Source organism: Hephaestia sp. MAHUQ-44 (assembly GCF_023806085.1).
Classification (GTDB): domain Bacteria; phylum Pseudomonadota; class Alphaproteobacteria; order Sphingomonadales; family Sphingomonadaceae; genus Sphingomonas.
Window position 1 is genome coordinate 1 of sequence record NZ_JAMSLX010000010.1, and the last position, 115343, is coordinate 115343.

Annotated in this window: 85 protein-coding genes and 1 pseudogene (1 of these 86 running past the window's edge); 42 read left to right on the forward strand and 44 right to left on the reverse strand. The window is 64.9% G+C overall.

Annotated elements, in window-relative coordinates; translation table 11 throughout:
- Nucleotides 1–173 precede the first annotated feature (173 nt).
- The 4 genes from NFE57_RS11555 to NFE57_RS11570 all read right to left on the reverse strand — a co-directional run bounded on the left by NFE57_RS11555 (nucleotide 174) and on the right by NFE57_RS11570 (nucleotide 4599).
- Nucleotides 174–479, reverse strand: a complete 306-nt coding sequence (locus NFE57_RS11555) for a carboxymuconolactone decarboxylase family protein (protein WP_252135736.1) — start codon at nucleotides 477–479, stop codon at nucleotides 174–176.
- Between the two features lie 275 nt (nucleotides 480–754).
- Complete coding sequence (locus NFE57_RS11560; protein ID WP_252135824.1) at nucleotides 755–1645, reverse strand: universal stress protein; 891 nt, start codon at nucleotides 1643–1645, stop codon at nucleotides 755–757.
- Between the two features lie 171 nt (nucleotides 1646–1816).
- Nucleotides 1817–2230 (reverse strand): Cu(I)-responsive transcriptional regulator, encoded by a 414-nt coding sequence (gene cueR / locus NFE57_RS11565; RefSeq protein ID WP_252135737.1) that lies wholly within the window; start codon nucleotides 2228–2230, stop codon nucleotides 1817–1819.
- Nucleotides 2227–4599, reverse strand: a complete 2373-nt coding sequence (locus NFE57_RS11570) for a heavy metal translocating P-type ATPase (protein ID WP_252135738.1) — start codon at nucleotides 4597–4599, stop codon at nucleotides 2227–2229. The genes cueR and NFE57_RS11570 overlap by 4 nt, the downstream gene beginning before the upstream one ends.
- Before the next feature lie 189 nt (nucleotides 4600–4788).
- On the opposite strand from NFE57_RS11570, the gene NFE57_RS11575 reads away from it, so the two are divergent.
- The 4 genes from NFE57_RS11575 (at nucleotide 4789) to NFE57_RS11590 (ending at nucleotide 8257) form a co-directional block, all read left to right on the forward strand.
- On the forward strand, nucleotides 4789–5124 hold the full coding sequence (locus NFE57_RS11575) for a hypothetical protein (RefSeq protein WP_252135739.1): 336 nt from the start codon (nucleotides 4789–4791) through the stop codon (nucleotides 5122–5124).
- Between the two features lie 28 nt (nucleotides 5125–5152).
- Nucleotides 5153–5371 (forward strand): hypothetical protein, encoded by a 219-nt coding sequence (locus NFE57_RS11580; RefSeq protein WP_252135740.1) that lies wholly within the window; start codon nucleotides 5153–5155, stop codon nucleotides 5369–5371.
- A 91-nt stretch (nucleotides 5372–5462) separates the two neighbouring features.
- Nucleotides 5463–7244: a copper resistance system multicopper oxidase gene (locus NFE57_RS11585; protein ID WP_252135741.1), complete on the forward strand. Its 1782-nt coding sequence runs from the start codon at nucleotides 5463–5465 to the stop codon at nucleotides 7242–7244.
- Nucleotides 7245–7393: 149 nt separating this feature from the next.
- The gene (locus tag NFE57_RS11590; RefSeq protein WP_252135742.1) at nucleotides 7394–8257 is read left to right on the forward strand and encodes a copper resistance protein B; all 864 of its coding nucleotides are present in this window, start codon (nucleotides 7394–7396) and stop codon (nucleotides 8255–8257) included.
- Nucleotides 8258–8399: 142 nt separating this feature from the next.
- On the opposite strand, the gene NFE57_RS11595 is transcribed toward NFE57_RS11590, so the two are convergent.
- Entirely contained in the window at nucleotides 8400–10166 is a 1767-nt protein-coding gene (locus NFE57_RS11595) for a flavin-containing monooxygenase (protein ID WP_252135743.1), read from the reverse strand.
- A gap of 194 nt (nucleotides 10167–10360) precedes the next feature.
- The gene (locus NFE57_RS11600; protein ID WP_252135744.1) at nucleotides 10361–12628 is read right to left on the reverse strand and encodes a TonB-dependent receptor; all 2268 of its coding nucleotides are present in this window, start codon (nucleotides 12626–12628) and stop codon (nucleotides 10361–10363) included.
- 178 nt (nucleotides 12629–12806) lie between these two features.
- On the opposite strand from NFE57_RS11600, the gene NFE57_RS11605 reads away from it, so the two are divergent.
- Complete coding sequence (locus NFE57_RS11605; protein ID WP_252135745.1) at nucleotides 12807–13562, forward strand: SDR family NAD(P)-dependent oxidoreductase; 756 nt, start codon at nucleotides 12807–12809, stop codon at nucleotides 13560–13562.
- On the opposite strand, the gene NFE57_RS11610 is transcribed toward NFE57_RS11605, so the two are convergent.
- Nucleotides 13559–14908, reverse strand: a complete 1350-nt coding sequence (locus NFE57_RS11610) for an MFS transporter (RefSeq protein WP_353653915.1) — start codon at nucleotides 14906–14908, stop codon at nucleotides 13559–13561. The genes NFE57_RS11605 and NFE57_RS11610 overlap by 4 nt on opposite strands.
- Nucleotides 14854–15486 (reverse strand): carboxymuconolactone decarboxylase family protein, encoded by a 633-nt coding sequence (locus tag NFE57_RS11615; protein ID WP_252135747.1) that lies wholly within the window; start codon nucleotides 15484–15486, stop codon nucleotides 14854–14856. Before NFE57_RS11615 ends, NFE57_RS11610 begins: the two co-directional genes overlap by 55 nt.
- Nucleotides 15487–15711: 225 nt before the next feature.
- Here NFE57_RS11615 and NFE57_RS11620 point away from each other — a divergent pair, with 225 nt between their 5' ends.
- Genes NFE57_RS11620 through NFE57_RS11630 form a run of 3 tightly spaced genes read left to right on the forward strand, consistent with a single transcriptional unit; the run spans nucleotide 15712 to nucleotide 18769 of the window.
- Nucleotides 15712–16740 (forward strand): acyl-CoA dehydrogenase family protein, encoded by a 1029-nt coding sequence (locus NFE57_RS11620; RefSeq protein WP_252135748.1) that lies wholly within the window; start codon nucleotides 15712–15714, stop codon nucleotides 16738–16740.
- Complete coding sequence (locus NFE57_RS11625) at nucleotides 16629–17891, forward strand: acyl-CoA dehydrogenase family protein (protein ID WP_252135749.1); 1263 nt, start codon at nucleotides 16629–16631, stop codon at nucleotides 17889–17891. Before NFE57_RS11620 ends, NFE57_RS11625 begins: the two co-directional genes overlap by 112 nt.
- On the forward strand, nucleotides 17888–18769 hold the full coding sequence (locus NFE57_RS11630; RefSeq protein WP_252135750.1) for a hydroxymethylglutaryl-CoA lyase: 882 nt from the start codon (nucleotides 17888–17890) through the stop codon (nucleotides 18767–18769). Before NFE57_RS11625 ends, NFE57_RS11630 begins: the two co-directional genes overlap by 4 nt.
- A gap of 115 nt (nucleotides 18770–18884) precedes the next feature.
- Here the strand turns inward: NFE57_RS11630 and NFE57_RS11635 are convergent, their stop codons facing one another.
- Both NFE57_RS11635 and NFE57_RS11640 read right to left on the reverse strand, forming a co-directional pair.
- Nucleotides 18885–20114 (reverse strand): CaiB/BaiF CoA transferase family protein, encoded by a 1230-nt coding sequence (locus NFE57_RS11635; protein WP_252135751.1) that lies wholly within the window; start codon nucleotides 20112–20114, stop codon nucleotides 18885–18887.
- A gap of 10 nt (nucleotides 20115–20124) precedes the next feature.
- Complete coding sequence (locus NFE57_RS11640) at nucleotides 20125–21561, reverse strand: NAD-dependent succinate-semialdehyde dehydrogenase (protein WP_252135752.1); 1437 nt, start codon at nucleotides 21559–21561, stop codon at nucleotides 20125–20127.
- Nucleotides 21562–21839: 278 nt separating this feature from the next.
- Here NFE57_RS11640 and NFE57_RS11645 point away from each other — a divergent pair, with 278 nt between their 5' ends.
- The 4 genes from NFE57_RS11645 to NFE57_RS11660 are packed head-to-tail and all read left to right on the forward strand — an operon-like array spanning nucleotide 21840 to nucleotide 25823.
- Nucleotides 21840–22844, forward strand: coding sequence for a phosphotransferase family protein (locus NFE57_RS11645; protein ID WP_252135753.1), 1005 nt, complete (start codon nucleotides 21840–21842; stop codon nucleotides 22842–22844).
- Nucleotides 22841–24583, forward strand: a complete 1743-nt coding sequence (locus NFE57_RS11650) for a class I adenylate-forming enzyme family protein (RefSeq protein ID WP_252135754.1) — start codon at nucleotides 22841–22843, stop codon at nucleotides 24581–24583. The genes NFE57_RS11645 and NFE57_RS11650 overlap by 4 nt, the downstream gene beginning before the upstream one ends.
- Nucleotides 24580–24984, forward strand: coding sequence for a nuclear transport factor 2 family protein (locus NFE57_RS11655; RefSeq protein WP_252135755.1), 405 nt, complete (start codon nucleotides 24580–24582; stop codon nucleotides 24982–24984). The genes NFE57_RS11650 and NFE57_RS11655 overlap by 4 nt, the downstream gene beginning before the upstream one ends.
- A complete protein-coding gene (locus NFE57_RS11660; protein WP_252135756.1) occupies nucleotides 24984–25823 on the forward strand; it encodes an SDR family NAD(P)-dependent oxidoreductase in 840 nt (279 codons plus the stop codon). Before NFE57_RS11655 ends, NFE57_RS11660 begins: the two co-directional genes overlap by 1 nt.
- Nucleotides 25824–25872: 49 nt before the next feature.
- Here the strand turns inward: NFE57_RS11660 and NFE57_RS11665 are convergent, their stop codons facing one another.
- The gene (locus NFE57_RS11665) at nucleotides 25873–27603 is read right to left on the reverse strand and encodes a thiamine pyrophosphate-binding protein (protein ID WP_252135757.1); all 1731 of its coding nucleotides are present in this window, start codon (nucleotides 27601–27603) and stop codon (nucleotides 25873–25875) included.
- A 239-nt stretch (nucleotides 27604–27842) separates the two neighbouring features.
- Between NFE57_RS11665 and NFE57_RS11670 the strand changes: the two genes are divergently transcribed.
- The 6 genes from NFE57_RS11670 to NFE57_RS11695 all read left to right on the forward strand — a co-directional run bounded on the left by NFE57_RS11670 (nucleotide 27843) and on the right by NFE57_RS11695 (nucleotide 33421).
- The gene (locus tag NFE57_RS11670) at nucleotides 27843–29174 is read left to right on the forward strand and encodes a spinster family MFS transporter (protein ID WP_252135758.1); all 1332 of its coding nucleotides are present in this window, start codon (nucleotides 27843–27845) and stop codon (nucleotides 29172–29174) included.
- Between the two features lie 91 nt (nucleotides 29175–29265).
- Nucleotides 29266–30750 carry a flavin-containing monooxygenase gene (locus NFE57_RS11675; RefSeq protein ID WP_252135759.1) on the forward strand — a complete coding sequence of 495 codons (1485 nt, stop codon included), beginning with the start codon at nucleotides 29266–29268 and terminating at the stop codon, nucleotides 30748–30750.
- A gap of 25 nt (nucleotides 30751–30775) precedes the next feature.
- A complete protein-coding gene (locus tag NFE57_RS11680) occupies nucleotides 30776–31171 on the forward strand; it encodes a nuclear transport factor 2 family protein (protein WP_353653916.1) in 396 nt (131 codons plus the stop codon).
- Between the two features lie 55 nt (nucleotides 31172–31226).
- Nucleotides 31227–31463, forward strand: coding sequence for a biotin/lipoyl-containing protein (locus NFE57_RS11685; RefSeq protein WP_252135761.1), 237 nt, complete (start codon nucleotides 31227–31229; stop codon nucleotides 31461–31463).
- A gap of 4 nt (nucleotides 31464–31467) precedes the next feature.
- Nucleotides 31468–32457, forward strand: coding sequence for a thiamine pyrophosphate-dependent dehydrogenase E1 component subunit alpha (locus NFE57_RS11690; RefSeq protein ID WP_252135762.1), 990 nt, complete (start codon nucleotides 31468–31470; stop codon nucleotides 32455–32457).
- Nucleotides 32450–33421, forward strand: a complete 972-nt coding sequence (locus tag NFE57_RS11695; protein ID WP_252135763.1) for an alpha-ketoacid dehydrogenase subunit beta — start codon at nucleotides 32450–32452, stop codon at nucleotides 33419–33421. The genes NFE57_RS11690 and NFE57_RS11695 overlap by 8 nt, the downstream gene beginning before the upstream one ends.
- A 2-nt stretch (nucleotides 33422–33423) precedes the next feature.
- Here the strand turns inward: NFE57_RS11695 and NFE57_RS11700 are convergent, their stop codons facing one another.
- The 4 genes from NFE57_RS11700 to NFE57_RS11715 form a co-directional block, all read right to left on the reverse strand.
- The gene (locus NFE57_RS11700) at nucleotides 33424–34086 is read right to left on the reverse strand and encodes a GntR family transcriptional regulator (RefSeq protein ID WP_252135764.1); all 663 of its coding nucleotides are present in this window, start codon (nucleotides 34084–34086) and stop codon (nucleotides 33424–33426) included.
- A 64-nt stretch (nucleotides 34087–34150) separates the two neighbouring features.
- A complete protein-coding gene (locus tag NFE57_RS11705; protein ID WP_252135765.1) occupies nucleotides 34151–34912 on the reverse strand; it encodes an SDR family oxidoreductase in 762 nt (253 codons plus the stop codon).
- Complete coding sequence (locus NFE57_RS11710; protein WP_252135766.1) at nucleotides 34909–36177, reverse strand: spinster family MFS transporter; 1269 nt, start codon at nucleotides 36175–36177, stop codon at nucleotides 34909–34911. The genes NFE57_RS11705 and NFE57_RS11710 overlap by 4 nt, the downstream gene beginning before the upstream one ends.
- A 73-nt stretch (nucleotides 36178–36250) precedes the next feature.
- Nucleotides 36251–38863 (reverse strand): TonB-dependent receptor, encoded by a 2613-nt coding sequence (locus tag NFE57_RS11715; protein WP_252135767.1) that lies wholly within the window; start codon nucleotides 38861–38863, stop codon nucleotides 36251–36253.
- Here NFE57_RS11715 and NFE57_RS11720 point away from each other — a divergent pair.
- Both NFE57_RS11720 and NFE57_RS11725 read left to right on the forward strand, forming a co-directional pair.
- Complete coding sequence (locus NFE57_RS11720; protein ID WP_252135768.1) at nucleotides 38835–39257, forward strand: GlcG/HbpS family heme-binding protein; 423 nt, start codon at nucleotides 38835–38837, stop codon at nucleotides 39255–39257. The genes NFE57_RS11715 and NFE57_RS11720 overlap by 29 nt on opposite strands.
- A gap of 1 nt (nucleotide 39258) precedes the next feature.
- Nucleotides 39259–39975, forward strand: coding sequence for an SDR family oxidoreductase (locus tag NFE57_RS11725; protein WP_252135769.1), 717 nt, complete (start codon nucleotides 39259–39261; stop codon nucleotides 39973–39975).
- A gap of 34 nt (nucleotides 39976–40009) precedes the next feature.
- Here the strand turns inward: NFE57_RS11725 and NFE57_RS11730 are convergent, their stop codons facing one another.
- Nucleotides 40010–40879: an SDR family NAD(P)-dependent oxidoreductase gene (locus NFE57_RS11730; RefSeq protein WP_252135770.1), complete on the reverse strand. Its 870-nt coding sequence runs from the start codon at nucleotides 40877–40879 to the stop codon at nucleotides 40010–40012.
- A gap of 217 nt (nucleotides 40880–41096) precedes the next feature.
- Between NFE57_RS11730 and NFE57_RS11735 the strand changes: the two genes are divergently transcribed.
- From NFE57_RS11735 to NFE57_RS11760, 6 genes are read left to right on the forward strand one after another with little or no spacing between them, the layout of a single operon-like run.
- Nucleotides 41097–42008 (forward strand): SDR family NAD(P)-dependent oxidoreductase, encoded by a 912-nt coding sequence (locus NFE57_RS11735; RefSeq protein WP_252135771.1) that lies wholly within the window; start codon nucleotides 41097–41099, stop codon nucleotides 42006–42008.
- Nucleotides 42008–42844 carry a MaoC/PaaZ C-terminal domain-containing protein gene (locus tag NFE57_RS11740; RefSeq protein WP_252135772.1) on the forward strand — a complete coding sequence of 279 codons (837 nt, stop codon included), beginning with the start codon at nucleotides 42008–42010 and terminating at the stop codon, nucleotides 42842–42844. Before NFE57_RS11735 ends, NFE57_RS11740 begins: the two co-directional genes overlap by 1 nt.
- Nucleotides 42841–44292 (forward strand): 3-oxoacyl-[acyl-carrier-protein] synthase III C-terminal domain-containing protein, encoded by a 1452-nt coding sequence (locus NFE57_RS11745; RefSeq protein ID WP_252135773.1) that lies wholly within the window; start codon nucleotides 42841–42843, stop codon nucleotides 44290–44292. The genes NFE57_RS11740 and NFE57_RS11745 overlap by 4 nt, the downstream gene beginning before the upstream one ends.
- Nucleotides 44292–45491: an acetyl-CoA acetyltransferase gene (locus NFE57_RS11750; RefSeq protein WP_252135774.1), complete on the forward strand. Its 1200-nt coding sequence runs from the start codon at nucleotides 44292–44294 to the stop codon at nucleotides 45489–45491. The genes NFE57_RS11745 and NFE57_RS11750 overlap by 1 nt, the downstream gene beginning before the upstream one ends.
- Before the next feature lies 1 nt (nucleotide 45492).
- Nucleotides 45493–46671, forward strand: a complete 1179-nt coding sequence (locus NFE57_RS11755; RefSeq protein ID WP_252135775.1) for an acyl-CoA dehydrogenase family protein — start codon at nucleotides 45493–45495, stop codon at nucleotides 46669–46671.
- A gap of 1 nt (nucleotide 46672) precedes the next feature.
- Nucleotides 46673–47878, forward strand: coding sequence for a CoA transferase (locus tag NFE57_RS11760; RefSeq protein ID WP_252135776.1), 1206 nt, complete (start codon nucleotides 46673–46675; stop codon nucleotides 47876–47878).
- Between the two features lie 104 nt (nucleotides 47879–47982).
- Here NFE57_RS11760 and NFE57_RS11765 read toward each other — a convergent pair whose 3' ends face one another.
- A complete protein-coding gene (locus NFE57_RS11765) occupies nucleotides 47983–48786 on the reverse strand; it encodes a crotonase/enoyl-CoA hydratase family protein (RefSeq protein WP_252135777.1) in 804 nt (267 codons plus the stop codon).
- A 154-nt stretch (nucleotides 48787–48940) separates the two neighbouring features.
- On the opposite strand from NFE57_RS11765, the gene NFE57_RS11770 reads away from it, so the two are divergent.
- The 3 genes and pseudogenes from NFE57_RS11770 to NFE57_RS11780 all read left to right on the forward strand — a co-directional run.
- Nucleotides 48941–49810, forward strand: coding sequence for a crotonase/enoyl-CoA hydratase family protein (locus NFE57_RS11770; protein WP_252135778.1), 870 nt, complete (start codon nucleotides 48941–48943; stop codon nucleotides 49808–49810).
- Between the two features lie 10 nt (nucleotides 49811–49820).
- Nucleotides 49821–51068, forward strand: coding sequence for an acyl-CoA dehydrogenase family protein (locus tag NFE57_RS11775; protein WP_252135779.1), 1248 nt, complete (start codon nucleotides 49821–49823; stop codon nucleotides 51066–51068).
- 82 nt (nucleotides 51069–51150) lie between these two features.
- A pseudogene (locus NFE57_RS11780) lies at nucleotides 51151–51469 on the forward strand (hypothetical protein); the annotation flags it as partial.
- Here NFE57_RS11780 and NFE57_RS11785 read toward each other — a convergent pair.
- Nucleotides 51357–53102, reverse strand: a complete 1746-nt coding sequence (locus NFE57_RS11785; protein WP_252135780.1) for a carboxylesterase/lipase family protein — start codon at nucleotides 53100–53102, stop codon at nucleotides 51357–51359. The pseudogene NFE57_RS11780 and the gene NFE57_RS11785 overlap by 113 nt on opposite strands.
- 100 nt (nucleotides 53103–53202) lie before the next feature.
- On the opposite strand from NFE57_RS11785, the gene NFE57_RS11790 reads away from it, so the two are divergent.
- Nucleotides 53203–54504: a hypothetical protein gene (locus tag NFE57_RS11790; RefSeq protein WP_252135781.1), complete on the forward strand. Its 1302-nt coding sequence runs from the start codon at nucleotides 53203–53205 to the stop codon at nucleotides 54502–54504.
- Between the two features lie 8 nt (nucleotides 54505–54512).
- On the opposite strand, the gene NFE57_RS11795 is transcribed toward NFE57_RS11790, so the two are convergent.
- The 13 genes from NFE57_RS11795 to NFE57_RS11855 all read right to left on the reverse strand — a co-directional run bounded on the left by NFE57_RS11795 (nucleotide 54513) and on the right by NFE57_RS11855 (nucleotide 75280).
- Nucleotides 54513–56180 (reverse strand): MFS transporter, encoded by a 1668-nt coding sequence (locus tag NFE57_RS11795; RefSeq protein ID WP_252135782.1) that lies wholly within the window; start codon nucleotides 56178–56180, stop codon nucleotides 54513–54515.
- Between the two features lie 68 nt (nucleotides 56181–56248).
- Nucleotides 56249–57145, reverse strand: a complete 897-nt coding sequence (locus tag NFE57_RS11800) for an SDR family NAD(P)-dependent oxidoreductase (protein WP_252135783.1) — start codon at nucleotides 57143–57145, stop codon at nucleotides 56249–56251.
- A 76-nt stretch (nucleotides 57146–57221) separates the two neighbouring features.
- Entirely contained in the window at nucleotides 57222–57920 is a 699-nt protein-coding gene (locus NFE57_RS11805) for a TetR/AcrR family transcriptional regulator (protein ID WP_252135784.1), read from the reverse strand.
- A 55-nt stretch (nucleotides 57921–57975) separates the two neighbouring features.
- Nucleotides 57976–59565 (reverse strand): AMP-binding protein, encoded by a 1590-nt coding sequence (locus NFE57_RS11810; RefSeq protein ID WP_252135785.1) that lies wholly within the window; start codon nucleotides 59563–59565, stop codon nucleotides 57976–57978.
- Nucleotides 59562–61205, reverse strand: a complete 1644-nt coding sequence (locus NFE57_RS11815; protein WP_252135786.1) for a carboxylesterase/lipase family protein — start codon at nucleotides 61203–61205, stop codon at nucleotides 59562–59564. The genes NFE57_RS11810 and NFE57_RS11815 overlap by 4 nt, the downstream gene beginning before the upstream one ends.
- A gap of 14 nt (nucleotides 61206–61219) precedes the next feature.
- Nucleotides 61220–63508 (reverse strand): TonB-dependent receptor, encoded by a 2289-nt coding sequence (locus NFE57_RS11820; RefSeq protein WP_252135787.1) that lies wholly within the window; start codon nucleotides 63506–63508, stop codon nucleotides 61220–61222.
- Nucleotides 63509–63724: 216 nt separating this feature from the next.
- Nucleotides 63725–65026 (reverse strand): glycoside hydrolase family 1 protein, encoded by a 1302-nt coding sequence (locus tag NFE57_RS11825; RefSeq protein WP_252135788.1) that lies wholly within the window; start codon nucleotides 65024–65026, stop codon nucleotides 63725–63727.
- Complete coding sequence (locus NFE57_RS11830) at nucleotides 65023–66663, reverse strand: AMP-binding protein (protein WP_252135789.1); 1641 nt, start codon at nucleotides 66661–66663, stop codon at nucleotides 65023–65025. Before NFE57_RS11830 ends, NFE57_RS11825 begins: the two co-directional genes overlap by 4 nt.
- 11 nt (nucleotides 66664–66674) lie before the next feature.
- On the reverse strand, nucleotides 66675–67994 hold the full coding sequence (locus NFE57_RS11835) for a spinster family MFS transporter (RefSeq protein WP_252135790.1): 1320 nt from the start codon (nucleotides 67992–67994) through the stop codon (nucleotides 66675–66677).
- 32 nt (nucleotides 67995–68026) lie between these two features.
- Nucleotides 68027–68749, reverse strand: a complete 723-nt coding sequence (locus NFE57_RS11840) for a TetR/AcrR family transcriptional regulator (RefSeq protein ID WP_252135791.1) — start codon at nucleotides 68747–68749, stop codon at nucleotides 68027–68029.
- Nucleotides 68749–70455: a carboxylesterase/lipase family protein gene (locus NFE57_RS11845; RefSeq protein WP_252135792.1), complete on the reverse strand. Its 1707-nt coding sequence runs from the start codon at nucleotides 70453–70455 to the stop codon at nucleotides 68749–68751. Before NFE57_RS11845 ends, NFE57_RS11840 begins: the two co-directional genes overlap by 1 nt.
- Before the next feature lie 8 nt (nucleotides 70456–70463).
- Nucleotides 70464–72755 carry a TonB-dependent receptor gene (locus tag NFE57_RS11850; RefSeq protein ID WP_252135793.1) on the reverse strand — a complete coding sequence of 764 codons (2292 nt, stop codon included), beginning with the start codon at nucleotides 72753–72755 and terminating at the stop codon, nucleotides 70464–70466.
- Nucleotides 72756–73147: 392 nt separating this feature from the next.
- Nucleotides 73148–75280, reverse strand: a complete 2133-nt coding sequence (locus NFE57_RS11855; protein WP_252135794.1) for a calcium-binding protein — start codon at nucleotides 75278–75280, stop codon at nucleotides 73148–73150.
- Between the two features lie 135 nt (nucleotides 75281–75415).
- On the opposite strand from NFE57_RS11855, the gene NFE57_RS11860 reads away from it, so the two are divergent.
- Complete coding sequence (locus NFE57_RS11860; RefSeq protein WP_252135795.1) at nucleotides 75416–76753, forward strand: glycosyltransferase family 4 protein; 1338 nt, start codon at nucleotides 75416–75418, stop codon at nucleotides 76751–76753.
- A gap of 6 nt (nucleotides 76754–76759) precedes the next feature.
- Nucleotides 76760–78316, forward strand: a complete 1557-nt coding sequence (locus NFE57_RS11865; protein WP_252135796.1) for an O-antigen ligase family protein — start codon at nucleotides 76760–76762, stop codon at nucleotides 78314–78316.
- On the opposite strand, the gene NFE57_RS11870 is transcribed toward NFE57_RS11865, so the two are convergent.
- Genes NFE57_RS11870 through NFE57_RS11885 form a run of 4 tightly spaced genes read right to left on the reverse strand, consistent with a single transcriptional unit; the run spans nucleotide 78295 to nucleotide 83324 of the window.
- Nucleotides 78295–79638, reverse strand: coding sequence for an oligosaccharide flippase family protein (locus NFE57_RS11870; protein WP_252135797.1), 1344 nt, complete (start codon nucleotides 79636–79638; stop codon nucleotides 78295–78297). The genes NFE57_RS11865 and NFE57_RS11870 overlap by 22 nt on opposite strands.
- A 43-nt stretch (nucleotides 79639–79681) precedes the next feature.
- Nucleotides 79682–80806 (reverse strand): acyltransferase family protein, encoded by a 1125-nt coding sequence (locus tag NFE57_RS11875; protein WP_252135798.1) that lies wholly within the window; start codon nucleotides 80804–80806, stop codon nucleotides 79682–79684.
- A 2-nt stretch (nucleotides 80807–80808) separates the two neighbouring features.
- On the reverse strand, nucleotides 80809–81945 hold the full coding sequence (locus NFE57_RS11880; RefSeq protein ID WP_252135799.1) for a glycosyltransferase: 1137 nt from the start codon (nucleotides 81943–81945) through the stop codon (nucleotides 80809–80811).
- A 5-nt stretch (nucleotides 81946–81950) separates the two neighbouring features.
- Nucleotides 81951–83324, reverse strand: coding sequence for a glycosyltransferase family 4 protein (locus tag NFE57_RS11885; protein WP_252135800.1), 1374 nt, complete (start codon nucleotides 83322–83324; stop codon nucleotides 81951–81953).
- A gap of 210 nt (nucleotides 83325–83534) precedes the next feature.
- On the opposite strand from NFE57_RS11885, the gene NFE57_RS16785 reads away from it, so the two are divergent.
- The 8 genes from NFE57_RS16785 to NFE57_RS11925 all read left to right on the forward strand — a co-directional run bounded on the left by NFE57_RS16785 (nucleotide 83535) and on the right by NFE57_RS11925 (nucleotide 100517).
- A complete protein-coding gene (locus NFE57_RS16785; protein ID WP_252135801.1) occupies nucleotides 83535–84848 on the forward strand; it encodes a glycosyltransferase family 4 protein in 1314 nt (437 codons plus the stop codon).
- Entirely contained in the window at nucleotides 84845–86011 is a 1167-nt protein-coding gene (locus NFE57_RS11895; protein WP_252135802.1) for a glycosyltransferase family 2 protein, read from the forward strand. Before NFE57_RS16785 ends, NFE57_RS11895 begins: the two co-directional genes overlap by 4 nt.
- Nucleotides 86008–86955 (forward strand): glycosyltransferase family 2 protein, encoded by a 948-nt coding sequence (locus NFE57_RS11900; RefSeq protein ID WP_252135803.1) that lies wholly within the window; start codon nucleotides 86008–86010, stop codon nucleotides 86953–86955. The genes NFE57_RS11895 and NFE57_RS11900 overlap by 4 nt, the downstream gene beginning before the upstream one ends.
- 226 nt (nucleotides 86956–87181) lie before the next feature.
- Nucleotides 87182–87529 (forward strand): hypothetical protein, encoded by a 348-nt coding sequence (locus NFE57_RS11905; RefSeq protein WP_252135804.1) that lies wholly within the window; start codon nucleotides 87182–87184, stop codon nucleotides 87527–87529.
- Nucleotides 87526–92178, forward strand: coding sequence for a MupA/Atu3671 family FMN-dependent luciferase-like monooxygenase (locus NFE57_RS11910; protein WP_252135805.1), 4653 nt, complete (start codon nucleotides 87526–87528; stop codon nucleotides 92176–92178). The genes NFE57_RS11905 and NFE57_RS11910 overlap by 4 nt, the downstream gene beginning before the upstream one ends.
- 3 nt (nucleotides 92179–92181) lie before the next feature.
- Nucleotides 92182–98715 carry a type I polyketide synthase gene (locus NFE57_RS11915; protein WP_252135806.1) on the forward strand — a complete coding sequence of 2178 codons (6534 nt, stop codon included), beginning with the start codon at nucleotides 92182–92184 and terminating at the stop codon, nucleotides 98713–98715.
- A complete protein-coding gene (locus tag NFE57_RS11920) occupies nucleotides 98712–99698 on the forward strand; it encodes a glycosyltransferase family 2 protein (protein ID WP_252135807.1) in 987 nt (328 codons plus the stop codon). The genes NFE57_RS11915 and NFE57_RS11920 overlap by 4 nt, the downstream gene beginning before the upstream one ends.
- 3 nt (nucleotides 99699–99701) lie before the next feature.
- Entirely contained in the window at nucleotides 99702–100517 is an 816-nt protein-coding gene (locus NFE57_RS11925; RefSeq protein ID WP_252135808.1) for a 4'-phosphopantetheinyl transferase family protein, read from the forward strand.
- Here the strand turns inward: NFE57_RS11925 and NFE57_RS11930 are convergent.
- Together NFE57_RS11930 and NFE57_RS11935 are read right to left on the reverse strand one after the other, a co-directional pair.
- On the reverse strand, nucleotides 100414–101808 hold the full coding sequence (locus NFE57_RS11930) for an undecaprenyl-phosphate glucose phosphotransferase (RefSeq protein WP_252135809.1): 1395 nt from the start codon (nucleotides 101806–101808) through the stop codon (nucleotides 100414–100416). The two genes, NFE57_RS11925 and NFE57_RS11930, sit on opposite strands and share 104 nt — an antisense overlap.
- Nucleotides 101809–101956: 148 nt before the next feature.
- Nucleotides 101957–102238: a response regulator transcription factor gene (locus NFE57_RS11935; RefSeq protein WP_353653918.1), complete on the reverse strand. Its 282-nt coding sequence runs from the start codon at nucleotides 102236–102238 to the stop codon at nucleotides 101957–101959.
- Nucleotides 102239–102572: 334 nt separating this feature from the next.
- Between NFE57_RS11935 and NFE57_RS11940 the strand changes: the two genes are divergently transcribed.
- Nucleotides 102573–102854: a response regulator transcription factor gene (locus tag NFE57_RS11940; protein ID WP_252135810.1), complete on the forward strand. Its 282-nt coding sequence runs from the start codon at nucleotides 102573–102575 to the stop codon at nucleotides 102852–102854.
- Between the two features lie 328 nt (nucleotides 102855–103182).
- Here the strand turns inward: NFE57_RS11940 and NFE57_RS11945 are convergent, their stop codons facing one another.
- From NFE57_RS11945 to NFE57_RS11960, 4 genes are all read right to left on the reverse strand, one after another.
- Complete coding sequence (locus NFE57_RS11945) at nucleotides 103183–106311, reverse strand: TonB-dependent receptor (protein WP_252135811.1); 3129 nt, start codon at nucleotides 106309–106311, stop codon at nucleotides 103183–103185.
- 368 nt (nucleotides 106312–106679) lie between these two features.
- On the reverse strand, nucleotides 106680–107681 hold the full coding sequence (locus NFE57_RS11950; RefSeq protein WP_252135812.1) for an alpha/beta hydrolase: 1002 nt from the start codon (nucleotides 107679–107681) through the stop codon (nucleotides 106680–106682).
- Nucleotides 107678–109294: a family 43 glycosylhydrolase gene (locus NFE57_RS11955; protein WP_252135813.1), complete on the reverse strand. Its 1617-nt coding sequence runs from the start codon at nucleotides 109292–109294 to the stop codon at nucleotides 107678–107680. Before NFE57_RS11955 ends, NFE57_RS11950 begins: the two co-directional genes overlap by 4 nt.
- Nucleotides 109295–109371: 77 nt before the next feature.
- Entirely contained in the window at nucleotides 109372–112272 is a 2901-nt protein-coding gene (locus NFE57_RS11960) for a TonB-dependent receptor (protein WP_252135814.1), read from the reverse strand.
- A 369-nt stretch (nucleotides 112273–112641) separates the two neighbouring features.
- On the opposite strand from NFE57_RS11960, the gene NFE57_RS11965 reads away from it, so the two are divergent.
- Nucleotides 112642–112986: a cupin domain-containing protein gene (locus tag NFE57_RS11965; RefSeq protein WP_252135826.1), complete on the forward strand. Its 345-nt coding sequence runs from the start codon at nucleotides 112642–112644 to the stop codon at nucleotides 112984–112986.
- A 9-nt stretch (nucleotides 112987–112995) separates the two neighbouring features.
- Here the strand turns inward: NFE57_RS11965 and NFE57_RS11970 are convergent, their stop codons facing one another.
- The 3 genes in view from NFE57_RS11970 to kduI are tightly spaced (at most 5 nt apart) and all read right to left on the reverse strand, a layout consistent with a single transcriptional unit that may run on beyond the window.
- Complete coding sequence (locus tag NFE57_RS11970) at nucleotides 112996–114561, reverse strand: carboxylesterase/lipase family protein (protein ID WP_252135815.1); 1566 nt, start codon at nucleotides 114559–114561, stop codon at nucleotides 112996–112998.
- Nucleotides 114558–115313 (reverse strand): 2-dehydro-3-deoxy-D-gluconate 5-dehydrogenase KduD, encoded by a 756-nt coding sequence (gene kduD / locus NFE57_RS11975; protein WP_252135816.1) that lies wholly within the window; start codon nucleotides 115311–115313, stop codon nucleotides 114558–114560. Before kduD ends, NFE57_RS11970 begins: the two co-directional genes overlap by 4 nt.
- A 5-nt stretch (nucleotides 115314–115318) precedes the next feature.
- A protein-coding gene (gene kduI, locus NFE57_RS11980) for a 5-dehydro-4-deoxy-D-glucuronate isomerase (RefSeq protein WP_252135817.1) crosses the window boundary here: on the reverse strand, nucleotides 115319–115343 show its 3' portion. The gene runs 818 nt beyond the window's last position; only the last 25 of its 843 coding nucleotides appear in the window; its start codon lies off the right edge, out of view; the stop codon is at nucleotides 115319–115321.

Consider the following 115343-nt stretch of genomic DNA (forward strand, 5'->3'; position numbering starts at 1 on the left):
CAAGGCAACGCCCGACCTTGTGAAACCCGATACAGCACCACCGATCCAGATCGGCGAGTGCGGACAGATCCTTGAAACCCTCAAGGGACCGCTGCCAAGCTACTGCAAATTACAGATCCTGAGCCTAGAAAATCGCGCTCGATATCCCGTGGCGACACAGCGCCATCTTCCCATTACGTCGTCGGTTTGGCCGCCGCGAATTTTTCGATCTCGTCCATCGCCAGGCCCGAATGGGCATAAGCGCCCCCTGCCCGCATTTCAGCCGCGACCCAGATCGCCTCGGTCAATTCCTCGGGGGCGGCTCCGGTTCGGAGCGCTGCTTTGGTGTGGCCCCGGATGCAATAGGGGCATTGCGTGACATGCGCGACGGCGACAGCGATCAGATGCTTGGTCTTTTCGGGAAGCGCGCCGTCCGCGAACACCTTCTGGCTGAAGGCGTGAAACGCCGCTTCGGTTTCCGGCGCAAGCGCCCGACGCATCTTCGCCAGATCCCGTGTATCCGATGGATATAAATCTTCCGGCATTTTTCGCCTCCATTGCAAGCCCGGCCGATCAGGGTCGCCGCACGCTTATAGCCCGCTCGGATGCCGTCTCGGTCCAGATGCCTGCCGGATGACGCTGAATGGCCGCAACCGCCAGGCGGTGCCGAGCTATACGCCTTCGGCCAACAAAATCCGAACAAGCACCTGAAAAACAGCAGTCGGCATCGGAAAATCGGGAATCGACGACGGCCTGTTCTTTCTACGACCCGGCCTTACGCATCAGCAAGATGATCCATCATGGCAGCAACGGGCGGCACGACCAGCACGTCGGCATCGGCATGGGCGAGTACGTGCGACGCAACGCTACCCAGAACGAGTTGCGCGAGGCGCGAATGACCTCGGCTGCCCACCACAATAAGATCGCTCTCCAGCCGCTGCGCATAAGCAACGATGGCGGAGGCGGGTGTCGTCTCTATCGGAATACCCGCGACGCGAGCGACAATATCGGCCTCCTTCACCAGCGCCGCCAGCTTGCGCTCCGCTTTCTCCTGCTCCGCGAGCATATGTTCTCGCACACCGGCCATCGAAATCGACGACGCCTGGAGCATCATATCCACCTGCGGCGTGGCAAAAGCATGAACGGCCACACAGTCGCCGACGGTAAAACCGAGTTCGCGTGCCGTCTGAAGGATCGCCGGTGACGACGCCGAAAAATCGATCGGAAGGAGCGTACGGCGATAGGGTCGCTTGGCCGGGCAGCGCACGAGCAGAACGGGCGTCGATACGCGCCGTACAATCCGCTCGGCAGTCGTCCCCGTGAACAGCCGACCAACCGTGCGGCGCCCCGGTTCGCCGAGCACCAGCAGATCGGTCGCTTCGGCCGCCGTCGAGATGACATCGCAAGGATCGCCACGCACGACATCCACGCGCACGCCCTCACCTCTCCCGCCAACGTCGGCAAGCTCCTGCTCCAACGCCGTGCGCGCGGCGGCTTCTTCACCTGCACAGACATGGAGCACATGCAGCGCCCAGCGGTTCGCGCGCGCGAGAACGGCCGCGCGGCCAACCGCCCGTGCCGACCGATCGGAAAGATCGGAAGCTACAAGGATGGTCGTCATGTCCGTGCTGCCCTTTTCACACATATTGGAACAAGATAAACGCACGCCCGCCAATCACAATCTTGTCTCCTGATCGCGCGATATCCGCAGCCATCCGACGATGCACGCAGGATCGGCGCGCTGGCGGCCGAACGGCAAGGATTGGGTGCGTTGCCGACAGGCGGGGCACGATCAGCACCGTTTCCATGAGCCCGACAAGCCCGTCGCGAATGCGCGCTACGCCCCCCCGATGGTGCCGTCGGTCTCGGCCGACATGCGCTCGATGATCGGACAATCTGGCAGGTCGTCGCCGTGGCAGCGTTCCGCCAGTTCCAGCAATGTCCGGCGCAGAGCCTGAAGCGCTTCGGCTTTACGCCCCAGTTCTTCGGCACGGGCGATCGCCAGCGCCTTCACCTCGGCGCTGGCGCGCTGGCTGTTGCTCCATAGCCCGAGCAGGCCACGGATATCCTTGATCGGAAAACCGAGATCGCGCGCATTGGCGATGAACCGCAGGCGATGGACATCGGCATCGGCATAGTCGCGATAGCCGTTATCCCGGCGCAGCGGCGCCGGGATCAGGTCGATCTTTTCATAATGGCGGATCATGCGCTGTGAGACGCTGCTCGCTTGTGAGGCCGCACCGATATTCACGCTTTCACTCCCTTGAGACGCACCCGATTGAGGCGCAGTGCATTGGCGACGACGCTGAACGAGGACAGCGCCATCGCTGCTGCCGCGATCATCGGCGACAGCAGGACGCCGAAGAACGGATAGAGCAGCCCCGCCGCGATCGGCACGCCCGCCGCGTTATAGACGAAGGCGAAGAACAAATTCTGCCGGATATTCGCCATCGTCGCCTCGCTGAGCTGGCGCGCGCGGACGATGCCGTTGAGGTCGCCCTGGAGCAGGGTCACGCCCGCGCTTTCCATCGCGACATCGGTGCCATGCCCCATCGCGATGCCGACATCCGCCGCGGCGAGCGCCGGCGCGTCATTGACCCCGTCGCCGGCCATGGCGACGACACGTCCCTGCTGCTTCAGTTTTGCCACGACCGCCGCTTTCTGATCGGGCAGCACGTCCGCCTCGACCGCATCGATGCCGAGGTGACGCGCGACGGCTTCGGCCGTAGTGCGATTGTCACCCGTCAACATCACCACCTTGATGCCATCGGCGCGCAGCGCGGCCAGGGCTTCCGGTGTCGTCGGCTTGATGGGATCGGCGATCGCGAACACGCCTGCAACCCGGCTGTCGATACCCATGAAGATCGCGGTGGCGCCATCCGCGCGAAGCTGATCGGCTTGCGCGGCGAGCGACGCGGTGGCGACGCCCTCTTCGTCGAGAAAGCGGGCATTGCCCAGCGTAACCCGCTTACCTTCGATCCAGCCCATCGCGCCCTTTCCCGTCGGCGAATCGAAATCGCTGACCGCCGGGATCGCGATCTCACGGGCCAGTGCGGCATCGACGATGGCCAGCGCCAGCGGATGCTCCGACGCGCGTTCGACCCCGGCGGCGATCCGCAGCAGGTCGTGCTCCTCAAAACCCTCCGCAGCGATGATCCGGGTCACGGCGGGTTTGCCTTCGGTCAGCGTGCCGGTCTTGTCGACGACCAGTGTGTCTACCTTCTCCATATGCTCCAGCGCCTCGGCATTCTTGATGAGAACGCCAAGCCCTGCCCCGCGCCCGACGCCGACCATGATCGACATCGGCGTCGCCAGCCCCAGTGCACAGGGACAGGCGATGATCAGCACCGCCACGGCCGCGACCAGCCCGTGTGCCAGGCGCGGCTCCGGTCCCCAGATACCCCAGGCGACGAAAGCAATCACCGCGACGGCCAGCACGGCGGGAACGAACCAGCCCGCAACCTGATCGGCCATGCGCTGGATCGGCGCTCGCGACCGCTGGGCTTCGGCGACCATCTGGACGATGCGCGCGAGCATGGTGTCGCGCCCGATCTTGTCGGCGCGGATCACCAGCGCGCCGCTCTGGTTCATTGTCCCGCCGATCACCGCGTCGGCGACCGTTTTGGTGACCGGCATCGATTCGCCCGTCACCATCGATTCATCGAGCGCCGATCGCCCTTCCTCGACCACGCCATCGACCGGCACCTTTTCGCCCGGCCGCACCCGCAGCCGGTCCCCCACCGCGATCAGGTCGAGCGAAACTTCCTCGTCGCTGCCATCCACCGCGATACGCCGCGCGGTTTTGGGCGCGAGGTTGAGCAGCGCCTTGATCGCACCCGAGGTGCGTTCGCGCGCGCGCAGTTCTAGAACCTGCCCCAGCAGCACAAGCGTGGTGATCACCGCGGCTGCTTCGAAATAGACCGCGACCGTCCCATCGCCAGCCCGGAATGCCGTCGGGAAAATGCCGGGCAACAGCGTTGCGACCACGCTATAAGCCCAGGCAACCCCCGTCCCCATCGCGATCAGCGTGAACATGTTGAGGTTGCGCGTCTTGAGCGAAGCCCAGCCACGCTCGAAAAAGGGCCAGCCCGCCCACAGCACCACCGGCGTCGCCAGCGCGAACTGGAGCCATGTCGACAGTTGCGCAGGGACAAGGCGATGCAGCGCCGGAAACAGATGGCCGCCCATCTCGAGAACAAAGACGGGAAGCGCCAATACCAGCGCGATCCAGAAGCGACGCGACATGTCGGTCAATTCGGCACTCGGCCCGGTGTCGGCGGTGACCATTTCCGGCTCGAGCCCCATGCCGCAGATCGGGCAGGCGCCGGGATGGTCCTGCCGGATTTCGGGGTGCATCGGGCAGGTCCAGATCGCCCCCGGCGGGGCATCCACCACCCGGTCGGCCGCCGGGATCAGGTAATATGCCGGATCGCCGACGAATTTCACGCGGCACCCGGCGCTGCAAAAATGATAATCGTCGCCCGCATGGGTTGCATGGTGCGCTGTCTTTTGCGGATCGACGGTCATCCCGCACACCGGATCGACAGTCAGGCCCACCTGCTCATGGTGTCCACACCCGCCATCGGCCCCCGCATGCGCGCTATGGTTCGGTTCCGCCATCAATCGTCTCCTTCGCTCGCGGGGCAATCTGGGGTCTGACATCATGTCAGAGTCAATAGCCGCTTGACCCTGACATTGTGTCACATGCGATAAGCGCGCCGACTCGAAAGGGATTGAGCCCGCGTGCGCGCCAGATGGACACAGAATGAGGCCGGCAAAGCCCGCGCTGATCGGCGGACGGGCCCGCTTGTGCTGTGGCGGCGCATCGCCGCGATGGTGATCGCCGTCACCCTGTCCGTCATGCCGCTGACCATGGCGAACGGCGCGGCGATGGCACATGCGACGCCAGCGCTAGCGCCAGCGATGGAGCATTGCGCCGGCACGCACGAACCATCGTCGGACAAGCAGCGTGGCAGCATGATCGATTGTGCGATCGCCTGCGCGGTGGTGCAGCCCGTCGCGCCGCAGATATCCGCCGTGCCGGACAAAGTTCGACCGGCGCCGGCATCCCTCCCCAGCCCGCGGCTCGAAGGCAGCGACCCGCACACCGACAGCCCACCACCACGCGTCTTTCCAGAAGCTTGAATCCAACCAATCTTCTGGAGATCGACTCATGAAAATCCTTCTCACCGCCATCGCACTTGCGGCGGCGACCCCGGTCGCCGCTCAAGCCGCCACGCCGGCCGATGCGGATCATCATGCACCAGCAGCCAAGGATTGCTGCTGCTGCGATTCCGCAACCGACAAGGCCGACGTCACCAAGAAGATGGATTGCTGCGACAAGGCGAGCAGCGATGCGCCCGCCGCCCAGCATTCGGAACATAAATCCTAGAAAATCGAGCCGGGCGAGCGGCCGTTCGTCGCCCGCCCGGCGCATCGACCTTCTAGGCTCCTGAAAAATCAGGAACTCATTGGATATAATCATGACACACCTCATTGAACGCCGCGCCTTGTTGAAGGCCGGGTCGTTTGGCATCGCGGGGCTGGGCGCGATGGGGCTCGTCCCGGCCTGGGCGCGCACCGGCTCGGCGGGCCTTGCCCCCACCCTCCCCATGCTTTCGGGCGAGGATATTCATCTCAGGATTGCCGACAGCACATTCACCGTCGGCGGGCGCAGCGGCCATGCTGTCACCGTCAACGGCGTGCTGCCGGCACCGCTGATCCGCCTGCGCGAGGGGCAGGATGTCCGGCTTCATGTCGAAAATCAGCTCGACGAGGACAGTTCGATCCACTGGCACGGCCTGTTGCTGCCGTTCCAGATGGACGGGGTGCCCGGCCTGAGCTTTCCCGGCATCAAGCCGCAGACGACCTTCGTCTACGAATTCCCGGTCCGCCAGAGCGGTACCTATTGGTATCACAGCCATTCCGGGCTTCAGGAGCAGCAGGGCCATTACGGCCCGATCGTGATCGATCCCGCCGATCCCGATCCGGTTGCCTATGATCGCGAGCATGTGATCGTGCTCAGCGACTGGACCTTCCTGCACCCCCACCGCCTCCTCTCCAGGCTCAAGGCCGAGGGCGGCTATTTCAACCGCCAGCGCCAGACCTTGCTTGGCATGGCGAAGGGCGGGCCCGAAGAGGCGATGTCCGCATCCGACCGCGCGATGTGGGGCGCAATGCGGATGGACCCCACCGATATCGCCGACGTGACGGCCGCGACCTACACCTATCTGGTCAACGGCCACGGGCCGCAGGAAAACTGGACCGGCCTGTTCCGCCCCGGCGAGCGGGTGCGGCTGCGCATCATCAACGCCGCGGCGATGACGATCTTCAACGTCCGCATTCCCGGCCTGTCGATGACGATGGTCAGCGCCGACGGCCAGAATGTGCGTCCGGTAGCGGTGGACGAGTTCCAGATCGGCAATGCCGAGACCTATGACGTGATCGTCGAGCCGACCGAGGACAAAGCGTTCACACTCGTCGCGGAATCGATCGACCGCTCGGGCATGGCGCGCGCGACGCTTGCTCCCCGGCTGGGCATGATAGCGCCGATCCCACCGCTTCGCCCGCGCCCGACGCTGACCATGAAGGACATGGGCATGGGCGGGATGGACCACGGCGCGATGGATCATAGCGCGATGCCGGGGATGGACCACGGCGCAATGGCGACAGCAGACCATGGCAGTTCCCATGCGATGGGCGGCATGAACATGCGCGACAAATCGACGGTGCCCGCCAGCGTCAAAGTGGGTGTCGGCGTGGACGCCATCGCCATGGCGCCGGTCGATCGTACCGGCGATCCTGGCCTCGGGCTCGAGGATGTCGGCCACAAGGTGCTGACCTATCGCGACTTGATGGCGCTCACCCCCAACCCGGACCAGCGCCCGCCGCACCGCACCGTCGAGGTCCATCTGACCGGCAATATGGAACGCTTCATGTGGTCGTTCGACGGCGAAAAATTCAGCGAGGGCGTCGAGCCCATCCGCTTCGAGCGCAACGAACGCGCGCGGGTTGTCCTGATCAACGACACGATGATGACCCACCCGATCCATCTGCACGGTCATTTCTTCGAACTGGTGAACGGCCATACCGGCAGCTACCCGCGCAAGCACACCGTCAACGTGCTGCCGGGCGGCAAGGTCAGTTTCGACCTGACGGCGGATGCGCCGGGCGATTGGGCGTTCCACTGCCATTTGCTGCTCCACATGCACGCGGGCATGTTCCGCGTCGTCACCGTCCGCCCGCTCGGGGGAGACGCGGCATGAAATATCTCCTGGCGATATCTATCGCGGCGACAGCAACGCCCGCACTGGCACAGCACCACCATCATGGCGCCGCGCCGCAGGAACCGGCCGCCCCGCCTGCGCAACATCAGGAGGGTGAAGGCGCTGCCGATCCCCACGCAGGGCACACCATGCCCGCCGAACCCGCTACAGCCGCAGAGGCGCACGCTGGCCACAGCATGCCGTCAGCACCGTCAAAAGACGCGTACCATGCGCATGCCGGGCATGAACCCGGCATTCCCGACCCGCCGGTCGGGCCACCCTCGGCTGCGGCTCTCAGCGGCCCCGATCACGCCGCCGATGCTCTCTTCGGCACGCCGACGATGGCCGTGGCGCGCGAAACCGTCCGCCGGGAACATGGCGATATCAAAGGCAGCATGATCCTGATCGACCAGCTCGAAGCGGTCATCGGTAACGGCAAGCATGGCTATGCGTGGAACGCGCAGGGCTGGTACGGCGGCGATATCGACAGGCTCTGGATCAAGACCGAGGGCGAGAGCCGCTTCGGCGAGCGTTTGAAGGGCGCCGAGGCGCAGACGCTCTGGAGCCACGCGCTCGATCCGTGGTGGAACCTTCAGGCGGGCGTTCGCCACGATTTCCGGGCCGGACAGGATCGCAGCTACGCCGTCGTCGGTATCCAGGGCCTTGCGCCTTATTGGTTTGACATGGACGGTGCGCTGTTTCTCTCGGACAAGGGCGATATCACCGCGCGCGTCGCGGCGGAATACGACCTGCGTCTGACCCAGAAACTGATCCTCCAGCCAACGGTCGAATTGAACTTCGCCGCGCAGGACGTTCCCGACCTGGGCGTCGGCGCCGGTCTCTCCACCGCCGAATTGGGGTTACGGCTGCGCTATCAGATCATACCCGAGTTCGCCCCCTATGTCGGCACGGCCTACGAACGTGCTTTTGGCGACACAGCAGATTTTCGGCATCTGCGGCAAGAACAGGCAGGAGGGTGGAATTTCCTGATCGGAATCCGGGCCTGGTTCTGACGGGCGATCGTGTTTCGGCATCGGCGCGTATCGCCGATGCCGACCGGTCCGCCATGCCGCATTGCGATGCCGGTTGCGGTGGTAGGTCACGAGCGACCAGGCCTCGGCCGGGTTGCGTCGACAGGATTCTAGGGTCCTGACCCTAGGATAGAGCCTCGAACGACAACCCATCGTTGAAACGGGCCCGGGTCATCCTTGCCAACTGCTCGAAATAGTCGACCGGGCCGCCGCCATAGGGGGCGTTGAGATCGGCGCGCTCCGCCGCCGCCCCTTCAAAATTCAGATAACCAGGGGTGCAGGTCGCATGAAATTCGCGTCGCGCAGCTGACAACTCGCGGCATTGGCTTACCCACCGATCTTCGGCCTCTCGCGTCGGTTCGACAGCACCCATCCCGGCCTCCATACAATGGGCTACCAGATCAGCAATGTAAATCGCCTGCGTATCCGCGGTATGGAGATAGTTGAGTGAAATGCCGGCTTGAACCACCGACAGCATAAAGAAGTTAGGAAAGCCGTGCGCCTGCATTCCAAATAGAGTTCGGGTGCCGTTTGCCCAAGCGGAGTCGAGTGACCATCCATCGCGCCCTGTAACCGAGATGCCGGTTTCACGCGTATAGCTGGTCATAAAATCAAATCCGGTCGCGTAGACAATGCAATCGAGCGGATATTCGACGCCATCGGCTACCAACCCGCTGGCGGTCACCCGCTCGACACCTTTCCCGGCGGTATCAACCAGCGTCACATTGGCTCGGTTGAAAACGTCCAGATAATCATCGCTAAAGCCGGGGCGCTTGCAGAAATAATGATAATATGGCTTCAGTGCCTCGGCGGTAACGGGATCTCTGACGATCGCATCGATGCGCTTGCGCACGATTTCCATCTTCAGAATCTCGGCTCGTTGCTTCGCCTCCGCGTCAAGCGCCTTGGTTTCGCCAGCGTCGGCTTTGCGGAACAGGTCGGTCATGCTGTCATTGACCATGTCCTCTTCCTGCAACACACCCGAGGTCCAAAGTGTAAAGTTCATCATCCGCTGTCGCTGCCATCCGGGCGGCTGCGAACGAAACCATTCGATATCCGTCGGGCGATTGCCGCGAATATCGACTGAACAGGGGGTTCGTTGAAACAGATAGAGATGATCGGCATATTCGGCGACGGCGGGCACGCACTGAATACCGGTCGACCCGGTACCGATGATGCCAACGCGCTTCCCCCTAAGGCCGATGAGTCCCCCCGTCGCATCGCCGCCGGTAACGCCATAGTCCCAACGGCTCGTATGGAAACTCGGCCCTTCGAAATTTTCGATGTCTGGAATGCCGGGTAATTTGGGACTGCTGTACAGGCCCGTCGCGGAGATAACGAACCGCGCCTCGATCAAATCGCCCCGATTGGTTGTTCCCAGCCAACGCTGCCGCTCATGGTTCCAGACAAGGGTACGCACCAACGACTGGAATAATGCGCGAGCGTACAACTCGTATTTCTCGGCGAGCAGACGGCACTGCTGGTGTATTTCCGCGCCGCGCGCATATTTCTCGCTAGGAACAAATCCCGTTTCTTCCAGCAACGGCAGATAGATATAAGCGTCGACATCGCACCGGATGCCGGGATAGCGGTTCCAGTACCACGTGCCGCCGAAATCGGCGCCCTTTTCCACGATGACAATGTCGGTGATACCGCGCTTCGCCAGTTGTACCGCGGCCAACAGCCCGCCAAAGCCTCCGCCGATAATCAGCGCATCGACCGTCCGGGTTACGGGTTCACGATCGAAATCGGGCAACGCATTGGGATCGGTATCGAATGCGGCGAATTTGCCGGTCAACGACTGATATTGGTTATTCGCATCGACGCGAAGGCGCTTTGCGCGCTCCTCAGCATATTTACGGGACAGCGCGTCCAGATCGATATCACTCATTCAACTGTCCCGAAAATTCACACGCCTATGCGACGGGCCGGGTTCTCCAACCGGCGAGCGTCTTTGCGGCCGCGCACAGATCCACGACAAGGCTGCGTGCATCCGGGACAACGGGGCAGCGGGCGATGGCATCGGCGATGCCCCCGCCCGCCCCGAACGGGTTACGATAGCGCCCTGACCCGCGAACCGCCTCATCAGAAACGAACGGTGCCTTGCAACATAAGTGAACGATATTCATCCATCCAGTTGAGCGAGCGGGTGACCCCGGTGATCGCCGGAGGCAGACGGATCGCTGCGCCGACGGTCTTCTTGTTCAACAGATTGCGACCGATCAGTGCGATGTTCCAACGGTCGCCCTTTGGACCGAACTGAAGGCGCGCGTCCAGCTTGGCCCAACCATCCTGGACGCCCCAGATCGGGCTGTAGCCATCGGCCACAAAATAGTCCGACCGGAAGCTGGTATTGGCATTCGACACGAGCCTGAAATCGCCGAGGTTCAATGTGTGGCGCACGCCGACATTGCCACTCCATTCCGGCGCAAACTGCAACGGGAGCCCCGCGATGTTGTGTGCGGCGATACTCGCTGGATCGGCGGAATTGCATTGCGCGAGCGTTTCGTAAGCAAGGCACGGCGCGCCGGGATAATCGACAAACTTCGCATCGAGATACGCTATCGACGCATTGAACTGCAGATTGCGCGAGGGCGCGAGTTGCATATCGAATTCGACGCCCTGCGATCGCGCCTTGGCGGCATTGCGGGTAAAGAAGGTGCGACGATCCGGATCGTAAGCGGATTGCTGCAAGTCTTCGAATTCGGTGCGGAACACCGTCACGTTGATCGTTGCACGGCCGTCCAGCACCGTCGATTTGATGCCTGCCTCATAATTGGTCGATCGTTCCGGACGGAACTGAAAGCCGTCGGCGGCAACATTATAAGTGTTCGACACGAAGCCGCCCGATTTCGAGCCGCGCCCGAAGCTGGCATAGAACATGACGTCAGGGGCGAGATCAGCCTGAAATGTCGCCGACGGATCAAGATAGCTCTCGCTGAGGCTGCCGCGTCGTTGCGGCCCGATGGCATTCAAGGGCGACCCCGAAACCGTACGGGAATCGAACACCGCATCCTTCGTCGTGTGCGAATAGCGCAGCCCAGCGATCAGGCGCAAAGCAGGAGTGAAATTGAGCGTCCCTTGCCCATAAAAGGAATAGGCATCGCCCTTCTGATTGAAATCGGTCGATTGGTGGCCAGTGATCGTGCCACCGATATCGCGATAAAAGCTGTCCTGATGCAGGTCGTAGTCGGAATGATCGTAATAGACGCCAGTCACATATTCGAGAAAGCCACCAGTGGGCGAACTCAGGCGCAGTTCGGCCGACCATTGCTCGAAGCGCTCGGGAAAGCCGTTGCCGAATTTGGCATTGGCGTCGCCCGGCGCCACAATACCGTCGGGGTTGCGTTCATCATATGCCGTAAAACGGCGCGTATCGAATGTCGACAGGCCACCGATCGCGGTGATCGTGTGCTCGCCGACCTCGACATTAGCGGTGACCACCCCATTCCAGGATTTGATTCCGCTATGTTCGTCTCTGCCGGCACCGGCATAATTGTCGGAGACATACCGAACATCGCCAGCCTTGTCGAAATTGGTGCGCTGGGTCAACGAACCGGTAACATTGACGCCACCCAATAACAGGTGACGACCATATTCAACCTTACCGGTGATATCGACACCCGTTGCGGGCTGCCAGACCAGCGTCAACCTGGCCAGTTCGTCGCGCAACTGGGGATCATCGTCGCCGTCGAACAGGTTGCGGATATAGCCGTCCTGACGCGTGATCTTACCCGCGAACCGGGCCTTCAGGGTCTCTGACAGCGGGCCGCTGACCACGCCCGACACCTCATAGCCCTCGCGCTCGACATCATAGCCAGCGCTGACATAGCCTTCGAACATGGCGCTCGGCTTCGCCGAGACCAAACTGATGGCGCCGGCGGCGGTGTTGCGACCGAACAGCGCCCCCTGCGGGCCGCGCAGCACTTCCATCCGCTCAAGGTCGAAAAACGGCGCGCTGAACTGGGCACCACGACCACCGTAAATGCCATCAAGATAGACCGACACTTCCTGATCGAAGGCGACGTTGTTGGGGCCGGACCCAAATCCACGAATGAAGACGACAGGATTGACGCCAGAGTTCAGCACCGACAGGTTCGGCACATAGCCCTGGATCGAGCGAAGGTCGGTGATCTTCATCTCGTCGAGCGCCGCACCGCTGATCGCAACAATCGAAACGGGCACATCCTGCAACCGCTGCTCGCGCTTCTGCGCTGTGACAATGATCTCGTTCAGGCCTGAACCCACGCCATCGTCGGCCTGCACATCCTGCGCCTGAGCCGGCGTGCCAACCACGAGCGCCATCGCAAACAGGCTGACCCCGGCAAGCTTGAATCTATTGGTGGCGATCATCTTCGTCCTCTCCCCCCGATGATGGGTATCATTGCCCTTTGGTTAGCGGAGGCGATAACTGATTGCATGCATATTACCAAATAGATTTTGGAGAGCGCTGTAAAAAATCGCTAAACTTTCGTATTTTTGCTTTTGATCGAAAAATTTTTGGATGCATATTATTGAAAAGAGGAAGCGGATGCGCCTGAAAGACAAACGGATCATGGTAACCGGCGCGGCCAGCGGCATTGGCCGCGCATGCGCGCGATTGATGGCCAAACAGGGCGCGCGGGTCATCGGCGCGGATATCGACGCGCAGGGCCTGGAGACGCTGAACCGCTGCGATGATCCGGTCGCCACGATACGCATGGACGTGGCGACGGAGGCCGACTGGGCTCGCACCGTCGCATTTGCGTCGGATGCGCTGGGCGGGCTCGATGCAATCGTCCACAGCGCCGGTATCGGGATAGGCGGCGATCTGACGACACTCTCGCTCGAACGCTGGCGCTATCAACAGGCGGTTAATCTCGATTCTGCTTTTCTCGCGATCAAGTACACATTGCCCCCGCTTCGCGAAGCGGGAGGTGGCTCGATCATCTTCATCGCCTCCGTGACAGGCGTGCGGGGATCAGCGATTTTCGCACCCTATGCGGCGAGCAAAGCGGGCGTCATCGCCTTGATGCGTTCGGCCGCCAGGGCGAGCGCCCTCGCCGGAGACGGCGTGAGGGTAAATGCCATCGCGCCCGGCGTGATCGACACCCCGATCTTTGAGCGAATGGAAGGCGTGGACGCCGTTGCGGCCGACCCGCGCGCCACGGCGCGGCAGCTCGTGCCACTGGGGCGTCCGGGGCAAGCCGAGGATATCGCCCATGCAGCCATCTATCTTGCGAGCAACGAGGCGAATTACATCACCGGCATTGTCCTGCCGGTCGATGGCGGACTGTCGATGAGCTAGGCCGGCTCCCCCTGAAGCCGCCGGGCCAGCGCCGCGGCCCGGGATCGGCCGGCAAGAATCAGGATCATCGCCAGCCCCAACGCCGCCGCGGACGTCACGGCCAATGCCTTGCCGATTCCGGTCGGTCCGCCAAACACGTGATCGGACAACAGCGCCGTCGCGGTGGGCGCAATACCGAGGCCCGCGATGGTGACCACCGCCCCGTACATCGCCGCCATCATCCCGCGCATCCGATTGATCGACAGGCTTTGCACCATCGCCGCCTGCATACCGGCGACCATACTGGCGGCGCACATGCCGGCAACGAACAGAAGCATGGCCAGCATGGCAGATCCGGCCAGATAGGCACCGATAAACAACGGTGCCTGCAATACGATCGCGCCGAGCGTCACCAGCACCGGCGCATCAACTCGACGCAAACGATCGCAGATCACACCACCCAGCAGCACGCCGAGCGTTCCGAAGCCGCCATAGCCCACCCCGAACAGAATGCCGACATCGGCGGGGCTGAGTGCGTGCAGACGCATGAAATAGGCCGGCCCCCACACGGCGAAGGCATAGCCGCTGACCCCCAGCAAGGCATAGCCGCCGAACATCAGCGCGAACACGCTGCCATTGCTGCGAACATGCCCCCAGACTTCACGATAGCTGGGGGGCAAGGCGGACTCGCTGGCGGCGTAGCGCCGTACCGGCTCGTGAACGGTAAGCGCGAACAGCGCCGCAACCAGAAGCCCCGGCAGCCCCACCACGACGAAGACAACCTGCCATGGCGCGGCATGACACATTAGCGGCAGACACGGCTCGGTAGTCATCGCCCATTGGACGACCATGCCGCCGAGCAGGATCGCGAGCCCTCCGCCGATCGACGCGCCGCAAGCATAGATCGCCATACCAACGCCCCGTTTACGAAGCGGGAAATAGTCCGCGATCATCGAATAGGCTGCCGGGTTGAGGCTCGCCTCCCCCACCCCCACCGCCGCGCGCGCGACAAACATTTTCCCGAAATTTCCCGCCAGCCCGCACGCTGCCGTCGCCAGGCTCCAAAGCGAAATGCCGACGACCACGGCATTGCGCCGCCCTCGCACATCCACCCAGCGCCCGAACACGAAGGCAAAGGCAACATAGCAACTCGCAAAAGCCGCACCCGCCAGCAAACTGACTTCGGTGTCGGTGAGGCCGAGATCCGCGCGGATCGGATCGATCAGCAACGCAAGCACCAGCCGATCCAGAAACGACAACGCGCTCGCCAGCATCAGGCATGCAACGACGTAATAGGGATAGAACCGCGCCATCATCGCCGCTCCGGCAGCGGCATCGGCTCGCGATCGACGAAGCGATAGCCGCATGGCGACGGCATTTCCACCACGCGCTCGTCATAATCGTCATGCTCAAGCCGAAGCGCCCGGATCATGCCGGCGTTCATCATGAACATCGACGCGATATAGGTCAGCTCGATCAGTTGCTCTTCATCGAAATGCTTCTGCAGCTCGGCGAACAGACCGTCGGGCGTGCGACCATGATCGAATGCAAGGCAATCGGCATAAGCGAGCACGGCCCGCTCCGCGGCATCGAACCCGTCGAATAGCGCCCAGTTCGGAATCATGGCCAGCGCCTCTTCCGAATAGCCGAGGCCACGCAAAATCTTGCTATGCTCCGAAAACATCCACCGGCAGCCGCAAGCCCAGCCGATCCGGGCAATCGCCAGTTCCATATAGTTGAGCGGAAGCTTCCGTTTCTTGGTCTGCTTGATGTAAAAGCCTCGCACCGCATGTTCGAGGATGTCGGGCGCATGCGCGAGCACCGCCTCATAATTGCCGGGCGCCCCCGATGCCGTGACGCCCGGATCCGTCGCCGGATCGCGACCGGGAAACTTTCGATCGTACATGAACAGGACGAGCGGATCGTTCGCCTCTTCGCGGCTCACCAATCGCAGCCTTGGCATCGTCCCCACCCTCTCGCGTCACGTCCCAGGCGCGTATTTCTGTTTATAATAATATGCATTTTGTCGCTGAATGCGTTATGCCACCCCGCAATTCAAGATAATTTGCCTGTAAATTTGCGATATTCAACAATCGCCGCAATTACGATTGCATGCAAAAATGAGATCGCTATGACTTGATCGCGCCGGCTCGGCCGAACCAGGAGACGCATGTTGAGCGATACGGGCGCCTTGCTCGCCGAAATGACCGAACGCTTCCTCGCCGAACAGGTCGACGATCGCGTGATGCGCGCCGCCCGTGCCGGCACCTGGCCGCAACGCGCGTGGGACGCCGCGTGCGCGCAGGGACTACCGCTGGCACTCGTGCAGGGCGAGCAGGGTTTCGATATTCCACTCGACGAGGGCCTGGCGCTCATTCGAATGCTCGGCCGCCACGCTGTTCCCTTGCCACTCGCCGAAACGATGATTGCGAATGCCCTGTTGGCGCGCGCGGGACTCGGGACCGCCGAGGGGCCCGTAGCGCTCGTCCCGCAATGTACGGACGTCTTATTCCAACGACAGGACGGCGTCTGGCGCGCCACGGGTGATGCGAAGCGTATCGCCTGGGGCCGCAATGCCAGCGCGTTGCTGCTCGAACATGACGGCCGGATCGGGCTGGCGACGTCGGGATTCAGCGCGGTCGAACACGGCACCAACCTCGCGCTGATGCCACGCGATCAGATGCGGATCGATTCGTCGGTGACGCTCGCTTTGCTGCCGTCGATCACGCTGATCGAGGCCGGGGCAGTGATCCGCACGCTCGCCATGGCAGGGGCGCTGGAAACGCTCGTGGCGTTGACGATCGCGCATGTCTCGGAACGGGTGCAATTCGGCAGGACTCTTTCGGCTTTTCAAACCGTGCAGCACGCGCTCGCGCAACTTGCGTCGGAAGCTGCCAGCGCATCAGCCGCAGCCGACCTTGCCGCCGATGCGTTTACGAACGCGAGCGCCCACCCCAACGTCGCGATCGCCGCGGCGCGGTCGCGTATTGCCGAAGCAGCCGGAACGGCGATCAAGATCGCCCACCAACTCCACGGCGCGATCGGATTTACCGCCGAACACCGCCTTCATTGGTTCACGACGGCGCTGTGGAGTTGGCGCGACGAGTTCGGCAGCGCCGCATGGTGGACACGCCGTCTGGGCGTCCAGGCGCTCGGTTATTCCAAAGCGGCTTATTGGCCGTTCATCACGTCGGTTTGAGGCACATGCTCCTTTTCCCTTCCCCGCCTGTCGATTCGGCCGCAACACAATTACGCGACGACATCCGCGCGTTCCTCACCGCCGAGATTGCAGGACGAACCCCGCTGCAGCGCGCCGAGAGTTGGAACGGTTTCGACCGCGATTTCAGCAAGGCGCTTGGCGCGCGCGGTTGGCTCGGGATGACCTGGCCCAAACAATATGGAGGGCACGAACGGTCGAGCTTCGATCGTTATGTCGTGGTCGAAGAGACGCTTGCGGCCGGCGCACCGGTATCGGCGCATTGGATCGCCGAACGCCAAAGTGGGCCGACATTGCTCAAATTCGGCACCGAGGCCCAAAAAGAAGCGATTCTGCCGCGGATCGCCGCGGGTGACTGCGTATTCTGTATCGGCATGAGCGAGCCCGATTCGGGTTCGGATCTTGCCGCCACGCGGACGCGCGCGGAGCGGGTCAACGGCGGATGGCGCGTCACCGGCACCAAGCTGTGGACCACCAACGCCCACGAAGCGGATTATATGATCCTGTTCTGCCGCACGGCGGGCACCCCCGCGGACCGGCACAAGGGAACCAGCCAATTGCTCGTCGACATGAAGGCGACAGAAGGCATGACGGTGCGCCCGATCCTCGATCTGGCGGGCCAGCATCATTTCAACGAAGTTCATTTTGACGACGCCTTCGTGCCAGAATCGGCACTGATAGGCACCGAGGGTGAGGGCTGGACGCAGGTCATGAGCGAATTGGCCTTTGAACGCAGCGGACCCGAACGATTCCTGTCGTCGATCCAGTTGCTGGTCGAACTGATCGCGGCGCTGCAGGGCAGCGACAGCTCGCTGGCGCACATGACGATCGGCCGGCTGACGGCGCACCTGCTGATTCTGCGCCGCCTTTCGCGCGGGGTTGCGACACTGCTGGAAGCGGGTGAAGACGCCTCGATCCACGCCGCTATCGTCAAGGATCTGGGCGCCACCTTCGAACAGGATCTACCCGAGATCGCGCGCAATCTCGTCGATGCCGAGCCGGATCGGCAATCCACCCGCGATCTGCTCGCGGTTTTGGCGTACACGATGATGAGCGCGCCCTCCTTCTCGCTGCGCGGCGGCGCGCGCGAGATCCTGCGTGGAATCATTGCCCGGGGGCTCGGCGTACGATGAACAAGATCGAACTGGTCGAAGTTTCCGCGCGCGACGGATTGCAGAACGAACCGCGCGTATTGGCCACATCCGACAAGGTCGAACTGGTCCGCCGGGCGATCGGCGCCGGCGCCCGACGGCTTGAAGTCGCCAGTTTCGTTCATCCCGCCAAGGTTCCGCAGATGGCCGACGCCGAAGCTGTGATCGCGGCGCTGCCATCCAACGCCGCACGCTATATCGGGCTGGTGCTGAACAAGCGGGGGGCGCTGCGCGCGTTCGACACCGCGATCGACGAAATCGGCGTGGTCTGCGCAGCCAGCGACACGTTCGGCATGCGCAATCAGGGATTGGATACCGAACAATCGCTTGCGATGGCGTGCGAGGTACTGGCGCTGTGCCGCGCCCAGGGACGCCCCGGGCAGGTAACGATTGCGGTGGCGTTCGGCTGTCCATTCGAGGGCGCCGTCGATCCCGGCAAAGTCGTTGCCATGGCGCGACGGATTGCCGCCGCGGGTGCGATCGAAGTCGCGATTGCCGACACGATCGGAATCGCACGGCCCAACGAGGTCGAGCGGCTGGCGGCTGACGTTGCCGCAGCGATTGCACCACTGCCGCTGCGCGTCCATTTCCACGATACGCGCGGGATGGGTGTCGCCAACGCGATCGCGGCGGTCCGCGCGGGCGCGGTAACCGTCGACGCCGCGATCGGCGGCACGGGCGGCTGCCCGTTCGCACCCGGTGCTGCCGGAAATGTGGCAAGCGAGGACATCGCATACGCTTTCGACGACGCGCTCGATATCGACATTGAGCAATTGGTCGAGGCGGCTGGCTGGCTCAATGGGTTGCTCGGGCGCGAGCGCACCAGCGCCATTGCGCGCGCGTTTGCCAGCCGGGCCTAGCGCCGAGCAACTTTCACGTCAGGTTAGCGCCGACAGCACCCGCTGCCCCCTGTGTGTTGCGCCACTAAGCGGGGGTAACCGCCATGTCGGATCGCTGGCTCTCTGAACGTCAATCCTAATCCGGAAACTGGATGCCCTCGCGCCCCTTGTCGCGCTGTGCAGGCGCGACGAGCGACGCCGCATCCACCTCAAGGCCGAGCCAGCGGTCCAGAATCTCGGCCGTATCCTGCCCGACGTCGCGCGGTGCCGGGCGACGGATGCTTGCCGGCGTCAGCGAGAGCTTGGGAAACGTGCCTTGCATTCTGGTGGGGCCCAGCACCGGATCATCAACGGTAACGATCGCGTCGCGCGCCGCGTAATGCGGATCGTTGAGCATATCCTCCGCATCGTACATGCGGCCGGCGGGCACGGCATGCGCGATCATTTTCGCTTCGACTTCCGCCACCGTGTGCCGCGAGGTCCATTCCTCGACGATTTGATCGAGTTCGTCCTGATGAACGCCCCGCGCCACGTGCGTGAGATATCGGGGATCACACGCCAGATCAGGCCGGTCCATCGCCTCGCACAATCGCGTGAAAACGCTGTCCTGATTGGCGCCGATCAGGAATTCGCCGTCTTTGCAGCGATAGACGTTCGATGGTGCGATGCCTGGCAATTTCGATCCGGTACGCTCGCGCTTATGCCCGGCGACCGCCCATTCGGGGATCAACCCTTCCATCACCTGCAGCACACTCTCATACAACGCGGCGTCGACAATCTGGCCCTGCCCCGTCTTGTCGCGATGATGGAGCGCGGCGATCGCGCCGAGACACCCATAAGTGGCGGCAAGCGTGTCGCCGATCGAAATCCCCATTCGCGCCGGGGCAAGATCGGGAAAGCCCACGATCTTGCGCCAGCCCCCCATCGCTTCGGCGATCCCGCCAAAGCCGGCGCGCGTTGCATAGGGGCCCGTCTGACCGTAACCCGATACGCGGACAATGATCAGCCCCGGATTCTCTGCCAGCAACTGTTCAGGCCCCAGATTCCAGCGTTCCAGCGTACCCGGCCGAAAATTCTCCACCAGAATGTCCGCACGGCCAATCAGCGCGCGCGCGAGTTCCTGCCCGGCCTCCACGCGCAAATCCGCCGCGACCGAATATTTGTTACGGCCGATGACACGCCACCAGGTCGGCGCGCTTCCTTGCCCCCATTGCCGCATCGGATCGCCGGTGCCGGGCTGCTCGAGCTTGACCACCTCGGCGCCCATGTCTCCCAGCAACTGACCACAGAACGGCCCGGCGATTAGCTGGCCGAGCTCGACCACGCGGATGCCATCCAACGCACCACCAGAGAGTGTCGACGTCATTGTATCTTTCTTAGCTTGCATGAATTGCCTTCGTGGCCATGTGCGCCTCCAGTCCCTCCGGACCATCCTCCGATCCGAAGCCGCTTTCATTGAGCCCGCCGAACGGGGCATCGGGCCAGGATGTGCGAACGTTGTTGATCGCGATCATGCCGGCCTCGATCGCGTCACCAAGGATGTTCTGCCGCCGCCCATTCTCGGTGAAACAATAAGCGGCGAGGCCATAAGGAAGCCGATTGGCCTGCTCGATCGCCTCCTCTATCGTTGCAAAGGGCCGCAGCAGCGCCAGCGGCCCGAAAGGCTCGTCATTCATCGCCATGGCATCGAGCGGCACATCGCCGAGCACGGTGGGCTGAAAGAACCAGCCGGGGCCTTGCCGACGGCCGCCTCCGGCCAGCAATGTGGCCCCCATGCCACGCGCATTCTCGACCATCGCCTCGATCGCCGCAGGACGGCGGGCGTTGGCGGTCGGTCCCATCTCGGTCGCTGCATCGCGCCCGTCGCCCACCGCAATCCGGCCGGCGCGCGCCGCGAATCCCGCCGCGAACCGCTCATAGATGCCTTCCTGAACATGGAACCGCGTCGGCGAGACACAAACCTGCCCGGCGTTGCGGAACTTGTGCGCCACAAGCGCATCGAGCGTGGTATCGAGATCGCAATCGTCGAAGACGAGAACAGGCGCGTGACCGCCCAACTCCATCGTCATCCGCATCACCGTATCGGCTGCGAGGCGCATAAGGTGCTTGCCCACCGGCACCGAGCCAGTGAAGCTCAGTTTGCGGGTAATGGGAGACGCCAGCAGCGTCCGCGAGACAGTATCGGGTACACCGAAAACAAGCTGCGCAACATCGCCGGGCAGCCCGGCGTCCTGGAAGCAGCGCATCACCGCGATCGCGCTGGCCGGGGTTTCCTCGCTCGGCTTGAGGATGACCGAGCATCCCGCGGCAAGCGCCGGTGAAAGCTTGCGCACCGGATTGATGATCGGGAAATTCCATGCACAGAAGGCGGCCACAGGCCCCACCGGCTGACGAACCACCAACGAACGCAAGCCGGGCGACCGCGGCAGCACGCGTCCGTAATTGCGCACCGCCTCACCGGCGTGAAATTCGAGAATCATCGCGGCGCCGATCACTTCGCCCCGCGCTTCGGCGAGCGGCTTTCCCTGTTCGAGCGTGGCGATCCCGGCCAGCGTGTCGGCACGTTCGCGAAGCAACGCCGCGGCTTTGTTGAGCACCGCGGCGCGCGCCTCGGGCGGTGTTGCGCGCCATGCGAGGAAACCACGCTGCGCGGCTTCAAGCGCGTCACCCAGATCCTCCGCCGTCGCCAGAGGAAGTTCCCCCAGCAGATCGCCCGTGGCCGGATTGAGCACCGGCTGGGAGTCGCGCCCGGTCGCGTCACGCCATTCGCCGGCAATGTAGAGCTGCATGTCAGGCAGCGACCCTATGGTCATTTCCAAACGCCCCTCTGCTGCCAGCAAGGCCGGCCAATGTCGCTCACCATGCGTGTCGGCTTCCCCAACCGCACAACAAGGCTTTGACTAGATTGCATGCAAATGGCAAGTGGGGTCTGAAAAGAAACGACGCGCTGCCAACGATCAGAGGGCGGCGGCACGACGGAGGATGCGCCAGATTGGCTTACGAAATTCATAACAATCAACCACCTGCGACCGGCGCGGTGATCGATGAAGTCAAAGCCCAACCACCGCGGCCGACAAATGATTTGGATACGGTGCGCCTTGCCGAGTGGATGAAAGACGCCATCGACGGCTTTGCCGGGCCGCTCACCGTATTGCGGTTCGCGGGCGGCCAATCCAACCCCACCTACCAACTGCACACGCCCGCCCAGCGCTATGTGCTACGGCGCAAACCCGCGGGCCGATTGCTGGCGTCGGCACACGCCGTCGATCGAGAATTTCGCGTCATGGAGGCACTGGGCCGTGCGGGCTTCCCGGTTCCGCGAGCCTATGCACTTTGCGAATCCGAAGCGGTGATCGGCTCGGTCTTTTATGTGATGGCGATGGTCGACGGGCGGATCCTGTGGGACGGGCGCCTGCCCGACGCCACGCCTGACGAACGCCGCGCGATCTACACCGCCGAAATCGATACGCTCGCCGCCCTTCACCGCATCGACCCGCAAGCAATCGGCCTCGCCGATTACGGCAGGCCGGGCAATTATTTCGCGCGGCAGTTGAAGCGCTGGACGACGCAATATGTGGAGTCCAGCGGCCCGCGATACGACACGATGGACCGATTGATCGCCTGGCTACCGACGCACCTGCCCGCCGACCGCCCGGCCCGTATCGTGCATGGCGATTATCGGCTCGACAACATGGTCCTCCACCCTACCGAACCGCGCGTGCTGGCGGTGCTCGATTGGGAGCTTTCGACGCTGGGCGATCCGATCGCGGACCTGACCTATCTGTTGATGCATTGGGTGACGCCCCCGCACGAGCGCGGTTCGCTTTCGAACCTGGATCTCGAAGCCTTGGGAATCCCCACGCTCGACGAGATGCTCAGCCGCTATCTCACGACGACCGGCGATCGGCTGGGCGCACCGCTCGAATGGTATCTGGCTTATAATCTCTTTCGGTTCGCCGCGATCCTCCACGGCGTGGCGGCGCGGGGCCGTGCGGGCAACGCCAACAACGCCCGGGCCGGCCTTGCCCAGACCCGCGTCGGTCCACTCGCCGAGGCCGCATGGCGCTTCGCGCAAAAGCTGGGAAGCGAGGCATGACGTGGCCCGCGCGCAGCATGGCGGAAACACTGGCGCTGCTTACGGCGCCGGGAGCGCCATTCGAGATGGCCGAGATCGATGCGCTGGGGCGTTCGGTACGTAGCTACGTACGCACACCGCCCAACCTGCGCGCGGTATTCGACGCCAGCCGGAATTTCGGCGACCGCGACCTGATTGTGTATGAGGGCGAACGGCTCAGCTTCGACGCACATTGGCGTGCGGCCACCGCCTTCGGGCGCGCGCTCAGTGAGGATTTCGGCGTGCGCAAGGGCGATCGCGTCGCGATCGGGATGCGTAATTACCCGGAATGGTCGATCTGCGCCTGGGGCGCGCTGGCGATCGGCGCAGTGGTGGTGCCACTGAACGCCTGGGAATCGCATACCACGCTGTCGCTGCTGCTCGAGGATTGTGGCGCGCAGATCGCGATCGTCGATGGCGAGCGGTTCGAGCGCTTACATCATGCGCAGCCGGGCGCGGTGCCCTTGATCGTCGCACGTGACGACGCCCCTCCCGGGGCGGTCGCCCTCGCGTCGATCATCGGCATACCGGAAAACTATGCCGCGCTGCCGGAGGCGCCCCTACCCGACCCGGCGCTGGCGCCTGACGATCTTGCCACGATTTTCTACACCTCGGGCACAACCGGACGCCCCAAAGGGGCAATGGGCACGCATCGCAACATTCTGACAAACCTGCTCAATACCGGCTTCCGTGCGATGCGCGCAGCGGTCAGACGCGGCGAGCCGGTGCCTGCCGGCGCGTCGACGACGCCCCGCCGAACGCTTCTGCCGATGCCGTTTTTCCACGTCACCGGGTTTCATTCGACCCTGCTTCCGGCAATGGCAAACGGCTCGACGATCTACCTCATGTTCAAATGGGACACCGCCCGCGCGCTCGAGATCATTGCACGCGAACGAATCAACGGGCTCAATCTGGTTCCCACGTTGGCGTGGCAGCTCTCCGATGCCATTCGTACCGGCACTGTCGATACCACGAGTGTCGATACCGTCGGTTACGGGGGAGCGGCGGCGGCCCCCGAGTTGGCGCAACGGATGCGGGAAGCGTTTCCCAACGGCTATCCCGGGCAAGGCTATGGCGCCACCGAAACCTCCTCACTCGTTGCGGCGAACAGCCATGAAGACATGATGGCGCGCCCCGGCAGCGTCGGGCCGCCCGTGCCATGCTGCGATATCCGCATCGTCGATACCGCAGGGCACGACGTACCAACCGGCGAGGACGGCGAACTATGGGTGCGCGGCGCCAATATCGTGGCGGGATATTGGAATATGCCCGAGGCCACCGCCGAATGTTTCGCCGACGGCTGGTACCGAACCGGCGACATCGCGCGGCGCGATGCCGAAGGATTCATCACGATTCTCGATCGCGTGAAGGACATGCTGATCCGTGGCGGCGAGAACATATATTGCGTCGAGATCGAAGAATGCCTCGCCAGCCATGCCGACGTCGCCGAAGTGGCCGTGTTCGGTATGCCGGAGCGGGTGCTCGGTGAAGTGGTGGGGGCAGCAATACGTCTGCGAGAGGGCGCCACCGCCGACCGCGAAGCCCTTGCCGAGCACGTGAGGGCACGGCTGGCCGCCCACAAAGCGCCAGTGGTGATCGATTTTCACGCAACGCCCCTGCCGCGCAACGCCGCCGGCAAGCTGCTCAAGCGCGAATTAAAGGCGGCACTGCTCGACCGCATGACGCACCCCGATCACGCCACACAGGAGAAACATTTGTGAACGATCAAATGGCAGCTGCGCTGGCAGCCGGAGAGCGCCTGTTCCACACGGTCGAGCATGGCGACCTGGAGGATTTGCGTGAAATATTCACCGACACGGCGGTGGTTTGGCACAATACCGATGAGAAACTGACCGACGTCGAGACGACCATCAGCAATCTGAAGAAAATCCGATCGAGCGCGACTGTTTTCCAATATACCGACATCAGGCGCGAACCGACGCCAAACGGGTTCGTCCAGCAGCACGTACTGATCGTGGAGATGGCCGATGGGCGCCGCATGCGCGACCTGGCCTGTTGCATCTGCCGCGTCGAAAAGGGGCGTATCGCGCACATGGACGCCTATCATGATTCGGCCGTCGTCGACGCGATGGCGCACAAACAGCCGAGCGCTCGGGGCTGATGCGGCTCGAAAACAAGGTCGCGCTTGTCACCGGCGGCGCCGCCGGACTGGGGTTGGCCATCGCGCTGCGGCTCCAGGCCGAAGGCGCCAGCGTTATCGTCACCGATCTGGAGGCCGCGCGCGGCGGTGCCCTATCCGCCGAACACGGCTTCACCTTCCTCGAACAGGACGTGACGTCGGAACGCGACTGGGCACGGGTGACAGCGCATATCGAGGGCTCGCGGGGACGGCTTGATATTCTGGTGAACAATGCGGGCTATGTCGGATCGCACACCCGCGGCAATCCGGAAACCACGGCGATCGACGACCTGCGCAAGGTATTCGGTGTCAACGTCGAGGGGACGATGCTCGGCTGCCGGGCCGGCATCAGAATCATGCGGCGCAACGGCACCGGCTCGATCATCAACATCGCGTCGGTGGCATCAGAAACGGCGACGCCGTTCCTGCTATCCTATGGTGCAGCGAAGGCCGCGATACGCCAGATGACCAAATCGATCGCCCAATATTGCTGCGAGCAAGGGCTGCAGATCCGCTGCAACTCGGTCCACCCCGGCAATGTGCGGACCGCGATGTGGGATCGCAATGCGAGCGAGATCGCGACCGCCAGGGGCGTTTCGCTGGAGGATATCGCGACGGATACGCTCGTCCGGATCCCGATGGGACGTTTTCAGACACCGGAAGACATCGCCGCCGCCGTGGCGTTTTTCGCATCGGACGATGCGCGGCACATTACCGGCACCAAGATGATCGTCGATGGCGGCCGCACCGACTGTGATTCGTATCACTTGAGCGGTCGTTTCCGGCAGGGGTTGCTCGCGTCACCGCTCAGCCCGCGATGAGCGACCGGAGAACATATCCCCCGGTCGCGCATTAACCAGATCCTCGACCTCAGCCTTTGGGAATATTCGCATAATAAGGGATCGGCACACCGTCGCTGCCGCTCGTATCGCCCACCATCATCCGCGTGCGCGGATGCATAACCGCAGCATCGATGATGATGTTGATCAGGCGCGGCTCGCCCGACGCAAAGGCCTCTTTCACAGCCGGCGCGATATCCTCGTAGCGATCGATCCGGGTTGCTTCGACACCAAAGCCCTGCGCCACGGTTTCGTACTTGGTATCGTGCAACGCCACGATCACCTCGCGGTTCTTGCCGTACAGCAGATTCTGGGCATTGCGCGACATACCCCATTCGGCGTTGTTGAGGATCACCGTCACGATCGGCAATTTATGCCGCATCATCGTGTCGAGTTCCTGGATGTTGAAGCCCGCCCCGCCGTCGCCAGCAAAGCAGACCACCGGCTTGCCGGGATTGGCGCGCGCCGCACCGATCGCAAAGCCCGGCGAGATGCCGAGGCAGCCGAGATAACCGCAGCGCAAATGTTGGCCCGCACCCGGCGAGCGCACCAGATCGCCGACCCAGTTGCCGGCTTCACCGCCGTCGGCAACCACGGCCGTGCCGTCTGGCAGATTATCCATCACTGCTGCCACCGCATGGCCGGGATGGATCATACCGGGACGGGTGTTGAGCGGCGCATCGGCGAAGGCGTTGCGCGCGTTGGCACGGAAACCCCGCAGTTGAGCAGCCCATGCCTCGCGCTTCGGCCAGGCCTCCCCCTCCGTCGCCGCGAGCAGTGCGTCGAGTGTCACACCGACATCGGCGACGATCGGCAGGTCGGCCATGCGCACCCGTCCGATTTCCTCAGGGTTCGATTCGACCTGCGCGACACTTGCTACCGGCGGAATGATGGCGCCCATCGCGCCACCGAGGAACATCCCCATGCGCGCGCCGAGCAACAATACGGCATCGGTGGGTGCGCCGGCACCGGCAGCGGCGGCCAGCCCTGCCGCCGCGCCACCATAATAAGGGTGATCGTCCGGCAGGATGCCCAGCGCCTTTTGCCCCGCGATCACGGGAACGCCGATCCGTTCGGCGAGCCGCCGCAACCGATCGCCCGAATCGGTCAGCACCGCGCCACCGCCGGCGATGATTACGGGCCGCGCGGCCGTGCGCAGCATGTCGATCACCGCCGCGACCGCCTCAGCCGTCGGCGCCGATGGGGCGGCCCGCTTCCACGTCGCAACGTCCGGCACCGCCTCGTCGGTCGGCCAGAACATGACGTCGATGGGAATTTCGAGAAACACCGGCCCCGGCGCACCGCTCAGCGCGATCTCGCCAGCGCGACGCACATATTCGACGATACGGCCCGGTTCTGCCACCCGCTGCGCCCATTTCGTTACCGGGCGCGCCATCGCCACCGCGTCGAAACCGCCCTGCAACGTGTTACCCTCGGCCTCGCGAACAGGGGCCGCGCCGGCGATGAACAGCGTCGGAATGCGGTCGAGATAAGCGTTGGTGATCGCGGTCAGGGCATTGGTGAAGCCGGGGCCCGCGGTGATGGCACAGACGCCAAGCTTGCCATTCGATGCGCGGGCATAAGCGTCCGCCGCGTGACCGGCAGAGGCTTCATGGCGAGTGTCGGTCAACTGGATACCGAATTCCTCGCACGCCATGAACAGCGGATCGAGATGGCTGCCGTGCAGCGCAAAAACTTCCGTGACCCCCAGGCCGGCAAGGGCGGCCGCAACATGCTCACCGGCGGCGCGCTTCTTCGTCATCTCTCTCTCCATTCCCGCTTGATTGGTTAGCCTGTACGTATGCCCACCCGCTCTGCAACACAAGAATATTGTATGCATTTTTAACGTGGCGCACTAAGACGGAAACGATAATTTGATCGTTTTCTGCCTCTTTACGAGCCATCGCCTGGTGGTAAAAATCGACGGCCAGAACGTCGAATCTCTATTATGCATGCAGATCGTTCGTTTTAAGGCCCATTGAAAAGCGGAGAGGGGAAGCGATGTCCGGGACGGATGCCATCACGGCCAACGCACCACCATACCCGTCGCGGCGCTATGCCTATTTCAGCGTCGGCCTGCTCACGCTGGCATATATTTTCGCCTTCGTCGATCGGATGGCACTCAGCCTCGTCGTTGACCCGATCCGCGAGGATTTGGGCCTCACCGATACGCAGGTCGGTGCGCTGGTCGGCCTTGCCTTTGTCGTCTGTTATGTTGTTTTTTCCTTCCCGTTCGGTCGCTGGGTCGATCGCAACGCCCGCCCTCCGGCGCTGACGCTGGGCATCGGCATCTGGAGCATGGCGATGGTCGGCTGCGGCCTCGCCGCCAATTTCTGGCAGTTATTCGTCGGACGCATGCTGGTGGGCGTGGGCGAGGCCTCGGTGAACCCCGTCGCCTATTCCGCCATCCCCGACAGTTTCCCGCCACACCGGCGCGGCCTTGCCATGGCAATTTTCGCCTCGGGTTCGACGATCGGCGGCGGATTAGGCGTCTATCTCGGCAGCCTGCTTCTCGATTGGGCAACACGGGCCCAGCCGTCACTGCCGCTTGTCGGGTCGCTGGCGCCGTGGCAGGTGCTGTTCATCGGCCTGGGAATGCCCGGGCTGCTGGTCGCGCTGCTGATCCATGCCACGCTGCGCGATCCGCCGCGCCGGAAAGCGGGCGCATTGCCAGCCCGGTCCAGCGACGCGGCAACCTATTTCCGGACGCATCGCCGGCTTTTCGTTACCATCTTTCTTGGATTTTCAGGCTTCGCGATCAGCAACTATGCCTTCACCGTCTGGGGCCCGACCTATTTCATGCGGGTGCACCACCTCAGCATCGCGCAGGTCGGGATTTTGATGGGCGCCGGATTCGGCATCCTTGGCACGAGCGGGGCATTGGTGGGCGGCATATGGACAGATCGCATGCAAAAGGCCGGTTATCGTGCAGCGCCGGTCCGGGCGGGCCTGTATATCGCCGCGCTGCAATGCCCATTTTTCCTGGGCGCCTATCTCTGCCCGCAGCCGGCGCTTGCCATCGCCTTGTTTTGTTGCGGCATGTTCACCGCGAGCATGATCGGCGGGGTTCAAGGCGCAATGGTGCAAGCGCTGACGCCCAATCGGATGCGCGGCCAGGCGGGAGCGATCTATCTCACCGTGGTAAACGTGCTGGGCCTCGGCCTCGCGCCGATCGCCACTGCGGCGATGACCGATTACGTGTTCGGCGGCCCGGCCCAGATCGGCAAATCGCTCGCAGCGACCAGCGCGATCGCGCTCGGCGGGGCGTCGCTGTTGCTCGCCCTCGGCTTGAAGCAGGCCCGCTTGCGCGCCGAAGCCGTGCTCGATACCTGATATATAGAATTGCATGCAATGTTGCATTGCCTGAGAAAATCAGGTTAGGCATTCGGCGCGCCGAACCAGGTCGATAACGGAGAGTGAACGGGTGGACGTCTCGAACAGCGCAACCAAATCCGGCCTGGCGGACAACGGGCCATTCCGTGCCGCGGTGATCGGCGCCGGAATGGCGGGCATTCTTTCGGCAATCAAACTCATCGAGCGCGGTGTCGACGTCACGGTGTTCGAAAAGGGCGATCGTGTCGGCGGAACCTGGCGTGAAAACACCTATCCCGGCCTGGCGTGCGACGTGGCGGCGCACTGGTACACCTATTCCTTCGCGCGCAATCCCGATTGGGACAATCTGATGGCGCCCGGCCCAAAGATTCGCGACTATTTCGAGCGCGTCGCGCGCGACCGTGATGTATTGCCGCGCGTTCGCTTCGACGATGAGGTCGTACGGCTCGATTATGACAATGGCGCGTGGACCCTTACCACCGCGGCGGGGCATCGTGACCGTTTCGCCGTCGTTATCGTCGCGACCGGCGTGCTCCATCATCCCAATATTCCGGCGCTGAAGGGCATCGAGACCTTTGAAGGCACCGCTTTTCATTCGGCACGCTGGAATCATGACGTGCCGATCGACGGCAAGCGCATCGGCGTCGTCGGAACGGGCTCGACCGCAACCCAACTCGTTACGGCACTGGTCCCGCGCGCCGGGCATTTCAGCCTGTTCCAGCGCACGCCGCAATGGGTGATGCACCGCCCCAACCCGGCCTATTCGGATACGGAAAAGGCGCTGTTCCGCGCCGATCCCGCCGCCCTGGACCGGCTTGTCGACGAACTTCGCAGCAAAACCGTCGACGGCTATGCGACAGCGGTGATCGACGCCGATTCACCGCAGCTTGCCGCTATCGAGCGCTTGTGTCGCGAGCACCTTGAAACGGTGCGCGATCCCGACCTTCGCCGCCGCCTGACTCCTGCGTATCGCGCGGCCTGCAAACGGCTCGTGATGTCGGATGGCTTCTACGAGGCGATCCAGCAGCCCAATGCGGCGTTGGTGACGGCGCCTATCGCAGAGATCGAACCGGAGGGCGTGCGCACCGCGGACGGCGTGCTGCACGCGCTCGATATCCTGGTGCTCGCAACCGGATTCCATGTCGATCGCTTCATTCGGCCAACCAAGGTGATCGGGCGCGGCGGCAGGGACCTCGACGACGCGTGGGCCGAGGGTCCCGAGGCCTATCTTTCGGTATCGGTCCCCGATTTCCCCAACCTCTTCATGGTCAATGGCCCCGGCAGCCCGTTCGGCAATTTCTCCGCCATCGAAACGTCCGAATTCCAGGCCGACTATGTCATGCAGGTCATCGACGGCCTGATCCGCGGCGATTATCGCGAGGTGTGCGTCACCGGCAAGGCATTGCGCGCCTTCGAGGATGAGCGACAGGCGGCCGGGCGCAAGACCGTATGGGTTACGGGATGCGACAGCTGGTATCTCGACAAGAAGGGCGTGCCCACGTCGTGGACCTTCTCCTACGACCGGTTTGTCCAGGAGATGGCTGCCCCGCGCATGCAGGATTTTGAGACGCGGTAACCGCGCAACGCGACAGGAGAGACAGATGATTAGCCGGGCAAAGATCGAACAGACCCTCCGCGCGCTGAACGCAGCAGAGAACGATCGGGTCAATACGACCGTAGAGGCGACGAGCGCGCGTATCGATGCATTGATGGCGGCCGATGTCGAAGGGTGGCGCAACGGCGTGCACTTTCCCAGCCGCGACAGCGAGCGGGATATCGAACGCAAAGCCTTCGGCGCGCTGGTGGATTATAATCGCCAGTTCGAATTGATGATCATCGAACCGCCGCTCGCCTGTATTACATGGACGATACGCGGCACCTTCCAGGGGCAGCCGATCGTCGCACCGGGGTGCTCGAACTTCGAGTTCAACGACGATGGCACGATCCGCCGATACTGGATGTACTTCAATCCCGCAGACTTCGCTTACCGTTCCTGAGCCGGGGTGCTGGCCGGAAGCGCAGAACACGATACAATCACCGGAGACTTTATCTATGGCCGTCAGCGTTCACCTTCCCAGCGTCGGCATGGGGATTTCGGAAGCGACTATCGTCAAATGGCTGAAAAGCGTCGGCGACCGCGTGGAGGCCGGCGAGGCGGTGGTCGAGATCGAAACGGCCAAATCGACCGTCGAAGTCGAGGCGCCGGTCAGCGGCACGCTATCGCAGATTCTCTTTGAAGAAGACGCCGAGGTCGATGTCGGAGTCGAAATCGCCACGATAGAGGAATGAGGTCATGACGCTCGATCGTGCCGGACAACTCGAACTCTTCACCCGGATGCTCCGTATCCGAAAGTTCGAAGAGGCGATCATCGCGCACTACCCTGTGGGTCACCTCAGCATCGGCCAGGAAGGCGCGATCGTCGGCGCCTGCATGGCGCTGCGCGATGACGATTACGTCACGGGCACGCACCGATCGCATGGTCACCCGATCGGCAAGGGAGCGGACGTGTTGCCGCTCATGGCCGAAATTTTCGGCAAGCGGACGGGCATCTGTAAAGGGCTCGGGGGCTCGATGCACCTCACCGACACCAGCAAGGGCCTGATCTGCGAATCCGCGATCGTCGGTGGCGGATTCCCGCTCGCCACCGGCGCCGGACTGAGCATCAAGGTGCGCAAGACCGATCAGGTCAGCCTGTGCTTTTTCGGCGATGGCGCCACGAATCAGGGCACCTTCCACGAAAGCATCAACATGGCGGCGATCTGGAAACTGCCGGTCATCTACTTTTGCGAAAACAACGGCTATGCGGTGACCACATCGGTCGAAAAATCCCACGGCCAGCCCGACATCGCCCGCCGCGCCGACGGATATGGCATCCCCGGCGTGAATGTCGACGGCCAGGACGCCGAGGCGGTGTACGATGCAACCCGGCTCGCCGTGGAGCGCGCACGCGCCGGCCATGGGCCGACGCTGATCGAAGCCAAGACCTATCGCTTCGACGAGCATTCCAATCGACTCGCGATTCCGATCCGCTATCGCAGCGAAGAGGAGATCGCGCATCACCGGACCCACCGGGACCCGATCACGCTCTATCGCGCGGTGCTCGTCGCACGCAACCTGCTGCCGGAGGTCGAGCAGATCGAGGCCAGCGTCGCCAAATTGACCGAGGACGCCGTCCAATTCGCCAAGGACAGCCCGGAGCCGGTGATGCAGGACCTCGTCGACAGCATGTACAGCGACCCCATCCATTTCCCCGCTCACGCAGGAATCCCCTCGAATGCGTAATTCAACCCGGAAGCTCTCGTACATTCAGGCGATCGTGGAAGCGCAGCGCGAGGAAATGCGCCGCGACGACCGCGTCATTCTGATGGGCGAGGATATCGCCGTTTATGGCGCGCAGACGCTGTTCGACGAGTTCGACGAGAGCCGCCTCTGGAACACGCCGATTTCCGAAGGCAGCTTTACCGGCGTCGGCGTCGGCGCGGCGCTGACGGGGCTTCGCCCGATCGTCGACCTGACGATAGCGAGCTTCGCCTATCTCGCGTCGGACCAGATCATCAACCAGGCCGCCAAGCTGCGGTTCATGACCGGCGGCCAGCTTAAGGTGCCGTTCGTTGTCCGGCTCAGCACTTTTTATAACAACCGTACCGCGGCACAACACGCCGACCGGCCCTACCCGCTGTTCATGAACACCCCCGGCCTCAAGGTCGTCGCGCCGGCAACGGCATCGGACATGAAAGGGCTCCTCAAATCCGCGGTGCGCGATGACGATCCCGTGGTCATTTTCGAAGACATCAATCTGTGGGGCAAGAAGGAAGAGGTGCCCTGCGACGAGGACTTTCTCGTCCCGATCGGCAAAGCCGACGTGAAGCGCATCGGTTCGGACGTCACGATCGTCGCCTTCGCCGGCTCGCTGCCCCCTGCCCTCGCGGCGGCGGAATTGCTGGGCAAGGAAGGGATCGATGCCGAAGTCGTCGATTTGCGCACGCTGGTGCCGATGGACAAGGAAGCGATTCTGACCTCGGTTGCGAAGACCGGCCGCCTCGTCATCGTCGACAATTCGCATCGGACCGGCAGTGTCGCGTCGGAAATCGCAGCGATCGTGTCGGAGGAAGGGTTCGAAAGCCTGCGCAAACCGATCCAGCGCGTCACGACGCCGGCGATCCACATCCCCTACAATCCAACCGTCGAGAAGCAGCTCTATCCGACAAAGGAAATCATCACGGCCGCTGTCCGCAAGATACTGTAAATCTAACCGATGGCTTCGACCGGCACCTGCGGCGCCGAGTGTAACAGCGTATGACGCGCCGATCGGATGTGCGCGGTCATGACGCTGCGCGCCCAATCCGGATCACCCACCGTCAATGCGGCAACCAGCTCCGCGTGCTGTGCGGCGCTGCGCCGGAGCTCCTCGATCGAATACAGCCTGAAGGTGCTGAGCTGTAGAGGGACTTCGGTGATCGCGCCCAACAGATCGCGCAGCCTCGGATTGCCACAAGCTTCCAGAACGCCCTTGTGGAACCGGTCGTTAACCGCGGCGATCGCTTCGACATTGACCGGGTGCTGCGCGACGAGTGCATTCATTTCGTCGGAGAGTGCCTGAAGTTCGGCACGCTGGCTGTCGTCGATGCGCTGGGCGGCAACCTGCGCCGCGAAACTCTCCAGCAGCACCCGCAACTCGTATATCTGCTCGATTTCGTTTTCGGTCCAACTGGCAACGAACGCACCGCGATTAGGTATCAGCGAGATCAGCCCTTCGGCATCAAGCTGGCGCATCGCCTCGCGCACGGGCGTGCGGCTGAGCCCGGTCGCTTCAGCAAGCTGGCGCGCGGTAATATGCGAGCCTTGCGCGAAAGTACCCGCAAGAATGCCCTCGCGAATTGCGCGATAGGCGCTGTCCACCGCTTTCGCCATTGCCCACCCCTCGGATACAGGTCAATTCCATCCCCTACGACACAGATTGGCGGTCGTCGAGACGTCAGCCTTCCCACCAGTCGCTGCGCCCGGGCGGCACCCGATAGGCGCCATCGATCCGCAGAGTCGTTCCGTTGAACATGCGATTATGGATCAAATGCATCACGGCTTCTGCAAACTCGCTGGCGTGGCCGGGCCGATCGGGGAATTGCACCTGTTCGCGCAACCAATCGACCATCGGGCCCTTGGCATTTGAAAACATCGGTGTTTCATAGATGCCGGGCGCGATCGTCAGAACGCGGATCCCGTAGCGCGCGAATTCGCGCGCCAGCGGTAGCGTCATGGCATCGATTCCGCCCTTGGCCGCGGCATAAGCGGCGGTACCGATCTGCCCCTCTTGCGCGACGATCGACGAGGTATTAATAATGACGCCGCGCTCGCCCTGATCATCGGCCTCGCTGCCGATCATCCGTTCGGCGGCCGCTTGTGCCAGGATGAAGCTGCCCAGCGTATTGACATCGAGCACCCGACGAAAACCGGCCGCGGTCACGGTGCGCCCCGGCCCCGCCGAGAGGCCGGAGTGGCCGGTTCCCGTGGTATTGAGGACGACCCGAAGCGCGCCGATCTGGGGCGCCAGCGCATCGAAGGCGCGCTCCACCGCATGCTCATCCGCAACATCGGCTTCGGCATAGGCGCCGTCCCACGCGCCCGGATTCATGTCGAGCACCGCGACGCGCGCACCGGCATCGCGGAGCGCAACTGCGCTCGCATGCCCCAGGCCCGATCCGCCCCCGGCGATGATGACGCCACTCGCTTCGATTTTCATGTCGCCTCCTCCACCCGATGAATTTCGTGGGTGATCGTCCGGCTTGCCCACCAGTACAGCAGCGTCGAGACAAGCCCGCCCGACATTCCGATCAGGATGCCGATTCGCAACCCCTCGCCCGCCCCCAGACCTGGCGCCAGCGCGTCGCTGGCGGCGCCGATCAACAACGGCCCGAGGCTCAAGCCGATCGCACTGTTGAGGAACAATGCCACGGCAAGCGCCGTCGCCTTCATCCGCGTTCCTGCCAGCCGTTGTATCGCCAGCGTGCCCGGCCCATACCAAAGGCTCGTGAAAAATGCGGCCGCCGCGAAGATGATGAGCGAGGCCGCCGCACTTGGCACCGAGAACATCGCCACGTAGCTGATCGTACCGAGCAGCGAACCCGCGGCCGGAATCAATGCCAGCGCGCGGAGACTATGCGTGCCCAGGCGATCGCCCAAACGCCCCCCGACCAGCGCGCCCAACGCGCCCCCCGCCGCACCGAACAGCCCGAGACCGAGCCCGATCACGCCCAGCGGCGTCTGCCCGATCATCGCCCCGATCTGCGTCAGTTCGGCCATATGGTTGCGGAGATAATAGGATCCGGCAAACGCCATCGCGCCATAATTGCAAAAACTGAGCAGCGCCGATCCGAGCGCCATCAGCAGGAATGTGCGCCGCGACAACAGCATAACCAGCGCGACGAAAAGCGACGATACGGCCTCTCCTTCCCTCGGCGCACTGTGGCCGGGATCCCGCAGCGTGGTAAGAACCAGTGCGCCGATGAGCAGGCCCGGAACCCCGGCACACACCATTGTCCAGCGCCAACCGATCAGCCCTTCGAGCATCCCCCCAGCGATCAGGCCCACCGCAGCTCCGATCGGAGCCCCGATCGCAAAGATCGCCAGCGCGCCTGATCGCTTGTGCGGCGGAAACCGATCCGCGATCAGGGATTGCGATGGCGGCGCGCCCCCCGCCTCCCCGATCCCCACACCGAGCCGCAGTACAAGCATCTGAAGGAAGTTCGACGCGGCCCCGCAAGCGGCGGTGAAGAAACTCCACACCAGAATCGCGACACCGACCACATGAACGCGATTGGATCGGTCGGCGAAGCGGGCAATCGGCAACGCCGCAACACTATACAGCAGCGCGAACGACAGCCCGCTGAGCGCCCCCAATTGCCAGTCGGCCAAACCAAGATCGCGCTTGATGGGCTCGGCCAGGATATTGATAATCTGGCGATCGAGCAGGTTGAGCCCGAAGCCGACGGTCAGCAAGCCGACCATCCACCGCGTGCTTGTGGATTCTTCCTGCCTCAACGCCTCCAAAGGCCGAGCCGCATCACCCACGGACTTCAGCTCAGTTGAACGAGAAGCTGAGCTTCGCGCCCACTGTGCGTTGCGAATCCAGCGCCGGAATATTCGAATAGCCGATGGTCGAGAAAGGCGTGGAGTTGCTCGTCCCGGAATCGAGTGGTGTACGGAAAATCCCGCCGACGAAATGCTTGTCGAGCAGGTTCCGGGCAAAGATCGCGAGCGTCCAGTTCTTGTCCGCGCTGCCGATGCTCAACTGCCCGTTGAGCAACCCATAGCCCGGATTGATGCTGTTCGGATCGGCCACGACACCATAGGTGCTGCTGCGATTGTTCCACGACGCATGCGCATTGAACATCAGGTCGTTGCCGATAAACGTCTCGTAGTCGGCCGTGACACCCCATGTCCACTTGGGCGAATAGACGAGCGGATAACCCGCGGCGTTGAACTGCGGCGGCGTCCCCGCGGGCATGCCGGGCTGGACATAGTTGCACTTCCCAGGCGTGGTCGCCGGATTGGTGAAAAGATCGTAGCACTGGACCGCAAATTCGGTGAATTTGGTTGGAATATAGGCAAGATTTCCGGCCACGGTGAACTTACTGTTTACGCGCCACGCAGTGTCCACCTCGATACCTCGGGTGCGCAGGCCGCCCGCATTGGTTGTCGTATAATAAAAGATCGGCGCGACGCCGACACGCTGCTGGCCCTGGAAATCTTCGTAATCGACCTGGAACGCGTCGATGTTGAAGGTCACCGCACGATCGAAGAATTGGGCCTTCAGGCCGATTTCGTATGATTTCGACAGTTCCGGACGCAGCGCGATCTGTGGCTGGTTAGAGGGGTGCGAGACCATTGGCCCCTTATAACCCGTTGCATAGGTCGCGTAGACGTTGACGTCGGGGGCGATGTCGTATTTCACGGTCCCCTTGTACGTGAACTTGTTGGCCTTGACCCGGGTATCGCCCGAAGTGAGCGGCAACGGCAGGCCGTGGCAGCTCGAGCCCGAGGCATAGGCAGTGCGGCAGAGCCAGGGCACGTCGAAATAATCGACCCGCTGAGTAACATCGTCGTTGGTGTAGCGGCCGCCGCCGATCAGCGTCAGCCCCGGCACGACCTCGGCTTCGAGCTGACCGAAGATCGCCCAGCTCTTGAGCTTGGCCTTGACCCAAGAGCCATAGCCCTGGTTCGCGTAGGGGCCGATCGCGTTGAACGTGAGCAAGGTCGAGGAGCCATCCGGCAGCAGGTTGAGCGTGCCGCCGTTCAAGCCCTTCTGATACGGGCGCGCGTCATAATAGAAACCGCCCAGCGTGTAATTCAGGATACCGGTTTCGCCGTTTACGCGCAGTTCCTGTGAAAACTGCGTACCGCCGGAGACGTTTTCGTTTCGCGAATAGACCGGGCGCGGCGTGGCATCGGTATCGAGGCTGATCGGCTGCAGCAGATCGCGATACGCGGTGATCGACGTGAGCGTCGCGCCGCCCAGATCATAATCGATCTTGCCGGTGAACGAATAGGATTTCTGCTCGGTCGCGCTCCGCCCGTCGGTGGCGACGTTCAGATTTTTGGGGCCGGCCACGACGCCATACGCCGCATTGATCTGGCAGGGCATGAACGTGCCGAAACCGCTGCCGCACTCGCGCAGCGTCCACAGGCCGTTCGCATTGTCGGTGAGGTAACGATACTCGCCACCGAGCAGCACGCTCAGATCGGTCGTGGGCTGCCACAGCAATTTGCCGCGCACCGAATACCGTTGATACGCCCAATGATCTTCGCCCGAATACAGATCCTTCACGAAGCCGTCGCGGCGCTGGACGCCGGCGGCGATACGCAAGGCGGCGTTCTCGCCGATCGGCATATTGGTCACGACCTGCGCGTTCACTTCGTTCTTGGTGGCGTAAGACAGCGACCCATCGAGCGAGCGAACGCCAAGCTTGGGATTGGCGGTGACGATGTGGATCACGCCGGCCGAACTGTTCTTGCCGAACAGCGTACCCTGCGGCCCCTTCAACACCTCGATGCGCTCGATATCGGTGAGCGACTGATAGCTCGGGCCAGCAAAGGACACTTCGGGAAGTCCCTGGATCACGTCATCGATGACCAGCGCCACCGATTGCTCCGACGACATCAACAACGACTGGGTCCCGACGCCGCGAACGTTGAAACCGCCGCCGAAATTCGCGTTATAATTCACGCCGGGCGAAAGAAACTGCACATCGGCAATGGTGGTGAAATTGCTTTTATCCAGGCCATCCGACGAAATGACCGAGATCGCGATCGGCACGTTCTGCATCGACTGCTCGCGACGCTGGGCGGTAACGATGATCTCACCATCGCGCGCGCCCGCCTGCCCGGCATCGCCCGTCGGCGAAGATTCGACGACGGCATCCTGAGCGTAGGCCAATTGCGCGAGGCCAAACAGGCTCGTTGTCACGAGAAGCGCACCTACACCGAACGATTTCATTACCATCCTCCCAGTCCCAATCGCCGCGATCTCCAACTGGACCCCCGGCTTGCGCGATATGGCATAGACAGACGTCCAGTTGGATGCAATAGAGGTTATTGCATCGGTGATTTTGGTTGAAAAGACCGGTTTTACGACAATTATGCATGCAACTTTAGAGGGTAGATCAATGTCTAATGCAGTGTCCCGGCTGTCCATCACACAAGCGGCGAGCGACCGTCTGATCGAAGCGGCAACGGCGAAAGCCCTCGAGATCGGGGTTCCGATGGCGATCGCGATCGTCGACGAATCAGGGACTCTCAAGGCATTCCGACGCATGGACGGCGCCGCGCTGCTGGCGGTCGAGATTGCCACCAATAAAGCTTACACCGCCGTCAGCTTCGGGATCCCCACGCACGGCTGGTTCGATTTCATCAAGGCGGACCCGCCCCTCCTCCACGGCATTGTCCATACGCCCCGTCTCGTCGTGTTCGGTGGCGGCTATCCGATTTCAGAAGATGGCCAGACCATCGGCGGCATCGGCGTCAGCGGCGGCCATTACGATCAGGATATGCAAGTGGCTGAAGCCGCACTCGCCGCGCTCGCGGGCTGAGTTGCGCCAGGCGATCGTCACCGGTGCAGGCGCCGGAATCGGCCGCGCGACGGCGATCGCAATGGCGGCGCGGCTTTGGCAGGTGGCGTGCTGTGACATCGATGGGGATGCCGCGGCACGCACCGCCGAGATGGCGGGTGGATCAGCAGTGCCCGTCGCGGTCGATGTTACCGACGACGATGCGCTCGCGGCCGCGATTGCGCGCGCGGGGGCACGTGGCCCCCTCGATGCGGCCGTGCATTGCGCCGCGCTGTTTCCGCAGCTCGCCCTGGAAGAAACCGGTATCGCCGATCTCGATCGCGTGATGGCGGTTAACCTGCGCGCGGCTGCCTGCCTGACGCTGCTTGCAGCGCCCATGATGCGCGATGGCGGTACGCTGGTTTTCCTTACATCGGGTAGCGGGCTGCTGACGGCGGCGTCGGATCCGTTCCAGCGCGGCTTTGCGCTCTACGGCGCGTCGAAAGCCGCACTCGACCGCTGGGTCGCTGGCGTGGCAGTCGAACTCGCGCCGCGCGGCATCTTTGCCAGTACGATCACGCCGGGCGCGTTCGTTGAAACGCCCGGCTTGGCGCAGGCCGGCATCGTGCCCAGGGAGGGCGAAGCGACGATCTCGGCCGATCGCGTCGCCGAGGCGATCGCCCGTCTTGCCGATGACCGTTCCGGCATATTTTCAGGGCGGCGACTGAACGCCACTGCGTTCGGCGACACCTGGGCTTAGAGTCAAGGCCCACGACACCCGCACTTTACGGCACCTAGACTCGCATACCGCCATCGACCTGGAGCGTCTGGCCGGTAACGTAACTCGCATCGTCACTGGCGAGAAACGCCGCGACCGCGGCCATCTCCTCCGGGCTTGCCCCGCGACCAAGCGGAATACGCGCCGACGCGAAATGCTCCAAATGCTCTTTCGCGGTGCGGCTGGGATCGTGCGACGCCAGATAATCGAAGCGCTGCCGCACGTAAGGCGTCAACGTCATCCCGGGCGAGAAGGCATTTACCCGGATGTTGAGCGGCGCCAGTTCTACCGCCAGATTGCGCGTCAGCGCGATCACGCCGAACTTCGCGACCGCATAAGCCGACATCCCCTCGACGCCATGGTGTGCCGAGATTGAGGAGGTATTGACGATAGAACCGCCCCCCGCCCGGGCGATGCGAGGCGCGGCGTGCTTTGAGCAGAGAAACACCGAATCGAGGCTCAGGCGCATCGTATAGTCCCAATCTCCCCGGTCGAGCGCCGCGACCGGCGTCCGATCGACCGGACCGGCGCCGGTGCCACCGCCCGCGTTGTTGAACAGATGGTCGATCCTCCCCCGCACGGCCTCGGCCTGCGCCATCAAATCGGCGACTGCCGCCTCGTCGGTGACGTCCGCCTTGACCGGCAGGACATGCCCGCCGGTGGCACGCAGGCGTTCGGCGACCTCGTTCAACTCATCCCAACTGCCAAATTGCTCGCGCGGTGTGTCGGGGCGATCGGGGCAGAGGTCGACGAGGACCAGATCGGCCCCCTCGGCGGCCAGGCGCTGGGCGATCGCTTCGCCGATTCCACCGATCCGGCCGGCGCCGGTAACGACGGCGACCCGCCCCTTGAACCGCATGCCCCTTGCCGCCGTCGTGTCAGCCATCAGATCCTCCTCGCAAACAGAGAAACGCACTACCGCACCAATTGCATGCAACATGCCCATTGATAGACTGCAGCCCTTACATTAACGCAGCTGAGATTCAAAACATATTGGCTAATTTCGCGCAGTTTGCGACAAGCGCGCAAAATCCATCTTGCATGCAAAATGTCTTGGCGTATGACACTGGCCGTCAGGTTCAACACCGTTCGAGAGGGTTTGTATGGGGATGCTAGAGGGGCGCGTGGTTGCCGTTACGGGCGCGGGCCGGGGGATCGGTCGCGAGATCGCCTTGCTCTGCGCGCGCGAAGGGGCCGCCGTCGTCGTCAACGATCCCGGTGTCTCATCCGAAGGCGACGGCAGTGACGCAGGACCAGCCGCGCAAACCGTTGCCGACATCGAAGCGGCCGGAGGCCGAGGCCATGCGAACACCGCAAGCGTCACCGATCCGGCGGGAGCCACCTCCATCATCGACGAGGCGGTGCAACGTTTCGGCCGAATCGATGCGGTGGTGAACAACGCGGGCATCCTGCGCGACCGCATCTGGCACAAGATGAGTCTGGAAGATTGGCGCGCGGTGGTCGATGTTCATCTGAACGGCGCGTTCAACGTGTCCAAGGCAGCGACGCCCTATTTTCGCGACCAGGGATCGGGAAGCTTCATCCATTTCACCTCGACGAGCGGACTGATCGGGAATTTCGGCCAGTCGAACTATTCCGCGGCCAAGATGGGTATCGTCGGTCTGTCGCAATCGATCGCGCTCGATATGGCGCGCTCAGGTGTCCGTTCGAACTGTATCGCGCCGTTCGCCTGGAGTCGGATGATCGCGACGATCCCCCCCACCACGCCCGAAGAGATCGCGCGTGTCGAACGGATGAAAAGCATGAGCGCCGACAAAATCGCGCCGCTGGTTGCCTTTCTCGCATCAGATGTATCGGCCGACGTCACCAACCAGATTTTCGCGGTCCGCAAGAACGAGATTTTCCTGTTTTCCAAGCCGCGGCCGATCCGGTCGTTGCATCGGGCGGAGGGCTGGACGGCGGAAACCATCGCCAGCGATCTGCTGCCCGCGTTTCGCTCGAGCTTTTACGGCATGGAGCGCTCAACCGACATTTTCCCATGGGACCCCGTTTAATGCTCGATCCGCATGCGCTTGTCGCGCGCGCACCGATCGAAACGCGGCAGGAACTAACGTGCAAAGACACGATCCTCTACGCGCTTGGGGTCGGCGCTGAAGAGATCGCCTTCACCTATGAAGCCGACCTGAAAGCCCTGCCCACGATGGCGGTCGTCCTGACCTACCCCGGATTTTTCTGGCAGCAGCCCGATTATGGGGTCGATTGGCCGCGCATTCTCCACGGTGAACAAAGCGTCACGATCCACCGCCCGCTGCCCGCCGAAGGCCGTTTCGTCGGCCGCACGCGCTTCGAAGGTGTCGAAGACAAGGGCCCGGACAAGGGCGCCGTGGTGCTGGTGTCGCGCACCATCGAGGATGAAGACGGCGTGCTCTACGCCACCGATCGACGGACCGCGTTTCTGCGCGGAGACGGCGGCTGCGGCAACGCGGGCGCCGCCATCCCCCGCCCGACACCGATCGCGATCGATCGTGCGCCCGATTGGGTCATTACACTCCCGACCACACCCGGCCTTGCGCTGCTGTATCGCCTGTCGGGCGACACCAACCCGCTCCACGTCGATCCCGAGGTCGCCCGTGCGGCGGGCTTCGCACGGCCGATCCTGCATGGCCTGTGCAGCTATGCCGTGGCGGGCCGGGCCGTGCTTCGGGCGGTGGTGGACAATGATCCCGTGCGGCTGACTCGCCTCGATGCGCGCTTTTCCGCGCCGGTTTATCCCGGCGAGACGATCGAAACGCGCCTCTGGCGTGACGGCGACACGCGCGTGCGGTTCGAATCCCATGTGGTCGATCGTAACGTACGCGTGCTCACTCATGGCTTGGCGGAATTCGCATGACTGAAACCGGCATTCTTGCATTTGGCGCCTATATCCCGCGCCGTCGTCTGCAACGCGCAGCAATATATGCGGCCAATCAATGGTATGCGCCGGGGCTGAAGGGGCTCGCCAAAGGCGAGCGCGCGATCGCGAATTGGGACGAGGACTCGATCACCATGGCGGTCGAAGCCGCGCGTGACTGCCTGGCCGGGGTCGATCGCGCGGCGGTTGCCGGGGTGACGCTGGCATCGACGACGCTGCCGTTTGCCGATCGGCTCAACGCCGGTATCGTCAAGGAAGCCTTGGCGCTTGCCGACACCACCGCCGCCTCCGACGCGACCGGCAGTCTCCGCGCGGGTACCAGCGCGCTGCTCGCGGCGCTCGAAGGCAGTCGTTCCCGCCTGTGCATCGCGGCCGACCTGCGCAAGGCACCCGCCGCATCAGAGGCCGAGTTGATCCACGGTGATGGCGCTGCCGCGATCCTTGTCGGCCGAGGAGATGTGATCGCGCGACTGATCGCGAGCCACAGTGTCACGATCGATTTCGTCGATCACTTCCGCAGCGCCGCTGCTGATTTCGACTACCATTGGGAGGGTCGCTGGGTCCGCGACGAAGGCTATACCGGCATCCTCGGCGGGGCGATCACTGCCGCATTGCACGCCGCGCAGATCGCACCCGAGACGATCGACCATGCCATCATCGCGGTTTGCGCCCGCGGGGCCGCGGCGGGGGTCGCCAAAAAGACCGGCCTTCGTCCCGAAGCAGTAGCCGACACGCTGTCCGCCACGGTAGGCGACACCGGCGCTGCCCATCCATTGCTGATGCTGGCCACCGCGCTGGAAGTCGCGGCCCCAGGCCAACGCATCCTTGTCGCCGGCTTCGGTCAGGGCGCCGATGTCCTGATTTTCGAGACGACCGAAGCCTTGGCACGCCTGCCGGGCCGGCGTGGCGTTGCAGGACATCTGGCGGACCGTCAGGAAGACCTCAATTACATGCGCTTCCTGTTCCATCGCGGGTTGCTGGAGGTCGAACGCGGCATGCGCGCGGAGATGGATGAGAAGCAGCCAGGCACGACACTCTATCGCCATCGCCGGACGACGCTGGGGCTGGTCGGCGGGCGCTGCACCGAAACCGGCACGGTCCAGTTTCCCAAAAGCGATATCGGCGTCAATCCGAACAATCGCACGATCGGTACGCAAGAGGATTATCCGCTCGCCGACAAGGCAGCGCGCGTCGTCACCTACACCGCGGATCGACTCAGCTATTCGCCCGATCCCCCCGTTTATTACGGCACGATCGACTTTGATGGCGGTGGTCGGCTGGTGACCGAGTTTGCCGAGGTCACCGGCGACGATATCGAGGTCGGGCGGCCGATGCGGATGGTGTTCCGCATCAAGGCGCTCGATCGGAATCGCGGCTTCGTCAAATATTTCTGGAAAGCGACACCGCTCATCGAAGGAGGTCAATGATGGCGCGCGGCATCAAGGACAAGGTGGCCATCCTCGGCATGGGGTGCGCCCGTTTCGGCGAACGGTGGAACGATGATGCCGACACGCTGATGGTAGAGGCATTCGAAGAAGCGATCACCGATGCGGGCATCGAAACGAGCCAGATCGATGCGGCATGGCTGGGGGTCGCATTCGACGCGATCAATATCGGGCCGTCGGGTATTCCGCTTTCGATCGCGTTGCGTCTGCCCAATATCGGCGTGACCAAGGTCGAAAACTACTGCGCCAGCGGCACCGAAAGTTTTCGTGGCGCCGTCTATGCGGTCGCATCGGGGGCCGCCGATATCGCGCTCGCGATGGGCGTCGAGAAGCTTAAGGATACGGGCTATGGCGGGCTGCCGGTGCGCAGCCGGGGCTCGACCTTCGACATGGTCGGCGTGACCGGTTCGGCGCCGGGAAATTTCGCTCAGCTGGCGGCGGCATATCGTACCAAACACGGCGTGGGGAAGGACGACCTCAAGCGCGCGATGGCGCACATCTCGGTCAAGAGCCACGATAATGGCGCAAGGAATCCCAAAGCGCATCTTCGTAACCGGGTCGATATCGATACGGTGCTGAACGCGCCGATGATCGCCGAACCGCTGGGGCTCTATGATTGTTGCGGCGTTTCGGACGGGGCGGCGTGCGCGATCGTCACCACGCCCGACATCGCTCGCGCCCTGGGCAAGCATGATCAGGTGCTCGTCAAGGCGCTCCAGGTTGCCTCCTCCAACGGCTGGGAATTGCAGCAAGGCGGCGGCTGGGACGGCAGCTATTTCCACACCACGCGGGTCGCGGCGGCGAAAGCCTATGACGAGGCCGGCATCAACGCTCCGCGCGACCAGATCGACCTGATGGAAGTGCATGATTGCTTCTCGATCACCGAACTGGTGACGATGGAAGATCTGTTCGTTTCCCGGGAAGGGGAAGGCTGGAAGGACGTACGCGACGGCTTCTTCGATGCCGACGGCCGGATTCCCTGCCAGATCGACGGCGGGTTGAAATGCTTCGGGCATCCGATCGGCGCTTCCGGCCTGCGGATGATCTACGAAAACTACCTCCAGTTGCTCGGCCGCGCGGGCGAGCGCCAGCGGCGCGATCCTCCGGCGCTCGCGCTGAGCCACAATCTCGGCGGTTCGCCGATCCAGAACGTCTCGTCAGTCGCGATCGTCGGGCTTTAGCATGGCTGACGCCGACCATCATGGCGGGATCGACGCGGGATCGTTCGCGACGTTCGCAGAGCAATTGGACAAATACGTACGTCACCGGCTGATCCCGGCCGAGCCGGAGGTGATCGCCGGTGACTCTATTCCTGAACCGATCCTCGCCGAAATGCGCGATATGGGGCTGTTCGGGCTGACCATCCCCCCCGAATATGGCGGCGCGGGGATGAACGTCGCACAATATGTCGAAGCTGTTCGCCTGCTCGCTTATGGCCTGCCGGCATTCCGTTCGGTTATTTCGATCAATGTCGGGATTGTGTGTGCAGCGCTGGTCAACCATGGTTCCGCAGCCCAGCGCGCGCAATGGTTGCCGCGGCTGGCTGCCGGCGAGATCGCGTGCTTCGCGCTCACCGAACCCGACACCGGTTCCGACGTTGCCGCGCTACAAACCCGCGCAACGCGCGATGCGAATGGCTACGTGCTGAACGGCACCAAGCGCTTCATTTCCAACGCTCCCTTCGCGACCCTCGCGTTGATATTGGCGCGCACCAGCGCCGAACGCTTACCACGCAACGCCCATATCAGCGCGTTCCTCGTGCCGATGGATAGCATCGGCGTTCAGGTCGGCCCGCCCGAAGCGAAAATGGGTCAGGCGGGCTCGCAGATCGCCGACATCATCCTCGACAATGTCCGCGTCCCCCACAGCGCTCTGCTGGGCGATGTCGAAGGCACCGGCTTTGCCGCCGCGATGGAAAGCCTCGATAATGGCCGGTTGTCGATCGCGGCGACCAGTGCAGGCTATGCCCGGCGCATTCTCGACACCGCGATCGCTTATGCGCGATCGCGTCAGGCATTCGGCGAACCGATCGCCAACTTCCAGTTGATCCAGGCGATGATCGCCGACAGCGAGGCGGAAATCTATGCCTCCGAATGCATGATCGCCGATGCCTGTCGGCGGATTGATGCCGGGGAACACGTCACCGTACAGGCCGCAAGCGCAAAGATGTTCGCATCGGAGGCGTGCGGCCGCATCGCCGATCGGTGCGTCCAGATCCACGGGGGGGCCGGTTATCTCAAAGCGTATGAGGCGGAACGCTTCTTTCGCGATTCGCGGGTCTATCGCATCTATGAAGGGACGACGCAGGTGCTCCAACTCGTGATCGCCCGACGGCTGCTCCGCGAAGCGGCGGAGGCCTGACATGTACCAATTGCTCTCCGGCCTCTCCGTGATCGAAGCATCGTCCTTCGTCGCGTCACCGACGGCAGGCCTCTATCTTGCGCAGATGGGGGCGGAGGTGATCCGTATCGACCAGATCGGGGGCGGTCCCGATTTCAAGCGCTGGCCCAAGGGGCCAAGCGGCTCCAGCCTCTATTGGGAGAACCTCAACCGCGCCAAGAAATCGGTCGCGATCGATCTCGCCAGGCCCGAAGGTCGCGCGCTGATGCAACGACTGGCGGCCTCGAGCGGGCAGTTCATCACCAACTTCCCCGTCGCCGGCTTCCTCGCGCACGAGAAGCTTGCGGCATACAAACCCGATCTGGTGACCGTGCGGATCATGGGCCAGGCCAATGGCGGCCCCGCGCTCGACTATACCGTCAATTCGGCGATCGGCATTCCCGGCATGACCGGCCCGGCCGACCTCGGGAACACGCCGGTCAACCATGTCCTGCCGGCCTGGGATCTGCTCAGCGGCGCCTATGCCGCCTTCGCCATGCTCGCGGCTATCCAGCACCGCGCGGTGACAGGGCGCGGCCAGGAAGTACGTATCCCGCTGGCCGACGTGGCGATCGGCACCGTCGCCAATCTCGGCATGCTCGCCGAGGTGATCCAGCAAGGGCACGACCGCCCTCGGCTCGGCAACACCGTCTACGGAGCGTTCGGCCGCGATTTTGAGACGCGCGACGGCCGGCGCCTGATGCTGATGGCGATCACCCCGCGGCAATGGAGCGGCCTGGTCGCGGTGCTGGACATCGGCGAACAGGTGGCAGCGATCGAGGCCGAACGCGGCGTTTCCTTCGCGACCGACGAAGGCGTTCGTTTCGATCACCGCGACGCGCTTTTCCCGCTGGTCGAGGCGAAGGTGCGCAATTGGGATTATGCGCCGCTGCAAACGGCGCTCGAGGCTGTCGGCGGCTGCTTCGGCGATTATGCAACGATGTCCCAAGCCGCCGCCGATCCCGTGTTGGTACGGGAAAACCCGATGTTCGGGCAGACCGCGAACGCGAGCGGGCTCGATTATCCAGCGCCGGGACCGTTCGCGACGCTGCCGTCGCACGAGCGCGGAGCCCCGCAGCGGGCCCCGCGACTGGGCGAGCACACCGGTGAAATACTCGCCCAGCGTCTGGATATGAGCGATACGGAAATCCACGCCCTTGCCGGGGCCGGAGTCGTCGCGCTCGGCTGACCGGCGGTGGACTGCGCTCGCCCCATAGGGCGCTATTGCTCAACCCGCGCGATGCATAACAGCGCCGCACGCGCACGAGGCGCGTGCGGTTTCAAGCATCGGGGCTAAGCGCCGGTGAAAGTCGGGGCACGCTTTTCGATGAACGCACGCACCGCTTCGTCATGGTCTGCGGTTGCATGCCCCAGCGCCTGCATCGCTGCGGAGAGTTCAAGGATGCTTGCCAGCGTCGCCCGGTGTCCTTCGCGCAGCAGCCGCTTGGTCATACGCACGGCGTGCGGCGGGTTCGCCGCGATCTTCGCTGCGATGCTACGCGCCTCAGCCATCAATGCGTCGTCCGGCACCACGCGCGACACCAGTCCGCATGCCAGCGCCTGCGTCGCATCGAGCATCTCGCCGGTCAGCGCCAACTCGCTTGCCTTGGCAAAACCGATGATCCGCGGCAGCAGCCACGCGCCCCCATCGCCGGGCACGATTCCCAATTTGACGAAACTTTCGGCAAATTTCGCGCGCTCGCCGGCGATGCGGATATCGCACATGCACGCCAGATCGCACCCCGCGCCGATCGCCGCGCCGTTGACCGCAGCGATCACCGGCACCTCGAGCGCCTCGAACAGCAGCGGCAGCCGCTGGATGCCGGCACGATAATTACGCCGCGTCTGCGCCGGCACGGGGTCGCGCAGGCTCGATTTGGGCGCGACCATCGCGTTCAGATCGCCCCCCGAAGAGAAGGCCGTCCCTTCCCCGGTCAAAATCACCGCGCGCACCGTCAGATCATCGTCAAGCGCGCGCATCGTGGCCTCAAGCGCATCGATCATGGCGAGCCCTGAAATCGGATTGCGTTTTTCGGGCTGGTTCAGCGTGACGATCGCCGTCGTATCTTCGCGCTCAACACGCACGATATCACTCATGATTTCCTCCTTCGTATCTCAGCAATGAGGTACAGCGCCGGCCTCGCCGGCACACCACCGCCACTTGCATCCAAATTTCGCTATGGACAAGCCATTCCGCATCGACGATGCGCAATATTGCATGCAATATAGGCGTATCAAATTGGAGGCTGCCATGTTCGAGACGCTACGCTATGAGGTCGACGGGCGGGTTGCGGTGATCACGCTCGATCGGCCTGACAAACTGAACGCTTATAACACCGCGATGATGGCCGAGCTTGTCGCTGCCTTCGACAGAAGTGATGCCGACGATCGGGTCGGCTGCGTCGTCCTCACGGGATCGGGCCGCGCCTATTGCGCGGGGGCTGATATTTCGAGCGGGCATGCGGCGTTCGAGCGGCTTGCCGACGACCCTGCCCGTGCCGGACTTCGCTACGGCGACCTTAGTCGCGATGGCGGCGGCGTCGCCGCGCTGCGCATCTTCGACAGCCTCAAGCCGGTGGTCGCCGCAATCAACGGCGCCGCCGTGGGCGTGGGCGCAACCATGCTTCTCGCCGCCGATATCCGCCTCGCAAGCAGCAACGCGAAATTCGGCTTCGTCTTCACGAAGCGTGGCATCATTCCCGAAGCCGCATCGTCGTGGTTCCTGCCCCGTATCGTTGGCATATCGCGTGCGCTCGAATGGACAATGGCGGGCAGGATGGTGCGTGCCGATGAAGCGCTCGAGGCGGGGCTGATCCGCGCGCTGCACGCACCGGAAGACCTGATGCCCGCCGCGATGACATTGGCGCAGGAGATCGCCACGTCCGGCGCCCCCGTCGCGGTGTCGCTTACCCGCCAGATGATGTGGCGCATGCTCGGCGCCGCGCACCCGATGGAGGCACATCGCGTCGACAGCCGGGCGATGCAGGCGCGTGGCGGGGCCCCCGATACGCGAGAAGGCGTCCAGGCCTTTCTGGAAAAGCGCGATCCCCGTTTCGAGGAGAAGGTTTCCGACGGCTTGCCCGACATCTGGCCCGATCCGCTCAACACCCGTTTTTACTGAAAGGCTTCCCATGGATTTTCGTTATTCTGATCGACAGCTCCACTGGGTCGAGCGCGTTTCCGCTTTCATGCGCGACTGGGTCTATCCGAACATCGACCGTTATCACCGGGAACAGGGAACGGCATCGGAGACGCGTTGGCGACAGGCGCCCCTGATCGACGAGTTGCAAGCGCGTGCAAAGGAAGCAGGTCTATGGAACCTGTTCATGCCGCCAGCCGCCCTCGCCCATGCCGCGAACGGCTTCGTTTTCGAAACGCCGGGCCTCAGCAATCTCGAATATGCGCCCGTGGCCGAACTGATGGGCCGCGTGGAATTCGCGTCGCGCGTCTTTAACTGCGCCCCTCCCGATTCGGGCAACATGGAACTGATGCTGCGTTATGGTTCGCTCGCCCAACAGGAGCGGTGGTTGCGTCCGCTTATGGAAGGTCGGTTCCGCTCGGCGTTCCTGATGACCGAGCCCGCGGTCGCCAGTTCGGACGCAACGAATATCGAGACCACGATCACGCGCGATGGCGATCATTATGTCATCAACGGCCGGAAATGGTGGTCGACCGGTGTCGGCGACCCCGCATGTGAGATGCTGATCGTGATGGGCAAGAGCGACCCGGATGCCGCGCCGCATGCCCAGCAAAGCCAGATCATCGTCCCGCGCGATACACCCGGAATTACGATCGAGCGGATGCTGACGGTCTTTGGCTACGACGATGCGCCGCATGGCCACGGCGAAGTCCTGCTCGAGAATGTCCGGGTACCCGCGGAAAACCTGATCCTTGGAGAAGGGCGTGGATTCGAGATCGCCCAAGGGCGTCTGGGGCCAGGCCGTATCCACCACTGCATGCGTACCATCGGAGCGGCAGAGGCCGCGCTTGAGGCTATGTGCAGGCGATTGAAGTCACGAACCGCGTTCGGCAAACGGCTCGATCGGCATTCGCTCTGGCAGGAACGCATTGCCCGCGCGCGCACCGATATCGAGATGAGCCGTCTGCTCACGCTCCGATGCGCCGATCTGCTGGACCATCACGATGCCAAAGACGTTCGACACGATATCTCGATGATCAAGCTCGCGATACCACGCGTTGCGCTGGCCGTGATCGACGATGCGATTCAAGCGCATGGTGGTGCCGGCGTGGCCGCCGATTTCGGGCTGGCGGCAAGCTACGCCAAGATGCGGACGATGCGGCTCGTCGATGGGCCGGACGAGGTCCATTCCCGGGTCATCGCGCGCAAGGAACTGGCGCTTTATCCGACCACTGAATGACACACCGGCGGCGCAAGTTCGAATTCACCATATGCGATGCAGTCGAACCGCCCGGGATTGGCCGGAGGATCACGCCGGCGAGCGCGGCATCTACGACAACAGGAAGACGGCGGTCGATGCGATCTTCGTCAGACGCGAACGGCGCTACAACCGCCGCTTCCAGCAGATGTACGGGCCTCCCTGCCAGCAACTTCCCGGATTGAGGGCTGTGAACGGTCGGCTATCCAGTCGAGCCGGCGGCGGGCACGCCGGTGAGCAGTTGGAAGAAGGGACAGGTCGAGAATGAGCTCAAGGATCGCACCGTCTGGGAGGTGTGCGAGGCCGCTGACCGTCCCGCGCCGATCGCCTATCGCGGGTCGTTCGATGGCTTCCATGCGCTGCCGGCGGCGGTATCGAAGACGCTAGCGGCGCGGCGACACCGACGTTCACAAACCAGGGCTGGTTTGCCGCACGTCGCCGTCGCACCACTTCCTCGTTCAACTCAAACATCCCGCTCAATGGGACGCGAGCCGATGCCGCGGTTCCGGCGAACCATGCATATGACTGCGCTTGCGAATAAGGTTGCCATGCCGGTGCTCCCAGCGCGGCTGGTGCGCCATCGCGCGCGAATGCCGCCCAATATTCGATCATCACGCGCGACAGATGCCGTTCATTCTCACCATCGGGGCGTGGCCAGTTCGGGGGAAGACGCGCACCGTTACCGATCTGCCCGAAGACATAGGGCAGTTCGCTGGCATGAAACGCGCAGAGATCGCGCGTTTCCGCCGCCGGATAACAATGGTCGAACAGATAGAGATAGGCAGGCACGCCGGCTGCGCTCTGCTTGCGAACCATGCGTTCGGTTGCCCAACCATAAAGCGCGTCGCGCAGCGTCGCCAACATGCTGTTTTCGATATCCGACGCGGGATAAAGCCGCAGGAATTCGGGCGCGAGATCGCGGTAGCGCTGGGTGATCGCCGCCTCATACGCAGCGGCGCTGGCGGGCGCTTTGGGCAGAAACACGCGCTGTGAGCGGAGTTCGCCGCTGTTGAACCCGGCGAGCAGCGGCACACGCGCCTGCTCGCCGCGATCAAAGGCATCGATCACCTGAAGCGGGAGGACATAGCCATCGATCGTCCCCTGCGGCGCGAACCCGGCCCTGGTCGCAGCGACCGTCAGCGCCTCGCCATCCATCGCCCGCAGCGCCGCGATATCCGTCGCCCCCAATTTGAGGGCCAAGTCGCTGCCGATCGTTTCGGCGGACGGAAGGCCATAGACCGATCGATCCAGCACCGGGACGGCACGCGTGTTCGCGCTTTGCAGGATCGCCTTGTCGAACAAGCCTCGCGCAAGTGGGCTCGTCAGCAAATAGGTGACGCTGAGCGCGCCTGCGGATTCGCCCATCACCGTTACATTGCCGCTATCGCCCCCGAATGCGGCGATATTGTCGCGCACCCAATGCAGCGCGGCGATCTGATCGAGAAGGCCGTAATTGCCCGAGGCATGATGTGGCGATTCTGCGGTCAGCACCGGATGCGCGAGCCAGCCCAGCACACCCAGCCGATAATTGATCGACACGAAGACGATGCCGCGCCGGGCGAAATTCGCGCCGTCGTAGAGCGGCTCGGCGCTGCCCCCGATCCGCAGTGATCCGCCGTGGATCCAGACGATCACCGGCGCCTGCTTCGCCTGCTCAGATGCCCAGACATTGAGCGTCAGGCAATCCTCACTCATGCTTTCGGGCGGATCGTAATAAACGCTCGTCGCGGGCACCGGCGGTTGCAGACAGCTCGACCCGAAGCGCGTGGCCTCGTGCGTACCGTGCGACGCGGTCGGCGGCGCGGGCGACTGCCAGCGACGCTCCCCAACGGGCGGCAGCGCGTAGGGAATACCCTTGAATATACGTAGCCCCTCGTCGGCAGAACCTACGAACGTCCCTTGGGCGATCGTCACCACCGGCGGGTCGGCTGCACGGGCCGGAGCGGTAAGCAGAAAGGTCACCATGAGACCGGTCAGCGCAGCACGCGCAAACAAAGCGATCGATTCTCCCGTCATCGCTTTTCCTCCCTTTGCGAACCGATTCTGTTGCCAGCCACTCCATGAAAACATAAACTCACTCGCGAGTTAATATCAACGATGTAACGGGAGAGGGCATATGGCGTTGCCAGACGCGAACCGGCGAGATTTCGTAATCGGCTCGGCCAGCCTGCCGCTCCTGTCCATTCCCACCTCTGCCAATGCGGCAAGCGAAGCGAAGGTCGAGGACGATCTTCAACGCTATGTCGGCTTCGGCAACAAGCAGGCGGGCGGAGACGGCGACGATCGCTGTGGCGCCTGGCTTGCCGCCGAACTCGAAAACGCCGGTTTTGCTGTTGAACGGCAAGCAGTATCGGTTCCCTTCTTCGCAACTGAGCGCTGCGAAATCGCTGCGGGTACGGCGCGCACAACATTGTGGCCGCAACCGATCGTCCGCGTCACCGGGCCCGATGGTATCACCGGCCCGCTCGTCCGCGTCGATTCAGCAGGCGGCGCAGCCGCCTCGCTCAACGGCGCGATCGCGCTGGTCGACCTGCCTTATGCCCGCTGGTCGACCGCGCTTGCCAAGCCGATCCGCACCCCGATCGACGCGGCATTTGCGCGCGGTGCCCATGCGGCTATCGTCGTCACCAACGGCCCGACAGGCAAGATCATCGCGCTCAATACCGATGGCCGCCGGCCGATGTTTCCCGGCCCGGTCGCGCTGATGGCACCCGACGATGCCGCCCCCTTCTTCACCAGCGCGATGCGTGGCGAGCGAGCGACCCTGCACCTCACCGGCAACAGTGGACGGCGCCCGGCGTTTAATTTCGTCGGCCGCATCAATCGCGGCAAAGGGCGTTGGCTAGCGGTTTCAACGCCGCGATCGGGCTGGTTCACCTGCGCGGGCGAACGCGGCGGCGGGATCGCGGCGTGGCTCCATCTGGCGCGCTGGGCGAGCCGCAACGCGCCCGACCACGATCTCGCCTTCATCTGCAACACCGGGCACGAATATGAATATCTGGGCGCTGAGGAATCGCTTCAGAAGATCGCGCCCAAGCCGCATGAGACCGCATTCTGGCTGCATCTGGGTGCCAATCTCGCCGCGCGCGACTGGCATGATGCGGTCGGCACAAGGGCTCCGCTCCCCGGCACCGATTCACAACGCTATCTTGTCGTCAGTCCGCCGTTGCTACCCGCCGCGCGCGCCGAGTTTGCGGGGCTGACCGGGTTGGAGGCGCCGTACAGCAGCGACCAGCTATCCGCCGGCGAACTGACCGGCATCATCGCCGCCGGCTATCGCTCGGTCGCGGGCGTGTTCGGCATCCACCGCTTCCACCATGTCGCCGAAGACGATGCGCACTGCCTTTCCGCCCGCGCGGTGGCCCACACCATTGCCGCCTTCCAGCGCCTCGTCGCGCACGCGCTGCAAGGCGGCTGATGCGCGCGCTATCCGTCGATCTTGCGGCGGAAGGTTTCGGGCAGGAACAACAGCCCGACGACGACCGTCATCGCGGCAATCAGGACCGGATACCATAGCCCGTAATAGATATCCCCCGTCGCCGCGACCATCGCGAACGCCGTGGTCGGCAGGAACCCGCCGAACCAGCCGTTGCCGATATGATAGGGCAGCGACATCGAGGTGTAGCGGATGCGCGCGGGAAACAATTCGACCAGCATTGCCGCAAGCGGGGCATAAGCCGATGTCACCAGCATCATGATCGCGATGATGATGATCACCACCATCGGCTTGTCGATCTGATCGCGATCGGCCGCATGGGGATAGCCCGCGGCCCTCAGATCGGCCTCCACATTCTGCTGGAACGCCGCAATTGCGGCCACCCGCGCCTCACCCTTGAGTTGCGCGGGATCGGGCGCGGTGATCGCGGTGTTGCCGATCCGCACCTGCGCGATCGTGCCTGCGGGCGCCTCGACATTGTCGTAGTTCACGCCGCTGCGCGCCAGATACGCCTTGGCGATGTCGCAGCTCGACGTGTCGAACTTGTTCTTGCCGATCGGATCGAACTGGAACGAACATTCGGCGTCGTGCGCCACTACGGTGACGGGCGCATTCTCGACCGCTGCCGCCAGCGCGGGATTGGCCGCGTGGGTGAGCGCCTTGAACATCGGAAACAGCGTCACCGTTGCGATCAGGCACGAGGTGATGATGATCGGCTTGCGCCCGATCTTGTCGCTCAGCCAGCCGAAGAACACGAAGGTCGGCGTCGAGATGATGAGCGCGATGACAAGCAGGATGTTGGCGGTCGCGCCGTCGACCTTGGCGATCTTCTCGAGATAGAACAGCGTGTAGAACTGCCCGGTATAGCCGATCACCCCCTGCCCCGCGGTCGCGCCGAGCAGTGCGATCAGCACCAGCCGCAGGTTGCGCCAATTGCCGAATGCCTCCTTGAGCGGTGCCTTGGAGGTGGTGCCTTCGTCCTTCATCCGCTGGAACACGGGGCTTTCGGCAAGCTGGAGACGGATCCACAGCGAGATCGCCAGCAGCACGATCGAGAGCAGGAACGGCACGCGCCAGCCCCAATCGGCGAACGCTTCCTCACCCAGCAAGGTGCGCAGCCCGATGACGAGCAGCAATGCACCGAACAGGCCTATCGTCGCGGTGGTCTGGATGAAGCTGGTGAACAGGCCGCGTTTCCCGTCGGGCGCGTGCTCGGCGACATAGGTGGCCGCCCCGCCATATTCGCCGCCCACCGCAAGGCCCTGCAACAGCCGCAGCGTCACCAGGATGATCGGCGCGGCGATGCCGATCGAGGCGTAATTGGGCAGGAAGCCGACCGCGAAGGTCGACAGCCCCATCAGCCCCATCGTGACGAGAAAGGTATTCTTGCGCCCGACCATATCGCCGATGCGGCCGAAGAAGATCGACCCGAAGGGGCGCACCGCGAATCCTGCGGCAAAGGCCGCCAGCGCGAGGATGAACGCCGTGGTATCGTTGACCCCGGAGAAGAACTGGCTCGAAATATAGGTCGCGAGCAGCCCATAGAGATAGAAATCATACCATTCGAACATCGTGCCCAGCGACGATGCGATGATGACGAGCCTTTCGCTCTGCTTCGTCGCGGGGTCGCTCGGCACTGCCTCGTCGCTGCCAGCCATGATGATCCTCTCCTGTCCCGATAGAGGCACGCCGCATTATGGGTCGCGGTCGTGCCATGCTCATGCTCCTAATGTGCGACTGCCATGGCTGGCTGGTCGCAGCCCGCACTCGCCAGTTCGCGCTCGGCCTGGGTGAAGCCGTAGGCGGGCACGATCTCGCCCGCGCGCGCGCCGATCGCGTCCCACGCGGCGACGACGCGATCGGCGGCGTCGGCATCGGTGCCGCCGACATAAACACCCTCGGTCAGTGTCACATTGGCCTGCGCGAAATGGCCGCCGCCCGCACATAGAATCGCGCGGGTCGGGGCATCATCGCCCACCAAGGCAAGCAGGCCGGGGCTGACGAGCGCGGGATCGAGCGCCGCGAGCGCGTCGGGCGCGAGCACGCCGTCGGTCATCTGCGTCGCCGCGGTGGGGGCAAGGCAATTGACGCGGATGCCGTATTTCTCGCCCTCGATACCGAGCGTCTGCATCAGCCCGACCAGCGCCAGCTTGGCGGCGCCGTAATTCGCCTGACCGAAATTGCCGTAAAGGCCCGACGACGAGGTCGTCATCACGATCCGGCCGTGGCGCTGCGCGCGCATGATCTCCCACACCGCCTTGGTGCAGATCGCCGCGCCGATCAGATGGACGTCGACCACCAGCCGAAAATCGTCGATCTCCATCTTGGCGAAGCTCTTGTCGCGCAGAATGCCGGCGTTGTTCACGAGGATGTCGATCCGGCCCCATTCGGCCATCACGCGCTCGACCATGGCCGCGACCTGATCGACCTCGGTCACCGACGCGGCAATCGCGATTGCTTCACCACCGCTCGCGCGGATTTCCTCGGCCACCGCATCGGCAGCGGCGCCGTTCATGTCGTTGACGACCAGCCTGGCGCCCAGCCGGGCCAGCAGCAAGGCGTGGCATCTCCCCAGCCCGCCGCCGGCCCCCGTGACGATCGCCACCCGATTGCGCAACTTCATCGACCCTTGCCTCCCGCTCTCGTTATTTCACTATCTCGTTAGTTAGCGATTTGATCAAATAGAGGAACCGCCTTGGTCACGCCAGCCGTTCGGCGGCGCGTTCGGCGCAGATGGCGTGGAACCCCGCCGCCATGAACCGTGCCATCCGCTGCTTGACCGCGGCATAATCGCCCGACTGGCACAGCCCGCCCGACAGCTTGTCGATCCGTCCCGTCCGCGCGAGCGTGAGCATCAGCGCGCCGGTCACGAAATGATAACCCCAGAAGATGTCCTCCTCGGCGGCGTCGGGGAGCGCTTTTTTGAGCATCCCGATCAACCGCAGCACGACCGGATCGAAATGCTCGTCCATCATCTTGGCGCCCCATTCGGGGGTGTTGGCGACCTGTGCGCTCAACGCCGCATAGTTGCGCCAGCCCTCGCCGCCTTCGATGTAGAGATCGAGATCGGTATCGAGGAACGCATGAAGCGCGCCCTCGATCGTCGGCTTGCCGCCGGTCGCCTTGTCGTAATCGTTGAGCACCTTCATCCGGCGCTCGCTCGTCACCGCCGCGCGCCGGGCGAATACCGCATCGAACAGCTTCTGCTTGTCGTCGAAATAGTAATTGAGCAGCGTGTGGTGGACGCCGACGCGTTTGGCGACGTCCTTGAGCGTCACGCCATAAAGGCCGTGCCGCGAAAACAGATATTCCGCCGCGTCGAGAATATGTTCGGTCGTTTCCGCGCGGCGCTCGGCCTTGGACAGGCGTTTCTCGCGCGGTTTCTCGACAGTCGACACGTGCAATCCCTTCGTTACTCACCACAAACCGGGCCGGGCTCAACCCCGGGCCGGTTCATTCCTGGCCATAGTCCGATCTCAACCGCATTTTGTCGATCTTGCCCGTCGATGCCAGTGGCATGTTGGGAATTCGGATGACTGCATCGGGAATCCACCACGGCGCGACCCGCCCGCGCAAGGCCTCCAGCAGGTCGTCGTCGGCGATCGGATCGCCACCGCGGGTCTCCACGACCAGAATCGGCCGCTCGCCCCATTTGGGATCGGCCCGCCCGATCACTGCGACCAGCGCAACCTGCGGCAAGGCGGCGACAATCGCTTCGATCTCGGCGGGGTTGATCCACTCACCCCCCGATTTGATCAGATCCTTGGCACGGCCGGTGATGGTGACGTTGCCGCACGCATCGATCCGCGCGAGGTCTCCGGTATCGAACCAACCATCGGTGGTCGCGCTCTCGCCATCGCCGAAATAGCGCTCGACCACCGCCGCGCCGCGCACCTTGAGATGCCCCTCGACCCCGCGTTGCTCGGGGAGCACCCTCCCCTCGCCATCGGTGAGCAACAGATCGACCCCGACCGCCGGCCGTCCCGACAGCGCGGCATCGCGTCCGCTATCCCCGGAGGCCGCAGCGGTGCCTAATGGGGACAATTCAGTCATCCCCCAACTCGTCTGGACGATGACGCCGAGCTGCCGCTCGAGCCGCTCCATCAACGCCGGGGGCATCGGCGCGCCCCCCACAAGAATGCGCTGCAGCGACGGCACCACGTCGCCGGACGCCTCGAGATGTTCGAGCAACCCGAGCCAGACCGTCGGCACGCCGACCGCAACCGTCACGCCTTCATCGACGATCAGCCGCGCCAGCCGCGCGCCATCGGCATGGCGGCCCGGCAGGACCAATTTGGCGCCAACCGCGGGCGCCGCGAAGGGCAGCCCCCAGGCATTGGCGTGGAACATCGGCACCACCGCCAGCACCGCATCATGGGCGGTCAGCCCGATCACGTCGGCCTGGAGCAGGCGGAGCGTGTGGAGATAGCTCGATCGGTGGGTGTAGGTAACGCCCTTGGGCGCCCCCGTGGTGCCCGAGGTGAAGCACAGCCCGCTGGGAGCGGTCTCGTCAAAGTCACCCCAGACGACATCATCGCGCGCCGCCGCGATCGCGGGTTTGAGCGCCGAAATCGAGCATTCACGCGGCGGCTGCCGAAGCCCTGCGGCGGCACCGTCGATCACCAGCACATGCGCGACCAGCGGCGCCTGCGCGAGGATCTGCTGGACCAAGGGCGCAAGGTCGGCGCTCGCGATCAGCACGCGCGCTTCGGATTGCGCCAGCATCGCAGCGAGTTGCGACGCCATCAGTCGCGGGTTGAGCGTGTGGCACACCGCGCCCATGCCCATGATCGCGTACCAGGCCTCGACATGCGCCTGCGTATTCCAGGCCAACGTCGCGACACGATCGCCGCGCGCCACGCCGAGATCGACGAGCACGCCCGACACCCGCTGCGCGCGCGTGCGCAATGCCGCATAGCCGATCCGGTCGCTTCCCCCCGCGCCATGCGCCGTCACAACCTCGGCATCGGGATGCCATTTGGCAGCGTGATCGAGAAACTTGTCGAGCGTGAGTGCGAATGGCTGCATGGCCCCGTGGGTCATCGGCACTCCGATGCCTGCGCCGGCAATGGCGGCGACGCCACCCCGACATTCCAGTTCCACGCGACGTCGCCCGCTGCCCGGCGGCGGCACACGACCTGTTCGTGAAGCTCGTAATGCCCCGGCAACAGCGCGGTCGCGAACTGCGGTGCCGCGGCAAAATACATATAGGCTTTCCCGTGCGCGAAAGTCGTCCAGTCGGGCTGGCCCGCGGCCTTGGGCGTGGCCGAGCGCGCGAACGACGCCCAATAGCCGCGCATCGCCTTGGAAAGCTTCAGATCGGCTGAATAATTCGGCACTTTCGGCCAGCGCGGCGGCGTGCGATCGGCGGTGCCGAACACATAAGGAAGCTCGCTGGCGTGGAAGGCGTGCAGCCCGAGTTCGACCGCCGCAGGATAGCCGTGATCGAACAGATAGAGATACGCCGGTACACCCAGCGCGGCCTGCTTGCGGACAAGACGTTCGGCGGTCCAGCCGTACATCGCGTCGCGCGTGGCCGCGAGCATGCTCTCGTCGAGCGTGTCGGCCGGGTAGAATTTGAGGAAGGCGTCCGCCAGTTCGCCATAGCCGGCGCGCGCCTTGGTCTCATAGTCCGCCGCGTTGCCCGGTTGGGGTGGCAGCAGAAAACGCAGCGACCGGATTTCGCCGCTGTTGAACCCGGCGATCAACGGCACCGGCGCCTGCTCGCCGCGATCGAACGTATCGACAAGCTGGCGCGGCAGGATGCGGCCGTCGATCGTCCCCCACGGCAGATAACCGGTTTTGGGCGCCTCGTTGACGAGCTTTTCGGCATCGATCGCGCGCAACGCCGCGACATCCGGCGCGCCGAGCTTTTGTGCCAGCGCCGCACCAGCCGCCTCGGCGGACTCCACCCCGAAGCGCGTCTCGCGAAGTTCGGGTGTGGTAATCATATACGCGCTCTGGGCGATCGCCTTGGCGAACAGCCCGCGCGCCGCGGGCGATGCCATCAGGTACATGACGCTGAGCGCGCCCGCGGACTCGCCCGCGATCGTGACGTTGGCGGGATCGCCCCCGAACGCGCCGATATTGGCCCGAACCCATTTGAGCGCTTCGATCTGGTCGAGCAGCCCGTAATTGCCCGATACATGATTGAGCGATTCGGCGCTCAGCCCGGGATGCGCGAGATAGCCGAGCACGCCGAGGCGGTAGTTGATCGAGACGACGATCATCCCCTCTTTGGCGAGCTTCGCGCCGTCGTACATCGCCTCGCTGCCCGATCCGGTGACAAGCGAACCGCCGTGGATCCATACGAAGACCGGCGCGTCCTTGGCTTGCTCGGGGGCCCAGACATTGAGCGTCAGGCAATCCTCGCTCATCGCCGGATAGTCTTCGGCATAGATGCTGCCGGGCCGCGATCTCGGCTGGACGCAGGCGGGGCCGAACGCCCGCGCATCGCGCACGCCCTGCCACGCCGCCAGCGGCACGGGCGGCTTCCACCGCGCCTCACCGACCGGCGGCCTGGCATAGGGAAGCCCTTTGAACACCCGAATACCATTCCGCACCGTACCGCGTGCGGCGCCCGCCGGTGCCTCGACCACCGGCCCGCGATCGGCCGCCAGCGATGGTGTGACCGCGCCAGCGGCCATCACCAGCGCCGCGCCTGCCAGACAAGGGATCGACATCGTCACCCTGTCGATCACAGATTATACCCAAGCCGGATCCCGACCGTGCGCGGCCTGAGCGTACCGTACCGGCTGGCGAGAAACGCCTCGGGATGGACATAGGTCACCGAATGATCGTCGAACAGGTTCTCGACATAGACGGTGGCCGAAAGCTTGCCGCGCGTCACGCCGGCGTTGAGCGTCACATTGTTATAGGTATCGGTGTAATCATAGGTCGGGTTGATCACGCCGGGCTTGCCGGCGACATACGGAAATAGGCCGGGGAACGACCCGACATGCGCCACATTGGCGGCAACCCATCCCTGCGTCCCGTTGCCGAGGCTGTGCGCGTAGCGGATATAGGCCGACCCTTGCAGATGTGGCGAGGCCAGCCGCGTGCGCAGCGTCGCCCCCGAAATCGCCGCCTCGATCGGCGTCAGCTTGGTGACCTTGGCATCGTTGATCGACCCATTGACCCCGATCGTCAGCCCGTTGGCCGGCACCGCGGTGATCTCGAACTCGAAACCACGGCTGCGTGCGCCGCCGATATTGGTCGCGAACTGGATCGAATCCGATACCCGATTGGCCTGAACCTGAATGTCGCTCCAATCGATCAGATAGGCAGCAAGATTGGCGGTCAGCTTACCTCGCAGCCAGCTCCCCTTGAGCCCCACCTCGTAATTGATGATCTTGTCCGAATTCGCACCATAAGGGATGACGATATCGGTCGGATCGACGACACTGACCGCCCCGGCGCGTGCGTTGACAAGCGGCGTACGGAAACCGGTCGCGACCGTGGCGTAGGTCGTCAGCGACGATGACGGCTTGTACGACGCGCTGATCTTGTATGACAGCTTGTTGGCCGACACCTTGTCGCCAATCGCGGCGCTGATCGGCGTGATGGTGAGCGGCCCGGTGAAGCCGGGCGTGAGTGCCGCCGCCAGATAATTGCTGTTATAGCCCCAATCCTCGGTAAAGGCCTGCGCATCGGTGCTGCCGTAGCGAAGCCCGCCGGTCAGCCAGACATCGTCGGCAAACCGGTAGGTCAGTTCGCCGAACCCGGCGAGTTCGTGCGAAATCGCGTGCGCGCCGAACAATTGGTAGGTGTCGTTCGGCAACCCCGTGAAGCCTCGCGCGGCGAGATACGCATCGGATGAGCGATAGGCATAATCGACGTCGCGGCGCTTGTAATAATAGAAGCCGCCGACCACCCAGTCGAACCGCCCGCCGGGATCGGAAACCAACCGCGCTTCCTGAACGAACAGCTTGTCATAGGCCGACGCGTCGAGCCGGAAGGGGACCGTGAACGCGAACGTATTCGCGAGATCGACGAAGAACTTCTGGTTGAACCGCGACACCGTCGTCGAACTGGTGAGGTGCGCGCCGTTGAATTGATAATCAAGCGTGCCGTTGTAGATCGCGATCTTTCCGGAAAAGATGTCCGGACGATCCGAATTCCGCTTCTCGCGCCCCAATTGCGGCGCCGTCAGCGATGAATCCTCGGGATAGCTATCCTCATAAGAGGCGAGAAGTTTGATCGCCAACCGGTCGGTCGGCGCCCAGAGCAAGGCGGCGCGACCGCCCCAATCCTTCAGCGTGTTCGAATTGTGAACGCCGGTGCCGATGTTGTCGAGATAGCCTTCCTCATGGCGGTAGAAACCGACCACGCGCAGCGCGAGTTGATCCTCGACCAGCGGCACATTGATCATCGCGTTATAGCGCTGGCGGAACGAATCCGACCCCGTCAGCCCCAGATCAGCCAGCCCAGCCACGTCGAATTTGGTCAGATCGGGCTTCTTGGTGATAATCCGCATTGCGCCCGCAAGCGAGCCCGACCCGAACAGCGTACCCTGCGGCCCGCGCAGGAATTCGACACGCTCGACGTCGAACAGATTGGGATCGATGATCGTCGAATTGCCGTTCGCCGAAATCGGCAATTCGTCGATATAGATCGCGACGGTGCCCTGCAGGTTCGCGCCATAGCCGTTGGTCGCGATGCCGCGTGCGGTGAAATTGTTGAAATTGGCGGTCGGCTTGTTGATCACGACACCGGGCGTGTTCTGCGCCAGCCCTTCGTAACCGACGATACCCTTCTCGGTCAGATCGGCCTGCGAAAAGGCGGTGACGCTGAGCGGCACATCCTGGAGGCGCTCGTTGCGGCGTGTCGCGGTGACGATGATGTCGTTCGCGCTCGTCCGGGCCTCATCCTGCGCCGGGGCGTCGGAATCCGGTTCAGCCGAAGAAGATGCGGTTTGCGCCAGTGCGGTACCCGATAACAGGATGAAGGCGGCCGCCGACGCGGACACAAGAAGACTATTCTTCATGCAACTTTCTCCCCTCCCAAGTGCCGGTCATGATCGCCGGTATGGTGCAGTTGATGGCGCAACATTTGCCGGGAGTCAATATTCACTATCGTGCGTGTGAATATATAAATGTGTAGCGAACATGGGTGGAGGCCCGCCCAGCGCCGGGTTTCCTCAAGGTCGGATAGGAATCGGGTTTCGGCCGCGAGGGATCGACGCGGTGCGCCGGCCGGTCAGCTACCGGGACGCGCGAACGAGCTGCGCGAAATGCTGCGCGCTCGGCTTCAGCTTGCGCACAAAGGTATCGCGATCGACCGCGACCAGCCCGAAATGCTGGCCATAGCCTTGTGTCCATTCGAAATTGTCGAGCAGCGACCAGTAGATATAGCTTTTGACGTCGATCCCCTCGCGCTGACAGCGCCGAACTTCGGCGATGCTGGCATCGAGCCAGGCGATGCGGCGTGCGTCGTCGTCGGTGGCGATCCCGCTTTCGGTGACGAAGATCGGTTTCGTCGTCTTGCGCGCGGCAAGGCGGATCGCCTCGCCCAGCGCCTGCGGATAATATTCGTACCCCGCCGCGGTCATCTCCGCGCCGTCGGGTGCCGGCACGATGCCCTTGGCGTCGAACCGCACCCGCGTATAGGCCTGCACGCCGACGAAATCGCTCGCGTTCACGGCATTCCACCAATCGCCATACAGCGTCGCCTCCATCCGTGGTGCGATACTGTCCGCACCAACGGCATCGATCGCCTGCGTCGTCAGCGTGACGCCGACGGGGAAGTCGCCGGGACCGGCTTTGATCGCCTGATACGCCTTGGCATGAGCGTCGAGCAGATGTGCATCGACGCGATCCGGGTCGGCAAACAGCAGCGAGGAGAAGGACGGCGAATTGGTCGCGCGCGCGGCAGCCGCGATCATGGCGACGCGCCTGGCGATGTAATCGGGCGTGGCGGTCATCCGCAGCATTTTGATCAGCAACTGGATGTTGGCTTCGTTGAACGGCGACGCCATCCCGATCTGGTCGCCCAGCGCGCGCGTGGCGCGATCGCAATAGCGCGCGAACAGATCGGCGCTGTCGGGCGCCTCCCATCCGCCGCGCATCGCGAACCAGCGCGGCACGGTGAAATGGTTGTACGACACGATCGGCACCAGCCCGTGCGCGCGGCACGCGGCAAGCACGCGCGCATAATGATCGAGTTCGGCCTGCGAGAAGATCCCCGGCTCGGGCTCGATCCGCGCCCATTCGATTCCCAGCCGATAGCAATTGAGCCCGATCGACCGCGCGATCGCGAAATCCTGGGCGTAGCGATGGTAACTGTCGCACGCGTCGCCGGAACGATCCTTATAGACCGTCTCGGGCAAATTCTCGAGCAACCAGCTATCCGAATTGACGTCGTTGCCCTCGCTCTGGTGCGCCGAGATCGCCGCGCCCCACAGAAACCCCTCGGGCATGGCGCTATGCTGCGCAGCATAGCCGGGCGTGGCGCCCACCGTGGTCGTTGCCGCAATCCCTGCCAACACCTCTCGTCGCGTCGTCATCGGCTTCCTCCCACTGCGGCGCGCGCGGGCTCGAGAACAGCGAGATCGGCCCGCAAGCGCCGCTTGTCGATCTTGCCGGTGATCGCGAGCGGCATCGCGACGACGCGCACGATCGCATCGGGCAGCCACCAATTGGCGACCCGCCCGCGCAGCGCGCCAAGCAATGCCGCGTCGCCGATGTCGGCGCCCTTGCGTGGCTCGATCACCAGGACGGGGCGCTCACCCCATTTGGCATCCTCCCGGCCGACCACCGCCGCCAGCGCAACCTCGGGCAAGGCACCGACGATCGCCTCGATCTCGCCAGGGTTGATCCATTCACCGCCCGATTTGATGAGATCCTTTACCCGCCCGGTAATGCGGACCAGACCGTCGCGATCGATGACCGCGAGGTCGCCGGTATCGAACCAGCCCTCGGCATCGGTCGCTGGTGCGTCATGGCCGAAATAGCGCTGTACCACGCTCGCGCCGCGCACACGCAGCCGCCCCTCATGGCCGCGCTGCTCGGGCAGTTTCATGCCCGCGGCATCGGTGAGCAGCAGGTCGACGCCGATCGGCGGCCGCCCCGATTGTGCCGATCGCCGCACCGGCGCGGTCGCCGGGGTGACCGTGCCCAATGGCGACAATTCGGTCATGCCCCAACTGGTCTGGATCGTGACCCCCAGACGCGCCTCGAGCCGGTCCATCAGCGCCTGCGGCACCGACGATCCACCGAGCATGATTCGCTCGAGCGACGGCACGTCGCCCCCCGTTTCATCGAGATGATCGGCAAGCCCGAGCCACACCGTGGCAACGCCGACCGCGATCGTGACGCGCTCCGTATTGATCAGCCGGGCGAGGCTGGCGCCATCCTGATGCCGACCGGGCAATACCAGTGTCGCGCCCACCGCCGGTCCGGCAAACGGCAGTCCCCAGCCATTGGCGTGGAACATCGGCACCGCCACCAGCAACGCGTCGTTCGCGGTCACGCCGAGGACGTCGGCCTGTAGCTGATGCAGCGTGTGCAGATAATTCGAACGATGGGTGTAGGTGACACCCTTTGGCGCGCCGGTTGTCCCCGACGTGAAGCACAGCCCCGCCGGTGCGGTTTCGTCGAACCCGCCCCACGATGTCGCCTTGCCATGTTCTTCAAGAAGGTCGCTGTAACGCCACACGCGGACCCGATCGCAGTTGGGCAGGAGCGTGTGGGCATTGGGCGCGTCGAGCATCACGACATGCTCGATCGTGGCGCAAAGCGGCACCAGTTCCTCGGCCAGCGCCCCCAGATCGGGGCTGATGACAAGCACGCGGTTGGCGGCCTGCGCGATCATGCTGGCGAGATGCGCCGGCGACAGGCGCGGGTTGAGCGTATGGCAGACGATGCCGACCCCCATCGCGCCGTACCAGCATTCCATCTGCGTCTGGCTGTTCCAGGCCAGGATGCCGAGATTGTCACCCGGTGCGAGCCCGAGCGCAAGCCACGCCCCCGACAACCGATTGCTGCGCTCACGCAGCGCAGCATAACTGATACGCGAGTTGGTGCCGTCGCCGCCGGTGACGATTTCGGTGGCGCCATGCCATTTGGCCGCGTGATCGATGAAACGATCGAGCGTGAGCGCATAATGCTGCATCGCACCCGCGGCCGAGGCGGTTGTCGTCATTGATGGTTCAGTCATGATTGGGTGGAAAGGGCGCGATCGCGCTTGAGCCGGCGTGCCAGCGCGAAATGGAGAACGATCGCGATCAGGTAGAACGGCACCAGACTGTAAAAAGCGAGCTGGAGCGAATGGCTGGGATAGGCGGGCCGCAGCCAGTCGCTCACCGCCCCCACCCACGTTGGGCCCAGGCCAAGGCCGATCAAATTCATCACCAGCAGCAGCACCGCGCCGGCCAGTGTCCGCTGCCGCGCGGGAACCGAATTCTGCACCAGCGTCACCGCGGGCGTCAGGTAGAAATAGTTGAGGAAGGTCGGCACCGCGAGGAAGGCGAGCGCGACCGGCCAGGTCGGTGCATGGACGAAGGCGATGAAGAAAGGCACCGCCAGCGCCAGCGCGATCCCCGGCAACAAGCCGAACACCTGCGGCGAGCGCGCCGCGAAGCGATCGGTCAACCGCCCCGACAGGAAAATGCCGGCGCTGACCCCGACCCCGAGCACCAGCGCGTACCAGATCGCGATCTCGTCGAGCGTCATCGCCTTTTCGCGCATCAGGAACAGCGTCGTGAACCCCATCGTCCCATAGGTAACGAACTGGGTGGCGCCCGCTGCAAGCGAGACGAGGGTAAGCGTCGGTCGCCGCGCGAACATCCGCATCGTCGCCCAGAAACTCAGTTCCTCGCCCGCATCCTCGGTCATGGCGGCGGCCTGCACGGGCACATCGGTGGCACCGCGCTTCGGCTCGCGGATAAACCCCCATACCGCCGCGGCCGCGACCAGCCCGGCACCGCCGAGCAGGAGGAAAGCCAAACGCCAGTCATAGGCCGCGGCGATCTTGGCACCGAATGCCACTCCCAAGGCCTGCCCGATCGGTGGGCCAAGATTGAACAGACCCAGCGCCGTGCCCCGGCGCGATGCCGGGAAATAATCCGAGATGATCGCATAGGACGGCGGCACACCGCCCGCCTCGCCAATACCGACACTCATCCGCGCAATCGCGAGTTGGGGATAGGTGTGCGCCATGCCGCAGGCGATCGTCGCTGCGCTCCACAAGGCACAGGCGATCGTCAGCACGCGCACCCGGTTGCTGCGATCGGCAAGCCACGCCACCGGCACCGCAAGGATGCAGTAGAACATCGCAAAATAGAGCCCGCCCAGCAGCCCGAGTTGCCCGTCGCTGACCCCCAGATCGTCCTGGATCGGCTTGGCGAGGATCGACAGCAATTGCCGATCGAGGAAATTGAGCACGTAGACGAAGCACAGCAGCGCCAGCACCGCAAATGCGTAACGCTCACTTCGCGCGCCGGAAATCCGCATCGATGTCTGATCGGTCGCCATGCTGTCATGCACCTCGATGGGGTAGAGATCGCCTATCGCTTACTGTCCGAAGGGCGGCAGATCGCTTCGATGCCGGCGGCCATGAAGGTCGCCATATGCCGTTTGATCGACACGAAATCGTCCGACGAGCACAGGCCATGCGACAATTCGTCGAGCCGGCCGGTGCGCGACATATTGTGCGTCATCGCCCCCGACACGAAATGGTACGCCCAGAAGATCGTCTGCTCGTCACAATCGGGCATCGCTTTCTTGAGCAGGTCGATCAGCGCCAGCACGACGGGGTTGAAGTAATTGGTCATCTTCTCGGCGCCCCATCCGGCAGCGCTGTTGGCCTGTGCGGCGATCTTGCCGAACGCGGCCCATGTCTCGGGGTCTTCGATCTGGACGTTGAGATCGGCGTCGATCCACGCATGCAGCGCCCCTTCGACGGTGATCGCGTCATCACCCACCGTCTCGGCATAGAGCCGCATCGCCTCGAGCCGGTTGTGGACCGAAACCGGCGCCTTGCGCGCCCAGATCGCCTCGTAGATGCTTTCCTTGCCGTTGAAATGATAGTGGATCAGCGTCGAGCTGACGCCGATCCGCGCAGCGACATCCTTGAGCGTGACCCCGTGATAGCCGAATTCTGCGAACAATTGCTCGGCGGCATCGAGGATACGCTCGATCGACGCTTCGCGGACGCGGGCCTTGTGGTTGCGGGCTTGGGGGCGCTTCGATGCCGGCACCTGCATCGACTTGGAATCAGTGGTATTCATCATTTCTCCGGCTGCCGCTTCGGGCTGGGAACGTCAACGCCACTCTGCTCGCTCACCGGAAGCGAGGGGAAGGCCGAAAATCCAATGTTGAGCCGCGACGCGCGGCCCTGCTCCCGCCGTTCCGCGACCAACGCATCGGCCCAATCGAACGCCGCGGTGTGGAGATCGCGCTGCGCCACCGGACGCTCGTCGATGTCGAGATAGCCACGCTGTTTCGCCGTGAAGCGGGGCCAATCGGGCTCACCTGTCGCCACCGGGACGCCGGTTTTCACGAACGACGTCCAATAGCCCATCATCGCATCCGAGAGCCGCGCCTCCGCGCGCGTCACCGGCGGTCGCGGCCAGTTCGGCCCCAGCGCCCCCGATGCACCGTCATGACCGAAGAGATAGGGCAATTCGCTCGCATGGAAGGCGGCCAGATCGCGCGCATGCTGCGCAGCATTGCTGTGCCGGAAATAATAGAGATAGGCCTTCTCGCCCGCGGCGGCCTGCTGGCGCACGACATATTGCGCAGCCCAGCCGTACAGGCCGTCGCGGACCGAGGCCATCACGTCGGCGCTCGGATCATTGCCCGGATAGACCTTGAGATAGGCATCGGCCCCGACACCGAAGCGACGCCGCACATCGGCGACATACGCCGTCCTGCTCTCGGGCGCCTTGGGCATCAGCATCCGGAGCGACCGGATCTCGCCTTCGTTGAACCCGGCGAGCACCGGCACGCGCGCCTGCTCCCCGCGCGCAAAACTATCGGCGAGTTGCTGCGTCAGCGCGACGCCGTCGATCACCGGCTCGGGCTGCCACCCGGTCGCGAGCCCGGCTTTGAACAAGGTGCCGGGATCGGCTGCGCGAAGTGCCGCAGCATCCGCCAACCCTGCCACATCGGCCAGCGCGACGCCCGCCGCCTCGGCCGAGGGCAGACCCAAGGTCTCCTCGTGCAGCGCACGATACGACGGCATATACCCGCTCTGGAGGATCGCCTTGCCGAACAGGCCGCGCGCAAGCGGGCTCGCGAGCAATGCGATCGCGCTCAGCGCGCCGGCCGATTCCCCCGCAATCGTCACCTGCTCGGGATCGCCCCCGAACGCCGCAATATTATCGCGCACCCAGCGCAAGGCCTCGATCTGGTCGAGCAGCCCGTAATTGCCCGACAGATGCTGTGACGATTCGGCGCTCAGCGCCGGATGCGCCAGATAGCCCATCACCCCCAGCCGATAATTGATCGAGACGACGACGATGCCGCGCTGCGCAAGGCCGGCGCCGTCATACATCGGCTCGGAACTGCTGCCGCCCGTCAACGCACCGCCGTGGATCCAGACCATGACGGGCAGCTTGCGCGCACCTGCGGGTGTCCACACGTTGAGCGTCAGGCAGTCCTCGCTCGGCGGCGCGCTTGCCCCGGCATAGACGCTGGTCGGCGCCGCCGGCGGCTGGAGGCAGGAATGGCCGAATGCGGTCGCGTCGCGCACCCCCTGCCACCCCGCGGCGGCTGCCGGCGGCTGCCATCGTCGATCGCCGGTCGGGGGCTCGGCATAAGGAATGCCCTTATAAGCCGCGATCCCGGTGCCGCTCGCAGCCGCCCCTTGCAACGCGCCCTGATGGATCTGGACGCGCGGCCCCGCATCCTGCGCCGCAACGGGTGCGGCCAGCAGGCCGACACAGGCGATCGCGCCCCAGCCACAAGCGGCCTGCCCCCGCGCCTTTCCCATCGCCCGGCTCACAGATTATATCCAATCCGCACGCCAAAGGTACGCGGCCGTACGATCGCGTAGCGGCTGAACACAAAGGCTTCGGGATGGATGTACGTCGTCGCGCGGCTGTTGCCGACATTCTCCATGTAGAAGGTCGTGGCGAATTTACCGATCGTGACACCGGTTTGCAGATTGATGTACGTATAGGTGTCGGTGGTGCCGAACAATGGGCTGGGAATCCCCTGCGTTCCGGGTTTGTTGGGGAAGCCGTTCGGGAACGAGCCGACATGCTCGACCTGGAAACCGCTGAAACCCTTGGCCCCGCCGGGCAGATCGTAGCTATAGGTACCGAACAGCGCGCCCTGCAGGTGCGGCGACGCGAGCCGGGCGTTATCCACCGCGCCCGAGATCACCGCTTCCTCGGCGGTCAATTCGGTTACCTTGGCCTTGTTGATCGATCCGTTGAGCCCGAGGACCAGCCCGCGGACCGGCGCGAGCGTGATCTCGCCCTCGAGCCCCATGCTGGCGGCGCGACCGACATTGGTGGCGAACTGAACCGAATCCGAAGGCCGGTTGGCCTGCACCTGAATATTGCGCCAGTCGATATAATAGGCCGCGAGGTTCGCACTCAGCTTGCCGTCGAGCCAGCGCCCCTTCACGCCGATTTCGTAATTGGTGAGATTGTCCGACCCCGCACCCGCCGGAATGATGAGGTCGTTCGGATCGACCGTGCTCGGCACGCCCGCGCGCGCATTGTAGACAGGCGTGCGATAGCCGGTGGAGACGCTGGCATAAGTCGTCAGGTCGCTCGAAGGCTTGTAGGTGACGCTTCCCTTCCATGACGCCTTGGCCGCCGATGGAAAACGCGTCGACGCCGCGGCTGTCGGCGTCAGATCGAGCGGCCCGGAAAACCCGCCCAGTACATAGGCGAAATACAATGTGCTGAAGCCGGCATAGGTATCGACGGTGGCGCCGTATTTGCCGTAGCGCAGCCCCCCGGTCAGCGAGACCTTGTCGGTCAAATGATAAGTGAGTTCGCCAAATCCGGCGAGTTCATAGGTCCGCGTGTTGCTGCCGAACTGGCCGAACGCCGCATCCGGCAACCCGGTGAGACCGGCCGCGTCGAGGAACGTGGCATCCGACAGGTTTCGCCCGTGAAGATCAAGGTCACGATGCAGGTAGAATCCCCCGACGACCCAATCGAATTTGCCACCCCCATCGGAGGCGATGCGCGTTTCCTGGACGAACGTTTTCTGCCGATAATCGTCGTCGAGATAGAAGGGGATGGCGAGCGCGAACGTGCCCGCGAGATCGACGTCGAAATCGCCGTCACCCACCGAATAGGTCGACGAACTGGTCAGGCGCGCGCCGTCGAACTGATATTCGATCGTCCCGTTATAGATCTGGGTGATCGACGTGTAGCGATCGGGGATCGTGCTATAACGCTTGCGATCGCCCAGTTCGGGTGATGTCAGCGACGAATCCTGCGGCTCGCTTTTCTCATACGAGCCCAGCAACCGGACACTCAGCCGATCGGTCGGCCTCCACAGCAAGGTCGCACGGCCACCCCAGTCCTTGAGCGTATTGGCGTTCTTGATCCCGGTTCCGAGATTGTCGACATAGCCCTCTTCGTTCCGATAATAACCGACGACGCGCAGCCCCAGCGTGTCGTGCACCAGCGGCACATTGACCATACCGTTATAGCGTTGTCGCACCCCGCCACCATCGGGCGTCACCCCGATATCGATCAGCGCCGAGGAATCGTAGCCCGTCAGATCGGGGCTTTTGGTCAGGATGCGCAGCGCGCCGGAGAGCGAGCCCGACCCGAACAGCGTGCCCTGCGGCCCGCGAAGAAACTCGACCCGCTCGACATCGTACAAATTGGGGTTGAGCGTCACGGTGTTGCCGATCGTGCTCAGCGGCAGCTCGTCGAGATAGATGGTGGTGGTGGTCTGAAGCCCGGCGCCCCAGCCGTTGGTGGAAATGCCGCGCGCGGTGATCCGGACGTTGTTGTCGCTCGCCTGGTTGAGCACGACGCCTGGCGTCTGGCGCGCGATTCCTTCGAAACCGACGATACCTTTTTCGGTCAGTTCAGCCTGCGAAAAGGCGGTAACGCTAAGCGGCACATCCTGAAGCCGCTCGCTACGCCGCGTCGCGGTAACCACGATATCGCCGGGGACGGCAGCCACATCGGCGCGCTGCCCGGTACTGTTCACAGGACTATTGGCGTCGTCCGGCACAGAACTGGTCTGCGCGGTGGCAGGTGTCGCCGCGACCATCAGAGCAACCAGCGATGACGTGCAAGCTAATCGGTTCATGTCCCCTCCTTGTCGCCGTCGCGCCTTGATGGCGCTGTCCTGCGATCCGGGGCGAGGATGACATTCTTCCTGCCGCAGAGTCAATACTGACATACGAGACAGTCAATATTGGACTATCGAGGTGCGTCGTCATGCCGATCTCTCCGGATCATCCCGCCGAGGGTGGGGCAGGCCGGCGATTATCATCGCAGCATAGCGGCGATGCGGGATTGCGACTTGCCGCATCGCCCCCGTGCGCGAAATCTGGGGCTATGAAAGCCATTCAGATCGTCCGTTTTGGCGGCCCTGACGTCTTAGCGCTTACGCAGACAGCGAAGCCGGTGCCGGGGCCGGGACAAGTGCTCATTCGGGTTGCACGAACTTGCCGCAGGGCGCGGACAATGACGGCATGATCAATCGGATCGGGAAGAAAAGCGCGCACCGATCGACGGCGATTGCGCGGCCTGCGCGGCAAGCGAGACCGGTGTTCCGCGTGCAAAGCTCACCTGTTCGACCCCGGTCACGATCTGCGTTCCATCGGGGCCGGACACGCGAACCGCCCCATCGCCGCCACGCTCGAACCGATAGCGATCGCGCGCCGCCGACAGCATCAGCACATCGCTCCCCGCACCACCCTCGATCCGCGTGTTCGCCCCACCCGCAGGCACGAACCGGTCCGGCCCCGCGCCGCCGACCAGCACATCATCGCCGTGCGCGCTGGCGGCGATCGTCTCGCCGCCGTCACCCCCAAGACGGATGGCGGCATTGGCGAAGGCGCGCGCGCGATCGGGCGCGGGCGGGTTGGCGGCAAGCCAGGTAGTGAGCGCCCGATAGCGCGGCGAATTGGGCTGGTCGACGCGCTCCAGCGCCGACCAATTCCCCCATTTCGAGGGCGTGCCGATGATCCCGAAATTCATGTAAAGCGCCCCCCCGGCAGCCGTGAACGCCTGGTAATTGGCCATTTCCAGATCGTAGATTTCAGGCCGGCGCTGAAGCCTGGCGAGGAAATCGGTATAGGCCTGCTGCTGATGGCGCGAGGGCGGCGTATATTCGCCGAAACCGCTTTCATACGTGACCAGCCGGAGCCCGCGTTTGGCCGCCTCGCCGGCGTGATAGCGATAGAGCGGCGCGTTGACGCGCCCGATCCGATCACGCAGCGCCGCGATCGCGCGGGCATAGCCGCCATCGGCATCGCGCCACCACGATTCGACCGTCGGCGCCGCCGCATCGGTGTTCATCGCGCCGTCGTAATAACCGGTGACGGCATAATCGTCGAAATAGTCGCTGGCGCGCAGCCGCGCACCCGATGCGTCGCGCCAATGGACGCTATCGAGCCCGCTCGCTTCGAGCCCCTTCCATGCGAACTGGGTGTTGTAGACGATCAGCACCCGGCCCGGATCGGGCTGGTGCACCACGGGTTCACCGAACGCCGCGTTCCAGATCCGGCCGACCTCCGCCGCGCGTATCCCGTACCATTCCATCCAATTGCCATCGGCACCGAGCCGCTTGTGCGCCTGCGCGGCGGCATAGCGCGCCTGCGGGAAAATCGTGTTCCACACCTCGTTGGAAAATTCGACATGGACGCGCAGGTCGGGGCGCAGATGATCGCGCACATAGAGCGCGAACCGGCGGACATAATCGTCATCGGCGTTGACCGGCATGTTGAACCACGGCTCCGCCCCGACGCGGTTGGCGAGTTCGACCATCGCCTCGACCGGCACGCCCCTGCTGCCGTCGCCCCAGCGCATGTCACCGGGTTTGGGGCGATCGGCCCATGTCAGCAGCGGCGCGGTGTCGATCGCCTCACCCGTCAGCGGCACGCCCGATCGATTGAGCACCGCATTGGTGTTCATCCAGTCCATGAAGCGCAGCACGCGGAAATCGCCGATCTTCGCGAGGAACGCCGGGTTGAAGCTGAGCCCCGCCTGATAGAGCGGCAGCAGATCGGCGCGCACGACGCGGATGTTGCGAATGTCGGCGGGCGTGCCGTCCGCGCTTGCGGCGATCCGTAGATACAGGCTCCCGCCCTTGCCCGAGACGACCTCGAGCCGCCCCGGCGTGTCGTCGAGCGTCCGCGCGCCATCGACCGCGACCGCACCGATGCTGCCGCGCCCATCGTACAGCACGACGTAGCGCATCGCGGGGGGCGCGGCCGGATTGTCGTGCAGCACCGTGACCAGCACCGAATCGTAGCGCTGCGTGCCCGTGGGCGGTGCGACGCGTTCGACCCACCCCTGCGCATCGAGCGCGAGCGGTTCGCCGGTATCGTATTCGCCCTCGCGTTGCGGCAGCCAGCGCCCCGCCGATTTCATCAGATCGAGCGTCGGCAGCCCGGTGTTCCAATAGCTGATCCCGTCGAGATTGGTCCCGACCATCACGCCGTGCGGCGACGCTGCGGGGGATGGCGACGGCGTGGTTCGGCCCGCATCCTGATCGGGGGAGGCATCCGATCGCGCACCACAACTCGCCAGCGCCACTGGGAGCAACAGCAAGGCAGCCGTCGTCAGCCGGGGCAACGGGGCGGCCATCGATGAAAAAATACCCACGAACACTTCCCCATGAATAAATGATTACAGGAAAGACTGTCGTTATTTATTACTTATGAGATACTTTAGTTATCTCCAATTGTATCTATACTTTTATTGAAATGTCCAACTTGATTCACATCAATTGGAGATAAGATGCATTGTTATACGCCGCGCCATCGCATTCTCCTCCTTGCCGAGGTCGCGCATCCCGAGATGGTCAGCGTGCCGCTGATCGGATGGAGCCTCAGCGACGCACTCGCCCGCCACGCCGACGTCCATCTGGTGACCCACAGCCGCAACGCCGACGCGATCGCCCGGCAGGGCTGGCGCGAGGGCCCGGATTTCACCACGATCGATACCGAGCGGCTGGTGCGGCGGCTCCAGCGTCTCGCCGCGATGGTCGGCGCGAGCGATAATCGCGGCTGGACGATCCATCAGATGCTTGCCCCCTTCGGCTGTCGCGCGTTCGAGGGGGCGGCGTGGCAGCGCTTCCGCCCGGCGCTCGAGGCCGGTGCGTTCGACATCGTCCACCGGCTGACCCCGATGAGCCCGACCACGCCCTCGATCCTCGGCCCCCGGCTGCGGCGGCTGGGCATCCCGTTCGTCGTCGGGCCGTGGAACGGCGGCCTTCCCTGGCCCCCCGGTTTCACCGATCGGATGCACCGCGAGCGCGAGGGCCTGTCGCGGCTGCGCGGGCTCCACACGCTGCTGCCGGGCTATCGCTCGATGCGCGCCAATGCGGCCGCGATCTTCGCCGGATCGCGCCACACGCTCTCGGAAATCCCCGCTTATGCCCGCCGCGCGAGCTTCTATCTGCCCGAAAACGCAATCGATCCCACGCGCTTCGGCAAGCGGCGGACACGCCGTGCCGCGCTGCCGCTACGCGGTGCCTTCGTCGGGCGGCTGGTGCCCTATAAATGCGCCGACATCCTGATCCTCGCCGCTGCCGATCTGCTGCGCGCCGGCGCGCTCCACCTCGACATCATCGGCGACGGGCCGGAGCGGACGGCGATCGCCGCGCTGGTCGCCGAACTCGACGTCGGCGACGCGGTGACGCTCCACGGCGAAATCGCGCATCGCCGCGTCCAGGACGTGCTGGTCGACTGCGATTTCCTCGCCTGCCCCAGCGTGCGCGAATTCGGCGGCGGGGTGGTGCTCGAAGCGATGGCGCTGGGGGTCGCGCCGATCGTCGCCGATTACGGCGGCCCGGCCGAGTTGATCGACCCGCACAGCGGCATCGCGATCCCCTTCACCGGCCCCGACGATCTGCGCGAGACTATGCGCGCGGCGCTGGCCGCCGTCGCCCGCGACCCGGCCCGCCTCGATCGGCTGGGCGATGCGGCCGCCGCGCGGGTCGCGGCGCTGTTCACCTGGGACCGCAAGGCCGCCCAGATCGTGCGCGTGTACGACTGGATTCGCACGGGCGGCGCGAAGCCCGATCTGCTCGTCGCGCCCGACCCGGCGGCGCTCCCCGCCCGGCATGCGGGCTGACCCGCGATGGCGATCGTCTACATCGTCGTGCTGACCGCGCTGGTGCTGGGCGGGCTGCACCTGTTCGGCGGCAGGCTCGCCGTGCTGACCGGCCCGCACCAATGGGCAGCGGCGATCCTGCTACCGGTGGTCGCGACCTACGGCCACGTCTATCCCGCCTTCGCCGCCACCGCGATCGCAACGATCGCGATCGCCCCCGCGCTCGGGCACGGCGGGCTGGTGCTCCCCGCCCCGCGTGCGATCGACCTGCGCGCGCGGCTGATGCTGTTCTGCCTGCCGCTGATGCCGATCATGACCAAGACCTTCGCGGTGTCGGGGCTCACGATCCTGCAACTCAATTTCGCCGGGCTGCTGGCGATCGGTTTCGCGATCGCGCTGTTCCGTGACGACAGCCACCCGCCCGCGACCCGGCTGGCGAGATGGGACATGGCGTTCGTGCTGATGATGGCGGTACAGTTCGTGATCGACGCGCGCGGCAACGACCTCACCTTCTCGATGCGCGCGTTCATGCAGGTGATCGTCAACCTCGGCCTGCCCTATGTCGCGATCAGCCGCGCCTTTGCCCGCGTGCAGGTGCCCAACGACCTGCTGATGGCGCTACTGGTTGCGGGATGCGTCATCGCTGCGATCGCGAGCTTCGAATCGGCGCATAGCTGGTTGCTCTACGACAATATGGGCGCACATATCGGCGCCGATCGCGAGCTCGCCTCGGGCTATGTCAAGCAACGTGGCGGGCTGTTGCGCGGGCGTGCGAGCTTTCCCGAATCGACCGGGCTGTCGCTGCTGCTCGGGTTGCTGATCGTCATCCTCGTCGCGCTGCGCAAGCAGATCGAGACCCGCGGCGCCTTCCTCACCATGCTGCTGTTGCTCGGCTGCGGACTGTTCTTCACGCTCGCGCGGATCGGCTATATCGCGGTCGCGGTCGGGCTGGTCGCGTGCTGCATCGGCGAGCGACGCTGGGGCGCCCTCGCCAGGCTGGTCGCCACACTGCCGCTCGCCGCCGGCGCGATCATGCTGCTGGCGACCATCGTCCCCGCGCTCGCCGCATCGATCGGCGCCAGCGACGATGCCGCCGGGTCGGTCGATTACCGCTCCGAATTGCTGTCGCGTGGGCTCGGGATCGTGCGGCAATATTGGGCAACGGGGCTCAGCCTCAAGGATCTCTATGCCCTGCTCGAACCGCTGCGGCAGGGGGAGGGCATCATCGATCTCGTCAACCAGCCGCTGACGATCTTCATGCGCGCCGGGGTAATCGGCGGCGTGCTCTATTTCGTGATGTTCGCTGCCATCCTCGTGCGCACCTTCACCGCCATCCCGCGCCTGCCCGACGAAGCGCGCGCCACGGCGGTGGCGTGTTTCGCGGCGCTGGTCGCGATCATCGCCAGCCTGACGACCACCAGTTACGGCCGCAACGAGACGACCTTCATCCTGCTGCTGGCGATGGGGGCCGGGGTGCTCAGCCGCTATCCGCGCGCCGCGACCGACACCCGGCGCCAGCCATGGGTACCGCGCGCGCCGCGCGACTGGGCACCCTCCGTCGATCAGCCCCACATCGCGAAATAGAGCATATTCCCGATCAGCCCGAGCACGACCCCGCCCGCCAGCGCCGCGAGCAGCAGCATCTCCTCATTGAGCCGAAACACGCCGATCCGCGCCAGTTCGTACCAGCAATAGAGCATCACCGGCAGCTCGACCAACCCGACCGCGGCGACCAGCCCAATCGGCCCGAACGCGAGAAACCCCGCGCCGCCCCCGATCGCCAGCCAACCGAGCCGGACGAAATTGGCGAACAGCAGCGTGCGGACCCGATCCGCGACGATCAACGCCTCGCGCGCGGCATAATTGTTGAGCGCGAGCGCGGGCGCCAAAGCGAGCAAGCGCAGATAGGTTGCGGTGCTGGCGTAACGCGGATCGTACAGCAAGGCGATCACGCTCGGCGCCATCGCGATGAAACCGCCCATCGCGACCATGTAGAGCAGCATGATCCGGCGCCGGTCGCGATAATAAGCCGCCGCCAGCGCGGCCTCGCCCGCGCGCCACGCCGCGGCATAAGCGGGCAGCAAGATCCGGTTGGGATAGATGCTGGTAAAGGCCGAGGGCGCCGCCGCGAGGTTCGACGCCAGCGTGTAGAGCCCGAATTGCGACAGCGGGAACACGCGCGACAACACCAGCTTGTCAACGTTCGACAACAGCACCTGAATGGTATGCGCGCTCGCGATCGTGCGCCCGAAGCGCCACAAGGCGATCGCGCTTTGCCGGTCGAAATTGAACCGCCGGCCGGAAGCGGCGAACATCGGATAGCTGAGCCACGATCGGATCGCGGTGCCCATCAGCCCCCCCAGCACGATCGCCCAATAATTCCGAAGCACCAGCGCCAGCGCGATCCCGATCAGCGTCTGCGCCACCGCCGAAATGATATCGAGCAGGCTCAGCCGCCCGATCCGCTGATCGCGCACCGCCGAAAACGGCGCGAGCGACGAGCAGCCCTCGATCAGGAATTGCAGCGAGATCACCTCGATCACCGCGCGCATCTCGGGCTTGCCGATCAGCCAGGCGAGCGGCTGCGCGCCCGCGAACAGCAGCAAGGTCAACACCAAGGCGCGCAGCAGCCGCACCGTCCAGATCGAATCCAGAACCCGCGCATCATTGCCTTGCGGATGCTGGACGACGTACACGCCGAACCCGAAATCGGACATCATCGTCAAAATGCCGATGATCACCGCCGTCAGCCCCGCGACACCGAAATCGGCGGGGGAGAGCACGCGCGTCAGCACGATCGTGCTCACGATCCGCAGGACGTTCGACGCCACGATCGTCGCCGTGACGAGGCCGATGCCGCTGGTCAGCGCGCGTCGCCAGACTGGCATCGGCATGGTCGTCGCCATCGCTCGCCCCCTGTTCGGCCGCCGCACGGGTCCGGCGGCTGTGCTACACCGCCGGCACGCCCATCGGCGGCACGCGCCGGGCGCGGCGCGACCAGCGCAGGATCGGCCGTTCGAAGCCCAGAAACACCGCGATCGACACCGCCGAGCACACCACCAGCAGCAATGCCGACAGCAGCACATCGCCCCAGCCATGCGCGCGACCGCCCAGCACTTGGTGCGTCAGCGTGATGATCGGGCGGTGGGTGAGATAGAGCGCGAACGACGCCTCCCCCAGCAGCACCAGCGGCCGCGTGCGCAGCATCCGCGTCACCCCGCCGCCGCCATAAGCGAACACCAGGACGAGCGCGGCCATCAGCGGCAGATAGGCGAGTTGATAGCGAAACTGCATCGGCACATCGAGCAGCGCAAAGCCCAGCATCGCGACCGGCACCGCGACGATCAGCGTCACCTCGGCCGCGGTGGTGGCGAACGCGCGCCCCCGCCCTGCCCGCCAGACATGATAGAGCAGCATCCCCGTCACGAATTCGAGCAGCCGCGCCGCCGGATTGACGTAGAAGAACCATTCGATCGTCGGCGAATAGGCCGTCTCAGTCAGGCTCGATGCCAGCGCCAGCGCGGCGATCACGGCCAGTCCGAGCGCCGCGATCCAGCACAATCCCCGAACGGGCACGCGCACCAGCGGCAGGAACGCGACGTAGAAAAAGGCTTCGTCCGACAGGCTCCACGACGGGCCGTTGAGCGAATAATGGATCGTCATCGCCGGAAACCAGGCGTGGAGCAGCCCGAGGTTGAGCACCAGCGTCGTCAGGTGCGGCGGATCGGCCTCGGCAACGGCCAGCCAGCCGGCAAACACCAGCGCGGTCAGCCAGTGGAGCGGCACGATCCGCGTCAACCGGCGATAGAGATAGGCGCCGGTGCCGATCGTCCCCGCCAGCAGCCGATCGCGATAGGCATAGCTGATGATGAAGCCCGACAGGATGTAGAAGAACGAAACCCCCGAAAAACCCTGATGGAAGAACAAGGTATAGGTCGCGCGCACCGCCGGGCTGGTGTTCGCGGCGAGGAAGTCGAGATGCGACAGCATCACCGCAAACGCCGCGACATAGCGAAGCGCGGTCAATTGGGTGATCGCGCCACCGCCGGCGGAAATCGAGGCGGGGGCAGCCATGGTCACTGCGCCGCCGGCAGCAGGATTTCGAGATAGCGCTCGGCCGCATGACGGGTGGTGAACTGCGCCAGCCAGCTTGGGGCGACAGGGCGCGGCGGGCGATCGAGCAGCGCGAGCATCGCATCGCGCAATCGCGCGTCGTCGCCGACCGGCACCAGGGTGCCGAACCGCCCGCCGTCGAGTGCCTCGGCCGGGCCCGAGGGGCAATCGGTGGCGATCACCGGCGTGCCCACCGCCATCGCCTCGATCACGACATTGGCGAGGCTTTCGAAATCGGACGACAGCACCAGCACGCTCGCCTTGGCGACATAAGCGTGCGGATTGGGCGCAAAGCCGGGCATCGCGACATCGTCGTCGAGCCCCAGATCGGTGATGAGCGCGCTCAACATCGCGCGTTCGGACCCGTCACCCAAAATCAGCAGTCGGCAGCGGACGGTGCGGCGCACGGCGGCGAAGGCACGGATCAACAGGCTGAAATTCTTCTGCGGCTCCAGCCGCCCGACCGCGATCACCACCGGGGTGTCGGCATCCGCAAACCAGGGATGATCGACCGTCTCGCGCGCCTGATCGATCAGCGCGTCGCTGACGATCGGGTTGTAGATCGCGGCGATCCGCTCGCGCGGGATGCGGATCACCCGCGCAAGGTCATTCGCGGTGCCGCGCGAGACCGCGACGATCGAATCGGCGAACGGATAGAGATAATGCGCGAGCGGGAAGAACCAGAAACGCGCCTGCCACGGCCGGGGCGCCGCGACATCGACCGAGGGGAAGCAATGTTCGGTCAGCATCAGATGGAAGCGGACGCCGGCGATCCGCCGCACGACGACGGCGTAGAGATTGGGAAAACCGAAACTGGTGCACATCACCGCGGCGGGGCGCTTGTGCCGGAGATAGCGGCGCAGTTTGACCAGCCGCGCCAGCGGACCGCGCGCGTCGAGCACGACATAATCGACGCCTCTGGGGATCAGCGGGCGAAACGGCGAATAGCGATTGTCGAGATCGACGAGGATCGTGGGGTTGATCCCGGCGCGCAGAAACTCTTCGGCGAGGTTGAACACCACCCGATCGACGCCGCCATTGTGGAGTTGGCGGGTGTAGAAGACGATGTCGGTGCGCGGTTGGCGGACGTCGGGAGCCATGACGCTCACCCCTTTCCTGTGGCGACGGCGGCCATCGGGCGCGGCGCGGGCTGTTCGGCCGGCGGCGTGCGGCGTGCGCGATTGCGCGCCCGTTCCTCGCGCACCGTCTGACGGAGGATCGCGACCACCGCGCGCGCCTTGGCATCCCAGCCGAGGTCCTCCTCCTCGAGATGGCGGCGCGCGGCCTGCCCCATCCGCAGCCGCAGGCTGCGCGACGCCGCGAGCCGCCGCATCGCCGCCGTCAGCCCGGTAATCAACGCCGCCTCCGACGCGGGATCGATCAGGAGCGCGCAATCGGGCGCCGCATAATGCGCCGCGCCGCCCCAATTCACCCCGATCACCGGCAGCCCGAGCGCCATCGCCTCCATCATCGCCATGCCGCCGCATTCGCGCAGCGACGGCGTGACGAACACATCGGCCTTGCGCAGCAGCGCGACATAGCCTTCGAGCGGCAGGCGGCCGTGCAGGATGATGCTGCCTTCGAGCCGCTCGCGCGCGATCTGCGCGGCGACCGCGCCGAACAATTCGCCGTCGCCGACCAGATCGAGCCGGACCCCGCCGGCACGCGCGAGCGGGGCAAAGGCGCGGACGAGAAACGCGATTCCCTTCCAGTCGACGAAGCGGCTGCAAAAGATGAACCGCACCGGGCGATCGGGCGCGCCCTCGCGCGGCGCGGGCCGCCACCGTTCGAGATCGACCCCGCTTTCGCGCAGCACGTGAATCCGCCCCGTGACGCCGGGGGGCAGCGCATCGCGCGTCTGCTGGTTGGCGACGATCAGCGCCGCCGCGCGCAATTTGCCGGGGATCAGCCGGTGGAGCCAGCCCGCCGCGCGCCGGGCGCTACGGATCGTGAACCGCACGGCGAGTGAATCCATCGTGCGGAAAGCAGGCGGCAAATCCATCCCGCCGCTCATCGGTCCGATCGCCACGGGCACGCCGAGCCCGTACATCGTGCTGATCGCCGTCGCCGCGATCGGCGCGGGCTGGAACACCACCTGCTTGCCCAACTCGGCCACCATCGCGCGCGCGATCTTGCGCATCCGCAACTGGCTCAACGCCTGGATCAACTGGTTGAACACCAGATCGCGCACCCGGTGCGGCCACCAGCCGCCCGCCGCGAACAGCCATGCCTGCGCGCGACCATCCTCGACGAACCGGAACCGCGCGAACACATCGGACGGCAGGTCGCGCGCCAGATCGTCGCGGACGCGCGCATGGCACAGCACATGAACATCGTGCCCCTGCGCCAGAAGATTGATCAAGTAATAATAAGGGACCAACGTCTCCCCACTCAGCCGCAGCGAGATGTTCTCGGAGACGAGCAAAATCCGCATCCGCGCGCCGTCCCGCGCCGATCCGTCGGAAACCGCTCCACCCATTGGCCGCCCTTCGTCTGATCGCGGCAATGCCGCCTGTCGCGGCATAGCGCAGCCCCGAAGCGCCCCCTATTCGGCGCAATCGGTCCGCAATTTTCGCAACCCACAACGCCCTGCGGCAAATCGCCCGGCAAAGATGCGGATGGTGGGCGCCCGACGATCCGGCGACATAGCGCGGAGAAGGTAGTTTGCACGGGGCCGCGGCCGATCGCCGTGCGCGTCCGTGCCGGGAGGCTCGCCATCGACATTGCCGCCCATGCCGATGCACTGAAAAGCAGTGCCGCACCGGAGACGATCGGGGCATGCCTCCATGCGTCACCGGCGATGCGGATCGCCTATCTCACCAACGTCTATCCGAAGGTGAGCCACACCTTCATCCGCGACGAAATCCACGCGCTCGAACGGATCGGATTCGAGATCATGCGGCTGACGATCCGCAAACCGCACGCCCCCCTGCCCGATGCTGTCGATCGCGCCGAAGCGGACCGGACGATCGCGTTGCTGGATGTGGGGCCGTTGGCCTTTGCGCATGCGATCGCATCGCGTTTCCTCCAGCACCCGCTCGCCTTCATCGCTTCATTGTGGATGGCGCTGTCGATGGGCTGGCGCGGCGCGGCGGGGATCGCGCGCGGCCTTGCCTATTTCGTCGAGGCGTGTCTGCTGTCCACCATGCTCGCGCGCGCGGGCGTGCACCATGTCCATGTCCATTTCGGCACCAACCCCGCGTCGGTCGCGCTGCTGGCGCGCCGGCTGGGCGGGCCGACCTACAGCCTGACCGTCCACGGCCCCGACGAATTCGACGCCCCCGGCGCGCTGCATCTGCGCGAGAAGATCGCGGATGCCAGCTTCGCGGTGGCGATCTCGCATCATGGCCGCGGCCAGTTGATGCGCTGGTCGCGCGTCGCCGACTGGCCCCGGATCGCTTTGGTGCGGTGCGGCGCCTCGCCACGCTTCCACCACCGCTCCGATGTCGGGCTCAGCTCGCGGACGCTGGTCTGCGTCGCACGGCTGAGCGCACAAAAGGGCCTGTCGGTACTGATCGAGGCCACTGCGATCGTCGCCCGCGCCCACCCCTTTCAACTGCGCATCATCGGTGATGGCGAGATGCGCGCCGAGATCGAGGCCCATATCGCGGCGCGCGGCCTTGGCGACCACATCCATCTGCTCGGCTGGCAGAGCACCGACAGCGTGCGCCGCGAGATCGAGGCCGCCCGCGCGCTGGTGGTGCCGAGCTTCGCCGAGGGCCTGCCGGTGGTGATCATGGAAGCGTTCGCGCTCGGCCGCCCGGTGATCGCCACCGCGATCGCCGGCATTCCCGAACTGGTCGATACCACCACCGGCTGGCTGGTCCCGACCGGTTCCGCCGACGCACTGGCCGAGGCGATGGACGAAATGCTGTGCGCCGATATCGGCACGCTCCAGGCCAAGACCGCGCACGGCCGGGCACGCGTCGCGGCGCAGCACGATGTGGATGCCAGCGCGGCGACGCTGGCGACGTTGTTGCGGCCGTGGGCAGTCGCGCGATGATCGCAATGCTCGCCTGGACGATCGCAATCGTCGCAGCGCTTCCCGGCCTCGCGCTGGTGGCCGAACTGCTCGCCGGCCTGGCGCGCGACAGCGGAACGCCGCTTACATTACCGCCGCCCCCGATCGCGGTGCTGGTGCCGGCACATGACGAAGCCGCGGGCATCGCGCGCACCATCTTCCGAATCCGCCAGCAATTGCGCGCCACCGATCGCGTGATCGTGATCGCCGACAATTGCACCGACGACACCGCCGCGCGCGCCGCCGGTGCAGGCGCGGCGGTGATCGAGCGCACCGATCCCGCGCGGCGCGGCAAGGCCTATGCGCTTGCTTATGGCCGTGAAGCGCTGCGGGCGGCGCCCCCGGCGGTGGTATTGGTGGTCGATGCCGATTGCCCGCCGGCCCCGCAGGCGATTCCGATGCTGGCGGCGTCGGTCCACGCACAGGATGCTGTGGTGCAGGCCACATATCTGCTCGACTGTGCCGCCGCTGCACCGCCACTGGTACGCATCTCGACCTTCGCGTTTCTGGTCAAGAACCTCATCCGCCAGCGCGGGCTGCAACGCCTGTGCGGCGTCGCGCTGTTGCAGGGCAGCGGCATGGGCTTTCCGTGGCGGCTCTTCGCCGACGCGCCGCTCGCAAGCGCATCGCTGGTCGAGGATATGGAATTGGGGCTGACGCTGGCACTGGGCGGCAACGCCGTCCGCTTCGAACCGCGCGCCTGTTTCGTGAGCGCCGCCAGTTCGAGCCGGGCAACCATATCGCAGCGCACCCGCTGGGAGCATGGCGCGATCGGGGTTGCGGGGCGGTTCGTGCCCCGGCTCGTCGCGGCGGGGTTCAGCGGACGCCCCCGGTTGCTCCTGCTCGCCACCGATCTCATCATTCCCCCGCTTGCCTTGTTCGTGGTTGCCGAGGCCAGCGTCGCGGCGCTGCTGCTGTTCGCTGCCACGAACGGCAGCGTCGCGGGCCCGGCGGTTCTCCAGTCCTCCGTCTTCGCGCTCGCGATGCTGGTGCTGGGAATCGTCTGGGTGGGGTTCGGACGGCACCTCGTGCCGGCGCGCGCGCTTCCCGGCATTCTTGCCTATGTGCTGTGGAAGCTGCCGATCTATGCCGCCTATCTGCTCCACCGCCAGCGCCACTGGGTCCGTACGGACCGCGCCCCGTGATACCCACGCCGATCGGCCGCCCGGCGCGCCCGGTGGCACGGCCGCCCAACGTGGTCGGCGTGGTCGTGATCGGGCGTAACGAAGGACCGCGGCTGAGCGACAGCCTGCGCAGTGTGGCGGGGCGCGGTGGCGCGATCGTCTATGTCGATTCGGGATCGAGCGACGACAGCGTCGCGCGTGCCGAGCAGGCGGGCGCACAGGTGGTCGTGCTCGCGGCCGACCGTCCCTTCACCGCCGCGCGGGGCCGCAACGCCGGCGCGGACTGGTTGCAGACCCATCTCGTCGGGCTCGAGTTCATCCAGTTCCTCGACGGCGATTGCCTGCTCGACCCCGCCTGGATCGACGCGGCGCTTCAGACGATGGCAGAGGCGCCCGATGCCGCCGTGGTCTGCGGCCGGCGCCGCGAGCGGTTTCCCGATGCCAGCTGGTATAACCGGTTGTGCGATATCGAATGGGATACGCCGATCGGGATCGTGCCCACCTGCGGCGGCGACGCGCTGATGCGGCTGAGCGCCTTCCAGGATGTCGGCGGTTTCGCGACCGAGCTGATCGCGGGCGAGGAGCCCGATCTGTGCCACCGGCTGCGGCGGGCGGGGTGGACGATCCACCGGATCGATCACGACATGTCACGCCACGACGCGGCGATGATGCATTTCGCCCAATGGTGGCAACGCAACCGGCGCAGCGGCTATGCGATGGCCGAAGGACTATCCCGGCGCGGCCGCGACGACCCCCGCCTCATACGCCGGGTGGCGAGCAATATCCTGTGGTCGCTGCCGTTCGCCTGGCCGTTCTGGCCGATCCTGTGGCTGATGATCCTGCGCAAGCACGGCGGCCTGTACGCAACCTTCGTGACATTGGGGAAACTGCCGCATTGTCAGGGTCAGATCGATTTCTGGCGCCAGCCCCCGGCGCAGCGACGACCACTGATCGAATATAAATAGTCCCCGGCTCGTGGCTGTTCCGTACCGAATCCTCCCCGCGCCAATCGCCCTGGGAAAACCCACCACGGATTCGATCAAATTGCTCCGCAAGATGAGAGGCTTTACCGGTACAGAAAATAACAACACGTCGCCGCCGATATGCATCGGATCGTCGAACAGAAATAACGGTCGTGTCTAATCATTAAAGTAATTCTATTGCATTATACTGTATATCCAGGGGCAATCCATGACGATGAAGCAGCTTGGGCGACGCGCGTCTGCCTTTATCTTCGCCGTCATCGTGGCAGGATCGTGCAGCGCCGCCTCTGCCCGGATAGCCGACGACCAAAGCGCGCGCGCCCCGCACATCTGCCTTCCCCTCGCCGCCTCGATCGCCATGGCGGGCCCGCAGCCAATCGCCACCCCACAACCGCTTTTGTCGGCGGCGCCGGCACGGCTCACCACGATCCGGATCGACGATGAGCGCCGATCGCGCGATGCCTTTTTGACAAGCTGCGCCGCGTTCCTGGCATGCGCGATCGTGATCGGGCTTCAGCAGCGCCGCAAATCGCCGGTGAAGGTGGTCGTATCATGACCGGGGCCAATGACTGCGTCCTGATCGGCACCGAATCGCTGATGCTCGAATGCGGCGCGATGCTGCTCGAGCGTGGCCATCGGATCGCGGCGATCGTCAGCGATCGCGCAGCGATCCGCGACTGGGCCGCCGAGCGCGGCATCCGGACGCTCGACGATCCGGCGACGCTCCCCGCCGCCGGGCTGGCCCCGTTCGACCTGCTGTTGAGCATCACCAATCTCGCGATCCTGCACACGGAGGTGCTCGCCCTGCCGCGTCGTGCCGCGATCAACTTCCACGATGGCCCGCTGCCCGATTATGCCGGGCTCAACACCCCCGTCTGGGCGTTGCTCAACGGCGAGCCAAGCCACGCGGTCAGCTGGCATCTGATGACCGACGCGGTCGATGGCGGCCCCGTGCTCGCCACCAGAATGTTCGCGATCGAGCCCGACGAAACCGCGCTGTCGATCAACACCAAATGCTTTGCCGCCGGGATCGAGAGCTTCGCGCACGTCCTCGATCTGATCGCGGCGGACACGCTCGACGGCGCGGCGCAGCCCGATCGCGCCGGCCTTTATTATGGCCGCGATCACCGCCCCGAGGCCGCGGCGACGATCCGCTGGCGCCACCCGGCGGCGGACAGCGCCCGGCTGGTGCGCGCGCTTGATTTCGGCGATCGTTTCAATCCCCTCGGCGCCGCCAAGGTGATGGTTTCGGGCGACCTGTTTCTGGTCCGTGGATTGCGGATCGAGGCGGCGCGATCGCACGAATTGCCGGGCACGATCCTCGCCGTTGCCGCCGACGGCCTCACCGTCGCCACCGCGACCGATGACGTCACGCTCACGCAAATGGCGCGGCTCGATGGCGATCCCGTCAGCCCCGTCGCGCTCGGCCTGAATGTGGGCGACCGACTGGCCGATCTCGACGATGCCGACGCGCGGATCGTCACCGCGCTGGATATGGCTGCGGCACATCATGAACCTTATTGGCGTGAAAAGCTCGCGACCCTCGCACCGTTGCGACTGCCGCTCGTGCGGCCCGCCGACACCGCGATTCCGGAAACGCCGGTGTGCGACACGATCGCGTTGCCCGAATCCAGCGCTCCCAATCGCGCCAAAACGGTCCTCACCGCGCTGATCGCCTATGTCGCGCGGGTTGCGGACGACAGCCGGTTCGACATCGGCTTCACCTCGCCGATCCTGACGGCGCAGCACGACCCGGCGAGCGCGTGGTTCGCGTGCCCATTGCCGCTGCGCACGACGATCGATTTCACGCAAGGGTTCGCCCAGCTTCAGGAGACGATCTGCGCGGAAATGCGCGAGATCCACCGTCGGATCGGCTTTTCGGCGGACCTCGTGGCGCGCGATCCCGATCTGTCCTCAGCCATGCCGCTGCCCGTCTCGGTCGTCGTCGTCGACGATCTTGCCGAAGCGGCGCATACGCCGGGCACCGATCTGACGGTGGCGATCCGCACCGACGGTGGCGCGAGCGCGTGGATCTACGACAGCACACGGCTCGATCGGGCGCTGGCAGCCTCGCTGCAAGCGGGTTTCCTCTCGCTGCTCGACGTCGTCGATCGGACGCCGGACATGGCGCTGGGGGACGTGCCGCTGTTCGACGACGCGACACGGCACCAGTTGCTCGACACGTGGAACGCCACCGCGCACCCCCCAGCATCGGGTGGCTGCATCCACGATCTGTTCGAGAAACAGGCCGCGCTGACCCCCGACCGGCCCGCGCTGACCTGTCGCGACCAAACGCTGAGCTATGCCGACCTCGACCAGCGCTCGAACCAGCTCGCCTGGTATCTCCAGTCGCTTGGAATCGGCCCTGAGACGCTGGTCGGGCTGCACCTCGACCGATCGATCGACATGGTGGTGGCGCTGCTCGCGATCCATCGCGCGGGCGCTGCCTATCTGCCGCTCGATCCGCTCTATCCGGCAGCACGGCTGCGCTACATGATTGAGGATTCGGGCGCGGCCGCGATCGTCACCCACGCGCACCTCGCCGATCGGATCCGCGATGTCGGCGCGCGCTTGATCGCGATCGATGCCGATCGCGCGTTGATCGCCGCGCAACCGCTTTACCCGATCGCCGGCGGCGCAAGGCCAGAGAATCTGGCCTATATGATCTACACCTCGGGATCGACGGGCACGCCCAAGGGCGTGATGGTCGAGCATCGCAACGTGACCAATTTCTTCACCGGGATGGATCGCGTGATCGCGCCCGGCGGGACATGGCTCGCGGTGACCAGCCTGAATTTCGACATCTCGGTGCTCGAATTGTGCTGGACGCTCGCGCGTGGCACCCATGTCGTGCTGGCGCCGAGCGACGCGACGATCGCGACGCCCGCCGCCGCCGAGCCGCCCGCAACACCGCTCGCGTTCAGCCTGTTCTATTTCGCCAGCGCCGACAGCGGCGGGGCCGCCGACCAATATCGGCTGTTGATGGAAGGCGCGACATTCGGCGATCGCAACGGTTTCACCGCGATCTGGACGCCCGAGCGCCATTTCCATGCTTTCGGCGGGCTCTACCCCAATCCGTCGGTCGCCAGCGCGGCGATCGCGGCGATCACGCACCGCATCAAGATCCGCGGCGGCAGCGTCGTCCTGCCGCTCCACCACCCGATCCGCGTCGCGGAGGAATGGGCATTGGTCGACAATCTCTCGCACGGCCGGGTGGGGATCGCCTTCGCCTCGGGCTGGCAGCCCAACGATTTCGTCCTGCGGCCCGAGAATTTCGCCGACAAGAACGCCGCGCTGATGAGCGGGATCGACGCCGTCCGCCGGCTGTGGCGCGGCGAACGATGCACCTTTCCCGGCCCGCTGGGGGAGGATGTCGCGGTGTCGATCTACCCCCGCCCCGTCCAGCCCGAGCTGCCGTTCTGGATTACCTCGGCGGGCAACCCCGAAACCTTTGCGGCAGCCGGCAAGGCCGGCGCGCACGTCCTCACCCATTTGCTTGGCCAGAGCGTCGCCGAGGTCGGCGAGAAGCTCGCGGTCTATCGCACGGCGTGGCGCGCGGCGGGGCATCCCGGCGATGGCCATGTCACGATGATGCTGCACAGCTTCGTCGGCCCCGATGCCGAGGCGGTACGCGCGGCGGTGCGCGCGCCGATGATCGCCTATCTCCGCACCGCGACCGGGCTGGTCAAACAATTCGCCTGGTCGTTCCCGGCCTTCAAGCAGCGCCCCGGCATGCAAGGATCGAGCGCGCAGGCGGACCTCGACAGCCTGAGCGACGCCGAGATGGATCAACTGCTCGACCATGCATTCGAGCGTTATTACGAGACCAGCGGGCTGTTCGGCACACCCGAGCATTGCCTCAAGATCGTGCGCGCGCTGCAGGGCGTGGGTGTCGACGAGATCGCCTGCCTGATCGATTTCGGGGTGCCCGCCGATCAGGTGCTCGCGCATCTGCCGCATCTGAATGCGCTGCGCATCCTGGCCCAGCCCAAGGCCACCGAACCGCCGGTATCGATCGGCGAACTGCTGACCCGGCACGGCGTCACCCACCTGCAATGCACGCCCGCGATGGCGCAATTGCTGGTCGCGGATCAGCGGACGCATGCCGGACTGGCAGGCCTCTCACAGATGATGGTGGGCGGCGAGGCGTTCCCCCCGGCGCTGGCGCGCGATCTGCGGCGCCTCGTCGGCGGCAAGGTGCTCAACATGTACGGGCCGACCGAAACGACGATCTGGTCGGCGGCCCACGAGGTCGGCGACGAGCCCGGCAACGGGGGCGCGAGCATTCCCCTCGGCCGGCCGTTGGCCAATCAGGAAATGTACATTCTGGATCGTCGCCAACGGCCGGTGCAGCCCGGCATGCCCGGCGAGATCGTGATCGGCGGCGCGGGCGTGACGCGCGGCTATCACGATCGCGCCGCGCTCAGCGCCGAACGGTTCGTGCCTCATCCGTTCAAGCCCGCTGCACGCGTCTATCGCACCGGCGATCTGGGACGGCATTTGAGCGACGGCACCATCGAGTTTCTCGGCCGGCGCGACCATCAGGTGAAGCTGCGCGGCCACCGCATCGAACTCGGCGAGATCGAAGCGCGCCTCCTCGACCATCCCGGCGTTGCGCAAGCCATCGTGCTCTGCCGCGAGGACGCGCCCGGCGATGTCCGGCTGGTCGCCTATTACACGCCCGTCGCCGGCGACGTCCCGGTGCAGACCTTGCGTGCGCACCTTGCCGCGCAATTGCCCGAGATCATGGTGCCGTCGCATGTCGTGGCGCTGTCAGCGCTGCCCCACACCCCCAACGGCAAACTCGACCGCAAGCAGCTCCCCAAACCCGGCGGGAGGACCGGGGCCGCGATTTCTCGCTCCTTCGTTGCCCCTCAAGACGGACTGGAGCGGGAAATCGCGGCGATCTGGCGCGATGTCCTCAAACTGTCTTCGGTGGGCACCCGCGACAATTTCTTCGATCTCGGCGGGCATTCGCTGCTCGCGGTGCAGGTCCATCGCCGATTGCAGGGGGTGGCGGCGCGCGCGCCCTCGATCACCGATATTTTCCGCTTCCCGACGATCGAGACGCTGAGTCGGCATTTGTCGACCGATCCCGGCGACATCGTGATCGGGCAGACGCAGGGTCGCGGCGAAGGCCGCAAGGCCGCGATGCAGCGGCGGCGCGCGCGGCCCCAGATCCTCGTCGATGCAGACGGAGGATAGGCCATGCTGCAACAGCGCGACGAATCGGGCGCAACGCTCGTCAGCACGATCGGCGATAACGAGATCGCGATCGTCGGGCTGGCGTGCCGTTTCGCGGGCGCCCGCGATGCCCGCGACTATTGGGCCAACCTGCGTGGCGGCGTCGAATCGATCGTGCCGCTGGCCGATGCGGACCTGCTCGCCGCCGGGGTCGATCCCAGGCTGCTCGCGCAACCCAATTACGTGAAAGCGGGCGCGCCGCTGCCCGATATGGATTGTTTCGACGCGAGCCTGTTCGGGCTCAGCCCCCGCGACGCCGCGATCATGGACCCGCAGCATCGGCATTTCCTGCAATGCGCCTGGGCGGCGTTCGAGGATGCCGGGCACGATCCGACCGCCTTTGCCGGTGCCATCGGCGTTTTCGCCGGATCGGGGCACAATGCGTATCTGTCCTACAATCTGCTCACCAACCGGCGGCTGGTGCGCGATGTCGGGCTGTTCCTGCTCCGCCATACCGGCAACGACAAGGATTTCCTGTCCACGCGGCTATCGTATCTGCTCGACCTCAAGGGGCCGAGCGTCAACGTCCAGACCGCGTGCTCGACCTCGCTGGTCGCGGTGCACGTGGCGGTGCAGAGCCTGCTCAACGGCGAATGCGACATGGCGCTCGCCGGCGGGGTCTCGATCGATCTGCCGCATGGCCAAGGTTATCCGTATCAGGAAGGCGACATCCTGTCGCCCGACGGCCATTGCCGCGCGTTCGACGCCGGGGCGCAAGGCACCGTGTTCGGCAGCGGCGCGGGCGCGGTGGTGCTGCGGCGCCTCGCCGACGCGCGCGACGATCGCGATCATATCTACGCCGTCATCAAGGGCTCGGCGGTGAACAACGACGGCGCCGGGAAGGTCGGCTACCTCGCCCCCGGCGTCGACGGGCAGGCGCTGGCGATCAGCGAAGCGTTGAGTATCGCCGAAGTCGATGCGCGTAGCATCAGCTATGTCGAGGCGCACGGCACCGGCACCCCCGTGGGCGATCCGATCGAGATCGCGGCGCTGACGCAGGCCTTTGCCCAGGACACCAGCGACACCGGCTATTGCGCGATCGGATCGGTCAAACCCAATATCGGGCATACCGATACCGCCGCGGGCGTCGCGAGCCTGATCAAGGTCGCGCTGTCGTTCGAGCATGGCGAATTGCCGCCCTCGCTCCATCATCAAGCGGACAATCCGGCGTGCGATTTCGCGCGTACCCCCTTTGTCGTCAACGCGGCGCTCAAGCCCTGGCCGCGGCGGAGCGGGGCGCCGCGCTATGCGGGCGTGAGTTCGCTCGGGGTGGGCGGCACCAACGCGCATGTCGTGCTCGGCGAAGCGCCGATCACCGATCACCCCGGTCCCTCGCGCCCGCGCCAGCTTATCGTGCTCTCGGCCAAATCGCTGAGCGCGCTCGACGCCAACAGCGTGGCGCTGGCCGAGCATTTCGATGCCCATCCGCACGCCGACCTTGCCGACGCGGCCTATACGCTGAGCACCGGCCGCCGCGCGCTGCCGCACCGCCGCATCCTCGTCGCGGCCGACGCGCGCGAAGCGGCCACGTTGCTGCGCGACCAGTCCGCCGACCGCGTCGTGACCCGCGAGTGTATCATCGCCGGGCGCCCGGTGGCCTTCCTGTTTGCCGGCGGCGGCGCGCAGCATGTCGCCATGGGGCGCACGCTTTATGCAATCGAGCGCGTGTTCGCCGCCGCCGTCGACGAATGTTTCGAGGAACTGGCACGGTTCTGCGACACCGATTTCCGCGCGCTGCTCTACCCCGAGCCCGATCGCGCCGCCGCGGCCGCGCGCGCGCTCGAACGGCCCTCGATCGCGCTGCCGTTGCTGTTCACGATCCAGGTCGCGCTGGCGCGGCTCTGGGCTTCATGGGGGGTGCGCCCCGCCGCGATGATCGGGCATTCGATGGGCGAATATGTCGCCGCGCATCTGGCGGGCGTATTCACCCTCGGCGATGCGCTGCGGATCGTCAGCGGACGCGGCCGGCTGTTCGAGACGGTGCCGCCCGGCGCGATGCTCAGCGTGCCGCTTGGCGAGGACGACCTGCGCGCACTGTTGCCGCCCGAACTGTCGATCGCCGCGATCAACGGCCGTGGCCTGACGGTCGCGTCGGGGCCTGTCCCGGCGATCGACGCGCTACAGGCGATGCTCGCCGCGCGCGCGATCGAGACGCGGCGCATCCCGATCTCGGTGGCGGCACATTCGGCGATGCTCGCACCGATCCTCGACGATTTCCGCGCGCTGCTGGGTACGATCACGCTGCACGCGCCCGAGCAGCGCTTCGTCTCCAACCTGACCGGCGACTGGATCGGCAGCGACGAGGCGACCGACCCCGAATATTGGGTGCGCCATTTGCGCGAGCCGGTGCGCTTTACCGACGGGCTCGATCGGCTGCTCGACCAGCCCGACGGCGTGCTGCTCGAAGTCGGGCCGGGGCGCGTCCTGTCGAGCCTCGCGCGCCAGCATGTCGGGCGCACGGGCGCGGGCGCGGTCTTCAACAGCCTGCCGCACGCCGAGGATGCGACTTTCGATCTCGATCATATGCTCAGCGTCGCAGGGCAGCTTTGGGCGTCGGGCGTAGCAATCGACTGGCACGGCTATTGGCGCCACGAACGCCGCAGCCGCGTGTCGCTGCCGAGCTATCGCTTCGACCCGCAACGCCACTGGATCGCACCGGGTGCGGTCGAGGTTCAGGCGCAGGCCGATCCCGACGAACCGCTGGAGCGCCGCGCCGACCTCGCCGACTGGCTCTACGAACCGCAATGGACGCGCGCCGCGCTGCCCCCGGCCGAAGCCGATGGAGCGACCGCACTGGTGTTCGCCGACGCCTTGGGGCTCGGCGATGCGCTGGCGGCGCGGTTGCGCGCGCAGGGAAGCGACGTCGCGCTGGTCCGGCCCGGCAAGCGCTTCCACATCTGCAAGACCGGCGAATTCACGGTCAATCCAGCCATACCGGCCGATTATCAGGCGCTGGTGGCGCATCTGTCCACGCGCGGGCGGATGCCGGAGACGATCTGCCATCTGTGGCAGATGACCGGCGATCGCCGCCGCCGGACCGCACCCCGCGCGATCGCGACGGCGCAGGACAGGGGATTGTTCAGCCTGCTCTATCTCGCGCAGGCATTGGGCGAGAACGATCCCGATGTCGCGCTGCACCTGATGGTCGTGTCGGACGGGACGCAGCGGATAGCGGATGAGGCCGTGCCCGCGCCCGAAAAGGCGACGTCGCTGGGGCTTGTGCGCGTGCTCGGCCAGGAATTCCCCAATATCCGCGCGCGCAGTATCGATCTGGTCTGCCCGCCCTCCTCGTCGGCGCGCGTCCGTCTGGCGGCGTTGCTCGCGGCCGAAGCGGGCGCAACCGACGATGCCGAGACGATCGCCTATCGCGCGGCCGAGCGCTGGGTGCAGCGGATCGTCGCCACCCCCGCCCCCGTCCGTGCCGATGCGCCATGCACCATTCGCCCCGAGGGCGTATATCTCATCACCGGCGGACGGGGCGGAATCGGGCTGACGCTCGCGCGCCATCTCGCCGGGCAATATGGCGCGCGGCTCGCGCTCATCGGCCGGTCGGCGCTGCCGCCGCGCGCCACATGGGCCGACCATCTCGCCCGAGCGCCGCTCGACGATCCGCTCGCCCTCACCTTGCGCCAGTTGCTCACGATCGAGGCGGCGGGCGGCATCGTCCTGCCGATCACCGCCGATGTGAGCGATCGCGGCCAGATGCGCCGCGCGGTGCGTACCGTCCGCCAGCAACTCGGCCCGATCAACGGCGTGTTCCACACCGCCGGGTGCCTCGATGACGGCCCGCTCCAGCTCAAGACGCGCGCCGCGACTGAAGCGGTGCTCACGCCCAAGCTCCACGGCACGCTCGCGCTCGAACAGGCGCTGGCGGGCGAACGACCCGATTTCCTGATGCTGTTCTCCTCGGTCAGCGCGGTCGCGGGGCTCGCCGGGCAGGTCGATTACGCGGCGGCCAACGCCTTTCTCGATGCCTACGCCCAGGCACGCCATAATGACGACGCGACGCGCGTGATCTCGGTCGGGTGGAGCCAGTGGCGCGATGTCGGGATGGCGGCGGCGCTCGCGCGGCAGAGCGATGCCGAACCCGCATTGGGCCCCGACACGGCAATGCCGATCGATCATCCGTTGCTGACGGGGTGGCACCGCGTGTCGGACGAGACCCATGTCTTTACCGGGCAGCTTTCGCCCGCCACGCACTGGCTGCTCGACGAGCACCGTCTTACCGACGGGCAGGCGCTGATCCCCGGAACGGGCTTCCTCGAAATTGCGCGCGCGGCCTATGCGGCCATCGCCCCCGGCCCGATGGTGTTCAGCGACGTGACCTTCCTGGCGCCGTTCGCGGTGGCCGATGGCGCGGCGCGCGACATCCGCGTCCATCTCGAGCGCCGCGACGCGAGCGACTGGACGCTGCGCATCATCGGGCGATCGGATGCGGAGGCATGGCAGGAGCACGTCCGCGGCACGATCGCCGGCCTCGACGCCGCCCTGCCCGAGCCGCTCGATCTGGGCGCGATCGCCGCGCGCTGCGACAGTACGATCCCCGTCGACACGATCGAGCACCCGCCGCATCTGCGTTTCGGCGCACGCTGGCAGCTTGTCGATCGCGCGCAGGCAGGCCGTGGCGAAGCGCTGCTTGGGCTGACGCTGCCCGAGGCGTTTCGCGGCGATCTGACGGCGATGGCGCTGCATCCCGCGCTGCTCGATTTCGCGACCGCTGGCGCGCAGACGCTGATCCCCGAACGTGACGGCAGCCCCGCCTTCTTCGCCCCGGTCTCCTACGGTCGCGTCAGCCTCTACGCGCCGCTGCCGGGGCGCATCGTCAGCCATATCCGGCTGCGCCCGGACGGCGACGCCAGCGGCGCACTCGCGATCTTCGACGTCACGATCACCGACGACGCGGGCACGGTGCTCGCCGCGATCGCCGACTTCACGATGCTTCGGCTCGACGACACGGCGGCACTGCACCAATCCCGCGCCGTGGCACCCGCGGCCAAGCCGAGGACGACGGCGAACGATATGGTCCAGGACAGCCAGCAGCAGGCGATGCTTCCCGCCGAGGGGATGCGCGTCGTCGAGGCAATATTGGGGGGGCAAGGCGGCGCCCATATCCTCGTCTCGCCACACGATCTGATGCCCGCGATCGACCGGCTGCGCGCGCCGCACCGCGTTCGCGCCGCCGATCAGGGGACACCGGCCGCGCTCCCGGCCGAGGCGGCACCGCGTACCGAGGCCGAGGCGCTGATCGCGCAGATGTGGGGCGAGATGCTGGGAATCGACGGCGGCCTCGGCCGCAGCGACGATTTCTTCGATCTCGGCGGCCATTCGCTGCTCGCGGTCCAGTTCGTCAACCGCCTGCGCAAGCGGACGGGCAAGACCGTTGCGCTCGGCGCGCTGATCGAGGCCTCTACCGTCGCGCGGCTGGCGGCGGTGTTCGATCCCGATAGCCCGGTGCTCGATCCCGACGCGGTGGCGAGCGACAGTCCGGCGGCGGACGACCAGCAACCGCCGCAACCGGCCTTGCCCGGCGTGACGCGGCTCCGCGCCGGGAACGACCCGGTGTCGCTGTTCCTCGTCCATGACGGGCTCGGCGAGACGCTGCTGTACCGGACGCTTGCCTTCAAGCTCGACGGCGCGCGCAGCGTCTACGGGCTCGAACCCGAACGCAACGACGACGGCCAATATCGCCATAGCGCTATCAGCGACATGGCCGCAGGACATATCACACGCCTGCGCACGCTCCAGCCGCACGGCCCCTATCTGCTCGCTGGCTTGTGCGCGGGCGGGGTCATCGCCTTCGAGATGGCGCGCCAGTTGGAAGATGCGGGCGAGGCCGCGCTGTTCGTCGGGATCATCGACGCGGCCGATGTCGATGCGGCCGAGCGGCCGTTCCGCGTCGCGCGCGCGCGCCTGCACCGCGCGCGCGCGCTGTTCGGCATCGGCGCCGGATCGCCGCCGGGGCTGATCCCGCTGGTCACCGCCCTCATCCGCAAGGTGGTGAGCGTCATGCGATACGAAATCGGGTCGAGGATCGCGCGCCTTCAGCAGACGCGCGCGGTCGATCGGCTCGGCACCCACGGCGGCGCGGCGCGATGCGACACCGCGCCGCCACCCGATCTTGGCTTCCTTCAGATCTATGAGGTCGCGCATCGCCGGCATCACCCGCACGGCCTGTTCGCGGCGGGCGATGTCGTGCTGTTCAGGGCCATGCAGGGCAATGGCGCCGAAGACGATATGCCGTTCACCGAGGTCTATTCGGATTGCATCCTCGGTTGGGGCAAGCGCGTCGCGGGCGACGTCACGATGATCCCGGTGCCCGGCGGCCACACCAGCGTGCTTCAGGAACCCGGTGTCGCGGTGCTCGCCACGGCGATGCAGGAGCGGATCGACCTTGCCCTCGCCAGCTACAACCCGCCCGACCCGGCGCTCGCCCCCCCGCCCGACGATCGCGCGCGCGCCGATGCGCCGCAGGAAATTGCCGTCGAGTTGGCGCTATGAGCGAGGCCGCACCGCGGATGCTCGTCTCGATCGTCAACTATTGCACGGGAACGCTGGCGGTGGAATGCCTCGCCAGCCTGGCAGCCGAAGTCGCCACGATGCCGGGGCTGCGCGCGATCGTGGTCGACAATGCCTCGGGCGACGATTCGTGCACGCGCATTGCCGCGGCGATCGCCGCCAATCGCTGGGGCGACTGGGCTGAGCTGATATGCGCGCCGATCAACGGCGGCTTCGCTTATGGCAACAATCTGGCGATCAAGGCCGCACGCAACCGCGCCGATCCCCCCGATCTGATCTGGCTGCTCAACCCCGACACGCGCGTCATGCCGGGCGCCGCCACAATACTCGCCGCCTTCATGCGCGATCACCCTGCGGCGGGGATCGCGGGCAGCGGCTTGCTGAACGAAAATAACGTCCCCTGGCCCTATGCCTTCCGCTTCCCGAGCATTCTCGCCGAAATCGAACGCGGGATGCGGCTCGGCATCGTCACCGGGCTGCTCCGCAATCACCAATTGCTCCGGCCGATGAACGGCGCCGCAACCCCGGTCGATTGGGTCTCTGGGTCGAGCATGGTGATCCGCGCCGCGATAATCGACGCGATCGGGATGATGGACGAAGCCTATTTTCTCTATTTCGAGGAAACCGATTTCTGCCGCCTCGCGCGGGGCAGCGGCTGGGAATGCTGGTACGTCCCGCAAGCGCAGGTCATGCATCTCGCCGGTCAAAGCACCGGGCTGCACGACGATCAGCCCACCATCGGGCGGGTGCCGCCTTATTGGTTCGATTCACGCCGCCGTTATTTCGTCAAGAATCACGGGCGGCTGTATGCGATCGGGGCGGACATGGCGTGGATCGTCTCGTACCTGCTCTGGCGCGTGCACCGGCGACTGCTATCGCGGCCAGATCCCGATCCGCCCAACCTGTTGCGCGATTTCATCGCGGGCTCGGCGTTGCGGCCCGATCGCACCAGGGCCGTGCGGTGACCGATGGCGTCGATCGCGCCCGATCTCCTCATTGCACGGACAATGGAGGCCCACCGGCTTGAACTCGACGTGCCGTTCGAAATCTGGCGGATCGATCTGTCGCAGGCCCCCGGCGAGATCGGGACCGTCACGCTATCGCACGCCGAACTGGCGCGCGCGGATCGGTTTCGCCAGCCTCGTGACGCACGGCGTTATCTGGCGGCACACACCGGGCTACGTCATATTCTGGAGGAATATTCGGGCATTCCCGCCGCCGCCCAGCATTTCACCCGCACGATCCATGGCAAGCCCGCGTTGACTCACGGCGGGGGCTGGCAATTCAACCTCAGTTATGCCGGCGATACGGCGCTGGTTGCACTCGATATCGATCGCGCGCTGGGGGTCGATATCGAACGCGACCGGCATATCGCCGATGCCGAGGAACTGGCGACGCTCCACTTCACCGCGGCCGAGCAAGCGGCGCTGGCACGGGTTCTGCCCGCCGACAGATGCCGCGCGTTCCTCACCGGCTGGACCCGCAAGGAAGCCTGCCTCAAGGCATGGGGTACCGGCTTGCAGCGCGCGCCGCGTACAGTCGATGCCGGGCTCGATCCGGCAACGACGACGGTGCGGGCGGCCGATGCGCCCCCGCTGACGGTCGGCTCGTTCGGGTTGGAGGGCGGGCTGATCGGCGCCTGGGCGTGCACCGATGGAGGCGCCGGCAATGGGTTGGGGTTCAATATGCGCCGCGCCCGGCCGCGACCACCCACAACGTTCGCGCCAGAATATAGAGATCGAACCCCAACGACCAGCGCTCGATATAGTCGAGATCGTAATTGAGCCGGTGGATCAGCTTGTCCTCGGTATCGGTCTCGCCGCGCCAGCCGTTGACCTGCGCCCAGCCGGTGAGCCCCGGCTTCACATTGTGGCGGCGCGCATAGGATGAGGTCACGTCGGCGAACAGCGTGCCGCCCGCGCGGGTCGAGGGTGCATGGGGTCTCGGCCCCACCAGCGACATCTGTCCGAGCAGGACGTTGATCAATTGGGGTAGTTCATCGAGGCTCGTGCGGCGCAGCCAGGCCCCGAGGCGCGTCACGCGTGGATCGGTTCGGCGCGCCTGCGTGATCGTCTCGCGCGAACACGCATCGGCGTGCATCGTTCGAAATTTGTAGACCGGGAACAGGCGGCAGTTGAAGCCCTCGCGCATTTGCCGGAACAGCACCGGCCCCGGAGAATCGAGTTTGATCGCGATCGCGATGATCGCCATCAGCGGCGCGAGCACCGCCAGCGCCAGCAACGCGAGAAGCCGATCCTCTGCGGCCTTGAGCAGCCGCTGCGTATCGGTCAACGGGCGGCGCTGCAACGCGACCAGCGGCAACCCCGCCATCAGCAGGATCTGCCGCTCGGTTTCACCCGGCGAGAAATGTTCCGCCGCGAGCCGGACCCCCACCGGGGTGCGCGCCAGCCGCTCGACCACGCCACGCAAGCGCGCTTGGGCCGACCAGGGCATCGCGATGATGACCTCATCGACGATATTGGCGCGGATCAGCCCGATCAGATCGTCGATTCCGCCCAGATAGGGCACGGGCAGATCGCTCTGATCGGGCACCTCATCATCGCACAGCCCGATCAGCGACAGCGCGAGCCCCTCGGTCGCCGTCAAGTGACGCGCCAATGCGACGCCGGGCGCCCCGGCACCGAAAATCACCGCTACCCGGTTGAAGCTGCCCGATCCGCGCAACCACATCGCGCCGCCGACGAACAACCGCCGGCCGACCGCGAGGCCGACAGCGCCGATCACGAACCAGAGGATCAGCACGCGGATCGGCAGGATGTCGAACACGCCCACCGATCCGACCACGCCGACGATGAACAGCGTCGCGCTCAACCACGCGCCAAGCGTGCGGCGCCCCGCCTCCTGCCACGCATAAAGGTGGCTCGGATCGTAAGCCCCCACCAGATGACCCGCCCCGATCAGCAGGCACGCCGCCGCGGGGCCCAGCCGCGCGATCCCGATCTCGCCGGCGCCGACCCCGGCCGGATTGGTGAGCAAGGCGGCGATCCAGCTTGCGGCTACGACGGCCCCGAAATCGAGCACATGCGCCACCACCGCCGCGCCATGCTCGGGCATGGCGATCCGCTTTCGGCGATGGATGGAGGATGTGATGGCCGCCGGTTCACGCGCGATGGCAGCGGCCGGCACGCCCTCCGCGCGCCCAGGCCGATGGGGTCGCCAGGAGCCGATGGACCCAGGCGGCGCGTCGATCATCGGCAGGCATTCATTCGGGCCCGAAGCCGTTAACCAGACGCAGCGTCTGCCGGTCGGCCGGGTCGTCGTTCTCCAGATCGAGTATCCCGAGCTGGATGACATGCGCGATCATATGCGCGCGGTTGCGCGTCCGGGTTTTCAGCCGGGCATTTTCGATGTGGCGTTCGACCGTAGATTTGGCGATCGCCAGATGATGGGCGACTTCCTTCGCCGACATCCCGCGAGCAATCAAGTCAAGGACCTGAATTTCTCTTGACGTTAACTGCGTCAACTCATGAACATTTCTCGGCATACACTACACCACCATCGTTCTGGACGGCAATCGTGCCCCAAACGGGGGCAGAAATAAATGCAGGAGCAGCAAGAAATTTCTAAGTGGGTATTTTCCGCAATATGTTTCGCTCTATTACTCGGACCATTTGTCGCTTTCCTACAAAATCGTCATTCTTGGTTAGGGCTTTACCACAGGTGTATTTTCACATACGTTCATCGTGCGCAGAGATTCCGTGATGACGTGGGATCGAGTCGGGCGGTTGAGGCGCATCGGGGCGACGCTAAACGCAGCGTCGTCGAAAAGAAGGGAGTGCTGCCACACACCTCGACCCTCAGGTTGGATTGGAACGACCATGAACGAACGTCACGCACCCAGCGAATGGCTGACGGCAAGGGAGATGCAGGTTCTTCAATCTGTCGCTCTCGGCTTCTCCGCAAAGGAGATCGCCAAACACCTTCTCATCGCCCCGCGCACGGTGGAGCGCCATATCGACCACATCCGGCTTAAGACGAGAACGCGCAACAGATCTCATATGGTCGCCTTTGCGCTGACCAACGGGATGATCGGCGACGACACGCCAACCGTCGATCGTCCCCGGCACAACCAAAGCGATCTCTTTTCATACATGATGTGAGGCGGGGACGCCGTTTCGTCATATTGGATCGGGCCGGGGTCGCGCCAGGCCCACCCACTATGTCGGCCACGGCATCGCGCTGATCCAGATCATGGGGGAGCCTTCCGCCTGTCGTTCAACGGCGCTTGGCAGCGCCGGGGTTTGCACAGGCTCCATCCCCCATGGTCTGAAGCGCCAGCACGCGGTTTTGTCCACGCGTCCGGCGCCAGCCCTCCCTACCCGACATGTCACCGCGCGTCGCGCATTCCCGACGTAAAAAAACAGGGTGACCGGCCAAAGCCGATCACCCCGAGGAGGAAGATCTGCGGCGGCCGCGTGCCGCCGATCGTCAGAAGCGGCCGCGGATACCCACCAGCACCGTGCGCCCCGGATTGTAGTGGTTGAAGGTCGCGTTCGGGAACTGGAAGTAGCTGCTCTGGGCTTCCTTGGTGATGTTGATCACGTTGAGCGTCAGGCTCGGCAGATAATCGTTGCCGAAAATCTTGCCGAGATCGACGCTGCCCGAGAAATCGAGCTGGCTGTAGTCGTTGCCGAAAATCGCCGCATCGGGAATGCCATTCTGGTTGAGGCCCGATCCTTGCGACCCCTCGTTGAACGTATAGCTCAACCGTCCCATCAAGCCGTTGCCTTCATAATAACCCGTCAGCACATAGGTGGTCGGCGACACGCCCAGCGCAACCGCCGGCGCGCCCTCGCCTTCGCCCTTCTGATCGATGATGGTCAGGTTGCCCTGCACACCGAAGCCGCGAACGCCGATATAGTGCGTCAGGAAATCGAGCGGCTGGGTGATCTGGAATTCAAGCCCGTTGACCTTGAGCTTGCCCCCGGCATTGACCTGCTGCTGGATGACGATGTCGACCGCGTTCGGATCGCCGCCTTGCGCCCGGGCCCGCAGCGCGTCCTTCTGCGCCGCGGTGAGCGAATCGAAGGTGATGCCATAGGGGGCGAGGAACGAGAATGGCACCGTCCGCAGCCCGTTGACCGTGAAGCCAGTGATCGACTTGCGGAACGCCGCCACCGCGATCACGCCTTCACCGCCGGTATAATATTCGAACCCGAGATCGATATTATCCGAAATGAACGGATCGAGCGTGTTGTTGCCAACCGTGCCGACATCGGCCGAGGGCTGGACGAAGCTCGCGCCCGGCAGCAACGCATTGGGATCGGGCCGCGTCATCGTCCGCGACACCGAGGCACGCGCCACCGCCTTGCCGGCGAACTCGAACGCGAGGCTCGCCGATGGCAGGAAGTTCGAATAGACGCTGCGCGTGGTCGGGAAGGTGATGATGTTGGGATAGCGCGCGCCGTCGGGAAGCGACGTGCCATCGGGCAACGTATTGCGCGCATCGGGCACGCTGACGCGCCCGCCCACGATCTGCTCGGTGCGGACATAGCGAACGCCGCCGTTCAGCCGCAGTGTGTTTTCGCCCAGATCGATCACCGCATTGGCTTCGGCGAACGTCCCCGTGACCTTTTCATGGATCAGGCCGCCATTGGCACCGCTGCTGCCCGAACTGACCTCGGTCGCATCGGCAAGGAAGCCGTCATAATTGGTCGCCTTGCGGAATTTATCCCAATCGACGGTGATGAAGCCGGTCTTGTCGGCCCGCAGAAAGCCGGGAACCGCCGCGGTCGGAACCAGCGAGCCGCCATAGGTGATCGGCGCGCCGCCGGCGGTGTAGTTGGTGCCGTATCCGGGATAGGTGGGAAAGCCAGCAGGCGGCGTCGCGCCCGGCTGATCGAGCCCGGTACACGGCGTGGTCGCGGTATTGGGGGCGGTCAGCGTCACGCTGGGATCGTTGCCGCAGACCAGATTCTGCCACGGGTTGGTGTTGTCGAACGGCATGATGCGCCGCATCGTATCGTCATAAGACCCGCCGACGCGCACGCTGAAGCGCGCCGCATCGCCGAACAACAGGCTGCCGCGGATGCCCTTGGTTTCGGTCTTGCGCTCCTCGCCGTTGAGGTTGAGGCGCCCGCCACCGGCCCATCCGAAATTGTTCGGATCGTTGAGATCGACATTGGTGTTGAACTCGGGGATGCCGCCGTTGTTGACGTAATTCACCGTGATGCCGCTGCTGGGCGGCGTGATGACGAGCACGGTCGGGCTTTCGCGGCGGAAATTGCTCTTGGTGTAATTGAGCTGGAGATCGCCCTTGATCCAGTCGTTGACGATAAAGTCGACACCCGGATTGACGCCATAGAAATCGACCGTGTCGCGATACGGCCGGAATTCGAGGAAGAATTGCGAATTGAGATAGGTGCCGCCGGTAACGACGCAACCGTCGCTGCAATCCTCGCGATCATAGGTGGTGTTGGTCGGGATGGTCGCGCCGTTGCGCACCACCCAGTCGATGTCCGAGCGGTTGAAGTCGGTCGTGCGCTTGGCATACATGCCGTCGACATAGAAATGGAAAGCATCGCTGGGCCGCCATTCGAGCGACGCGATGTAATTCTGCCGCGTGCGCGATCCCTCTTCGTAGCGCGGGCGGCCAAGGCGCGGCAGGATGCCGTTGTCGATCTGATCGATCGTCGCGCCCGGATTATGCGCAAGCAGGAACGCTTCGTCGATCGTGTCGCCGACGGTGAGCCCACCGCCCGCATTGACGGGAACCGTCCCCGGAATCGTCCAGTTGCCGCCGCCGGTCGGGTTGCGCGAGCCCGCGCGCTGTGCCGCGGTGAGATTGGGATTGGTGAAGCCGATCGTCTCATAGCCATCGACGACGAACTTGCTCTTGACCGCCGCCGCGCCGACCAGAATGCCGAAATTGCCGAAGGTGGTGCTCGCCACGATATTGCCGCGATACCCCCATTTGTCGGCAAGGCTGACCTTCGAGCCTTGCAGCCCATAGCTGACATAGGTCTTGGGATTGTCGAACGGCCGGGCCGAGCGCAGGTTCACGGTGCCCGCCGCGCCGCCTTCAAGCTGGCTCGCCGTCGGCGACTTGCTGACCGTGAGCTGGGTGAACAATTCGGTCGGCAGCAGATCGAGATCGACCTCGCGGTTGGTGCTCTGCGCATCGAAACGCACCGACGCGATCGCGACCGGCGCCCCGTTGAGCAACACCCGCGTGAAATTGGTGCCGAGGCCACGGATCGCAACGTTCGATCCTTCGCCGGTCACTTCGCGCGAAATCGTGACACCGGGAATCCGGTTCACCGATTCGGCGATGTTGGTATCGGGGAATTTGCCGATATCCTCGGCGAAGATCGTGTCGGTGAAGCCGATCGCCTCGCGCTTCGCCTCGGCCTGGTTTTGCAGCGAGGCGCGATAGCCGGTGACGACGATCGCCTGATCGGGCGAATCGATCTGCGTCGGCGCCGCCTGGTCGGCGGCGTTCTGCGCTGCCGAGGCGTCGGGCGATGCCGCCGATTGCGCCATGGCCGGCCATGCCGTGGTGGCCAAAAGGAGCGCGGCAATCGCGCTGGCCCGGCGTACGTCCTTCGTCGTCCCCATCAATCCTCTCCCTGAAAGTGTTCTCCGCCGGAATTTGCTTGGTGCCGCATCCCGGTTACGAATGTATGGTAGCGCTATCCTGACAGGCACGTCAATATGACGACCTGTCGATCATCAGGAATCATGCCGGGCGCCGAACCGCCTGCCTTCCTCCACAGCCCGACATGGTGGATTCGCGGAATATGGGAACATTATCCAGGCAAATCCCGGAGGATCATCCGCACGACAACGCCTTGGAACACCTCCGGAAAGGTGCGACGGAGCATCGATTACCGGCAACCCTTGTTGATAGCGTTACCTAAATGTCACATAGGACAGGTAAAGTCCGCCTTGTGCTCCGGCACGCCTGCACGGACCGCGCCCCAGTTTCAGGCCGCTGGATGATGCCCCCCGTGGAAGCCGCGCGTCCGGCTCCACGCGAGGAACAGTTCGGGCCAGATCCCCGCGGGCTTGCCGATCACGCCGCGCAACCCGAAACCATGGCCGCCCTCGGTGAAGAGGTGGCATTCGACCGCGATGCCCTGCGCCCGCACCGCCGCGCGCAAATCGATCGTGTTGCCGACCGGGACGGTTGCATCGTCCTCGGCATGGCACAGAAAAAACGGCGGCGCGTCGCTGGGCACATTCTCGGCGGGCGTATGCGCACTTTCGCGCGCGCGTGAGGCATCGGCGCCGAGCAGCAGCGCGCGCGACCCCGGATGCGCGAGCGGCGCGTGCATCGACTGGACCGGATAGATCGGCGCCGCGAGAAATGGCCGCGCCGACAGCCGGTCGCTGGCATCGACGGGATCATAAACGGCGCGCGCGAACCGCGTCGCGAGATCGGCGCAGACATGGCCGCCCGCGGAAAAACCCATCACCCCGACGCGCTCGGGATCGACCGCATCGCGGCGCGCCCGCGCGCGGATCACCCGCATCGCCCGCTGCGCATCGGCGAGCGCGACATCGGGCCCCGCCTTCCAGCCATCGCCGGGCAAGCGATAGGTGAGAACATAGGCGCTGATCCCGCGCGCCGACAGCCAGCGGCCGAGTTCGTTGCCTTCCTTGTCGACCACCACGCGCTGATAGCCGCCGCCCGGCGCAATCAGCAGCGCCGCGCCATTGGGCCGAACCGCCCGAAAGATCGCCAGTCGCGGTCGCGCGACATGCTCGACGGCGCGATCCTGAAACGCGCGATCCTTGCTGCGGTCGATAATCACCTCATGCGGCGGAACCGCAGGCATACCGGGCGCGGTTCCCGGCCACAGGTCGATCTCCTCGTCCGGCCCCGGCAGATCGGCGATCGGCAGCGACGATTGGGCGTGCACCGTCCCGCCGATGGCGGGCGCGGCGAGGCCGGCAAGGACGAGCGTGCGGCGATCGAGCGTCATGGCAACGCTTCGTAGCGGAAATCACGGAAGGTCGCGATGCCCTTGCCGGCTGCGTATAGCGCGGGGCGGAGCGACAGGAAATCGCCCGCGACATTGTGGTGATAGCCCGAGACCTCCATCTGCACCCCGAACCGCCGCCAGCTACGGCCGCCGTCGAGGCTGGTCTCGATCGTCACGATGTTGCGATCGTTGGTGATGCGGATGCGGATCGGCCCCGCGGCCGTCCCGGAAGGCCCCGCCCGCCGCCGCTGGCCATAACGGTGCATCACCAGTCCATCGCGATCGACACCGAGCCCCGCGTAGAGCCGCCGGCTGTAGAACAGCAACAGCCCCGCCTCGACGCCGCCGTCGAGCACCACCTCGACCGAGATCCGATAGCGCTGATCGCCCGCGATCAACGACACTGGCGAACAATCCGCAGGGCTGCTCCCCTTGCCCGCAAGCCGCAGCGCGCGATTGCCGAAGGTCACCCGCCGCTTCTCGTCGGGCGCGGGATCGTAGAACGCCCAGAGCGGCCCGAAACGGTCGTGCGAGAAATCGTCGCTGAGCGGCATCCCGTGCGGCACCACGGGGCCCGCGATCGGCTTCGCGAGTGCGTGCGACAGGTCGCCCCCGCCGAAGCGCGGCCAGCCGTCGTCGCTCCACGTCACCGGCGCGAGCAGCGTTTGGCGCCCGAGCGTCCAATAGCCGTTCTCATAGCCATGATAGACCGTCCACCAGGCGCCACCCGGCCCCTCGAACACGGTGGCATGGCCGCGCGACCACCATTTCTCGGCGGCGCTTTCGGTCCGCACCAGCGGGTTGGCGGGATCATCCTCCCACGGCCCGTCGAGCGACCGCGCCCGCGCGGCGATCACCATATGCCCGGTCGGCGGCCCCGCCGTCCCGCCCACCGCGGTAATGAGGTAATAATAATCGCCGCGCTGCATGATCTTGGGGCCTTCGGGCGAGAAGCTCTCGACCACCCAATCCTCGGGATAATGCCACGGATCGTAGACATGCTCGACCGGCCCCGCCGTCGCCAGCCCATCGGGGGTCAGCGGCACCCGGTCGCCGCCCGACAGGAACAGCCAGCGCCGCCCGTCGGCACCCACCGCATGGCCCGGATCGATATGATCAGGCAGGTCGAGATCGACCGGCGCCGACCACGGCCCCTCGATCCGATCGGCATGAATGACGTAGATTGAGCGCCGCTCGGGCGTGCGCGCGGGGATATAGCAATAGAAACGGCCGTCATGCTTGATGAGTTCAGGCGCCCAGACCGAGCCGATCGGCACCGTCAGCGCCGCCGTCACCGGCCGCCAGTTCACCAGATCGCGGCTGTGCCAGATGACGATGCCGGGATAGGCATCGAAGGTTGAAAAGGTGATGTAATAATCATCGCCATCGCGCACGATGCTGGGATCGGGATGGTCGCCGGCGAACACCGGATTGAGGAAAGTACCGTTACCCAGATCGGCACGACGCTGCCCCTCGAAGCCCTTGCCCCAGCGCATGTCCTCATAAGGGTCGAGCGACGCGGACGCCGCCGGCCCTTGCGCTGCGACCCGCGGCGCGATCATCATCGCGCCCCCCGCCGTCACCAACCCCTTCAACGTGTCGCGTCGATTCATCGTTGAGCCTCATAAAAATGCGGCGCGCCTTGGTGCAAGACGCGCCGCCAGTGGGAGGAAGGTAAAACCGTGGCCGATCACAGACTGAACCGGGCTCCAATCAGGATCGTGCGGCCGAAATGGTTGTTCTCGTAATTGCGCTGGGCATCCACATCGGTCCACCGCTGGCGGTAATCGTCGGTCAAATTGACGCCCTGCAACGACAGTTCGAGCTGCGGGGTGATCTTGTAGCGAAGCGACGCATCGACGTTCACCGCATCATTATAGCCCTCGAAGACGTTCCCCGTAGCGCTGTTCGCATCGATGAACCCCTCACGATAGCTGACCGACCCGCGCGCCGAGAATTTGCCGTCCTCATAATAGAGCGTGCCGTTGAACGCCCGCTTCGACACCCCGAACAGCGTCGTCGACCGGGGTTCAGAAACCAGCGCTCCACCGGGAACTTTCGCCGGCCCCGACACATTGTAATCGGCGCTCGACCGGATGAAGGTCGCGTTGCCGATGAAGCCGAAATTCGACAGGATGCCCGGCAGGAAGGTGAACGGCGCCTGGACCCCGATCTCGACACCTTCGAGCGTTGCGCCTTCCCCGTTGATCATCGACTTGATCGTCCACTCGCGACCCTCGGGGTCCTGCGCAGCGGGCGAACTCGGCGTGATGATCGACGTCGGCAGCCCGGTCGAGGCGAACGTGCCGCTGCGTGTATCGGCAACCGGGAAGCTCTCGATTTCCTTGCGGAACACCGCAACCGAGAACACCGATTCGGGCGCAAAATACCATTCGACGCCGATATCGAAATTGGTCGCGCGATACGGCTTCAGATTCGGATTGCCGAAGCTGATATTGTAGTTGAACCCGTCGATCGAGCCGCCCGGCGTCAAATTGCCCAGGCTCGGGCGTGTCATCACCTTGGCGATCGCACCGCGCAGGATGATGTTGTGGGCCGGGAACAGCGAGACGTTCATCGCCGGCAGCCAATCGTCATAGGTCCGCGACACCGACACCTCGGTCCCGCTGCTCAACCCGCGTGAACGCTGCGCGGTATGGGCGTAGCGCATGCCGGCGTTCGCCGCGTAATCGAGCCCGAACAGATCGCCCTTGATGTCGACCTGCATATAGCCGCCGGTCACCTTCTCGACGACGCCGCGCGTATTGCCCGCGTCGATCGCCAGCGCCCGATCGTACAGCTTGGTGAAGGCGGTTCCCGCCTCCAGATTGGGGATGAGCCAGGTTTCGGTGGTGCCCGAAGGCTGGCCGGCCTTACCCAGCGTGAAGCTCTCGGCAAGCGCGTCGGTCGCCTGGAAACCGTAGACGGCGTCGGGGCCGTTATAGCTCGAGGGCGTGCACGTGATCGTACCGAGAACGCTGTCCGGGCCGCCCTTGCTGGGACATACCACCGTATCGCGCGTGAAACCCTCGATATCGTATTTGAAGCGACGGTACATCGCGCCCGTCTTGAGCGTGAAGCCTTCCGCCACGTCCCATTCGGTGCGCAACTGCGCCGTCTGGAAGGTGTTGACCACGCTCGACGGGCGATCGCGGATTTCGGCGAGCTGGAAATTGGCCGGATCGCTGACGCTGGTGCCGAACGTCAGGCGCGGGCTCCACATATCCGAATAATCGTATTGGTAGCCGGTAGCATCACGATCGTCGAAGATAAGCGTGGTTTCGACCGGGATCGTCGCGTCGGATTTGGAGAACCCGCCCACCGCGGTGAACCGGAAACTGTCGGTGAGATCCTGATCCCAGGTCGCGCCGACCTGATAGAATTCGGTCTGCGATTTGCGCAGATAATGTTCGGTACGCACCCAGGCATTGTCGAACGTGCCCGAAATCAGGTTGTTATTGCCGTCGATCGTATAATCGACCACGTCGATCGTTTTTTCGTTCGACCGAAACAGAACCTCGCCCCATTTCTCTTCGCGGGTTTCCTTGAACTTCGAATAAAGCGCGTCGAGCGACACCTTGGTCGCGTCGGTCGGCGCCCATTGGACGCTGCCGGTCACACCCAGCCGTTCGCGCGCGTGGCGCACCTCGCCATAGCGCGGGATACGCGGATGGAAGGCCAGCGCGACCTCGTCGCAACCCGCACTCGACACATATTTGCCATCGCCACCGTAGCAGGGCGTGCCCTTGACCGACTTGAACGGCGCCTGCGCCCAGCGGACCGAATTGTTGCCCAGTTCGAGCGTGTCGGTATCCTGATAGGCTGCTGAAATCGCGACGCCGAGCGTGCCGTCGGGCGACTTCCACCCGAGCAGCCCGGCAAGCCGCGGGCCGAGATCCTTGCTGAGCGTGTTGTACGAGCCCTGCGCCGACCCGACGAAGGTCAGCCCTTCCTTGCCCGCGAGCGGATTGCCGGTGTTGAGATCGACCACCGCGCCGAGCGAGCCTTCATCGAGCGACGCTTCGGCGGTCTTGTGGACCACGATCGAACTGAACAATTCGGAGGCGAAGACGTTGAAATCGAACGCACGGTCGCGGTTCGAACTCGCACCATCGGTCGATGTCGCCACCGTTTCGAGGCCGTTCACGCGGACGCGCGTGAATTGCGCCCCCAGACCCCGCACCGTGATCGCGCGGCCTTCGCCGCCGTCGCGCTGGATCGAGATGCCGGGAATGCGCTGGAGCGATTCGGCCAGATTCTGATCGGGGAATTTGGCGATGTCTTCCGCGACGATCGCATCCACCGCCGACACCGATTCGCGCTTGAGGCTGAGCGCCTGTTGCAGCGAACTGCGGAAACCCGTGACGACGATGTCGCGCGCGTCCTCGTCCTCGGCGCCGACCGTATCCTGCACGGGCGCCGCTTGCGGTGCAGCCGCCATCGCCGCGCTCGCGACAACCGCCGCGGCATCGGTGACCGGCGGCGTCGCGCCATCTTCGGCAAATGCCGGCGCGGCCAGCCCCAACGTCAGGGCAATCGCGGAACTTCCTGCAAAAACCCGGCGAATCGCGATACGCTTGTCCTTCATCATCCTCTCCCCTTTCGGTCGCATCGCGCGACTCACTTTATTGACACCGGTAGCCTCGCGCGCGTCGGCCGCGAGCATCCGGCCCTGAAAAACCGACAAATCAGGAGATGGCGAAGCGCCTTGCGAGCGCGCTTTGGTGCCAACATCGCCATTCTCCCCCGCATCACGTTAGTGACGACCCGTTCCTGATTGTTTAAGGTAACCGGTGTCAGAAAGTTGGACGGAAACCCCTGGTCTGTCAATAGGCCCTGATCTGGAGGACGAAACATGCTTCGATCGATCGCTATAAATCGCCGTTTTCCGCTGTTTTTTGCCGCGGTCGGGGCCGCATCGCTCTCCTGCGCCGGCGTCGCACAGCACAACGCCCCGCGCATGGTGGTGGTCGACGAACAGGACAGCGTCCGTGATGAGCCGCCGCCGCACGGTGCGATCGGGATGAGCACGGCCTATCGCATCTCCGACGGCATCGAGGGCCGGACGATGGAATTCCGCAAGCGCGTGCTCCATCCCGGCGCGGCGATCGGCGAACACCGTATCGCGCATGACGAAGTCTATTACGTGCTCGACGGCGAGGGCGAGGTCGTCTCCGATGGCGAGCGCCGGGCGTTGCGTCCCGGCTCGGCGGCCTATCTGTTCGACGGCGCTGTCGTCGGCATCGCGCAGAAGGGCGCGGCGCCCCTCACGCTCATCATTGCGTATCCGATCCCGACCGATTGAGCTGGCGGCTCAGGTTCCGGGCTGGATATAGGGCACGCGGGCGAACAACTCGCGCTGCCACCGGCGCGGATCGTTCTCGATCCGGCTCTCGACATCGACGATCAACGTCGCGCGGCGCTCGAGATCGTATCGCGGCCACGCGATACCGCCCGCAACGTTGGGATCTCCCGTCGCCGCAAATGCGACGAAGGCGTCCTGAAGCGTCTTCGAGGCCGCCCGCGCACCGGCGCCGGTTCCGGTGAGCGATCCGTGCCCATCGAGCGTTCCGAAGACCAGCGGAATATCCATCCCATGGGGGGCGCCGTGGTCGGGGTGCGTGGGCGAAGCGAAATCGACCTGATAGACCCACGCGGGCGCCCCGGCGCGGGCCCGCGCCTCGGCCTCTATCACCTGCCCGCGCCAGCTTCGGCCGGCGGTCGTCGCCCCCCAGAACACGTCGTGCGGGGTCCAGCTCGGAAAGTGCGCGCGATATTGCGAGATCACCCATTCGGGCAGAATATCCACCCGGAGTTCAGGCGCGATGCGCTCGGCAATATTGTCCCAGTTGAGCCCTGCCACTTTGGCGCTGCCGGGGCTGACGAAGGCGCGCGTCTCGTCATGCGTGTTGCCGAGCATCATCGGCATCGCGGTCGATTGCGGGTTGGCATCGGGCCAGAAGGGGTGGCGCGTCAGCCATTTCATGTCGAGCACCGGCCCGAAATAGATCGTGCCGCCAAGGATCGGATCGGTCGCGTCGCCGGCAGCAACCAGCGTCTCGGTCGACGCCGTCAGCAATGGCGACAGATCGTCGCCGCGCACCCCCAGCCGATCGAGATAGGCGCGCGTGCGCGCAGACGCATTGAGCGGGCCCGATGCCGTGACTTGCTGGCCGCTCATCGTCGCCGCGCGGTGAAACAGGCCCTTCGCAGCGGGCATTCCCATCATCGTAGCGATCTTGGCGCCCCCGCCCGAGGTGCCGAACGTCATCACGCGATCGGGATCGCCGCCGAACGCCGCGATATTGTCGCGCACCCATTGGAGCGCGAGGATCAGGTCGAGCTGGCCGTTGTTCCCGCTATCGGCGAAGCGCGGATCGAGCCGCGCGAGATAGAGATAGCCGAACGCGTTGAGCCGGTGGTTGACGGTAACAACTACGCAATCGCCCCGCGCCGCCAGATGATAGCCGTCGTTGAGCGGATCGGTGACGCTGCCGTTCGAATAGGCGCCGCCGTGGATATAGAGCACCACCGGCAGACGCGCACGCCGATCGGCCTGGGGCGTCCAGATGTTGAGGAACAGGCAATCCTCGGACTGCGGGCCGTATTGATCCCCCAATTGCGGGCACACGGGGCCGAAGGCTTTCGCCGCAATGGGATCGCGCGTCGGCGCCACCGCCACCGGCGCCAGAAACCGCTCGGCGCGGCCGTAACGGATGCCGCGAAAGCGCAGCACGCCGCGATCGCGATCGCCCTCGAACCGTCCCGCCGGCGCCGTGACCGACACGGATTGCGCCGCCGCCCGGGCGACGCCCGGTGCCAGCACCAGCGGGGCCATGCCGGCGGCCGCGACGATCGCGCGGCGTCCGATCCCGCTCATCGGGCGAGCCACCCGCCGTCGACCGCAAGAATATGGCCGTGGACATAGCGCGCGGCATCGGAGGCGAGGAACACCGCGGCGCCCCCTAAATCGGCTGCCTCACCCCAGCGGCCCGCCGGAATGCGTTCGAGGATCTGGCGATTGCGCGTCTCATCGGCCTGCAGCGCGGCGGTGTTGTTGGTCGTGATATAGCCCGGCGCGATCGCGTTGACGTTGACGCCCTTTGCCGCCCATTCGTTGGCGAGCAGTTTGGTCAACCCTGCCACCCCCGATTTGGCGGCGGTATAGCTCGGCACGCGGATGCCGCCCTGAAAGCTCAGCAGCGAGGCGATGTTGATGATACTGCCGCTGCCCTGCCCTACCATGTGCCGCGCCGCCGCCTGCGCGAGGAAGAACAGGGATTTGAGGTTGGTGTCGATCACCGCGTCCCAGTCTTCCTCGGTGAAGTCGAGGCTGTCGGCGCGGCGGATGATCCCGGCGTTGTTGACCAGAATATCGAGCCGGCCGAGCTTTTCCAGCGTCTCGTCGACGACGCGCCGGACCGGGGCGATCGTCGTCAGATCGGCCGAGACCAGTTCGGCGCGGCGACCGAGCGCGCGCACGCCGGCGGCGGTTTCCTCCGCCGGCGTGCGGCCGACACATGCGATGTCGGCCCCCGCTTCGGCCAGCGCGAGCGCGATGCCCTGGCCGATCCCGGTGTTGGCGCCGGTCACGATCGCGACCCGACCGGCGAGGTCGAAAGGATTGCTCATCGCGCTTACGCCAGCTGGCAGATGTCGAGG

Bases quoted from the DNA above. Each gene is read 5' to 3' on its own strand.
- NFE57_RS11555 (WP_252135736.1), bottom strand. From the start codon at position 479: ATGCGTCGGGCGCTTGCGCCGGAAACCGAAGCGGCGTTTCACGCCTTC.
- NFE57_RS11570 (WP_252135738.1), bottom strand. From the start codon at position 4,599: ATGGCGGAACCGAACCATAGCGCGCATGCGGGGGCCGATGGCGGGTGT.
- NFE57_RS11580 (WP_252135740.1), top strand. From the start codon at position 5,153: ATGAAAATCCTTCTCACCGCCATCGCACTTGCGGCGGCGACCCCGGTC.
- NFE57_RS11585 (WP_252135741.1), top strand. From the start codon at position 5,463: ATGACACACCTCATTGAACGCCGCGCCTTGTTGAAGGCCGGGTCGTTT.
- NFE57_RS11590 (WP_252135742.1), top strand. From the start codon at position 7,394: ATGCCCGCCGAACCCGCTACAGCCGCAGAGGCGCACGCTGGCCACAGC.
- NFE57_RS11595 (WP_252135743.1), bottom strand. From the start codon at position 10,166: ATGAGTGATATCGATCTGGACGCGCTGTCCCGTAAATATGCTGAGGAG.
- NFE57_RS11600 (WP_252135744.1), bottom strand. From the start codon at position 12,628: ATGATCGCCACCAATAGATTCAAGCTTGCCGGGGTCAGCCTGTTTGCG.
- NFE57_RS11605 (WP_252135745.1), top strand. From the start codon at position 12,807: ATGCGCCTGAAAGACAAACGGATCATGGTAACCGGCGCGGCCAGCGGC.
- NFE57_RS11610 (WP_353653915.1), bottom strand. From the start codon at position 14,908: ATGCGGCTATCGCTTCGTCGATCGCGAGCCGATGCCGCTGCCGGAGCG.
- NFE57_RS11620 (WP_252135748.1), top strand. From the start codon at position 15,712: ATGTTGAGCGATACGGGCGCCTTGCTCGCCGAAATGACCGAACGCTTC.
- NFE57_RS11630 (WP_252135750.1), top strand. From the start codon at position 17,888: ATGAACAAGATCGAACTGGTCGAAGTTTCCGCGCGCGACGGATTGCAG.
- NFE57_RS11635 (WP_252135751.1), bottom strand. From the start codon at position 20,114: ATGACGTCGACACTCTCTGGTGGTGCGTTGGATGGCATCCGCGTGGTC.
- NFE57_RS11640 (WP_252135752.1), bottom strand. From the start codon at position 21,561: ATGACCATAGGGTCGCTGCCTGACATGCAGCTCTACATTGCCGGCGAA.
- NFE57_RS11650 (WP_252135754.1), top strand. From the start codon at position 22,841: ATGACGTGGCCCGCGCGCAGCATGGCGGAAACACTGGCGCTGCTTACG.
- NFE57_RS11660 (WP_252135756.1), top strand. From the start codon at position 24,984: ATGCGGCTCGAAAACAAGGTCGCGCTTGTCACCGGCGGCGCCGCCGGA.
- NFE57_RS11665 (WP_252135757.1), bottom strand. From the start codon at position 27,603: ATGACGAAGAAGCGCGCCGCCGGTGAGCATGTTGCGGCCGCCCTTGCC.
- NFE57_RS11670 (WP_252135758.1), top strand. From the start codon at position 27,843: ATGTCCGGGACGGATGCCATCACGGCCAACGCACCACCATACCCGTCG.
- NFE57_RS11680 (WP_353653916.1), top strand. From the start codon at position 30,776: ATGATTAGCCGGGCAAAGATCGAACAGACCCTCCGCGCGCTGAACGCA.
- NFE57_RS11685 (WP_252135761.1), top strand. From the start codon at position 31,227: ATGGCCGTCAGCGTTCACCTTCCCAGCGTCGGCATGGGGATTTCGGAA.
- NFE57_RS11690 (WP_252135762.1), top strand. From the start codon at position 31,468: ATGACGCTCGATCGTGCCGGACAACTCGAACTCTTCACCCGGATGCTC.
- NFE57_RS11695 (WP_252135763.1), top strand. From the start codon at position 32,450: ATGCGTAATTCAACCCGGAAGCTCTCGTACATTCAGGCGATCGTGGAA.
- NFE57_RS11700 (WP_252135764.1), bottom strand. From the start codon at position 34,086: ATGGCGAAAGCGGTGGACAGCGCCTATCGCGCAATTCGCGAGGGCATT.
- NFE57_RS11705 (WP_252135765.1), bottom strand. From the start codon at position 34,912: ATGAAAATCGAAGCGAGTGGCGTCATCATCGCCGGGGGCGGATCGGGC.
- NFE57_RS11710 (WP_252135766.1), bottom strand. From the start codon at position 36,177: ATGGTCGGCTTGCTGACCGTCGGCTTCGGGCTCAACCTGCTCGATCGC.
- NFE57_RS11720 (WP_252135768.1), top strand. From the start codon at position 38,835: ATGTCTAATGCAGTGTCCCGGCTGTCCATCACACAAGCGGCGAGCGAC.
- NFE57_RS11715 (WP_252135767.1), bottom strand. From the start codon at position 38,863: ATGGACAGCCGGGACACTGCATTAGACATTGATCTACCCTCTAAAGTT.
- NFE57_RS11730 (WP_252135770.1), bottom strand. From the start codon at position 40,879: ATGGCTGACACGACGGCGGCAAGGGGCATGCGGTTCAAGGGGCGGGTC.
- NFE57_RS11735 (WP_252135771.1), top strand. From the start codon at position 41,097: ATGGGGATGCTAGAGGGGCGCGTGGTTGCCGTTACGGGCGCGGGCCGG.
- NFE57_RS11740 (WP_252135772.1), top strand. From the start codon at position 42,008: ATGCTCGATCCGCATGCGCTTGTCGCGCGCGCACCGATCGAAACGCGG.
- NFE57_RS11745 (WP_252135773.1), top strand. From the start codon at position 42,841: ATGACTGAAACCGGCATTCTTGCATTTGGCGCCTATATCCCGCGCCGT.
- NFE57_RS11750 (WP_252135774.1), top strand. From the start codon at position 44,292: ATGGCGCGCGGCATCAAGGACAAGGTGGCCATCCTCGGCATGGGGTGC.
- NFE57_RS11755 (WP_252135775.1), top strand. From the start codon at position 45,493: ATGGCTGACGCCGACCATCATGGCGGGATCGACGCGGGATCGTTCGCG.
- NFE57_RS11760 (WP_252135776.1), top strand. From the start codon at position 46,673: ATGTACCAATTGCTCTCCGGCCTCTCCGTGATCGAAGCATCGTCCTTC.
- NFE57_RS11765 (WP_252135777.1), bottom strand. From the start codon at position 48,786: ATGAGTGATATCGTGCGTGTTGAGCGCGAAGATACGACGGCGATCGTC.
- NFE57_RS11770 (WP_252135778.1), top strand. From the start codon at position 48,941: ATGTTCGAGACGCTACGCTATGAGGTCGACGGGCGGGTTGCGGTGATC.
- NFE57_RS11775 (WP_252135779.1), top strand. From the start codon at position 49,821: ATGGATTTTCGTTATTCTGATCGACAGCTCCACTGGGTCGAGCGCGTT.
- NFE57_RS11785 (WP_252135780.1), bottom strand. From the start codon at position 53,102: ATGACGGGAGAATCGATCGCTTTGTTTGCGCGTGCTGCGCTGACCGGT.
- NFE57_RS11790 (WP_252135781.1), top strand. From the start codon at position 53,203: ATGGCGTTGCCAGACGCGAACCGGCGAGATTTCGTAATCGGCTCGGCC.
- NFE57_RS11795 (WP_252135782.1), bottom strand. From the start codon at position 56,180: ATGGCTGGCAGCGACGAGGCAGTGCCGAGCGACCCCGCGACGAAGCAG.
- NFE57_RS11800 (WP_252135783.1), bottom strand. From the start codon at position 57,145: ATGAAGTTGCGCAATCGGGTGGCGATCGTCACGGGGGCCGGCGGCGGG.
- NFE57_RS11810 (WP_252135785.1), bottom strand. From the start codon at position 59,565: ATGACCCACGGGGCCATGCAGCCATTCGCACTCACGCTCGACAAGTTT.
- NFE57_RS11815 (WP_252135786.1), bottom strand. From the start codon at position 61,205: ATGTCGATCCCTTGTCTGGCAGGCGCGGCGCTGGTGATGGCCGCTGGC.
- NFE57_RS11820 (WP_252135787.1), bottom strand. From the start codon at position 63,508: ATGAAGAATAGTCTTCTTGTGTCCGCGTCGGCGGCCGCCTTCATCCTG.
- NFE57_RS11825 (WP_252135788.1), bottom strand. From the start codon at position 65,026: ATGACGACGCGACGAGAGGTGTTGGCAGGGATTGCGGCAACGACCACG.
- NFE57_RS11830 (WP_252135789.1), bottom strand. From the start codon at position 66,663: ATGACGACAACCGCCTCGGCCGCGGGTGCGATGCAGCATTATGCGCTC.
- NFE57_RS11835 (WP_252135790.1), bottom strand. From the start codon at position 67,994: ATGGCGACCGATCAGACATCGATGCGGATTTCCGGCGCGCGAAGTGAG.
- NFE57_RS11840 (WP_252135791.1), bottom strand. From the start codon at position 68,749: ATGAATACCACTGATTCCAAGTCGATGCAGGTGCCGGCATCGAAGCGC.
- NFE57_RS11845 (WP_252135792.1), bottom strand. From the start codon at position 70,455: ATGGGAAAGGCGCGGGGGCAGGCCGCTTGTGGCTGGGGCGCGATCGCC.
- NFE57_RS11850 (WP_252135793.1), bottom strand. From the start codon at position 72,755: ATGAACCGATTAGCTTGCACGTCATCGCTGGTTGCTCTGATGGTCGCG.
- NFE57_RS11860 (WP_252135795.1), top strand. From the start codon at position 75,416: ATGCATTGTTATACGCCGCGCCATCGCATTCTCCTCCTTGCCGAGGTC.
- NFE57_RS11865 (WP_252135796.1), top strand. From the start codon at position 76,760: ATGGCGATCGTCTACATCGTCGTGCTGACCGCGCTGGTGCTGGGCGGG.
- NFE57_RS11870 (WP_252135797.1), bottom strand. From the start codon at position 79,638: ATGGCGACGACCATGCCGATGCCAGTCTGGCGACGCGCGCTGACCAGC.
- NFE57_RS11875 (WP_252135798.1), bottom strand. From the start codon at position 80,806: ATGGCTGCCCCCGCCTCGATTTCCGCCGGCGGTGGCGCGATCACCCAA.
- NFE57_RS11880 (WP_252135799.1), bottom strand. From the start codon at position 81,945: ATGGCTCCCGACGTCCGCCAACCGCGCACCGACATCGTCTTCTACACC.
- NFE57_RS11885 (WP_252135800.1), bottom strand. From the start codon at position 83,324: ATGGGTGGAGCGGTTTCCGACGGATCGGCGCGGGACGGCGCGCGGATG.
- NFE57_RS11895 (WP_252135802.1), top strand. From the start codon at position 84,845: ATGATCGCAATGCTCGCCTGGACGATCGCAATCGTCGCAGCGCTTCCC.
- NFE57_RS11905 (WP_252135804.1), top strand. From the start codon at position 87,182: ATGACGATGAAGCAGCTTGGGCGACGCGCGTCTGCCTTTATCTTCGCC.
- NFE57_RS11910 (WP_252135805.1), top strand. From the start codon at position 87,526: ATGACCGGGGCCAATGACTGCGTCCTGATCGGCACCGAATCGCTGATG.
- NFE57_RS11915 (WP_252135806.1), top strand. From the start codon at position 92,182: ATGCTGCAACAGCGCGACGAATCGGGCGCAACGCTCGTCAGCACGATC.
- NFE57_RS11920 (WP_252135807.1), top strand. From the start codon at position 98,712: ATGAGCGAGGCCGCACCGCGGATGCTCGTCTCGATCGTCAACTATTGC.
- NFE57_RS11925 (WP_252135808.1), top strand. From the start codon at position 99,702: ATGGCGTCGATCGCGCCCGATCTCCTCATTGCACGGACAATGGAGGCC.
- NFE57_RS11930 (WP_252135809.1), bottom strand. From the start codon at position 101,808: ATGCCCGAGCATGGCGCGGCGGTGGTGGCGCATGTGCTCGATTTCGGG.
- NFE57_RS11935 (WP_353653918.1), bottom strand. From the start codon at position 102,238: ATGCCGAGAAATGTTCATGAGTTGACGCAGTTAACGTCAAGAGAAATT.
- NFE57_RS11940 (WP_252135810.1), top strand. From the start codon at position 102,573: ATGAACGAACGTCACGCACCCAGCGAATGGCTGACGGCAAGGGAGATG.
- NFE57_RS11945 (WP_252135811.1), bottom strand. From the start codon at position 106,311: ATGGGGACGACGAAGGACGTACGCCGGGCCAGCGCGATTGCCGCGCTC.
- NFE57_RS11950 (WP_252135812.1), bottom strand. From the start codon at position 107,681: ATGACGCTCGATCGCCGCACGCTCGTCCTTGCCGGCCTCGCCGCGCCC.
- NFE57_RS11955 (WP_252135813.1), bottom strand. From the start codon at position 109,294: ATGAATCGACGCGACACGTTGAAGGGGTTGGTGACGGCGGGGGGCGCG.
- NFE57_RS11960 (WP_252135814.1), bottom strand. From the start codon at position 112,272: ATGATGAAGGACAAGCGTATCGCGATTCGCCGGGTTTTTGCAGGAAGT.
- NFE57_RS11965 (WP_252135826.1), top strand. From the start codon at position 112,642: ATGGTGGTGGTCGACGAACAGGACAGCGTCCGTGATGAGCCGCCGCCG.
- NFE57_RS11970 (WP_252135815.1), bottom strand. From the start codon at position 114,561: ATGAGCGGGATCGGACGCCGCGCGATCGTCGCGGCCGCCGGCATGGCC.
- kduD (WP_252135816.1), bottom strand. From the start codon at position 115,313: ATGAGCAATCCTTTCGACCTCGCCGGTCGGGTCGCGATCGTGACCGGC.